The sequence below is a fragment of the Haloferula rosea genome (assembly GCF_016595525.1).
Classification (GTDB): Bacteria; Verrucomicrobiota; Verrucomicrobiia; order Verrucomicrobiales; family Akkermansiaceae; genus Haloferula; species Haloferula rosea.
The window spans coordinates 1-115,343 of sequence record NZ_JAENII010000003.1 but is presented as its reverse complement, the minus strand read 5'-3'; the positions used below and the strand labels follow the sequence as shown (position 1 = coordinate 115,343).

The window sequence follows — 115,343 nt, the reverse complement described above, 5'->3', positions numbered from 1 at the left end:
TGACGTGCACCCGTCCCACTACGGACGGATCTGCCCGATTGAGACTCCGGAAGGTCCGAACATTGGTCTGATCAACTCGATGTGCACCTATGCGCGCATCAACGAGTTCGGTTTCATCGAAACCCCATACCGCCGGGTCAAGAGTGGCAAGGTGACCAACGAGATCGAGTATCTCACCGCGGACCAGGAAGAGAAGTTCCTCATCGCGCAGGCGAACAATCCGATCGACAAGGGCGGCAAGTTCCTCAACGAGAAGGTGACTGCCCGTGAAGCGGGTGGTGAGTTCATCGAAGTCGACCCATCGACGGTCGACTACATGGACGTTTCGCCGAAGCAGCTCGTTTCGGTGGCCGCCGGTCTGATTCCATTCCTCGAACACGATGACGCCAACCGCGCGCTCATGGGATCGAACATGCAGCGCCAGGGCGTGCCGCTTCTCGTTTCCGAATCGCCGTTCGTCGGCACGGGACTGGAAGCCAAGACTGCCGAAGACTCCCGCGCCGTGGTGGTGGCGGAAGGTGACGGCATCGTGGCTGCCGCCACCGCGGAAATCGTGATCACCTCCGAGGACGGCACACTGCCCGTCAGCGATGAGAAATTCCTCTCCGATCCAGAGTCGGTGAAGAGCAACATCAAGAAGGGGATCTACGCCTATCCGCTGCGCAAGTTCATGCGCTCGAATGCGGGCACCTGCATCAACCAGAAGCCGATCGTCAAGGTCGGAGCCAAGATCAAGAAGGGCGACGTGCTCGCCGATGGTCCGAACACCGAAGACGGTGAGTTGGCTCTGGGTCGCAACGTGCTGGTCGCGTTCATGCCTTGGAACGGCTACAACTTCGAGGATGCCATCGTCATCTCCGAGCGCGTGGTGAAGGAAGACGTCTACACGTCGATCCACATCTCCGAGTTCGATGTTGCCGCGCGTGACACCAAGCTGGGCCCTGAGGAAATCACCCGTGACATTCCGAATGTCGGTGAGGAAGCCCTCAGCAACCTCGACCACGACGGCATCGTCCGCATTGGTGCGGAAGTGAAGCCTGGCGACATCCTCGTCGGTAAGATCACTCCGAAGTCCGAAACCGAGCTGGCTCCTGAAGAGCGCCTGCTTCGCGCGATCTTCGGTGAGAAGGCCGCGGACGTGAAGGACACTTCGTTGCGCGTTCCTTCCGGTTGCACCGGCATCGTGCAGGACATCCGGATCGCCCAGCACGGCGTGGCCCGTGCCAAGGCCGAGAAGATCGATCCCGCCGAGCTCAAGAAGCAACTCAAGAAGATCAACGACGAGCACAAGAAGAAGTCGGACAAATTGACCGACGACCTCACGGAGAAACTTTCCGACATCCTGCTCGGTGAGAAGATCCCACTCGACGTGGTCAACGCGCAGACCGGTGAGATCATCATCCCGGCCAACCGCAAGATCACCAAGACCCTGCTGCGCAAGCTCGCATCGGTCCACGATCACATCGAGATCGATCCTTCCCCGATCCGGAACAAGATCCTCGAGATCATCGGATCCTTCGAAGGTCGTTTCTCCGAACTCGACACCGAGCGTGAGCGCAAGCTCGACCAGCTTGAGTCGGGTGATGAAGTCGATCCCGGCGTTATCAAGGAGGTGAAGGTCTTCGTGGCCGCCAAGCGCAAGCTTTCGGTGGGTGACAAGATGGCCGGTCGCCACGGGAACAAAGGGGTGGTTTCCACCATCGTTCCCGAGGAAGACATGCCGTTCCTTGAAGATGGAACGCCGGTCGACATCTGCCTCAACCCACTGGGTGTGCCATCGCGGATGAACGTCGGGCAGGTGCTTGAAACCCACCTTGGTGTCGCGGCAAGCGCGCTTGGATTCAAGGTCGCAACTCCGATTTTCGACGGTATCCCGGAGTCCAAGATCACCGAATACATGTCCGAAGCCAAGAAGGTGGACGGCGTGAAGATCATCGGCGACAACGGCGTCGCCCGTGAACGCAAGCCCGGCGAACCGGAAGGTCGCGGATACACTTGGATCGGCGACGGCAAGGATGGCTCAACACTCGGTAAGTCGACCCTGATCGACGGCCGGACCGGTGAGGCATTCCACCAGCCGGTGGTGGTCGGTTACATTTACATGCTGAAGCTCGGTCACCTTGTGGCCGACAAGATTCACGCCCGTGCCGTTGGTCCCTACTCGCTCGTCACCCAGCAGCCGCTCGGTGGTAAGGCACAGTATGGTGGTCAGCGTTTCGGGGAGATGGAGGTGTGGGCGCTGGAAGCCTACGGTGCCGCCTACTGCTTGCAGGAGCTGCTCACCGTGAAGTCCGACGACGTGCAGGGCCGGACCCGAATCTACGAATCGATCGTGAAGGGCGACAACAATCTGGAGGCCGGCACGCCGGAATCCTTCAACGTCCTGATCAAGGAAATGCAATCGCTCGGACTGGATGTCCGGCCGGGCCGCAAGGGCTCGGAACTCGGCGCCGTTCCGAAAGATGGCTCCGACGACTTCGACCTCGACGACCTTACCCTCTAATCCGCCAACCCCAATTACGACCCATCACTTATCATGAGCGTTGAAACCAACCTCCGCGAACTCTTCGGTGTCGATGAAAAGCCCGAGGCCTTTGATCAGGTCTCGATCACCGTGGCGGCACCCGATGTCATCCGATCCTGGTCGAAAGGCGAGGTGAAGAACCCGGAAACGATCAACTACCGGACCTTCAAGCCCGAGAAGGGCGGTCTGTTCTGTGAGCGTATCTTCGGTCCCACCCGGGACTGGGAGTGTGCCTGCGGCAAATACAAGCGCATCAAGCACAAGGGCGTTGTCTGCGACCGTTGTGGCGTCGAGGTGACGCTGAGCCGCGTGCGTCGCGAGCGCATGGGCCACATCGAGCTGGCCGTGCCGGTATCGCACATCTGGTTCTACAAGTGCATGCCTTCCCGCATCGGCCTGGTGCTCGACATCAGTGCCCGTCAGCTGGAGCGCGTCATCTACTACGAGGACTACCTCGTGACCGAGCCGGGTAACACGCCACTCGAGCGTGGGCAGCTTCTTACCGAGACCGAACTTCGCGATGCGGAGGACACCTACGGTGAGGAAAGCTTCCGCGCTTCCATGGGCGCCGAGGCGCTGCAGGACCTGCTCAGCCAGGTGAACCTCGCCGAACTCCAGGTGCAACTGGAAGAGGAACTCGAGGCGACCCGTTCCAAGCAGAACAAGAAGAAGCTCTCGAAGCGTCTCAAGATCACCCAGGGCTTCGCGCAGTCCAAGTCGCGTCCCGAGTGGATGATCATGACCGTGCTGCCCGTGATCCCACCGGACCTCCGTCCGCTGGTGCCACTCGAAGGCGGCCGTTTCGCGACTTCCGACCTGAACGACCTCTACCGTCGTGTCATCAACCGGAACAACCGTCTGAAGAACCTTCTTCAGCTCAAGACCCCCGAGGTCATCATCCGCAACGAGAAGCGCATGCTTCAGGAAGCGGTCGACGCCCTGTTCGACAACGGCCGTCACGGTCGTGCCGTCACGGGTGCCGGCAACCGTCCGCTCAAGTCGCTCAGCGACATGCTCAAGGGCAAGGGTGGTCGTTTCCGTCAGAACCTTCTCGGGAAGCGGGTCGACTACTCGGGTCGTTCGGTGATCGTCATCGGTCCGGACCTCAAGCTCAACCAGTGCGGTCTTCCCAAGAAGATGGCGCTGACCTTGTTCGAGCCCTTCATCATCCGTCGCCTCAAGGAACTCGGCTACTGCCACACGGTTCGTTCGGCGAAGAAGATGATCGACCGCAAGACCACCGAGGTGTGGGACATCCTCGCCGAAGTGACCAAGGGTCACCCGGTGATGCTGAACCGCGCACCGACGCTCCACCGTCTGTCCATTCAGGCATTCGAGCCGGTGCTCATCGAGGGCTCGGCCATTCGTCTGCACCCGCTGACCTGTGGTGCCTACAATGCCGACTTCGACGGTGACCAGATGGCGGTTCACGTGCCGCTTTCGGTGGAAGCGCAGATGGAAGCGCGCCAGCTGATGCTTGCGCCGAACAACATCTTCTCGCCTGCCTCCGGTCGTCCGATCGTGGCTCCATCCCAGGACATTATTCTGGGTTCCTACTACCTCACCTGGGCGCCGATCCGCACCCAGAAGGAGCGCGAGGAAATGAAGCACATGCCACTCTTCGAGAATACCGACGAGGTGGAATACGGCATCGCTTCCCGTGGTGCCGACGGCAAGAGCAAGCTCGGCTACCACTCGTGGATCCGCCTTCGCAACCCGGACTACGGCAAAGACACCGTGTTCGGTGACAAGGAAGCGAAGATCATCGAGACGACCCCGGGTCGTGTGCGTTTCAACGAAATCTGGCCTGATGGTCTGGGCTTCATCAACATGACCGTCGGCAAGAAGCAGATGGGTGATGTGATCTGGCGCTGCTACCAGGTCGCCGGCCAGGCCGGAACCGTGAAGACCCTCGACGAACTCAAGGGCCTCGGCTTCCGCGAAGCATCCCGCTCGGGAACTTCGATTGGTGTCGTCGACATGGTCATCCCGGAAGAGAAGCCGAAGGTGATTGCCGATGCTTACGAGCAGGTCGAGAAGGTGACCAAGCAGTATCGCAATGGTGTGATCACCAATGGCGAGCGCTATCAGAAGGTCGTCGACATCTGGACGCAGGCGACCGACACGATCGCTTCGGCGCTCTATCGCAAGCTCGAATACAATGAAGGCAAGGGCATCAGCCCCCTCTTCATGATGGTCGACTCCGGTGCCCGTGGTAACAAGTCGCAGATCAAGCAGCTCTCGGGCATGCGCGGTCTGATGGCCAAGCCATCCGGTGAGATCATCGAACGTCCGATTACCTCGAACTTCCGTGAAGGTCTCTCGGTGCTCGAATACTTCATTTCCACGCACGGTGCCCGTAAGGGACTGGCGGATACGGCGCTGAAGACGGCGGACTCGGGTTACATGACCCGGAAGCTCGTCGATGTGGCCCAGGACGTGATCGTGACCGAGCACGACTGTGGCACGGTGAATGGTATTCTTGTCCAGCCGATCTACGACGGTGACGAGGAGTCGGCATCGCTTGCGACCCGCACCTACGGGCGTGTTTCCTGCGAGACCGTCAAGGACCCCGTTTCTCAGGAGGTCATCGTCAAGACTGACGAGCTGATCGATGAGGAAAAGGCGGCTGCGATCGAGCGCATCGGCTACGAGAAGCTCAAGATCCGTTCGGTGCTCACCTGTGAGTCCGAGCGTGGTTGCTGTGCGGCCTGCTACGGCCTGAACCTCGCGACCGGCAAGACGGTGAAGATCGGTGAAGCGGTCGGCATCATTGCGGCCCAGTCGATTGGTGAGCCGGGCACGCAGCTGACGATGCGGACCTTCCACGTCGGTGGTGTGGCTGCTTCGACCTTCAAACAGCCGATCATCAAGTCGCGCCACAGTGGTGTGGTGGTCTACAAGGACCTCCGCGTGGTCGAGAACGACCAGGGCCAGTGGGTTGTGCTCAACAAGAACGGTTCGCTTTCCGTCCGCGACAAGGACGGCCTCGAACTGGAGAGCCACAACATCGTCATCGGCTCCATCATCGAGATCAAGGACGGTGAGGACGTCAAGAAGGGCGCGACGGTCGCCACTTGGGATCCTTACAATGTGCCGATCATCACCGAGAAGCCAGGGGTCATCGAGTTCCGTGACATGATCTCGGGCATTACCGTGGCCAACGAAACGGACAAGGAGACCGGCAAGAAGGGCATGGTGGTGACCGAGCACAAGGAGGACCTCCACCCGCAGGTCGTCGTGGTCGACGCCAAGACCAAGGATGTGCTCGCCAGCTACTCGATTCCCGTCGGCGCCCACCTTTCCGTGAAGGAAAAGGAGAAGGTCTCCGGGGGCACGCAGCTTGCCAAGACACCGCGCAAGGTGGCGAAGACGAAGGACATTACCGGTGGTCTGCCACGGGTTGCCGAGCTCTTCGAGGCCCGCAAGCCGAAGGATGCCTGTGTGATCGTGAAGATCGACGGCGAGGTTTCGTTCGGTGGCACGGTCCGCGGCAAGAAGAAGGTCATCGTGACGGATCCGGAATCCGGAGAGTCCTGCGACCACCTCGTGCCGATGGGCCGTCACATCATCGTGACCGAAGGCGACATCGTTTCCCGGGGTGATCAGATCACCGAAGGCCCTGTTTCGCCCGAAGATCTCCTCGAAGCCTGCGGTGCGCAGGAACTTCAGGAGCACTTGGTCAACGAAGTCCAGTCGGTCTATCGTGTGCAAGGCGTTGAGATCAACGACAAGCACATCGAGATCATCATCCGCCAGATGCTGCGCAAGGTGAAGATCTCCGAGCCGGGCGACGCCGATCAGTTCCTTTGGGGCGATCAGATCGACCGCACGACCTTCAATCAGGTCAACGAGGAGATCGTCGCCAATGGTGGTAAGCCCGCGGAGGCCGAGCCCGTGCTTCTTGGTATCACCAAGGCCTCGCTCGAAACCGATTCGTTCATCTCCGCGGCGTCCTTCCAGGACACCACGCGCGTGCTGACCGAAGCGGCAACCCTCGGCAAGATCGACTACCTGAGTGGCTTCAAGGAAAACGTGATCATGGGTCACCTTATCCCTGCAGGCACCGGCTTCGATTGCCACCGCGACAGCGAGATCGAATTCACGGTCGAGGAACCCGAACCGATCTTCGAGGAGCCCGCCACGCCGGAAGGTGAGGAGGGTGCCGAAGAGGCTCCCGTGCCAAGCCCAGATTCGGGCAGCGCCGAGAGCGCCTGATCGAAGCGTATTCCATTCCAGGCCGGCCCCGTGACACGGGGTCGGCCTTTTTTGCTTTCCGGGCATGGGGGGATGGTCAGGGTGTCGGGAGTGGTTTCTCGATTGAATGTTCTCATGCCGTGCTGGGAGTTCCCCCCGATGCTGACCGGTGGTCTCGGAGTGGCGTGCGCGGGCTTGGCGGAGGAGTTGAAGGGTTTGGTGGATCTCCGGGTCGTGGCGTCCGGTGAGCAGGTCGGAGCTTATGAAGGGGATGATCTCGGAGACCTCGGTGAACGGGTGGATGCCTTTACCCGGGAGATCCTGGATCAGCAGGCGAACGCCGGGCTGATCCATGCCCATGACTGGATGTCGTTTCCCGCCGCAATGAGCATTCAAGCGGAGAGGGGCATTCCGTTTGTAGCCCACATCCACTCATTGGAGATCGATCGATCCGGCCCATCCGGTTCATCCTGGATCCAGGGAATCGAAAGAGAAGGCATGCATGCGGCTGATCGGGTGATCGTCGTCAGCCAGTACACGGCGCGCATGGCGGTGGACCACTACGGGGTGGATCCAGGCAAGATTCGGATCGTCCATAACGGGGTCACCGAGGTGAACGCATCGAGGGCCGAGGTGCCCGGACCTTGCGTGCTTTTCATGGGGCGGATGACCGGGCAGAAGGCTCCCGATGTGTTTTTGGACGCGGCTTTCCAAGTGGCGGCACGGTTGCCGCATGTGGAGTTCGTCATGGCGGGGAGGGGCGTCCTTCTCGACGCCCTGCGGGAGCGGGTGGCTCATTCTCCTTTCGCGGATCGTATCCGTTTCCCGGGTTTTCTCGAACGATCCGAGATTCAGGAACTTCTCGCCCGCACCACGGTATGTTGCATGCCTTCGCGTTCCGAACCCTTCGGGTTGGTCGCGCTGGAAGCCGCCCAGTTCGGCGTGCCGACGGTCCTTTCCGGCCAAGCTGGTGTGAGCGAAGTGCTGCGGTCGAATCCGGTGGTGGGCGTCGGTGACGTGAATGGATTCGCATCGCGCATCATGGAGCTGCTGCGGGATGAATCCCGGCGTGCGGACCTGGGTCGGAGGGTGAGGGAAGAGGCCGACGCCGCGACATGGCGCGCTGCGGCCGACAAGATTGTGGGCATCTACCGGACCCTCGTGGGTTAGAACCGGAAAGGAGGCGGCGCCAAGGGCTTCCCGGTCTTGGTTCTCCGGCTTGCGGAGTTCAGTCGGGAAGGACCTCAGCCTTCGCGGACGCGTTCGACATTGGCGCCGAGGGCCTCGAGTTTCTCATCAATGTGCTCGTAGCCACGGTCGATGTGATAGAGGCGGTTGATCTCGGTGGTGCCTTCGGCAGTGAGGGCTGCCAGGACGAGGGCCGCGGAGGCACGCAGGTCACTGGCCATGACCGGAGCGGCAGAGAGCTTCTCGACGCCGGTGATCATGGCTTTCCCATCGGCCACGTGGATGTCGGCGCCCATGCGTTTGAGCTCGGCGCAGTGCATGAAGCGCTGGGGGAAAATCGTATCGACCACCACGCTGGTGCCGGGGGTGGTGGCGAACAGGGCGGTCATCTGGGCCTGCATGTCGGTCGGGTAGCCCGGGTAGGGTTCAGTCACGATCTCGGCGGGCATCGGGGTGTCGCCACGATGGATCGTGCAGGCGTCGCCGTTGTCGTTGAAGTGGACCTGGTGCCCGGCCTTGCGCAGGGCGCTTGTGATGGATACGAGATGCCCTTCGCGCACACGGCGCAGGGTGACGCCTTCTCCAGCCAGGGCGGCGGCGACCATGAAGGTGCCGGCTTCGATCCGGTCCGGGATGACGGCGTGCACGCAGCCATGGAGTTTTTTCACGCCTTCGATGGTGATCACGGGCGTGCCTGCGCCACGAACCTTGGCACCCATGGCATTGAGGAAGTCAGCGAGGTCGACGACTTCAGGCTCGCAAGCGGCCGAGGTGATGGTGGTGGTGCCTTCGGCGAGCGTGGCCGCCATCATGACGTTGTCGGTGCCCAGCACGGTCGGTCCATTGTCACCACAGAGGTCGATGGTGGCACCCTTCAGTCCGTCCGGGGCGGACAGGATGACGTTGCCTCCCTCGACTTCATGCTTGGCACCCAGTGCCTCAAGCCCGCGGATGTGCAGGTCGATCGGGCGGTCCCCGATGACGCAGCCCCCGGGGAGGGCGACCACGCAGCGGTGCTTGCGCGCGAGGAGCGGGCCCATCATGCAGACGGATGCGCGCATGCGACGAACGATGTCGTAGGGAGCGGTGTCGGAAATCTTTTCCGCGTTCACCCGGACGGTGCCGGAGAAGCGCTCCACGTCGGCGCCGAGGCCGGTCAGGATCTGCACCATGTAGTTGGCGTCCGAGACATCGGGCACCTTGCGGATGACGCAGTCGTCCTCGGTCAGGAGCGTGGCGGCGAGAATCGGGAGTGAAGCATTCTTCGAGCCGGAGATCGTGATGGCGCCGTGGATGGGAGTGCCGCCGTGAACGAGGAGTTTGTCCATTGGGAAAAGTCGGGAAGGAAGTGGGATGCTAGGCTTCGGGGGCCCGCGCAATCGGGAAACGGGGAATGCCAGAGAGGTCGTTCAGGGTCAAGACGTCCCTCAGTCCCGCGCGAGTCATCAGTGCTTCGACGGCAGCCGATTGATCGTGTCCGATTTCGAGGGCCAGCCATCCGTTGGGTTTCAAATGGCTGAGTGCTTCGGGGATAAAGCGTCGGATCAGGTCGAGTCCGTCTTTTCCTGAGTAGAGCGCGAGTTCGGGGTCGTGGCGGACTTCGATGGCCACCGTGCTGCGCTCGCCGTCGGGCACGTAGGGAAGATTGGCGACGATGAGGTCGAAGCTTCGCCCGGCCAAGCCCGTGAAGAGGTCGGATTCGACGAACTCAACGTCCTCCAGGCCAGTGAATGCGGCATTCTCGCGGGCGAGGGTGAGGGCATCGGCGGACACGTCGGCCAGGGTGACCTTCGCTGTGGGGAAATCCGTCGCCAGTGACAGACCGAGCACGCCGGAGCCGCAGCCCATGTCGAGGACTTCGGCTTCGGCTCCGAGGCTGACGTTCTTGGCCAGCCATTCCGCCAGTTCCTCCGTTTCGGGGCGGGGAATCAGCGCCCGGGCGTCGGTCTTGAACTCGTGGGCGCGGAAAAACACGGTTCCCATCAAGTGCTGCACGGGGACGCCCTCACCGCGCTTCTTGAGGGCGGTGCGGAGGGGTTCGAGTTGCTCCTCGGGAATCGGCTCGTCGAAGCGCAGGTAGAGGTCCATGCGGGTGCAATCGAGTTGGTGGGCGACCAACATCTGCATGTTGCGCCGCGCCTCTGCGATGCCGCGTTTCTCCAGATAGGCGGTGCCCTTGTCGAGAATCTCCAGAACGGTGGTCATGCAATCGGGGATGGGGGATGGGTCACGGTCGCCTGAATGAACTGGCTGAAGAACTCAGCGCCTTCTTCGAGTGCCTTGAGCTCGATGAATTCATCGGCCGTATGGGCCTGATCGATGGATCCCGGCCCGAGGCACACCGACGGCAAGCCTCTGGCGGCGAGGTGGGCGGCGTCCGAGAACCATGGAGCACCCACGCAGGAGCTTGCGGGGCGCACCGATTGGATGCGTTTGATCCACGGGTGGGAGGTGTCGGTTTCCATCGGCGGATTGTCATGGGGGTCGACGATCTCCACGCCGGTCACCACGACTTCTTCCTGCAGCACCCTCAAGGGCCCGCCGGCATCGCGAAGGGAGGGGGTGGTGCGGATGTCGATTTCGGCCTCCGCCCAGTCGGGCACGATGTTCGGCCGGGTGCCACCGCGGATCACGCCCACGTTGAGGGTGGAATGCCCGAGCACCGGATGCGTGAACTCGGCGAGCGTGCGCGAAAGCCGGGTTTCGATCCGGTCGAGCGCGCGGGCGAGCTTCATCACCGCATTCTCGCCGCGCTCGGGTTGGGACGAATGTGCGGCCTTGCCGGTGGTCCGCAGGGTGGCCCACATCGAACCCTTGGTGGTGTGAACCACATCGAGCGATGTGGGTTCGCCGACGATGGCGAATTCGTAGTCGTCCGCATGCTGTTCGGCGAAGCGCTTCGATCCCCATTGCCCGCTTTCCTCACCCATGAAGGCGACAAAATCGACGGCGACCGGAGCGCTCTCGAGCAGCGCGGCGTGCTGTTGAAGCCCCCAGAGCATGGCGGCCATCGGCCCTTTGGTGTCGGACGTGCCACGGCCCCACATTTTCCCATCCCGGATGTCGGCGGCGAATGGGTCGATGGTCATGCCCTCGACGCCGACCGTATCAAGATGGGGTCCCAGCAGGATGCGCGGCCGGTCATCCATGGGGCCGAAACGGGCGATCAGATTCGGTCGTCCCGGGAGGATCTCCTCGATCTCGACATGCGCTCCCAGGTCCCTGAGCCATTCTCCGAGGAATTCGGCGAGGCGGGCTTCTCCGACTTGGTCGGTTCCCGGGCTATTGTCGGGATTGACCGAAGGGATTCGGACGAGTTGTTGGAGGAGTTCGGTGACGGACACGTGCGGACACTGAACGCTGCTGGGCCGACGTCCAATACTGAAGGTGGTCTGTATCCGAGAGGCGCTAGCGCAGCTTCTTTCCGCCCGCATGTGGCACCTCGACCAGCAAGGGGGAGGCGGCGAGGTCGGAAGGGGCGACAACCGGTTCGTCGGGTGGTAGGTTGTGGATGCCGCCGTAGCGCTGGTCGATGACCCGCTTCACGACCGGGGAATCCAGCTTGTAGTTCTTGAAGCTGCGTGTCTTGCACAGACGCACTCCCGCCCGGTCATAGAGCTTCCAGACAAATTCGGAGCAGTACAATGCCTCATCGTCCCACTGGAATTTCAAATCGTATGGCAAGCCGGCTTGCCGGGTCGCCCATGCCTTTGCCTGAGCGATGCTGGTCTTGTCCGGCGCATTCCGGAGCCGCATGGCGTGGAAGGTGTCCGGCAGACTGCGGTCGACGAATTGCTTCAGCGGGGTGATCTGCACCGGGTGGATCGCCTCCATGACCATCCACTTTCCTTCGTGGGAAAAGACCACGCCGCAGTGGGTGAATCGGGAGTCGGTGGCCGCGCGGACCGCGTCGCTCTGAGGGCAGGCATTTCCCTGGAAGACGATGTCGCCATCCTGAAATTCGTAGCTTTTTGTGTCCGGCTTGGCGTGTCGCAGGGATCCTGCCTCGAGGGTCCCGGGGAGGAGGGGCAGCAAAACCGCCAAGAGGTTGACCAGAGCCTTCATCCCGCGACCCTAGCGGAAATCACGGGCGATCGCGAAACGAAACCGATGCTTTCGGATCAGACCATCGTTTCCTCAGAATCGGACAGGAGCAAAGACTGGCATCCGCGCGGATTTCCGCGAAGGTCCATGGTCGTGAGGCACCTCCTACTCCCCATCTTCTGCTCCATGCTGTTCGCGCTGGCGGGCCGGGTTGTGGCGTCAGCCGCCGGGAACGACTGGATGAGCTCGTTGGACGGAGACTTGCCGCTGAGTCAGTTGTCGATTCCCGGAACGCACGACTCGGGTGCCCGGTTCGAGCCATTTCCCGGAACTGCGATCTGTCAGAACCTGACCATCGGTGAGCAACTGGCCATTGGCGTCCGCTTTCTCGATATCCGCTGCCGCCATTTGAACGACTCCTTCACGATTCACCACGGGCAGGTCTATCAGAACATCAACTTCACGGATGTTCTCACGGATGTGCTGGCTTTCCTCGATGCCAATCCCGGAGAGACGGTGATCATGAGCGTGAAGCAGGAGTATCAGGCTTCCGGAAACACGCGCTCCTTCGAGGCCACCTTCGACAGCTATGTGGCGCAGAATCCGGGTCGCTGGAAGTTGGGGTGGGAGGTCCCGACGCTGGATGAGGCGCGCGGCAAGATCGTCCTGTTCAGGCGCTTCGGTGCGTCGTCGACCCCGAAGGGTATCAATGCCTCGGTCTGGCCCGACAACACGAGCTTCAATCAAACGGGAAGGTTGCGTGTTCAGGATCGCTACGTGGTTCCTAGTAATGACGACAAGTGGAGTGCGGTCGAGGCCTTGCTGGCTGAAGCCGGCTTCGGTGGGGCGGATACGCTTTATGTGAATTTTTCCAGTGGCTACAAGAGCGGGTTGTTCGGGATTCCGAGCATTCCAACGGTGTCGGACTTCATGAATCCGAAGCTCGAAACCTACTTCACGGAGAATCCGAGCGGGCGCTTCGGAGTGGTCGTGATGGACTTCGTCGATGCCACCCGGGCCGAATTGATCTACCGAACGAATGATCCCGTGGGCAGGCCGGTGGCCCATCCGGCCTATTTCCACCTCGTCAACCGGCACAGTGGCATGGCCATGGATCTGAGCGGAGTGAACCGCAACGAGGGGGCCGCCATCAACCAGTGGCCGCTCACGGTGACCGCACCGAATCATCGCTGGGCGCTGGCGACCACGCCCGGTGGAGAGGCGTTCCGCATCCAGTCATGGGTCAGCAGCAAGTGTGCAAGCATCGAAGGGGAATCGACGGTGGCGGGCGCGCGGTTGGTTTGCAGGGATGACCTGGGGGACCATCCGTCCCAGCAATTCGTGCTGGAGGACGCGGGGGATGGGTATTTCAAACTGCGCAACGAGGGCAGCGATCTGGTGCTGGAGGTGGAGAACGCCTCGTTGGCCAACAACGCGAAGATCCAGCAGAACACCGATACGAACGGACATCACCAGCATTGGCGACTGCTGCCCTGGGGCGACTACCACATTCGCACATCCTCGGGCAAATACCTCGGTCTCCAGAATGGGGAGAACGCGCTGGGCACCTCCATCGTCCAGCAGGCGTGGTCCGACTCACCTCCGTTCCGGTGGCGGTTCATCGGTGGAGACACGGCGGCGCTGAAGGCTGCGAGCCTGAGCGCGCTGCCTCGGGTGATCGGGGTGGCCCCGGAGGAATCCGCGCCGGGGACGGACACCCGATTGTTCGCTGCTGAATCCGGGGAGACGCATGGCCTCCATCTGGCCCCTCAGCCCAACGGGACGTTTCGATTCAAGTTCGTGGGTAGCGGTCTGTCATGGGGCATCCCCGCGGGACAATCCGGTGACGGTGCCCATTTGGAGCAACAAACGGCGGCGGCCAGTGCCAACCAGGAGTTTGGGCTCGAACGGGTGGTGGGTTCACCCGTGATCCTGATTCCGACCACTCGTCTGGATGTGGAAACCGATACCGTCACGTTGAGCTGGGAAACCCAGGTCGGATTCCAGTATCAGCCCCAGAAGTCAGCCGATCTGAGCGGCTGGAACGATCTCACCGCCTCGCCCCTTCCCGGGAACGGGCTGCAAGGGCAGATCACTGACGACGCGAACTCATCACGGATGTTCTACCGGGTGGTGGTGACGCCCGAGTCCTAGGTGGGCGGGATCCGGGCCTCGTGGGCGGGGGCGAACCCGGTGAAGTCTGCGCTTGGTAGTGGGTCGCGGGATCCGGTAGTCTTCAGGTCGATGCAACCCAAGACACCACTGGATTACACCGTCCTGAGCTTCCGGGTGCTGCTCGGGGTCTGGTTTCTTTCCATTGGCCTCGACAAGCTGCTCCGGGTCGGAGTGGTCGAGTTTTCGCGGCAGGTCGCGGAGTTCCGCATCCTGCTCGACCCGTGGAACCTTCCCGTGGCCTATGTCGTCGTCTGGCTCGAGGTCATTGCCGGCCTGTGCCTTGTCACGGGATGGCTGAACCGTGGGGCCGTCCGCCTGATGATCGGGCTGACGCTTCTGTTTCTGTTCGTCAACGGCCAGGCCATGGCTTTGGGCTTTGAGCCCGATTGTGGGTGTTTCGGCAAGTTTTTCGAGCTCGGGCAGACCGCGAAGATGTGGCTGCTCGTGGTCCAGCTCGGCAGTCTCGTCTTCCTGATGCTCTCGGACAGCTTCCGTAAAAAGCGACTGTTCGCAGGCTCCAGAATGCGGCTTTCGACCTGAAGGCTCCATTGGTGCGGAAGCGAAGGGGGCACCCGGAGTGGGAGGCTGGCGAGGGTCGGGACAATTTTTTGCCGCCCCGTCGGAGGCGAAAATGCCGCCGCAGGTTGACCTGATTGGATTGCTGGGCCAATCATCAGGCCATGCGCTACGCCGAACGCCTGCAAGCCCGTATTGAAACGACCGGATCCCGGCTGTGCGTCGGGATCGACCCCCGGCCCGGGGACGACGGAATCGACGCCGTGCCGGATTTCCTCAAGAAGCTGGTGGCGGAGACCTGGGAGCGGGCGGCGGCCTTCAAACCGAACATGGCGTATTTCGAGGCCATGGGTCTGCGGGGCATCGAGATGCTCGGGGAACTGCTCGAGCAGATGCCCGACGAGGTGCCGGTGATTCTCGATGCGAAGCGCAGCGATATCGGGGAAACCCAGAAATACTATGCCCATAGTTACTTTTCCCATTGGAAGGTCGATGCGGTGACCCTCAATCCGTTTCTCGGCTACGATTCCATCGAGCCCTTCCTTGGCTGGGAAGGGAAGGGGATCTACCTGCTCGCGGTGACATCCAACCCCGGGTCGGCTGACTTCCAGCGCCAATCACTCGCCGACGGTCGCTCGGTTTTCGAACTGGTGACTGCACTGGGAGAGCGCTCTCTTGCCGAGGAGAATGCGACGGATGTCGGCTATGTCGTCGGCCTGACGAATGCCGCCGGGGTGCTCGCGAAGATGCCGGATGCTCCATTGCTGGTGCCCGGTCTGGGTGCGCAGGGTGGCGACCTTGCTTCGTTGGCCGCGGCGGGTCGATCCGCACCGGATGTGATCAATGTCTCGCGCGGGATTTCCTACGCCGGTGATGACCGGAGTTTCGCGCAGCGCGCTGCGGATTGGGCGGACAAGATTGCGGCGGCTTACCAAGGCTGATCTTCATCGGGGTGTGACGATGGAATCCCAGGACCAGGATCAGCCACCTGTGCGGCCGGAAGCCCGTTATTCGGGTCTGATGCCGCAGAAGGGATGGCCGCAGAGGAACTACAAGTTCTTCCGCCACCGGATCGTGCCGGGGATGTTCCGGCGTCCGGACGGGGCGGTGAAGTCGCCTGAGTTGACTTCGCCACCGGATGGATCCGTCCGGGTGACCTGGGTCGGACATGCGGGGTTCTTCCTGCAATTCGCGGGTCATTCGCTGATGATCGATCCGAACTGGGCGAAATGGCATGGCTTCGTGCGTCGTCAGCGTCAGCCCGGGCTGCCGCTGAACCGCATTCCCGAGCTGGATCTCGTCCTCGTCACGCACGCGCACTTCGACCATCTCCACAAGCCCAGCCTCAAGGTGCTCGAGGCACGCGATGGGATCGTGGTCCCGAAGGGAAGCGGATCGCTGGTGCGCAAGCTGGGATTTCCGAGTGTCCACGAAATGAAGGTGTGGGAGCGTCTCGAGCTGGACGAGCTGCACATCGTCCACACTCCGAGCCACCATTGGGGAGCGAGGTACTTGCACGACACCCACCGCGACTACGGTGGCTATCTGATCGAAGCCGGCGGAAAGAGTGTGTTTCACTGCGGCGATTCGGCGTGGTTCGATGGCTTCGGCGAAATCGGGCGGCGGCATCCGGGGATCGACGTCGCCCTGATGCCCATCGGGGCCTACGATGCCCCTAGTGGCAGAGACGTGCACCTGAACCCCGAGGAGGCCGTCCGTGCCTTCGCGGAGATCGGCGCGAAGGTGATGATTCCCATGCACTACGGCACCTTTCCGCTCGGAAATGAACCGCTCCACGAACCGGTCGATCGTTTGCTCCAGGAGGCGGACCGTCTCGGGCTGAGCGACAAGGTGCTCATCCCCGAAGAGGGGGTGGGGATCGAGTGGTGACGGGAGCGAACCGTGTCCTGCCATTCTTCCGCGCGAAGGCCGTATGACATGAGGTTCGAGAGAACTCGACAGGGCTTGGTAATCCGTTGAAATGAACGGGTGAATACCGTCACCCATGGACTGGCCCCGCTGCTCATCGCGCATGCGTGCCTGCGGGGGAAAGGGAGGCTTTCCGGCAAGCAGTTGGTGGTGGTCGGTCTGTGCGGGGCCGCGCCGGACCTGCTCGATCCTCATCTGACGCTGACAGCCCGGCAGACGAGTTGGTCGCACGGTTTGCCCGCGTGGGTCGGAATGACGCTGGTGCTCATCCTGGTGGCAATTGTCTGGAAGGACCGATGTCCCAAGCGTCTCGTGCTGGCGGGATCACTGGCCTATCTGTTTCATCTATTCTGCGATGCCATCGCGGGTGGGATCAACTGGCTGTCTCCATTCGGGAAACTCCCGTGGGGCGAATACTGGTTTCCCGTGATTCTATGGACGCCGACCGATGTCGTGCTGGTCCTGGCCACCTATTTCGTCTTCCGCGCCATCCCGGGGTGGAAGCACGCCCGCTCGATTTCCAAGAAGACCGTGTAGGTCGAGGGCGTGGCTGCCTGCCATCATTTGTTGGATCTTGTTGTGCGTGCAACGACGGCATCAGGATCTCCCCAGCCGAATCCGATGGAGCCGTTGCAGTCGATGGGGGACGCGTGCGTGTTGCGCGTGGATCAGGGCTGGGTGTTTGAACTTCGGCACTGATCCCATGCTGACCAACTCCTGACGAATAGAAGGTCATCCTCGGGCTAATGACTTGTCGCCGGACGGGCTCGGAGTTTAGCTACCGCGAACCATACACTCGAGACGCATTGCCCATCGAATCCAGAGTCGTTCTCACCAAGCTCTTCCGGCCGGAACTGCCTCACGATGTCATCGCTCGACCAAGATTGCTGGCCCGACTGGATGAGGGAAAGAAGGTACCGCTCACTCTGGTCTCCGCCCCCGCAGGATATGGCAAGAGCACGCTGGTCAGTCAGTGGATGGCAAGTTTCGATCCCTCCGAAAGGACAGCCTGGTACTCAGCTGACCCGGCCGACAACAATCCCGAGGCATTTTTCCTCCATGTAGTCAGTGCGATCCAGGTTGCTTTACCGGGCGCGTGCGAAGAGTCCGCCAGACTTGCGAGCTTGGACGACCTCCCCGATGTCGACGATGTCGTTCGCCTGTTCAGCAACGAGTTGCTGAAGATGGAAAGCCGCATGCATCTGGTCGTGGACGACTTCCACTTCCTGAGCCACCAAGGAATCCGCGACCTCCTGGATCGGTTCCTTGCCCGACCTCCTTCCAACTTCCATCTGGTCCTCGTCACTCGTCGGGACCCACCGATCCTCCTGAATCGCCATCGCAGGCAGGGTCACATGAACGAGATCCGCCTTGGTGACCTCCGATTCAGCGAGGAGGAGGTCGGCACCTTCGTGGAAGCCAACTTTCCGGTGACCGATCCGGCAAAGCTGATGGATCTGGCCCTCCGGCGCCTCGATGGCTGGCCGGTGGCCCTCCGCCTGCTCGCCTTGGCGCTGCGCGATGCCGAGGAAGTCGCGGAATTCACAAGCAGGATTCCTTCGGCGCCAGCCTTGATCAGCAACTTCCTGATTGAGGGGATCTTCGACCAAATCGATGATGAACGACTGGCGGCCATGCTCAGGTTATCGGTGGTGGATCGCTTCAACCTCGATTTGTGCGCCGCGCTGTTTCCGGGGCTGGAAGGGCAGGACTTCCTCGATTGGCTGTTGGCCTCCGATCTCTTCGTGATCCCCCTCGACAGGCAAAGCGGTTGGTTCCGTTTCCATCACTTGTTCCAGAATGCGCTGTGGGCCGAGTTGAAGACGCGCCACTCGTCGGAGGAAGTCCGAGCTATTCATCGGCGCGTGGCGATGTGGTTTGCTTCCCAAAAGCTGATCGCCGAAGCGATTGATCATTTCCTCAAGGCCGATGATCTCGAGGGGGTGAGCAAGCTCCTGGTCGAGCAGATCTCGAATCTGGAGAATCCCCCCGACGGAGCCCGGATCCGGCGTTGGTTCTCAAAGGTTCCGCCGTCGGTAGTCGAGTCCCACCCGGTGCTGCTGGGCGAACGCTGCATTCAGTTGACCCAAGCCGTCCGCATGGCGGAAGCACGTGAAACGGCCGATCGTCTTGAAGAAGCCCTCGCGGGATTCGATGGGGATGCGAGGCTGGGTCTTTATCTCCGCGGAGTCTTGGTATGGACACGAACCTTCGATTTGGCCGCGCAGAAGAAGTGGGAGAAGATCGTGGCTCTCGTTGAGGGCATACTCGATCAATTGTGGCCGGAGGAGACTGAATTGCGCGGATTGCTGTGCCTGCCGCTCAGTAATGCCTACCGAGCGCTTGGTGATGTTGCCTTGGCCCGAGGTTCGATCGAGCGGATTCGGTGGGATCTGGAGGAGGCTGGGGCGCCGTATCCGGAAACCTTCCACTCCGAGTGTCACCTGAATTTCCACCTTGGAGACGCTCGCCGCCTTAGCGAGTGCGCCGGACCCTTCTTTGACCACTGCCGGGAACACGGGTTCCGGGTCTATGCCGTCAACGCGCGACTTCAGTCCGCATGGGCGAGCTATGAGCTGAACCACCTCGAAGAAGCGGCGGGATTTTGTGCGGAGCGGGACGACGATGCTCTGCTCGCCAACCCCCAGGACTTCCTTCTCCATCGGCGACTGGAGGTGATGATCCGGCTAGCCCGGGGCCTGGTTGGGGAAGCGCGGGAACTGCTCGGGCCGATGAACCAATTTCTGCATCGCCACAAAGCTCCCCGAGCCGTCTTCTGCTACGAATCGACGAAAGCCCTCGTTGCTCTGCGGGAAGGACGCCTCTGTGAAGCGCTTGCCTGGGTGGACTCCCACGGCACACAGCCCTTCGGTGCGAATCTGCTCGACGATTTCGCCGGCATCCCCGTGCAGATCCTGCTGGCGAGCAATACCGCAGAGAGTTTGCAGAAAGCGGGTGAGATTCTCGAAAGGACCGTGAGCACGGCGGCTGAGATGAACTCGGTGGCTGCCCACTTCGAGCTGCTTGTCCTGCGCGCTCTCTGGCATGATGCAAGGGGTCAAGGCGATTGGGCTCTCGCGAACCTACGGGAGGCCCTGCGCCTCGCCCAGCCCGGCGGAGCAGTCCGTGTCTTCGCCGATATCGCGGCCACTGTGCCCGCCCTCTTGAGCCTGCTCCAAAGGCTCGAACTCGACGAGGAGGGGATCGCCTACATCGGGAGCATCGTGCGTGCAAAGTCGGTTCCGTCGGCGAGTTCGGGCACGGTTATGGTGGTTGACGTTCCCAAGCCACCGGCTGGCTCATTCGTTGACGCGCTCTCCAAGCGGGAATACGAGATCCTCATCCATGTCTCGAAGCGCCACAACAACCGGGAGATCGCGGACAAGCTCTTCATCTCTCCGGTAACGGTGAAGCGCCACCTCAGCAACATCTACGGGAAACTGGGTGTGCATGGCCGTAAAGAGGCGGTCGCCAAAGCGTCGGGACTGGGGATACTCCCGTAGTCATGCGCAACCGGGGCCAACCTGCACCCTCATTTGCACCATTTCGGGCCATGCGCCTCGGTGAGGTTTCCGGTATTTCTAGACCCGATGATCGGAAGCAGCCACTCACTGAACATGTCGGTCCCGGCCATCTACCGGATCACGGTTCAGGGCAAACTTGACGAGAAACTCGTCAGGCATCTCGATGGACTGAACCTCAGCGAGATCACCGCCAACGGTGAAACTCCGGTCGGTGTGTTGGTGGGACGCCTCATCGATCAGGCCGCGCTCAGCGGCCTCCTCAATTCCCTCTACGACCTCCAGCTTCCGATCATCTCGGTCGAGTGCATCAATGTCGAAGCGGCGGATGCGGAATCACATTCAGTCCCCTCGAAAAACGCGGAATTAGCACCATCATGAAATTGCCATATCACCCCATTTTCACACTCGCTATCGGCCTGGGTCTCTCAACCGGATCGTGGGCGCAAAATGCGGCTTATCCGCTCGTCAATGAGCCAGCTCCAGAGAAGACCGCCGATGAGATCGCCCGCGAACTCGCCAATCCCAACAACTCTCTGGCCAGTCTGACCTTCAAGAACCAGTATCGTTTCTACGATGGGACCATCCCGGGCTCGGCGAGCCAGGACAATTTCACGCTCTTGTTCCAACCGGTCTTTCCCTTTTCGCTCGAACCAACCTCATCGGGTGGTAAGGCGAACCTTTTCGTCAGGCCGGCTTTTCCGTTACTGTTCGAGCAGCCGGTTTTTGATCCCGCGACGACGAGTTGGGAAGGCGTCACCGCTCTGGGAGACATCGGGTTCGACATCGGATACGGAGTGACCGAGTCCAACGGCTTCCTATGGGCTGTCGGGATGGTCGGCACCCTGCCTTCCGCAACCGACAGCCGCATCGCCGGAGGTCAGGTGCGACTTGGGCCTGAGTTGCTGTTGGCGAAGTTCGAAGATTGGGGCGTTTACGGCATCTTCCCCAGTCACCAGTGGAACGTGGCCGGTTGGCGCGACGGGGAATTTAACACGTCGCAGATGCAGGTCTTTTTGAACTTCCTCCCGGGCGGCGGGTGGACGGTGGGAACCACACCCATCATGAATTACAACTGGAAGAGCAATGAGTGGACCATCCCCTTGAATTTGACCGTGGGTAAGACCGTCATGTTCGGCAAAACTCCGGTCAAGCTCCAAGCTGAGATCAATTACTATATCGAGCGTCCCGAGAATTTCGGTTCGGACTGGATGATCGGGTTCAACGTCACTCCGGTCGTCAACAACTTCGTTGAAAAGTGGATCCGCGGAAACTAGACACACGAGGAACCGCTTTCTCCAGCTCATCGACATGTCCACGAACCATCGGATTCTGATCCCATGCATAATGCTTTCGGTAAGTATTGGGGCTCTGGCGGAGGACACCGACGTTGAGGCACTCCGTCAGGAGATCGCCCGCCAGCGCAAGCAGCTCGAGGAACAGGAAAACCGTCTCCAGCAGCAGGCTCAGCAGTTGGAGCGACTTGAGACCCTCGTCGATTCTCTGGCGACCACGCCACCCGCTGCGCTTGAGACCACTCCGAGACCAACCCGGAACACCCAGCCCCCTCCGCCCGCATACGGTGGCCCGAAGGCCGGCATGGCGGTGGCTCCAACCCCGAAGATCGAGCACACGCCAACCACTCTGCCTGAGGCGGACGATGAGGATATCCTCGATGTCCAGCCCATCGCCGGTCTTGGACGTGGCGAGGAGTTCACCGACGGAGACTTCCTCAAGTCCGTGCCGCTCTTCGGCTCCGACTGGCGCTTTTCCTTCGGCGGCTACGCCAAGGTCGACCTGATCCATGATTTCTCCGGCAGCGGCGACCCGAGCCAGTTCCTGATTTCGCAGATCCCGGTCAGTGGCACGCCCCAGCCGGGCAGCTACAGCGAGTTCCAGATGCGCGAGACCCGCTTCAACTTCGAGGTCCGCAACACCTCGCCGGGCCAACCGGAAAGCAAGTTCTTCACCGAGTTCGACTTTTTCGGTGGTTCCAACGATTCCAACCCACGCCTTCGCCACGCCTACTTCCAATACGGGAATCTGCTCGTCGGCCAGACTTGGACCACCCTCACGGAGCTACGGCAGTTGCCTCTGTTCCTCGACTTCGCCGCCGGTGACTCGCTCTTCGGCGGGCGGACGGTCCAGGTGCGCTGGGAGCAGGAAATCGACAGCAACTTCGACTGGGCGGTCGCGCTGGAGGACTTCGATGACACCGGCATCTCCAATCCCTCCGGGCTCACTGGCACCTCCCGTTCGAACTTCCCCGTGCTCGCCGGGCGCATCGGTTACAACTGGGACCACGGACTGATCATGCTCGGCGGCTCGGTCGGTGAAAACCGCTGGGACGGGATCGGAGCGACGGGCGATGACAGGGAACTGCGCTGGAACATCGCTACCGGCAGCCGGATTTACCTGAGCGATGACAACACCCACTATCTCGGCTTCGGTGGATCCTACGGCGAGGGAGCGCCTCGCCAGATCCTCACATTCGGCAATGCCGGCACCCCAAACGCCGTCCTTGATCCGACCGGAGACGTGGTGAACGTCACCTCCTGGAACGCCAATATCGGTCTGCACCTCGAGTGGACCGAGAAGTTCTCCAGCAACTTCGGATTCGCCTATGCACGCCTGGGTTCCACCGGGTTGCTCCCGCCCACCAGCATCCAAAATGGCTGGGCTTTCAACGGCAATGTCATCTACGATTTCAACGACCAGATCCGTGTCGGTATCGAACTCATTCTGGGCGAACAGGAACTCGTCAACGGCCGCAGCGGCACCGCTCAGAGGGTCCAGACCGGCATCTTCTACTACTTCTGATTCTCCCCAACCCTACGCAAGATTTCGGAGAAAAACATCTCGGGAAACTGGCGAATTTCCAGCAGCAGACATCCATCAGACCAGCACCTGATGACGAAACCGAAAGGACCAACCATGAAAAATACAACCAAAGCAATTCTGTCGGGCATGAGCCTCGCAGTGGTGGCCTCAAGCGGCCACGCCCACGAGCCCATCGCTCTCGCGCCCGGCGGAGAAATCGTTCACGGTCATGATCATGGACCTGCGGTCCGTTATGAAAATGTCGTCATCCGCGGCGCCAAGATCTTCAATGGCCATGAGCCTGATCTGATCACGGCGGACGTGCTGATCTCAGGCCAGCTAATCAAGAAGATCGCCCCCGATCTGAAAGCACCCCACGGGAGCTTCGAGATCGAGGCCAAGGGCCACACCCTGATGCCCGGGCTGATCGACGCCCACTGGCACGGCGTCTATGCGACGGCCACGATCCCCGAACTCATGACGACCAACGAGGGCTACTGGAACCTGCTCACGTCGGTCGCGCAGCGCGACGCGCTCTACCGCGGATTCACAACCGTCCGCGATGCGGCCGGGCCCATGTTCGACATCGCCCGTGCCACGAACAACGGTTTGATCCCTGGTCCGAGGGTGTTCCCATCGGGGCCTGCGATTTCGCAGACCTCGGGTCACATGGATTTCCGCATGACCCGGGACCTTCCCACTCCGACCGGCCACCTCCATTCGTTCGAGAGGGAGAACATGTTCTACATTGCGGACGGCCTGCCCGAAGTCATCAAACGCACCCGCGAGAACCTGATGCAGGGCGCCACGCAGATCAAACTGATGGCGGGTGGCGGTGTAACGTCCGCCTACGACCCCATTCACACCAAGCAGTTCACTCTGGATGAGTTGAAGGCAGCGGTCGAAGTGGCCGAGAACTGGGGAACCTACGTCCACACCCACGCGATCAACGACGAAGCGGTCAACCACTCGATCGATGCCGGTGTCGCCTGCGTCGAGCACGGCCACATGGCCACGCTGGAAACGCTCAAGCGGATGAAAAAGGAGGGCACCTGGCTCAGCATGCAGCCCTTCCTCGACGACGAGGATGCGCCCGCGCTGAACGAGTTCCAGAAGGAGAAATACGATTTCGTCACCAACGGCACGGACTTCGTCTACAAGCACGCGAAGGAGCTGGGAGTGAAGATCGCCTTCGGCACCGACACGCTCTTCAGTGCCGACCTGGCCAAGCGTCAGGGTGCCCAGCTGGCGAAGTTGCAGAAATGGTTCACGCCCTTCGAGGCCTTGAAGATGGCGACCTACGACAACGCCGAGCTGCTGAAGCTTTCGGGCAAGCTGACGCCCTATCCTCTGGGGCCTATTGGGGTGATCGAAGAAGGCGCCTATGCCGACATCATCCTCGTCGATGGCAATCCGCTCGAGAACCTCGACCTCGTCGGTGATCCCGAGAAGAACTTCGACCTGATCATGAAGGACGGGGTGATCTACAAGAACGCCGTAAAGGACTGATGCCGACGGTAATCGGGCTGCTCCTCCTTGCGGGCTTCGCCGTCTTCTCATCCGCGGTCACAGCGGAAGGTGCGCGCGAGATCCGATGGGAGGACTTGCTTCCGAGTGATCCGGTCAAGTTCGACGACCCCTTCGCCGAACTGACCGAGTCGCAGCTTCATGAACTTGGCTTGATCGCCCGTTACCGGATGCTCCGGGAGCGTGACGCGATCGATGCTGATGGGGAGAGTGCAAAGCAGGAGAAGAGACTCGTCGCCGAGTTCGAGGCCGAGGGGATCGACGTCGATTGGATCCTTTCCCAACGGGAACGAGTCGCCCAAGACCGGAAACGGCGCGCCGAGCAGGTCGATGCCGGCATCGACGGCAGCGAGGTCCGCATCCCCGGTTACGTGCTGCCGCTGCAAAGTGGGAACAAGGGGATCGTCGAGTTCCTGCTCGTTCCCTGGGTCGGTGCCTGCATCCACACCCCACCTCCGCCGCCGAACCAAATGGTGCATGTCACCGTTCCGGAGGGGATTGAAGATCAGGGACCCTTCGCTCCGATGTGGATCGAAGGAAAAATCGAGCTCAAGCCTGCCGAATACAACCTGTTCCTCGTCGATGGCAGTGCGGTCGTGAAGGTCGCCTACACCATGACGACCGATCGGATCTCACCGTACTCGGCATCCGATTCGGACACGCTCGCCCAGGTCGAGGTGCCTGCGGAGGCGATGAAGGGGCACGGCTTCTGGCAATCCTGGCAAACCCGGGTCTCGCTGATGTTCACCAAGACCATGAGCTCGATCCGGGACCGCGAGTCGTCCGGGCCACTGTGGACCGGCCTGCTGGTGGCCTTCCTCTACGGCCTCGTCCACACCCTCGGCCCCGGCCACGGCAAGGCGGTCGTGATTTCCTACTTCGTTGGCGAGGGCGGCAACCTGGGTCGAGGCGTCGCCATGGGCACCAAGATCGCCGTTTTCCACGTCCTTTCCGCGATCATCGTCGTCTGGGTGATGGACTTCGCTGTGCGTCAAACGACAGGAGCCGCGCCTTCCAATTACCGCGCCGTGAAGCTTGTCAGCTACGCGTTCATCGCACTCATCGGCGGCTGGATGCTGTGGAAGGCCGTGCGGGCCGGGAGCCGGGTTCACTCGCATGCAGACCATGGTCATCATCACTCGTGCGCAGCGTGTGAAGCCGCTGAGAAACCATCGAAGGGAATGAGCGGCTGGCTTGCGCTCGCCGTCGGAAGTGTGCCCTGTACCGGTGCTCTGCTCGTCCTGCTGTTCGGCATGGCCAATGATCTGCTCGGTCCGGCGATCCTTCTGGTCGTCGCGATTTCTGCAGGGATGGCCGTCGCCATGTCGGGAATCGGCATCCTCGCCATCCTCGGTAGACATGCGATCGATCGGAAGCTGGACGGGGAAGGGGAGGCTCGTTTTGCTCTTCGGGCTCGAATCGTCGGTGCGGCGCTTGTTCTCGCGATTGGTCTGGGGCTGTTCTCGCTGACCTATTTCGATGGGATCCCGCAGGGCACGGTGAGCCTGGTGAGCCTGCACCGTGAGGGATAGGTCTTCGGGTGGTGGCAGGAAGCGCGGAGCTCAGAGGGTCGGGCAAGGTTTCCGAGGAGAGCTTCTTGTTTCCCGCTTGGCGGGTGGACCGCATGCGATAGCATTCCCTTGTGCCAACCATGGATCCTGTGCTGTTACCCACGACTCTCTGGGTGCTTCTTTCAGTCGTCGCGGTGTTGCAGCTCCTGCTGCTGATCGGGCAGCTTCGCCAGGGGCGTCGGCTCAAGCGTCTCGAACGCAAGGCATCTACCCGGGCAGGGGAGCCGGAGCTTGGTCCACGAGCCGCGCAGGAAGCGCTCGAGGAGCGGAAAACCGACGTGAAAGAGAAGAAGCAGCTGTTTCAGGAGTTTCTCGAGGAAGACCCTTCGCGGAAGGAGTTGCCGAAGAAGGAACAGTTCGCGGAATTCCGGAAATGGAGGTCCGCGACCGGTCTCAATTGGGTCTCAATAAGCGAAACTGGCCACTCTGCGCGGGAAAACGCGTAGTGCAATGGAAAGAATCTGAAAAAATTCCAGTTGGCCCCTTTTTCCGGTTGTCAGTTGGGGTCTCGTTTGCACACTCGCCCGCCTCTCGGCGGACCTCCTCCAAGAGGGCTGGAAATCGCTTGTGAAATTTTTCACAAGCCCCCAGTTTCCCCCCGCTGAGCATCTTTCGACGACCGTCATGGCCAACATTTTCCCGCGCTGGACCAACTTCCTTCCGTTCAAGATCGCGATCTGCGTCGGAGCCCTCGGGGCAGGCGTGGTGGCGGGCTTTACGTATTACGCAACTCCCAAAACGCTCGCTGTCGGTTACCAGCCCTCGCAGCCGATTCCGTTTTCGCACCGGATCCACGTGGAGCAACTCGGCTTGGACTGCCGCTACTGTCACTCCTTCGTCGATGTTTCGGGTCACTCGAACGTGCCGACCTCGAATACCTGCTGGAACTGCCACCAGCACGTGCAGAAGGACAGCCCGAAGCTTCAGCCGCTGCGCAACCGGATGGATCCGCTTCTCAAGCACCCCGATTTCGGCAAGCCGATCGAGTGGGTCCGCATCCACAAGACGCCGGACTACGTGTATTTCAACCACTCCGCTCACTTGAACCGCGGGATTTCCTGTCAGAGCTGCCACGGCCGCGTCGACCAGATGGAAGTCGTGTATCAGGATCAGAATCTGTCGATGGGCTGGTGTCTCGAGTGTCACCGTGCGCCTGAGGAGCACCTCCGTCCGCTCGAGGAGGTCTACAACCTCGAGTATGACCCTGAAAAGTATCTCGCCAAGGAGGTCAATGGTGTGACCAACGCCGAACGCCTTGGAGTAACGACGACCAAGGATTTGGGCCTCAAGCTCAAAGAAATGTGGCAGGTCACGCCGCGTGAGTCCTGCGCCACCTGCCACCACTGATTTCTTACTTTCGCCGACCCATGAGCAAACGCATCTGGCAACACCCCGACCTCCCCGCCGACGAGAAAACTGTCTCGTGGCGTAGTGTCGGACAGCTCGAAAACACCGCCGATTTCCGCAATTGGCTGGAACGTGAATTTCCCCAGGGAGCCGCTGAGATGGCCGACGAGTCCGAGGCCGAGACCTCGCGTCGTTCGTTCCTCAAGCTGATGGGTGCTTCGACCGCGCTGGCTGGCTTCGGTATGGCCGCCTGCCGTCGCCCGGAAAGCTACATCCTTCCCTACGCGAATGCTCCCGAGTGGGTCATCCCCGGGAAGGCGACCTATTACGCCTCCAGTTTCCCGCGTGCTCACGGAGCGACGCCGCTGGTGGTGACGAGCTTCGAAGGCCGTCCGACCAAGCTGGCTCCGAATACCTCGCATCCCGAGAAGGTCGGCACCGATTCGTTTGCTCAGGCCTCCGTGCTCGATCTTTACTCGCCGTCGCGCTCGCGCCGCGTGCTGAAGGGTGGCAAGCCCTCGGGCCGTGCCGAGTTCGAGAAGGCATTCGCCGCGCTGGCCGCCGACAAGAGCGCCAAGATCGGCTTCGTGTTTGGTCGCGATGACTCACCGTCGCGTGCGCGCCTGGTGAAGGAATTGGGTTCCACCTTCACGAACGCCAAGTTCTACGCCTACGAAGCCCTCGAAGGAGAAGCTCACAAGGCAGTGGGTGACGGGCAGCGTCTGGTGGCCGATTTCGCCAAGGCCGACCGCATTCTTTCCCTCGACTGTGACTTCGCCGGACTCGACCCGGTCGGTCCGATCACTCCGTTCTTCGATCGCCGCAAGCCGGAAGGGAAGGACTACAAGAACAAGCCGAGCGCCGATGGCATGAATCGCCTGTATCAGGTGGAAAGCAATTTCTCGCTGACCGGCGGCATGGCGGATCACCGCCTGCGCGTGAAGCCCAGCGAACTGGTAGCCGTCGCTCAGGAAGTGCTCAAGGCGGTCGAGGGCAAGCCGGCTCAGGGACGTTCTGCCGCATGGATCGATGCCATGGCCAAGGATCTCAAGGCCAGCGGCGAGAAGGCCATCGTGGTGGCGGGTTCGCGTGCTCCGGAAGCAGTGCATCACCTCGCTGCGGCGATCAATGCCAAGCTTGGTTCCGTGGGCGCCGCCAAGGCACTTCAGGTGGTCAAGACCGACGCCCAAGGCCTCGGTGACATCGTCCAACTGCAGAAGGATCTCGGTGGAGTCGTCGAGCACGTGCTCTTCTTCACCCCGTCCAACCCCGTTTACGACGCTCCCGCCGACCTCAAGTTCGGTGAAGCACTCGCCAAGGCGAAGACCAGCATCCACTTCGGTCTGCGCACCGACGCCACGGCGCACGCCTCGACCTGGCACGTGCCCGCGGCCCACTACCTTGAGAGTTGGTCGGATGCGCGCACCTCGACGGGGGTCTACACCATCGTGCAGCCGATGATCCTGCCACTCTACGACGAGTGCGCCAGCGAGCTTGAAGTGCTGAGTGCTCTGCTTTCCGATGATGGCAAGCTGCTCACCGGCGAAGGTGAGGAAGAAGCGGCATCCCCCGCCTACACCGAAGTTCGCAAGACCTTCTCAGATCTTGCGGGTGACAAGGAAGAGGCATGGAAAACCCTTCTCCGCGAAGGTTTCCTCGCCGATTCGAAGTACGAAGCAGGCACTCCGAATCTCGACGCTGCCGCCCTGACCAAGGCGCAGAAGGCACAGCCTGAAAGCGACAAGATCGAAGTGATCTTCGCCACCGACGGCTCGATCTACGACGGTCGCTGGATCGACAATGGCTGGCTTCAGGAAGCTCCGGATCCGACCTCGAAAATCTCTTGGGACAACGTGGCCCTCATCGCACCGAAAACCGCCAAGGAACTCGGGCTTTACGAGGAAGTCGTGCCCCTTGAAACCCCGACTTCCGCCGTCCCGCCCGATGGGGAAGGGGAGCACCGCACCGGCAAGCTCATCAGCCTGAGTGTGAACGGCACCACCATCGAAGTGCCGGTCCAGATCGGTTTCGGTCAGGCCGAGAACACGGTGATCGTTTCCCTTGGCTACGGTCAGGGGTTCAATGCCGATGACGAACTCGGCCGCAGCACCGCGAACGAAGCCCACGTCGGCCAGGTCGGCGTGAATACCGGCTTCGATGCCTATCCGCTGCGCAGCATGGGCAATCCATATTTCGCCGCGCTTGACGCCGCTCCGGCCAAGACCGGCAAGGCCTACACGCTTGCTGCGGTCCAGGAGCACCACTCGATGTATGGCCGTGCCCTCGCCCGTGAGGTGTCGACGATGGCCGACAAGAAGAAGGGTGATTTCGAGAAGCAGCTCTCCAAGGTGAAGAAGCACGGGATGGACTCCCATGCCCCTCCAAACGTGTCGCTCTACAAGTCCGAGGACCGCGAGGGCAACTCACTCCTCAGCGACAAGCTCCACCAGTGGGGCATGTCCATCGACCTGACCTCCTGCATGGGCTGCAACGCCTGCCTGGTCGCCTGTCAGTCGGAAAACAACATCCCGATCGTCGGCAAGGAGCAGCTTGCGAAGGGGCGTGAGATGCACTGGATCCGCATGGATCGCTACTTTGCCTCGCAGCAACTCACCGACGACCACGGTCATGGTGTGGTCGATGAGAACGACAAGCCGGTGTTCGACGAAGAGAACATGGAGATGATTCCGCAGCCGGTCGCCTGTGTGCAGTGCGAATCCGCTCCCTGTGAAACGGTCTGCCCGGTCAACGCCACGGTCCACACCGAGGACGGCCTCAACGCCATGGCCTACAACCGCTGCATCGGCACCCGCTATTGCGCGAACAACTGCCCGTACAAGGCGCGTCGCTTCAACTTCTTCGACTACAACAAGCGCAACCCGCTGGTCGCCCACAACCTCTACCGTGGCCCGCTCGGCGAGAAGACCGTCGGCACTTCCGCCCACCTCCAACGCAACCCGAACGTGTCCGTCCGGATGCGGGGTGTGATGGAAAAGTGCACCTACTGCGTGCAACGCCTCAAGGACTCGACGATCCGCCAGAAGCGTGGACAAAAGCAGGCGGCTCTTGCCACCGGTGACTCGACCGCGACTGAAATCGGCGTCAACACGCTGCGCATCCCGGTGGACTCCGTGAAGGTGGCCTGCCAGGAAGCCTGCCCGGCGGATGCGATCTCCTTCGGCAACCTCCTCGACGAGGACAAGAGCCGCATGGTGCGCTCGAAAGGCATCGAGCGGAACTACGACCTCCTTCAATACATCGGAACCCGACCACGGACGAGTTACCTCGCACGGGTCAAGAATCCGAATGCCGACATGCCGGGTGCCGAACTGATCGGCAAAGCCACGATCAACATGCACTGATCGAAGTTCGTCCTCATCCGATCCCCAACTTTCTGAAAGATGGCCACTGCCACCGAAACCAAAACTGCCCAGCAAGGCCCGAAGCTTCCCGTTCTCAAGCGTGAGAAGCTGATCCTCAACGGTCGCTCCTATCACTGGATCACCGAGCGGATTTGCGGCGTCCTCGAGAACCGCCAGCCATTCCTCTGGTGGTTGCTGTTCCTTCCCAGCGCCCTCATTGCCGCCGTCGGCGTGGGTGGTGGCCTGTTTCACCTCGTCTCGACCGGTGTCGGTGTGTGGGGAAACACGAACCGTGTGATGTGGGGATGGCCGATCGTGAATTTCGTGTTCTGGATCGGTATCGGACACGCTGGAACGCTGATTTCCGCGATTCTCTTCCTGACCCGTCAGAACTGGCGGACCTCGATCAACCGGGCGGCCGAAGCCATGACGATCTTCGCCGTGATGTGCGCGGGCATCTTCCCGGCCTTCCACGTCGGCCGTGTCTGGATGGCCTGGTTCCTCGCTCCGATCCCGAACGCCAACGCGATCTGGCAGAACTTCAAGTCACCGCTTCTTTGGGACGTGTTCGCGGTGTCCACCTACTTCACCGTTTCCCTCATCTTCTGGTACCTCGGCATGGTGCCTGACCTCGCGACCATCCGCGATCGCTGCAAGCCCGGCCTGCGCAAGTTCCTCTACGGACTGTTCTCGCTCGGTTGGCGTGGCGGCAACCGCCAGTGGAGCCACTACGAGATGGCCTACCTCCTTCTGGCCGCCCTTTCCACACCACTGGTGCTCTCCGTGCACTCGGTCGTGTCCTTCGACTTCGCCACCTCGGTCGTGCCGGGTTGGCACACCACCATCTTCCCGCCCTACTTTGTGGCGGGCGCCATCTTCGGTGGCTTTGCGATGGTGCTGACCATCATGATTCCGGCCCGCTTCATCTACGGTCTTCAGGACCTGATCACGATGAAGCACATCGACAACATGGCGAAGATCATCCTGCTGACCGGCACGATCGTCGGTTACGCCTACCTGATGGAGCTCTTCGTGGCCTTCTACTCGGGAGCCAAGTTCGAGATGGAAGCCTTCAAATACCGGATTTCCGGTCCGTTCAACTGGGCCTACTTCTGGATGATGGGTCTGAACGTCCTCTCGCCGCAGATCTTCTGGTTCCGCTGGTGCCGTGAGAACCTGTGGGTCGTGATGGCCGTGGCGATGTGTGTGAACTGCGGCATGTGGTTCGAGCGCTTCGTGATCATCGTCACCACCTTGTCCCGCATGTGGCTGCCGGGTGATTGGAAATACTACTCCCCGAGTGGTCAGGACCAACTCCTCTTCGTCGGCACGATCGGGATGTTCCTCACGCTCTTCCTCCTCTTCCTCCGTTTCCTTCCCTGCATCAACATTGCGGAAGTGAAGTGGACCCTGCCCGAGTCTGATCCGCATCATGATGATCACGAGGATCATCCGGACGAAGGGACCGAACCCATCGCAGCCTATCAGCAGGAGCTGTCCGGCAACGAGACGGCCAAGGCCTGAAACACGCGAATTCCGAACGACTTTTCACAGTGAGCACCACACGCAAACGAGTTTACGGCTACCTCGCCGAGTTCAAGAGCGCCTCTGCCCTCTACAAGGCGGCCGAGAAAGTGCGCGATGCCGGTTTCCGCAAGTGGGACTGCCATTCGCCCTATCCCATCCACGGGCTTGACGGCGCCATGGGCATGAAGCGTTCCATCCTTCCATGGCTGGTGTTTTTCGGCGGTGCCACCGGCACCCTGACCGCCTTCCTTCTGGCTTACTCGACCCAGGTCCTGATCTACCCGACCGTCGTCCAGGCCAAGCCGGTGAACATCTTCACCATCCCGGCCTTCTTCCCGGTGATGTTCGAGCTGACCATCCTGTTCTCCGGTTTCACCGTGCTCTTCGGCCTGCTGGCCCTCATGAAGCTGCCACGCCTGAACCACCCGCTGTTCGCCAGCAAGCAGTTCCACCGCACCACCGACGACGCGTTCTTCATCGCGATCGAAGCGCGTGACCCGAAATTCAGCCCCGACGCCACCAAGTCGCTCCTCGAGGAGATCGGTGGCTCGAACATCGAGCTCGTTGAAGAAGAAGGCTGACCCAATCCCATTTCCTTTCATCCCGTGAAATACTTCTTCCTCGCCTACGCGATCATCGCAGCCCTCGTCATCGGCCTCCTTCCGATGCGCGGGGACAAGACGGCCAAGACTCCGATCCGCCTGTTCCCCGACATGGATGACCAGGACAAGGTCATGCATCAGGTGCCCAGTGACTTCTTCGCCGATGGCGTGGGGTCGCGCGAGCCTGTCGACGGCACCCAACCCGTCGGTTTCCTTGCCGATGGAGACAACAAGCTCGGCGGCATCCATGAATACGAATTCGGCGGTGAGACCGGATACTACTACACCGGTGGTATCGAGGGATACTTCTCGAACGGCATGCCCGGGGAGCTTGAGCTGAACGAAGAGAACGTCGAAGCCTTCCTCCGCCGCGGCGAAGAAGTTTACGACATCAACTGCATGCCATGCCACGGAGCGTCCGGGGACGGCCTCGGCATCACCACGAGCTTCGGTGTCCCCGGTGTCGCCAATCTGACCCTCGATAACTTCGGCCAGGCCGCCTACCCGGATGGTCGTCTCTACGACGTCATCGCCAACGGCAAGGGCAACATGGGTGGCTACAAGCACAACATCTCCGTCCGCGATCGCTGGGCCGTGGTCGCCTATGTCCGCGCCCTCCAGATCGCCCGCAAGGCGCCGCTCGCCGACCCGAAGGTCAAGGCCGCCTACGAAGCCTCCCAAGCCGCCAACTAACTTTCCCTTTTCACCATGGCATCCCACATTGTCACCTCCGCTGACGTCGCCCCCGATGGGGAGCGTCTGAAGAGCGCCAAAGTCGATAAGATCAAGATGATCGCCGGCGGCGTGTCGCTGCTGCTTTCCATCGTCAGCGCGATCCTGCTGTTTGGTCCCAAGGAAACCTGGACGGCCAACTACGCCTATTCCTGGGTCTTCGCCCTGTTCTTCTTCTTCACCCTTGCGGTGGGTGGATGCTTCTGGACGCTGCTTCACAACGTCTCCAACTCGGGGTGGGGGACATCCGTCCGCCGCGTGTTCGAGAACCTCGGCGCCGTGTATCCCTGGATGTTCATCTTCGCCATCCCGCTTCTGATTCCGAACGTCCAGCAGTATCTCTACGAGTGGATGAACATGCACCGTGGACTCGATACCCACGGGGGTGAGTATTCCGTGAAGGAAGCCCTGCACCACACCGGTGATCCGCACGACCACCTGCTCTACCTGAAGCACTGGTACCTCAACATCCCGTTCTGGTATGGTCGCTTCATCTTCTACTTCATCGGTCTGAGCGCGGTGATCCTCGGCCTGCGCAAGCTGTCGGTCGCCCAGGATACCGATCCGAATCCGGGCACATCCCGCCTGTTCCGTGCCCGCTTCCATTCGACCTACACCTTGATCATCTTCGCGATCACCATCACCTTCGCCGGTTTCGACTGGCTCAAGGGTCTGGACTACACGTGGTTCTCCACCATGTGGGGCGTCTACCTGTTCGCAGGTTCCGCGCTGAACTCGATGGCCGTGATCATCATCACCGTCGCTCTGCTCCAGCGGGCGGGCTACATGAAGAAGGTCGTCACCCCCGAGCACTTCCACATCAAGGGCAAGCTGCTCCTCGCGTTCACCATTTTCTGGGCCTACGTCACCTTCTCCCAGTATTTCCTGATCTGGTATGCGAACATCACGGAGGAAACGAAATACTTCCTCATCCGTAACACCGGTGGCTGGAACATCGGCATGATGGCTCTGGTGGTTTTCCACTTCGTGGTGCCCTTCGTCATCCTCCTGCAGGCCTGGCTGAAGCGGAACCCGAAGACCCTCAGCCTGATGGCGGTCTACACGCTCGTCATGCACATCCTCGATCACTACCTGATCGCCATCCCGGAGCGCTCCATCTCCCTGATGAACATGCTCCCTGACGTCTATGGAGACGTCGAAACCACGATCCCCGGTGCCTTCCTCGGTGATATCCTCGCCTTCATCACGATCGGTTCCGGTTTCGTTTTCTTTTATCTCCGCTCACTCGGTCAGAACAACCTCTACCCGAACCGCGACCCCCGCATCCTCGAGTCCGCCAACGTCTCGAACTGAGCTGACCCTCATTTCCTTCATTCATCCCACGACCACTCAATTTCATGGAGCCAACCCGTGACAATCCACTCATCCGATTCGCCGCCTTCTGGTGGGGGATCGGCGTGATCTCCCTGTTCTTCGTCGTCCTGATCATCGTCCGTCTGGTCGCGGGTGGTGGTGATGGCGAGGATCCGCTCGAGGAAGCAGCCAGACTGAACCGCCTCAAGATCAGCAACGACGTCGAATCCGCTCAAGCCGCCAACCTGGAGTGGAAGAAGGCGGACGATGGTGCCGAAACGGTCCAGGCGAAGCCTTCCGACATCTACGATTTCATCGGTTCCCAATTGCTGGCATCCCAGCCGACCAAGGTGGACGATCCGGCCCAGGTCATTCCGGGTTCGGCGGCTGCCGAAGCTCTGGCGAATGCCCCTTCCGATACCGACTACGGTGCGGTGGATGCGATGACTCCTGAAGCCGGCACGGCTCCCGATCCCGCGGTGATGGAGAAGGGCAAGGCCGGTTACATGATCTGCATGGCCTGTCATGGCATGAATGGCGAAGGCGGCCCTGTCGGTCCACCGCTTGCCAATTCCAACTGGGTGACTGGCCCCGTGTCGAACCTGATCCGGATCCAGATGCGTGGCTTGACCGGTCCCATCACGGTGTCGGGCAAGGAGTACAATTTCCCCGCTCCCATGGCTCCCATGGGTGCCGCGAGCTCCGACGAGGACGTCGCTGCCGTGCTCACCTACGTTCGCAATTCCTTCGGCAACTCGGCCCCTCCCGTCCTTCCCGAGCAGGTGAAGGCGCTGCGTTCCGAAATCGGTAAGCCGATGCTGACCGAAGCCGACCTCCTTCCGGCCCCCTGACCTTTTCTGACCATGTCCGTTCCTGATCCCAACTACGACAAGGATGGTGTGCTGCGCGCGTCGATCGACCGCTCATTGCGCCACCCGGTGATGTTCTTCTTCACCAGTGGTGCCGCCTGGTTGGCGGTGGCCATTCTTCTCGGCATCGTATCGAATGCGAAAGTCACGAGCCCCGACTACCTCGGCGACTGCTCATGGATGACCTACGGTCGTGTCAACGCCGCGCACCAGGCCGCATTGATCTACGGATGGGGCTGCCAGGCAGCCTTCGGCATGATGATCTGGCTGATGGCCCGCCTTTCGCGTCAGACCTGCCGGAATGCCGGCACCATCCTGGTCGCAGGCCACGTTTGGAACTTCGCCCTGTCGCTCGGCATCATCGGCATCTTTGCCGGTGGCGGGACCGGGATGCCATGGATGGAGATGCCTTCCTTCGCGTGGATGCCCATGCTGCTGGCCTACATCGGCATCGCGATCTGGTCGATGGTTCAGTTCAAGGTCCGCCCCGCCGGTCACACCTACATCTCCCAGTGGTATCTGCTCGCCGCGCTGATCTGGTTCCCATGGTTCTTCGGCTCATCGCACTTCCTCGTGCATGGCTTTGGCGGCAGCCCGCTGGGCGCTGCAGGAGTGAACGCCTGGTTCCGCTCCGCCATGCTGCTGCTCTTCTTCGCGCCGGTCGGCATCGCCATGGCCTACTACCTCGTGCCGAAGGTGCTCGGTCGTCCGGTTTACAACTACTCCCTGTCCCTGATCGGATTCTGGACGCTGGCCATCGTCGCGCCATGGGCCGGACTTCAGAAGATGACCGGTGCGCCGATCCCGAACTTCCTTCCTTACCTCGGCGCATTTGCCGCGATCCTGTTCGCCGTGCCCGCCGCCATGGCCGGGATCAACCTGCTGAAGACGGCAGCGACCGATCTGAAGACGGTCAACGAAAGCCCCACGCTTCGTTTCACGGTTTGGGGTCTGATCTTCCTGCTCGTTTTCGGCCTCGCCAGCGTGGTTCTGAACGCCCCCAAGATCATCTCGATCACCCAGTTCACGATTTCCGGCTACGGCTTCGAGGTGCTGGGCATCTACGGCTTCTTCAGCTTCATCGCTTTCGGTGCCATCTACTTCATCGTGCCTCGCATCACGCGTCGTGAGTGGCTTTCCCGCCGTCTCATCAAGATGCACTTCTTCCTGTCCATCTACGGCGTCAGCGTCGTCGTGCTCGTCGCACTATTCGGTGGGCTCATGCAGGGAGTGGGTCAGGAAGACTTCACGCAGCCGTGGTACAATGCTGCCGGCTTCGCCAGCCCCTACGCTTTGGCCACGACCGTGGCCTGGAGTTTCCTCCTGATCTCGAACGTCTTCTTCTTCCTCCACCTCACGCTGATGTGGCTGCGTCTCGGTCGTCGTAGTTCGCACCCGACCCTGCTGGTCGACCCGCATCACGACAACCCGCACGGTCCCGAAGGGGACATCGACAACGCGGGTTCCATGGTTCACTGAAATTTCCACGTCTCCCTTTTTCCTGCCATGACCTTCCGTCAATTTGCCATCGGTCTCACCGCCAGCTTCGGCCTCGCCTGGCTGGCCATGGTGGTCGTTCCGTTCTTCAAGCTCCGTAATCCGTCGCCCGTTTCCTTTGAGGAGGGGATCGATGCCCAAGAGGGGATCTACCACCCGAAGCGGGCCGGTCGTGTCGTGAACGGAGCGAACGTCTATGCCGCCAACGGCTGCTACCAGTGTCACACTCAGGTCGTGCGCCCCACCTATGCCGGCAATGATCTCGGCCGTCCTGACTTCGGTGGACTGAAGGCTGACCCAGAGCGTGGTGACACGCGACGCGAGTCGAATGTCTTCGACTACATCGGCCTTGATTTCGCGCAGATCGGTGTCACTCGTCTCGGACCGGACCTGATGAATGTGGGGCTGCGTATGGAAGCGAATTACGGCGCGGATGCGAAGGGGTATCTCTACAAGCACCTCTACAATCCACGATTGATTCCAGCGCTGACGGATTGGTCGTCCTGCCCCTCGTTCAGCTTCCTTTTCGAGACCCGGAAGATCACCGGTCAGAAGTCCGAGGCGGCCCTCGATGTGCCGACCGAGGATGGCTATGAGGTGGTCCCCGGAGACCAGGCACGCGCCCTGGTTGACTATCTCATGTCCCTCAAGCACGACGACCCGGTGCCGGCGTCGATGAACTACGCCCCTGCCACCAGCAACCAGGAAGGTTAAGCAATCCGTTTCCATGCAAGATTCCTCCAATAAGCCTGATCTCGACGAGTCGCTCAACGTCACCGAGTCGCACGACCGGACCGTTCGCGATGCCGCAGCGGTTCAGCGTGAGAAGCACGTCGACGAAGGGGGTCGCGAGCCGATGTCCCTGTGGGTATTCGGCGCCTGCGCCTTCATTCTTTTGATTGCCGGTCTGGCACTTGGAAGTGCCGGCACCTTGTTCAACTACGACGAGACGGTCCGTCCCGGATACGTCCGTGCCGCGCTCGATGGCGGTGATTCAGCGGGTCCTCCACCTGCCGAGGCCTTGAAGGTCTACATGGCCAAGGGCGAAAAGATTTACGGCAAGTGCATCGGTTGCCACGCTCCGGACGGCAAGGGTGGGGGAGCTTACCCTGCGTTGGCCGGATCCGACTGGGTGGTCGGTGATACCCAGAAGTTCGCGATGATCGTGCTCAACGGTCTCAGCGGCCCAAGCAGCACCGGCAAGAACTGGGGTGTGATGCCTGCCCAAGGCATTGGCATGAGTCCCACGGACCTCGCCGCGGTCATGACCTATGTCCGCAACTCCTTCGGCAATTCCGTGGGCGATGTGGTGACCAGCGAAATGGCTGCAGAAGCGATTGCGATTTCCGAAGCCCGTGCGAATGCAGGGGCACCGACCAGTGCAGACGAACTTTCCGCCGATCACGCCAAGATGCTTCCTGGCGAACCTCTGGACCCGAGCACAATGCTCGACCCCATCACCCTCGAACCTGTCGAAACCGAGGGCTGAAACCCTTCCTACCCGAACCGCTGGTAGGGGAATGTGACATTTCATGGGGAATTAGCCAATACGACTCCGCATTTTTTGCTTTCCAAACCGCCTATCCTGCGTTCACTCCCAACCTTTCCATCTAAATGAGTGCCTCAGCCACCCACGCCGACGATCACGGCCACCACGATGACCACCACGACCCGGGGTTCATCAGAAAGTATATCTTCTCGACGGACCACAAAATGATCGGTCTGCAGTACGGCATCACCGCCGGACTGTTCCTGCTTTTCGGCTTCTACCTGATGATGGTGATGCGCTGGAGCATCGCTTTCCCGCACGAGCCTCTGCCCGGCTGGATGAGCTGGATTTTCACGGAAGATTGGAAAGCCCGCTGGCTGCAGGACGGCAAGGTGACCGGTGAGACCTACAACATGTTCGGTGCGATGCACGGCACCATCATGGTTTTCCTCGGTGTGGTGCCGCTGGGCTTCGGTGCGTTCGGCAACTACGTCACACCCCTGCAGATCGGTGCTCCCGACATGGCCTTCCCGAAACTCAACATGATGAGCTACTGGATCTACCTCGCGGGTGGATTGCTGATGTGCTTCTCGTTCTTCATGGAATCCGGTGCGGCCAAGTCCGGTTGGACGAACTACTCTCCCTTGGCGGGCATTGCCGATGCGCAGATCGTCAACCAGTGGCTCGCGGGGCAGACACAGTGGTTGCTTGGCCTCGTGCTGCTGATCACATCGTCCCTTCTGGGTTCGGTCAATTTCATCACCACCATCATCAACCTGCGTGCCCGGGGACTGACCTGGATGCGCATGCCGTTCTTCGTCTGGGCGATGCTGGTGACGGGTTTCCTCCTCCTCCTTGCTTTCCCTCCTCTTGAAGCCGCAGGCATCATGCAGCTCATGGACCGGGTTGCTGGCTCCTCGTTCTTCATGCCGTCTGGCCTCTACACGAAGGCGGAGGGTCTCCTGGAGTTGTCCGGTGGTGGATCACCGCTGCTGTTCCAGCACCTTTTCTGGTTCCTTGGTCACCCCGAGGTTTACGTCCTGCTACTTCCTGCCATCGCCTGTGTGGCGGAGATCATTCCAGCCAACACCCGCAAGCCGCTCTGGGGCTACAAGGGCATGGTTTATGGCGTGATTGTCCTGGGTTTCCTTTCGTTCGTCGTTTGGGCCCACCACATGTATTTGACAGGAATGGGGCCGATCGTCTCGACCTGGTTTCAGACCACCACGGTGTTGATTTCGGTTCCGTCGGTCATTCTGCTGACTTCCCTGATCATTTCGCTGTGGGGCGGTTCGATCCGCTTCACACCGGCCATGATCTGGGCATGTGCGTTCCTGCCAATGTTCGGCATCGGGGGCCTGACCGGCCTTCCGCTCGCCTTCAACCTCGTGGACCTGCACCTGCACGACACCTACTATGTGATCGGCCACTTCCACTACGTGGTTGCCCCCGGCATCCTCTTCGGCCTCTTCGCCGGGGTGTATCACTGGTATCCGAAGATCACGGGTCGCCAAATGAGCAGCTGGCTCAGCCACCTGCACTTCTGGCCGAGCCTGATCTGCATGAACCTGATCTTCTTCCCGATGCTCACGCAGGGCATGGCAGGTTTCCACCGCCGCTGGTACAACGGTGGCGATGCCTACCTGGCCAAGTCTCCCGACAGTGCCAACGTCTTCGGTTCCACCGTCGCCGAGCACATCGACCTGAACATTCTCATGTCCTACGGCGCGTGGTTCATGGCCCTCGCCCAGGTTCCTTTCCTCATCAACCTCGTGATGAGCAAGTTCATCGGCAAGAAGGTGACCAGCGACAACCCGTGGAATGCGACGACGCTCGAGTGGGCGACGCCGACTCCTCCGGGCCACGGCAACTTCACCACCGAACCGGTCGTCTATCGCGGGCCCTATGAGTATAGCCGTCCCGATCATGACGAGGACTTCTTCCCACAGTGGGAAGAGCCCAAGCGCAAGGCGGACCAGCCGCAAAAGGAGGAAGAGAAACCCGCCGAGCACTGATCCGGGCCTCCTTGTAGAACATCACTGACCTTCCCACTGGAAATGGAAATCCCTTTTGTTGTCACCCCGCGTAAGGACACCGGCCTCTTCAACTCGAAGATCGCCATCTGGCTGTTCCTTGCTTCCGAAGTCATGCTCTTCGGTGGCCTGTTCTCCGCCTATGTCTTCCTCCGGATCGGAGCCGACTACCCGTGGCCGGAACGCACGCTGCCCGTGTTGCCGGGCCTGTTGAACACGTTCATCCTGATCGCCTCGTCGGTCACCGTCGTTTTTGCCTGGGCCTCGCTGAAGATGCGCCAGTGGGCGAAGTTCCAGTTGTTCATGGGCATCACGGTGGCCTGCGCCGCCATCTTCATGGTGTTCAAGGGCATCGAGTACAATGTGAAGTTCCACCACCAGGCAGCCCGTCTCGCGGACTACTCGGTGGTCGAGGGTCACATCGATTACGAGCGTGCCCACGACGAGCAAGCACATGGTGATGATCACGGTCACGGTGGAGAAAAGATCAAGGACGCCATGGGGAATACCGTGGAAGCCAATCGCCACCGCATCGAGGTTTCTGAAGTGACCTTCGACCTCGCGCGCTACTACAAGCCATGGGTCGAAACCATGCTTGCGGAAGCGGAAGCGCAAGGCGTCCAGCTGACACTCGCCACCGGCTTCGATCTGAACCGTCCGGGCATCGCCGAGACCGACGAGGACAAGGTGGTTGCGGAAGGGGAAGCTCTCTCTCTTGATCTACTTGCCAAGCTGCGGGACGCCCATCTGGAGAACCGCGGGTTCAACGCCAAGAAGCGGACCGCCTATTTGCGCGAAGCCTGGTCGATCAAGAAGGCTGAGGTGAAGGAAAAGAATCTACTCGGCGAAGCGGCCTTCGCCTCCGAGTTCCCCAAGGCCTTCGAGTTGTCGCCCGAGGAGCGTGACAAGGCATACGCACGCTGGAAGGCCGGCATGCGTGCACGGATGGCGACGGATGTGTCGATTGCTTCCGTGAAGATGGCGGATGGATCGTTCGAAGACGTGAAACTCAAGGACAAGACCTACACCGAGATCGCACTTCCTGAGGCGCCCGCCGTTACCTTCAAGGCGAGCAAACCGCTGTTGGTTCGCTACAAGAGCCACGACGTGATCACGGACTATGCGGTCGGAAACACCGACATTGCCCTGCGTGACGGCACCGCCCTGAAGGGGGAGTATGCCGACAGCGCCATGCATTTCCACTACGTGGATGGCATCGACTTCCAGCACCTCGTCATGATTGCCGAGGAGAAGAACCAGGATCCGCTCGTCGCGATCGCCGAGAGCTGGTTGGTGAAGGAGAATCCGATTGTCGCAGAACTCTGGGAGAAACATCAGAAGGCGGTCGGGCAACTCGAGAAGAACCTCACCGAGCACTACGGCTTCGAGAAAGACGGCGTGACACCCAAGCGAGTCCCGACCCACAAGGACCGCTACCGCATGGGATGGCAGGAGATTGCCTACTACATGGAAACCCCGCTGGATCAGGTCGAGGTGGGTGAGGGCAAGTTCTCCCCGCCGAAGGTGACCATGAAGCTCAGCGAGCACTTCAAGGGGCCGAACTACGAAATCCGTAAGTTCCCACATATCGTGGTTCCCCGCGAGGAAGTGGCCCTGGATTCCAAGTTCACCCCGAAGTGGAACACCTACTACGCGATCTACTTCACGATTACCGGTCTGCACGGCCTGCACGTCATCGGTGGTGCCATCGTCCTCGGATACTACCTGTTCTTCGGGCGGAAGATGTATCTCAGCAATCCCGAGTGGCTCGCCAACCGGGTGGAAGTCGGAGGCCTGTTCTGGCACTTCGTCGACCTCGTCTGGATCTTCGCATTCCCGATTTTCTACCTCATGTGATTCGACCGTCTGGTCGTGATTTTCATTATCCAATCTCCAATTTCTGACTCCAATGGCTGACTCCCCAGAAGACATCAAGAAGTCCATCAAGCTCTACCTGATCATCGGCGCAGCCCTGTTCGTGGGCACCGTGCTCACCGTGATGGTGGCGACCGTGCCCGCCATGGACATCGGTGGGCATGGTTTTGACAAGGCGGACATGATCCTCGGTCTCTTGATTGCCACGGCGAAGGCCACGCTCGTGGCCCTCATCTTCATGCACCTCAACCACGAGAAGGCATGGGTTTACTGGACCTTCGGATTCGGCATCTTCTTTGCCGTCGCCATGGTCGCCCTGATCTTCCTCGCGAAGGGAGATCCGATCGAATATGAAGGTTTCCGCCTGGGTGGCCCGACATCCGAGGCCGTCAGTGAGTAGTTTTCATTTTGCCAAATCTTCTGCCGCTCTAGATTCCCACTGCCATGTCCCTTCGAGCTTTTCACATCGTATTCGTGACCGTGACCACCCTGATGTTTGCGTTTCTCGCGGCGTGGGCGTTCGGGTTCGCGCAGGAGCGTGATGGTGTCGTCACGGGGCTTGGAATCCTCGGCCTGATCGGCCTCGTGGGCATGCCGATCTACGGAGTGTATTTTTACAAGAAAGCCCGCAAAATCCTACTTTGAGCCATGATTGATTCGTTTCTCGCCTGTTCGACCTGCGCCAACAACTTCGTCTCCGACGACAACGCGGCAGGCTACGCCATCCTTTTCATGCTTGGGGTGCTTCTTCCCATTCTGGGGGGGATCGGCTTCCTCATGGTGCGCATCATTCGTCGCGGCGAGGCCGACCTCGATCCCGAGCTGCGCGACGATTTCACCGCCTGATCTTCCCGCCCATTTTCCATCTTCATGAACTCCCTGAGTCCCTCGAAATTTCTCGGCATCCCTGAAAACTTTGCCGCCCATGGTGGCCGCGTTGATCACATGATCGATGTGGTTCACTGGCTGATGATTGCACTGTTCGTCGGTTGGACCCTGTTCTTCCTGTATTGCCTGGTCCGGTTCCGCCAATCGGCAAATCCCAAGGCGTCCTACTACGGGGTCCGTAACCACGTCTCCAGCCACCTTGAGATCGGGATCGTGATCCTTGAAGCGGTGCTTCTTCTCGGCTTCGCTTTCCCGCTCTGGAAAGAGCGTACCGATACCTTCGAGACCGTCCAGAAGCAGGATCCCGTGCGGGTTCGCGTGATCGGCTGGCAGTTCGGCTGGACCTATCACTACCCGGGTGAAGATGGCAAGTTCGGTCGGATCGACCACCGCTCCAAGACTTCGGCCAGCGACCCCGGAATCGATCTCGATGATCCGAATGCGATGGATGACTTCACCACCTCGGTGTTGAAGATCCCCAAGGATCGTCCGGCAATCCTCATGATCACCTCCAACGACGTGATCCACAATTACGCGATCGTTCCGATGCGCATCCAGCAGGACGCCATCCCCGGACGCAGCATTCCGATGTGGTTCACGCCCAACAAGGAACTTGAGACATCCGTGGTCTGCGCGCAGCTGTGCGGTGAAGGTCATGGCAACATGGCCGGGCAGATGGAAGTCGTGTCCCAGAAGGCCTACGACGATTGGTATGCCGATCAGACAGCAGGTGCCCTGAAGCGCAATGCTCCCAAGGATGCGACGGCAAGTCGTTGATTGATCAAGATCTCCTTTTTTCGCGACCGAGGCATCCGCAAGGGAGCCTCGGTCGTTTTGTGTCCGCGGTGTGGTGCGAGGTGCCCGTGAAAGATGGAAGAGCACTTCGCACTTCTTCCCGACTATGGCTGAAGGGATAGGCAAGGAGTGTCACGACGATTGTCCGGATGGGTCCTCGCAGGTAATTGGTGCTGGATTTAGCCCGGCTTCAAGATCCTTAGTGACTGACCTTGTAGTCGATCACGGTGATGGTCCTGCCGCGTTGGCCGATCACGGAGATCCATCCATCGTGGGCGAGTCGGGATGAATCGAGGCCCATCTTGCTGTCGCTGAAGTAGCGCTCCATGTCGGTGAAGACCGGCTCAAGCCCTCCAAAGCGGCTGGCCGATGTCTTCCACAGGCCGTCTTCCGCCACAATGAAAAGTTCGTCATTCCGACCGGCAACCAATTTGCCCAGTCGGGTCGTGTCCTGATGGCGCCATGTGCCCGACTTCGGATCACGGGTGAAGTAGGTGGGCTTCCGGTTCGGCCCCTTCTTCAGGACGTGGACGCGGCCGGTCGCATCCACGGTCATGGAACCTCCATTCAGGTATGAAGTTCCCGGTGGAATTTTGACGGCGGTCACTCCGGGGGAGTCGGCGGTGATGAACTTCCTGCCGATGACCCCGATGGTTTGCCCCTCGTTGTTCTTCCATGTCGACCCATGATCGTCGCTGAAGGCGTAGCACAGGTCGTGGTTGGTGCGTGAGTCGGGCGTATCCCTCCAGCACCAGGTGAGGTGGAGCCGCCCCCCTTGGGACACGGGACCGTGAAGATAGGCGTTCACCGTTCGGTTTCCACCGCTCCAGTGTTTGTCGATCAGCTTGCCTGATGTCGGGGACGCATCCTGCCATCGGCCATCGGCGTATTGGAAGTAGTGGGAATCAGCACTACCGGAGCCGCCGTTCAGGCGCAGGTAGAGGGTGAAATGGGCTCCATCGGTGGTGAAGCTCGGGTAGGTCACGCTCGTGATCGGCTCGCCACCCAGGTGATCCTGAACAGGACCGAAGAGGGTGGGGGTCCACGGGTGCTTTTCGGGGGCATTGGCGACGCCCGTCCGGGTAGCACGGTAGCGCAGGGTCGACAGGTGATGGTCGAAGGACAAATGGATCACCCCATCCGGTGAGATGCCCATGGAGACCTTCTCGTGTCCGTCTCCAAAGCCTTGGGACTTGGCGCCACCTTTCCCTCGGTTGAGGTTCTTGGTCCGCTGGTAGTCGGGCAGCGAAAGGGTTGACCACTCGCCGACCGGAAGTTTCCTCCGGGCGACCGATACCTGGCACTGCTCGTCCCAATAGGCTGCGTACTGCCAGCCGCGGTGGGTCCACAGGGATCCGGGGCCAAAGTTCCACTGGGCACCGGGCGTGACGATGTTCCTGGGCATGCCGTTCTTCGCCACCACGCTGGTTCGGAGATTCTCGGCATCGGGCGGTGCGGCATCACCGAGGACGACCAGCGGGAATGCCAGAAGCCCTGCAAGGGGACCTGACAAGAGACGGGGAAGAATGCGCATGTGTCCAGGAGTCGTGTTGCGTCGAGACTGTCGTTTCAAGGGAAGGTCAGCGCATGTCAGTCCGCGCTTTTCGCTCCCGGTTCGGTGAGCGTTCCGCGTTCGGATGAGTAGGACTGGATCAGTCGGTCCAGATCAGAGGTGATCTGAGCCTGAGTCCCGACGATCAGCCAGTAGCGATATTCGTAGGTCGAGCGTGGACCGAGACGCACGCGGCCGACGGGTGCGATGTGGACGCAGGGGCCGCCTTTTGGATCCTTGGAGGGCGCGTTGACATGGGGGCCGAAGTTCCAGGTTTCGCCAGATGCGGGGCTGTAGATGGCGATGCCCTGACCCTCCTTGTTGAAACAGGCCATGGCCTTGAGAGGAGGCTTGGTGCGTCCCCACGGTGGCCCGGCCTTCTGGCTGAGTGTGTTCCAGCGCTGCTCGCCCTGGTAGCTCTTGAAGGTGTCGAAGTTCCGGGTGAAGTAGCAGGCGGGGAGTTCTTGGGGACTCGGGTGGGCGGGTCCCCACCGATCGGTGGGCTCGCGCTTGCACACCAGTTGGTTCTTCACCACGACCACGCGAGGCATGTCTTTCTCGAAGCGGGTCCATTGCCGCATGATTGCCTGCGCTTCCTCGTCAGGCATGTCCCAGAGTTTTGGGATGGTTTCACCAAAGAGGAGGCCACGGTCCTTTCGGTGTTCGAACCGGGTCACCCGGGCCCATGAGCCGGTGCCGCCACCTTGGATCGGATTCCATGACCACGGCGACCAGGAGGGCGTCTGCCCGTCGGCACGTCGATCCAGTCGCTTGCCGGCATAGTAGGACTGTTGGATCAGGCGTCCGGGATCGTAAAGGTTGACCGTGTTGTTGGGATAGCCGTTCCATGACAACCAGGTGATCGAGGCTCCCTTCGCGCGATCAATCCCGATCTTGGCTTCGGAGCTTTCCAACATGAGGAGGTCCTCGGGCGCGTGGTCCGGGATGTCGGCTGCAAACGACAGGATCGCCGTCAGGCAAAAGGGGATACCAGTAAGGAATCGATTCATGTTGGTGGCTTTACGTGTCTTCTGCGGGTAAGCCTTTCAGCAAGTCGAGGCCGTAGCTCCCGTAGCAGGGGGCCCAATGGTAGACAGCGGGAGCGTCTCGTGCGGGCGGGACTCCAACAGAAGTCCAACAAAGTACCGGGGACAGGACTTGAACCTGCACGAGCAAAAGCTCACCAGAACCTAAACCTGGCGTGTCTACCAATTCCACCACCCCGGCGGGATGGGCGGTTTTTGGCAGGGATCGGCTTGTGTGGCTAGGGAAATTCTGTGGCTTGCATGAAGTTGCCCCAGGTTCCTAGAATGCTGCCCACATGAGTCAGAAAGTCCGCCTAAAAGATGTCGCCGAGCGCGCCGGTGTGGCCGTGAACACGGCTTCGACCATCCTCAATCGGCGGCCGAATTCTTGGGCGTCCAAAGAGACCGAAGCGAGGGTCTTTGCGGCAGCGAAGGATTTGGGCTATCGGCCATCCAAGACGGCGAGGGCGCTTCAATCGGGGCGTTATCATTCCATCGGGCTATTGCTCCAGGATCTGACCAACCCGTTCTTCTCGACGATCGCCGATGAACTGGAGAGCGCGGTCGAAGCCAAGAACTACGATTTGATCATTGAGAACTGCCGCTCCAGCGTGGTTCGTGAAAAGCGCTTGATGCGTGACATCCGTGATTTGGAAGTGGATGGCACGGTCGTTTGGCTCAGTGACAACGAGGTCTTCCGAGAGGATCTGTCCGCCTGTTTTGCGGCGAAGTCTCCCATTGTCGCCCTGGGCAACGGAGTGCCTGAACCCGCCTTGCCCGTGGATGCGGTGCTGTCGGATTTCACCCAAGGGCTGACTCAGGCGATCTCTGCGTTGCATGAGTTGGGCCATCGGCGCTTCGCGTTCCTTTCCGCGCTGGCTGAAGGCCAGGACAGCGGTTCGCGGCCCCAGCTATTCCAATCGCTTCTGGCCGTCCATGGTGTGCCCCAATCGAACATCGATGTGCTGCGCTGCGGTCACTCGATCGAAAGCGCCCGTGAGTCCTTCGCTTCCTTCCTGGCGGAGCGTCCGGACAATCGCCCGACGGCATTGATCGCGATGAATGACCTGGCGGCCATCGGCTCCATGCGGGCAGCCCGCGAAGCTGGGCTGAGCGTGCCGGAAGATCTGTCGGTGGTGGGCGTGGATGATGTCCCGCTTTGTTCCTACCTTCCGCTGACACTGTCATCGATCCGCCAGCGGTATCGCATGATCACTCAAGGGGCCGCCGATCTTCTGCTTGAGCGTATCGAGGGCGGCGACTCGGTATCAGCGACGCCACGCCAAGTGGTGATCCCCACCTTGTTCGTCCCGCGGGAAAGCATCGCCCGGGCTCCGGGAAGTTAGGCGTCCGGCGATTCGGCGAGGGACGGAGGGATTGCCTTCGCTCCGCTCCGGCGTTGCCGGATGGTGGTCGCGCCGCGACCTGTGTTGGGTGTTGGTCTTCGTGGAAGACTGCTGCAATCGAACGGCGTTCGAATCCTGAATGGGTCGACGCCTCTGGGGCATGCGATACTTTCCATCAAAGAGGAAAGGAGTGGTGGGCAGGGCTGGATTGCCTTCGCTCCGCTCCGGCGTTGCCGGATGGTGGTCGCGCCGCGACCTGTGTTGGGTGTTGGTCTTCGTGGAAGACCGCTGCAATCGAACGGCGTTCGAATCCTGAATGGGTCGACCCCTCTGGGGCATGCAATACTTTCCATCAAAGAGGAAAGGAGTGGTGGGCAGGGCTGGATTCGAACCAGCGTACACTTACGTGAACAGATTTACAGTCTGTCGCCTTTAACCACTCGGCCACCTACCCTTGTTCCACCCCGCTGGGATGGGGCGGGTTTTTTGGAGCGGAGGGGGGGCTTTGGCAAGGGGAAAAGAGACGGAATGGGCGTTATTTTTTCTTCCCGGGCCCGAGCTCTTTCAAGCGGATGGCTCGATACTCGATCTTCATCGGTGGACCCACATGGACCTGAACACCGATCCGGCCCTTTCCAGTGCGGTTTTCAGGGTCCAGGTCCCTGACTTCGCTCATCAGCACGCCGTTCACGTAGTGGCGGAGGAGAGGGCCGTCAGCGACGATGCGGTAGAGGTTCCAATCCTCCTTTTTGACGCTCTTCTGCAGTTCCGCGGGGTCTCCGAGTTCCTTGATGAGCTCGGGATTCTCGCTGGGTTTGAGAACGACGCTTTGTCCCCGGTAGGCGAGGAACTTGCGGCCACGCTCTTCGTAGTTCTGGCCAGTCCAGCGATCACCTCCTTCGATGTCCCCTTGATAGCCGGTCAACGCCCATTTGACGTTCGGAGTCGGCTTGCTGCGGTAGTTGATCCCGGAGTTGCCCCTGGCGGAGACGCGATACTCGACTTCGAGTTCGAAGTTTGCGGGCTCTCCACCCTGCCAGATGAGGAACGAGTTCCGGTCGAGGAGGGTTTCGGGAGTCACTTCGCCGACAATGCAGCCGTTCTCGACTCTCCAGTAGGTGGGATCCCCGTCCCAACCGGTGAGTGACTTGCCGTCGAAGAGAGGTTTGAAGGTGGGTTCGGCGACAGCGGCCAAGGATGCAATGAGGAAGAGAATGGAGCGCAGCATGGGGCGACTACGGCGAGGTTTGGCCCAATCTTCTCGGACTGTCACGATTTGGCATCCTCGCGGCACGGTCCGTTCATCGCATGGAGGGCAGGTAGCGGTAGTAAACCTCAAGCATGAGCGTGGCGAGAGTGGTCCGGTAAAGCTTTCCCTCTTCGGAGTCATCGGCAAACAGGGCTCCCACCGCAGCGGGCTTCTGACCGCCCCCGGGCACCGGCCAGGATCCGTCGGCGTTCTGATGCAGGGGGAGATCCTTCAGCACGCTGGCCTGGTAGGTTGACCACTCCGTGCCGCCGTGTCGGAACATGGCCTGGGACAGGTAGTAGTGTGCATACAGATCGCATTGCTGGGATTCCCATTTGAATTCCAGATGGTCACTTGCGTAGTCGGCTCCCTTTTTCACCGTGGGCTTGGCGTGCTGGCCCCAGATCTGGAGGGACAGCATGCCCACGCCGGTCAGGCTCGCGGCGGATGTGCCGTCGGCGGGCTGGGTCCCCGTGTAGCCGAAGCCTCCGTCCGGTGCCTGCCGTAACTCGACGTAGTCGATCGCGCGGGTGACGCAGTTGCGCAGGTTCCGGAAGTCGATCCCGCTGTGTTTGCAGGCCTTCAAGGCCTGCAGATGCCACCCGGTGATGGACAGGTCGCCGCCACGGCTACTGGATCTGTCGTAGTGGTAGTCCCAGCCTCCCGTGGGGTGCTGGTGGTCGATGATGAATTGTCCAGCGCTGGCCACGGTGTCGCGAAGCATGGGAATGTCGATCGCAAGGGCCCGGTGAAAGGTTTCGGCCTCGGCAAGCGCGTAGGTGCCGATGGCCTGTTCGTAGGGCCAGTGACGCGCTGTCGTGTCGCTCACCAGCCTTCCATCGTGTTTCATTCCGATGTCGACCAGATAGGTGATGGCCCGGAGGCAGGAGTCGCCGAACTCTTCGCTCAGCGCGGTTTCGCAGTGGCCGAGGTAAGCGAGGAGGGCGAGACCGGTCATCGCGGTCTTGTGTTTGCTTCCCCAGCTTCCGTCCCTGGCCTGGGTGGACTTGAGATAGCGGAGTGCCTGAATCACCGATTCATCCACCTCGGCGGCGGCGCCTCCCTCTTCCAGAAGCTGCAGCCGGTCGGCCTTCGAGCATCGCTTGCGGGAGACGTAGGGGATGGTGATTCCCTGGCCCATCTGATCGTCGTTGCCCATGCCCTCGTGGAAGTCGTCACCCGTGCCGAATTCGTCCGATTCCATGGCGGGGGTGAATACCACGGGGATGCTCAGGGGTGTCGGCAGGGCCCTTGCAATCAGCGGCACGGGGCGGTTGCTGGGTGCGCGCGGTGGCCGATCGATCAAGGTAGGTTTGGGGGCGGGCAAGCTGCATGTCACCTCGGGGAGTGGGCAATAGGGAACAGGGTAGTAGCCGCATGAGGTCTGACCGGGGATGAGGAGCAGGCCCATCACACAGGCCACGACGGTGGTGCCGATGACGGCGACGACGAAGCTGACGGCTTTCGAGGTCCGTCTTTGACGTCGAAGAGCAGCGCGTGCTTCGGGGGTGATTGGGACGTGGAGGCTCATGGCAAATCGTGGGGTCGAAGGTTTTGGAGCGGTGGACCGGGTGTCCTCCGTTCTCAATGGATTTGCGGAAACTCCCGGCGATGCGGGTTTCCGCATCCGCACCGCCGTTCAACCCTTCAAACGGGAGAGGCTGGATTTTCTTGGGGTTGATGATGGAGAGGGGGATGCTGCTCACGTATGCTCAGCTCCATGATTCGACTTATCCTGTCTCTACTTGTCCTGGGTCTGGTGGGCCTACGCGCCTCCTCGACCCCGAATGTCCTGTTTCTTTTCGCCGATGACATGACCTGGAAGGCGGTGAATGCACTGTCCGACGAGGACATCGACACTCCGAATCTTGATCGCCTCGCGGCGCGCGGGATGACCTTCAGTCATGCCTACAACTCGGGTGGCTGGCACGGGGCCATCTGTGTGGCCAGTCGGACGATGCTGAATACGGGCAAGCAGCTGTGGAAGGCGAAAGCCGCGGAGAAAACCCTGGAAAAGGACTATGTCGCCAAAGACCGGACCTGGGCCCAACTGATGGCCAAGCAAGGATACCGCACCTGCTTCTCCGGCAAATGGCACATGCAGATGGATGCCGACGGTGTCTTCGAGCAGATCCGCAATGAACGTCCGGGTGGGATGCCCAAAGATGGTAAGAATGCGTATGAGCGACCTGTGGAGGGCAGGCCGGACCCTTGGAGTGCCTCCGACCCGAAGGAGGGTGGATTCTGGGAGGGAGGCAAACACTGGAGCGAGGTCATCGCCGATGACTTCGGCCATTTTCTCGCTGCCGAGGACGATCGTCCGTGGTTCATGTATCTGGCATTCAATGCTCCCCATGACCCGCGTCAGGCGCCTCAGGAGATCCTTGACCAGTATCCGCTCGACCGGATCGAACTGCCCAAGAACTTCCTGCCGGTGTATCCTTATCGGAAGCCGATGAAGGCACCCCAGTCGTTGAGGGATGAAAGGTTGGCTCCCTCGCCGCGCACCCCGTTCGCGGTCAAGACTCATCGCCGGGAGTACTACGCGATCATCACCCACCTCGATGCGCAGATCGGCAGGATCCTCGATCAGCTGGACGCCAGTCCGGCCGCGAAGGAGACCTTCATCTGTTTCACCGCCGACCATGGGTTGTCCTGCGGAGAGCACGGCTTGCTCGGAAAGCAGAACCTCTATGATGCGTCGGTTCGCGTTCCCTTCCTCATCGCTGGTCCCGGGATTCCAGCGGGCAAGGTGACCCGGGAGCCGATTTACCTGCAGGATGTGATGCCCACCACCCTCGAACTCGCTGGTGCGGAGGTGCCGGAATCCGTGGACTTCGATTCGCTGGTCCCATTCTGGCAAGGGCGGCCCAAGCGGACCAAGGCGGTCTACGGTGCCTACATGAATTCACAGCGCATGATCGAGATGGAAGGCAAGAAGCTCATCCTTTACCCTGCTGCCGAGGTGGCCCGCGTGTTCGACCTGAATGCCGATCCGCATGAGATGAACGACCTCTACGGGACTGCAGAGGGCAAGCGTCTCGCGAAGCGTCTCTTTGCAGGACTGCTTGCCCTGCAGGAAGAGATGTCGGATCCGTTGGATCTGAGGTCGGTCTACCCCGACCTGCTCTGAGTTGATCGGCCGCGAATCTCCTCCCGGCGAGGTCAGGCAAGTGTCCCGCCGTGGAGATTCAGTGTGCCTGGCCACGCGCTGATCGGTGCGTGGCCGGCGGCACGATGAATCACTCGACCTTGTGCAGGTGGATGTCCGTTTGTGGGTAGGGAATGCTGATCCCCGCAGCGTCGAACTCCTGCTTCACACGCTTGGTGATGCTCCAGTGGACGGCCCAGTAATCGGCGGACTTGGCCCAAGGACGGCAGACGAAGTTGACTGATGAATCGGCAAGTTCGTGCATCTTGATGGTGGTGGCCGGTTCTTCGAGCACGCCTTCGGTTTCGGAGACGATTTTCTCGAGAATGGCCTGGGCCTTGTCGATGTCGTCGTCGTAGCCGATGCCGAATACCATGTCGACGCGGCGTTCGCCCGCCGCATTGATGTTGGTGATGGTCTGTCCCCAGACGTTCTTGTTCGGAACGAGGACGACCTTGTTGTCCCAGGTCCGGATGGTGGTGTTGACGAGACTGACCGAATCCACACTTCCCGAGATGCCCCCGACCTCGACGGCATCACCCACATCAAATGGCTGATAGATCAACAGCATGACGCCATTGGCGAAGTTGCTCAGGGAATCCTGAAGGGCGAAGCCGATGATGAAGGCTCCGCCACCGAGGAGGGCGAGAACCGGGCCTATCTGCACTCCGAGGGTGGAGATGGCGACGAGGGCACCGATGGCAAGAATGGTCCGGCGGATGATCTTCTCGATGAAGCGATCAAGGAGTTCCGAGGTGCCCTTGTGCTGGGTCATCGCCTTGTTCACGAGTCGCTCGACAAAGCCGGAGATGAACCAGGCGACGATGAGAATGAGGATGCAGGCTCCGATCCTGCCGAGCCACTTCAACGCACCGTCTTCCGATTTGATCCAGCGGTTGAAGGAGTCCATCAGGGCACTGGTGTCCTTGATGTCCACTTTGGTGGCATTGAGGGTGGAGGCGTAGAGGCGCAGTTCCGCGGCATCTCCGCCCTTGGCTTCCCAGGCATCGAGAATGACCTCGAAGTTCGTGAGGAGTGCTTTCTCCTCGTCACGGGCTTTCGCCAAGTCGTCCAAAGCGGTCTGTTTGGCGTCGGTGCCTGCTTCGGCTTCGGCGTTGCGAATGGCGGCTTCGGCCACCTTCTCCGCGCCCTCCTTGATGGCTTGTTGCCATTGCTTGGCCTCTTCGGCGAGTTCGTCGACGGTGAGGGGAACAAGTTTCAGATCGAGGATCTCCGGCTTGATCTCGCCGCCGGGTGAGACGACGGCTACGGCGACCTCTCCTTGTTTCTCCGGAGTCGGGTCGTCCTGTGCCGTGAGCGGCAGCAGTGGAAATAGGGCGAGTGAGGCAATGAGGCTGCGGTATTTCATGGACCGTTTCTGTTGGGGGTCAGGATTCTTGCTTGTCGGGAGTGGCAACTTTCGGGAACCAGCGGTTCTTGGGGATGACGAGGGGTTCGGGGGTGTCGCAATTGTAGTGAGGGGACATGATGGCGACTTCCGCTTCGTTGAAGGCATCCTGAATGTGTCCGTTGAGTTCCGAGAGGACGGCAGTGCGACGGTTGGGATTCTTGATGTAGGAAATCAGGGTGTATTCAGGATACCAGTCGGACAGGGCGTTCTGAACGACCCTTGGTGGAGGTGAATCGAGGATCTCTTCGGTGGCGTTTGCCGATTCCATCAGCAGTTGGTGTACCTGCCGCCATGGCGTGTCGTAGCCGATGGTGACGGTGGTCTTCAGCGGGACACCGGTATCCTCGGCAAGGCGGGAGTAGTTGGTGGTCGGGTTGCTGAGCATGACGGCATTGGGAATGACCAGGAACTCGTGGGCGGGGTTGAGCAATTTCACGGCGAGCAGACCCATTTCTGAGATGGTGCCCTCGATCTCGCCCACCTTGATGTATTCGCCGGTGCGGACCGATCCGGAGTAGAGCAGGACGAAACCACTCATGACCTGGTTGATCAACCCGCTGGATCCCAGCGAGACCATCAGTCCGATGAGCACGCTGAGCCCCTTGAACGCATCGCTGCCGGAGCCCGGGATGTAGGGATAGGCCAGAACGATGCCGAACAGCCAGATGAAGGCGACGGCAATCCTGCGGGTTGCTTTGGCGGCGTCATTCGCCATGACACCTTTGTTGCTGTCGTCACCCAGCCCGGAGATGGTGCGGTCGGCGATCCGGGCGATCCAGCGGGTGATGAAGAGGATGACCCCGGCGGTGATGAGTCCGGGCAGGGCGCCGGTGAACTCGGCGATGATCGATTTGGCAAAGCTCAGTAGATGGCCGGTGAACGCGTTGCCAAGGGGGGCAGTGCGCGGAAACTGGTTGAAGACGTAGGCGACCCAGACGCAGAGCAGATAGAGGAAGAGGAAGAATGCCGGAAGTTTGACGACTTGCTCGAAAACCGTGGAGAGATAGGGCCGGAGATCGGACTTGCCGAGGCGGAGTCGTCGCCAGTTCCGCACCCGCGTGACCATGAATTTGGCAAGCCTCCGGGTTGTCCAGCGAAGCACCACGTAGGCGAGCACGAAGATTAGGGTGGCGACGATGGCCCGGCTCGTGCTCTTGATCAGGAATTCTGCGGACGCTTGCTTGATCCTGGCCTCACGGATTTCATTCAAAGCGGTGAGGGTTTCGGACGATGCCTTGTCCAGGGTTTCTCCAGCGAGGACGTCCAGGTCGGCCTCCAGCAGGCTGAACAGGTAGGTCTCGCCGACGAGGAATCGGACACTGGGTTGTTCTTCGTACGTCGCATTCTCCTTCTTGAAACTCTCCTCTGCCCATTCGCTGGCGGTGGCGTCGAGGGCGCTCAAGGCCTTCTCGGTCCGTACTTCCGGCGTAAGTCCCTCGGCCGTGGCGCGGAAGGTGGCGATCTGTCGATTCCACCAACTCAGGTCGGCTGGGGCCGGGCCGTCGACGGGCTTGGTGCTTTCCTCCTTCTCGACCTCGGCCGCGGATTTCAGCATTCCCTTGGCGGCATCAGGGGATGGGGCCGACGTCTCACCCATGGCGGTCACCATCAGGAATGCGATCGGGAAAAGCAGGATGAGGAGAGGTCTCGGGATTGCCATGGTCGGATCGGAAACTCCGACACTGGCCTTCTGCGGGCTGATCGGCCAAGCCTAAAGCTCGGTCATCCGTGATGGGCGGGTCATGCTTTATGAGCGACAGGTTGGGGGGGAGTGCTAGCCTTCAGCATGCCCAACGCCCTGTCCGAAGAGACGTCGCCGTATCTGCTTCAGCACCAGAACAATCCGGTGGACTGGCTGCCATGGGGCGAGGCTGCGTTCGCGAAGGCAAAGAAGAAGGACAAGCTGGTGTTTCTGTCGATCGGTTACTCGACCTGCCATTGGTGCCATGTGATGGAGCACGAGAGTTTCGAGAATGAGGCCATCGCCAAGGTGATGAATGAGAATTTCGTCTGCGTGAAGGTGGATCGCGAGGAGCGACCGGATGTGGATGCCACTTACATGGCATTCGTGCAGGCGACGACCGGGTCGGGTGGGTGGCCGATGAGTGTCTGGCTGACTCCCGATGCGAAGCCGGTGGTGGGGGGCACGTATTTTCCTCCGGACGACCGTGGTGGGCGTCCGGGATTTCCAAAGCTCTGTGCGCAGCTTGGTCGACTCTGGAAGGATGACAGGGCGAGGATGCTGGAGAGCGCGGACAAGGTGATGGAGCACCTGAGGTCGGAGAGTAAGCCGGATGCGGTCCTCCGGGGGCTGCCGTCGGAGAAGGTGTTTGGCGACTTCATCGACCGCTGCGAGGCGAGCTTCGATCCGGAGTGGGGCGGCTGGGGGAGTGCTCCGAAGTTTCCGCGGCCGGCGGTGCCTCGACTGCTGCTTCAACTGGTGGACCGGTTCGGCGCGAAGACCGAGGAGGGCGAGGCATGCCTGCAGATGGTTGAACGTACACTGAAGGCGATGGCGGTGGGGGGGATGCACGATCAATTGGGCGGGGGTTTTCACCGCTACTCGGTGGATCGTTACTGGCACGTTCCTCACTACGAGAAGATGCTCTACGATCAGGGACAGCTGGCTCTGCTCTACGTGGAGGCCTTCCAAGTCACCGGGCGTGCCGATTTTCGCCAGGTGGCGGAGCGTCTGTTCGGTTACGTCACAAGGGACATGAAGGCTGCCGGAGGGGGCTTCCATGCGGCAGAGGATGCGGACAGCCTGCCCGCGGCGGATTCGGAGAAGAAGCGTGAAGGTGCCTACTGGACCTGGGAGGCGGACGAGATCTACCGCCTGCTGGAGCCAAAGGCGGCGGCGCTTTTTTGCGCGGCATTCGGGGTGGAACAGGATGGCAATTCGCGGCCGGAAAGCGATCCGCACGGTGAACTCAAGGATCAGAACACCCTGTTCCGGGCGATGCCGGACCCGGGCTTGGCCGAACAATTTGAAATGAGCGAGGCGGATGTGGAGCAGTCGCTCGATGCCTCGATGAGTTTGCTTCTAACAGAGCGAGCGAAGCGTCCGCATCCTCATCGGGATGACAAGGTGATCACGGCTTGGAATGGCTGGATGATTGCCGGGTTGGCGAAGGGAGGTCGGGTCCTGGGGCGTGAAGATCTGTTGGATGCCGCGGAGGAGGCTGCCACCTTTGTTAAGAAACACCTTTGGTCCCCGGAGGGTGGGTTGATGAGGTCATGGAGGGGCAAGGCAGGGGAGGTGCAGGGCTTTGCCGTCGACTATGCCTGCCTGATTTCCGGCCTGTTGGAGTTGCATGGTCGCGAAGAGGGAGATCGCTGGCTTGATTGGGCGGTCCAGCTTCAGGGGGAGTTGGACGAGCGCTACTGGGAGGAGGAAATGGCGGGGTACGTCATGCGTTCGTCCTTGGGCGATGAGGTCCTCATGACCATCCTGGAAGACTACGATGGTGCGGAACCGGCGGCGAATCATGTTGCGGCGGAGAACCTCCTGCGGCTGGAGGCCCTGAAGGCGGACGACCAATTCGGCAAGCGCGCCGAAGCGATCCTGCGGGCGGGCTCACTGAGGATGGAGAAGCAGGGGTTCGCGAGTCCGGTGCTGCTGGGGGCGTATGACCTGAAACTCCGAGATGTCCCGAAGATGGACGTCCGGGGTGTGCTGGATCCTGAACTCGAAAAGAGACTCCGACGGACCTACCTCCCGGGGGCGGTGTGGACGAAGTCCGATGGTCCGGGTGAGGTGATCGAGTGTCGGAAGCTCCTGTGCAAGCCCTGGCCGTGAAACGGGTTGCGGCGCTTTCCTTGGCCCCTCACGAGGCGCCAAGGGACTCGCGCCGCTCGCGGATCAAGCGGACAACGAGCGCCGTCCATCCGGTCTGGTGGGATGCACCGAGTCCTTCTCCGGTTTCGCCGTGGAAGTACTCGTGGAACAGCAGTAGGTTCTGCCAATCGGTTTCGTCGCTGTAGCGTTTGGCATCGCCGAAGCATGGCCGGTAGCCGTCCTTGTCCAACTTGAACAGGGACATCAGGCGGTCGGAGATCTCATTCGCGATTTCGCGCAGATTGACCTGTTTGCCCGATCCCTTCGGGTACTCGACGGTGAAGGTATCACCATAGTAGTAGTGGTAGCGCTGCAGGGCTTCGATGATCAGGTAGTTGATCGGGAACCAGATGGGGCCCCGCCAGTTTGAGTTGCCGCCGAACATGTCGGTGTCGGCTTCTCCCGGCGTATAGCGGACCTCATTGCGTTGGCCGCCGTGTTCGAAAACGAACGGCGCCTTCGCGTGGGCCTTCGACAGCGAGCGAATGCCGTGGCCGGAGAAGAATTCATCTTCATCGATGAGGCGTTGGATGCATTTCCGGAGGCGTTCCTCGGTCGGCACGGCGAGGAGACAGCGCCCCGGGTTCTTTTCTCCTTCGACGCGGCGGACGCTGATGTAGCGCAGCACCTCGGGACGGTTGGCAAGGAACCAGTCGACCCGCTTGCGGAAGCCGGGCAGGCTGTCCAGGAGCTTCTGCTTGAGAACGGTGACCGCACAGAGTGGAAGCAGGCCGACGAGGGACCGGATGCGCAGGGGCAGTGCCTCGCAGTCATCTCCGAGGATCAGTTTGTCGTGATAGAAGCCGTCCTCCTCGTCCCAGAGACCGGCGTCGTCGGACGAGTTGATGGCTTCGGTGATGGCAACGAAGTGTTCAAAGAATTTCGAGGCAATGTCTTCGTAGGCCGGCTTGGTCTGGGCCAGCTCGAGGGCCATGGTCAGCATGGTCAGGCAGTAGCCGGCCATCCAGGCGGTGCCGTCCGCCTGATAGAGCGTGGATCCGTCAGGTAGCGCATGAGACCGGTCGAAGACGCCGATGTTGTCCAGTCCGAGGAAGCCGCCCCCGAAGACATGGTTGCCCTCGGTGTCCTTGCGGTTCACCCACCAGGTGAAATTCAGCAGGAGTTTCTGGAAACAGCGCTCGAGGAACAGGATGTCCCGTTCCCCCTTGTTGCCGGAGATCTTGTAGACCCGCCACACGGCACTCGCGTGGACGGGTGGATTGACGTCCGAGAAATTCCACTCGTAGGCGGGAAGTTGACCGTTCGGGTGCATGTACCACTCCCGTAGTAGCAAGAGGAGCTGGTGCTTCGAGAAGTCGGGGTCGATCTTGGCAAAGGGGATCATGTGGAAGGCGGTGTCCCAGGCGGCGAACCACGGATACTCCCACTTGTCGGGCATGGAGAGGATGTCACGCGCGTGGAAGTGCTTCCAATCCCGGTTCCGGCCGCGACGACGCTCCGGCGGGGGAGGGGCCGAATTGCCATCGCCGCGGAACCATTCGTCCATGGCGTAGTAGTAGAACTGCTTGGTCCACAGCAGGCCTGCGTAGCCCTGCCGGCAGATCATCCGTTCCTCGGTGTCCGCCTTCTGTGGAATGATGTCGTCGTAGAACTCATCGGACTCGGCGGTCCGTTGTTCGAGGGTTTCCTCGAATTGGTCGAGTGCCTTGATTCCGTTGTCTTCCTGCAGTTCGTGAAGTCTGCAGCGAATCGTCACGGAGCCGCCCGCCGGGATCGTGAACTTCAGGTGCGGAGTGGCCTTGGTGCCGATCGAGTGTGGGGAAATGACGTCCTTTTCTTCATCGATGAGGTGCCGATGAAACGCGTCCTTCGTGTAGGGGTTCTCGGCGGGGGTGCCGAAGACGGACGGGTTGTTGGTTTCATTCTCGGTGAACCACCAGGGAATGGGGGTGGCGAGGTCCGGGGAGTCGACGTGGAACCGATAGCTCCCGAGTTGAGGGTGGTTGACGAGCAGGCTGCCGTCGTGGAGCTCGAGGGTCGGCTTGAGCACCGGATCTTCCCGGGTGCCGCCCCAGGACCAGACGTTACGGAACCAAAGGGTCGGGAGCACGTGGATCTCCGCGGCTTCGGGGCCGTTGTTCTTGACGGTGATCCGCCACAGCATGTCTTCGGGGCTGCGCTTGGCGACTTCCTGGACGACGTCAAAGTAACGCCCTTCGTCGAAGACGCCGAGATCGGCCAACTCGAGTTCGGGTTCCAAGCGAGAGCGCGAGGCATTCTCGCCACGCAGCCAGGCGTAGGGGTATTCCGACTGCGGGTATTTGTAGAGTGCCTTGGTGTAGGAGTGGGTCGGGGTGGAATCGAGGTAGTAGTAGCACTCCTTGACGTCTTCGCCGTGGTTGCCTTCGTGGCCTCCAAGGCCGAAAAGGCGTTCCTTCAGAATCGGATCCTTTCCGTTCCAGAGAGCGGGGGCGAAACACAGCCTGCACTGGCGGTCGGTCCAGCCCTGCAGTCCATCCTCACCCCAGCGGTAGGCGCGCCGGCGTGCGTGGTCGTGCGGGAAGGCGCCCCAGCTGAAGCCACTGGGCGAGTAGTCCTCCCGGACCGTACCCCACTGGCGCTCACTGAGAAATGGCCCCCACCGACGCCATGGGGTCGAGGGTTCCTTCGCATCATTCAAGCGCTCGTGTTCGCGGGTCATTCGGGGCGAATGGAGCATGAACCGGGCCGTCTGGCCAGTGCATCCCTGTGTCAGCGAAATCAAGGGATCTCGGGCGGAAAGATTTTGCAGACAAAGGGCCGATTTGGCGGCATTTTTAGGGTGGATGGGTAAGAAAACCGCAGCGAACTGGAAGCAGTGGATGGCCGAGAATGGTCATCGCATGCTCCTGTTTGCCCGTGGTTGGGCGCCCGCTCAGGCGGATGCCGAGGATCTGGTGCAGGAAGCGGTGATGCGGTTGTGGAAGGTGCAGCAGGACAAGGGAGGCGTTCCGCCCGATTTGCCGTTGGCTTTTTCCACCATCCGCTTCTGCGGGCTGAACCGCTACCGCTCGGATACACGGCGGCGCAAGCGCGAGGAATCGATTATCTATCTCAACGATTTCGAAGACGTGTGGCTGGATCCCTCGGTCGAGGAGGACGAGGAGGCGGTCCTGCTGCGTCAAGCGGTCGAGGGTCTGAGCCCGAAGCTGCGTGAGGTGGTCACGATGAAGATTTGGGGAGGTCTGACTTTTGCTCAGATCTCCGAGTCGCTGGCGATTTCGCCCAATACCGCTGCTTCGAGGTATCGGTATGCATTGGAGCAACTGGCGCTTGCCATGCGCCGAGTGAAGGAGGTTCGACATGGACACGCCTGAGGAAATCGAACGACGCCTTCAGCGCTGCCTCACCCCTCGCGGTTTCAGTGAGGCGGGGATGGAAGCGATGGATCAGATGATCGACGAGTTGGCGGGCACCGCTGACGAGGCGGCCTCCTTCAATGGCCACCGCATGGCGTGGCTCACGGGGTCCGCGGCGGCAGGCATCGCTCTGGCCTTTGGCATTACGTGGATGAATGCCCCGGAGTCCGTGGATGCTTTCGTCGGCTGGTCCGATCAGGTCCAGTCCGTTTCGCTGGTGTCTGAGGAGGTGGGAGTCGTGTCCGCGGAAGCCGAAGATCGACTGGTGTCCGACGACGAGGGAAACCTGATGCGAGCTTGGCACGTCCAGGTCGTCAATCAGGAGCGATTCCATGATCCGCAAACGGGCCATGAGGTCACGGTGGTGCGTCCACGTGACGAGGTGGTATTGATGCCTGTGAGTTCCTTCTGAGTGCCATGAGCGTGATCAAACATGTTTCACCGATCCTTCTGGCCGTTCTGCTGCCGCTGACGGCCCAAGAACCGGCCAAGGAGGTCGCGGACCCTCGTCCGGTGCCGGCAGGACCGATGGCCCAGACCCCATGGGTGGGACTTGAGGTGGGCAAGCTCGATGACGCGATGCGTGCGCATGTGGTCGATGTCCCGATGGGCGCTGGATTCCTCATCACTGGGGTCACGGCAGGAAGCCCGGCTGACAAGGCCGGTCTGCGGAGCTATGACATCCTGTGGAAATTCAACGATCAGATCCTGATCAACGAAGCTCAGTTCGGGACGCTGCTGCGGATGCACAAGATCGGGGATTCCGTGAACATGACGATCGTGCGCTCGGGGAAGCATCTGGCAATGGATCTGGAGTTGGCCCCTGCGCCGCCCCGGCAGGTGCAGTCCGAGATCTCTCCGGTCGATATTCCTCTGGTTCCGGCCGGTGTACCTGGGATGCCCCGCTCGATTGTTTATCCGCAGGCACGCAAGGCGGTGGTTTCACGTGAAGATGGAAGCACGGCCCAGCTGCACCACGAGGATGGTGAGGCGATGGTCGTGATCCGCGATGGCGATGGTGAAACCATCTACGAAGGCCCGGTCCGCAAGGATGGCAAAATGGTGGTTCCGCGTGACTGGAAGTGCTCGGTCGGAGCGCTGATGCGTACGATGCATCATGCCGAGGACGACGATTGGAAGGTGCGCCGCCCTCGCCCAAGGGTCGTGACCCCTCCGGTAGTTAGGGAACGCTGACAGTTTCAGGCCGATTTTGGCCGGATGGGCCTTGCGTTTTCCAACGTGGATTCGCACGGTCACCCCGATGCATCCGGATCTGCAAAAACTGCTCGACGCCGACAAAGTGAAACCCGCGCTCGCTGAGCGCTTGGACCAGATCGCACCGGGCAAGTATTTGCTCCACAGCTCGTGGGGAGCTGGGAAGGTGGCGAGCTGGGATTTGCCGACCAAGAAACTGACGATTGATTTCGAGAAACGCAGTGGCCAGCAGATGGACTTGCAGTTTGCGCTGCAGAAGACACTGCCGCTTGAGCCCGACGATTTCCGTGCCCGCAAGGTTGAAGAGATCGATCACCTGCGTGAATTGGCGAAGGAGAATGCCGTCGAGTTGGTGATCCTGCTGCTCCAGAGCCACGGAGGGTCGCTCACCGTCGATGGCTTGGAAAAGGAAGTCTCCGGCAGCGTCGTGGACGAGAAGGTTTTCAAGAAGTGGTGGGATTCGACGAAGCGCGCCCTTCGTGAGAGCAAGAAGGTGATCGTGCCTGCCCGTCGGACCGAGGCCCTGGAGCTGCGTTCGGGTGACCTGACACCTGCGCAAGCGCTGCTCGCTGATTTCGAAGAAGCCCGCGACTTGAAGGGCATGGCCAAGGCACTTGAGGCCGTGGTTTCCGATTCGTCGCTGTACAAGGATGACCCGGAGTCGCTGAAGCCACTGCTTGCGCAACTTGAGGATGCCGCGAAGAAGGGGACCAGGATGCAACTCGGTCTGGCACTGCAGCTTCTTTCCCTCCGGGATGAGCTCATCCACGGCGTGAAGAGCCTGGAACTCGAGGACGATGCCCCTCGTCTCGCGAACATGCTCTTGGCTGAAGAGGACCGTCTTGGCGAGGCGATCGGTGGTCTGGCGACCCCGCGTCAGCGTGCGATCTACGAAGTCTTTCCCGAGGCATTCGGTGATCGTTGGGTGGAAGTCATCACCAAGATTTTTGATGAAGTCGGCAGCCGTGCCGTGACCGAGATTGCCCGACTGGTGATCGAGCGCGGGGAACTGCCGAAACTCGAAGAGCACATCCGTTCTTCGCTGGCACGTCGTTCACTGAGTTCCGATGCCCTGATCTGGGTGGCTCGTGAACGCAAAGGCTCTGCGGAGAAAGTCTTCGGTGGAGACGTCGGAGCCGCCATTCTGAATCTACTTGAGACCGATCACCTTGCGGATGGTCCACGGACGACCACTCGTCTCCAGAGCTTGCTCAGCGATGACAAGGATCTGCTGGCCGACATCGTGGCTCCGTTGAGCACCACGGAGGCGAAGAACTTCGGTCGTCGCCTGCTCGAGTGCCCGGTGTTTGCCGAACTTGATCGCAAATCCCTGCTCGCACGCATCATCAAGGCCCGGCCCGAGACGGCTGATCTCGTCAGCGGTGACGGCAAGAAGAAGGTCGAGAACCTCGTGGTCTCGTGGGAGAGCCTTGAACGCAAGCAGGCGGAACTCGACGATCTGATCCGCGTCCGGATTCCCCAGAATACCAAGGACATCTCGATTGCCCGCTCGTATGGCGACCTGCGTGAGAACTTCGAATACAAGTCCGCCAAGGACATGCAGAAGGTCCTCATGCGCCGAAAAGCCGAGCTTGAGCAGGAGCTTGATCTTGCGCGCGGCACCGACTTCAAGGGAGCCGACACCAAGACCGCGAACATCGGCACGGTCATCACGCTGAAGAATGCAGCGGGTGATGAACAAGTCGCCACACTCCTCGGAGCATGGGACTCCGACCCTGAAAAACAGATTGTTTCCTACCTCTCCGAAGCAGGTGCCTCCCTCATGGGAGCTGCTCCTGGCGAAGAAGTTGATCTCCGCGATCACGACACCGATGCCATGGTGACATGGACGGTGGTTTCGATCGCACCCTACATCTCCTGAAACCAACCATCCACATGGACTACACCACGATTGTTGAAATCCGCGGCCGCCAAGTCATCGACTCGCGCGGCAACCCCACTGTTGAAGTTGACGTTCACCTTGAAGGTGGCGCAATGGGCCGTGCTGCCGTGCCAAGCGGCGCCTCGACGGGTGAGCACGAAGCTCACGAACTACGTGACGGCGACAAGTCCGTCTTTCTCGGCAAGGGCGTCCTCAAGGCCGTTCAGAACATCAATGACAAGCTCGCTCCTGCCCTTTGTGGGATGGATGCGGTTGATCAAGCATCCATCGACGCCGCCATGCTGGCGATCGATGGCACCAAGAACAAGGGTGAGATCGGAGCCAACGCGATCCTTGGCGTGTCCATGGCGGTCGCCAAGGCGGCTGCCCAGCAAGTCGGATTGCCACTCTACAAGTATCTCGGCGGCCCGAACGCCAAGGTGCTTCCCGTGCCGATGATGAACATCATCAACGGCGGTTCGCACTCCGATGCCCCGATCGCCTTCCAGGAATTCATGATCCGTCCGGTGGGTGCTCCGACCTTCAGCGAAGCCATCCGCATGGGTGCCGAAGTGTTCCACAGCCTGAAGAGCGTTCTTCACAGTCGCGGTCTGAGCACCGCGGTCGGTGACGAGGGTGGCTTTGCCCCGACCTTTGCCGGGACCGAGGATGCGCTTGATACGATTTCACAGGCTGTTGAAAAGGCAGGCTACAAGGTGGGCGACGACATCAAGTTCGCCCTAGACTGCGCCTCCTCCGAGTTCTTCGAGAACGGCGTCTACAACTACGCCAAGTTTGAAGGCGAAGGTGGAGCCAAGCGTGGTTCCGACGAGCAGGCGGCCTACCTTGCCGAGCTTTGCGCGAAGTATCCGATCGATTCGATCGAGGACGGCTGCGATGAGAACGACTGGGACGGCTGGAAGACCCTCACCGACAAGGTGGGTGACAAGGTCCAGCTCGTCGGTGACGACCTGTTCGTGACCAACGTCGATTTCCTCCAGAAGGGCATCGATCTCGGTGTGGCCAACTCGATCCTCGTGAAGGTGAACCAGATCGGTTCGCTGACCGAGACCTTCGACGCCGTCGAACTTGCCAAGGAAAGCAGCTACACCGCGGTGCTCAGCCACCGTTCCGGTGAGACCGAGGACAACACGATCGCCGACCTCGCGGTGGCGACCAACTGCGGTCAGATCAAGACCGGCTCGATGAGCCGCTCCGACCGTATCGCGAAGTACAACCAGCTTCTCCGCATCGAAGAAGAACTGGGCAACGACGCGGTTTACGGCACGTCCAAGTTCAAGTTCGGCAAGTAATTCGCCGTTCGAATTCTCAAGGCCCGCCGGAGTGATCCGGCGGGCCTTTTCTGTGCTACATCCGTGAGTCGAATCCGAAGGGCGAGGGCTTGCCGATACGAAGCTCGGCGAAGGCCGGATGCTCGGGATTGATCAGGTAGTTCGGCTCCTCGGGGATGATGATGGAGGGCACCCGGAGGGCGAGGGAGCTCCCGCTCTTGAGCCAATCGTCGCCTGCTTGAACCGGGTGGGCCGTTGATCCGATCTCCTGGATCTGTTCGAGCGGGAGTGTCACTTCGATGATGGAGTAGGGCTTGGACCTGCTGCCGGGAGTTGTCAGGTGAACGAGCATTTCCAGTGCGGCGAGCGCACGGCTTCCTGCCGTGTAAACGACGCGTCGCCCCGGTGAATTCCAGCGTCCACCGTACTTCTGCGCTCCTTCACCGGAGAAGGCCGAGGCGGTCCAGCGGGGAGAGACGATGCGGTAGACGGAAACGGTCCCGCCTGTTTCAGAAGACGCCATGATCCAAACGACCAAGGAGGTCTTCGACTTCACGCGCTCCGAATTCGGTGTCCGCGTAGGACAGGGGGGATTCGCCACCGGTTCCCGGGTTGGGAGCCTTCAGCCATTGCCGGGTGGCCTCTTCCTCTCCGAAGACCTCCATACCGATGCCGAACAGGCGGGCGAAGCGAACGATGCGCTCACTCTCCGGGGTGGCGAGGAGCTTGGATTTTTTGCGGCGATTCAGGGTGGCGGGTGAGATTCCGAGAAGGCGGCCGAGTTCTTCTTCTGAAATCCTCAGCAAGGCGAGCAAGGCGCGGAATTCCGACATGGGAAGGCCGGTCCGGATCCGCTCCACCAATGGAGTGTCCAGAAAGGGGTCCTCGTGCACGGCCCCCATGCCATCCTCAGCAGGAGGCAGGAGGGCCTGCACCACGGGGCGATCACGGTAGTCCATGACCATGGGATAGCATGGGTTCCCGTGGTCTGCAATCAAAAGAGAGCGCGAGGCATCTCAAATGACAGTCTTATGCAGTCGGTGCGGCGGAATCCATGTAGCCGTGTTCTTCGGCATATTTGCGCACGTCGGCGGTGATCTTCATCGAGCAGAAGGTCGGGCCGCACATCGAGCAGAAGTGCGCGGTTTTGGCGCCTTCGGCCGGCAGGGTTTCATCGTGGAAGTCGATGGCTCGCGCCGGGTCGAGGCCAAGGGCGAACTGGTCGCGCCAACGGAATTCGAACCGCGCCTTGGAAATGGCGTTGTCGCGCTCCTGAGCGGCGGGGTGGCCCTTGGCAAGGTCCGCGGCGTGGGCGGCGATCTTGTAGGTGATCACCCCTTCGCGGACGTCGTCGCGGTTGGGGAGGCCGAGGTGTTCCTTGGGGGTGACGTAGCAGAGCATCGCGCAGCCATACCAACCGATGTTGGCCGCACCGATTCCGGAGGTGATGTGATCGTAGCCGGGCGCGATGTCGGTGGTGAGCGGGCCGAGCGTGTAGAAGGGCGCTTCGTGGCACCAGTCGATTTGCTTCTGCATGTTCTCCTGAATCAGGTGGAGGGGAACGTGTCCGGGCCCTTCGTTCATGACCTGGCAGCCTTTTTCCCACGCGCGGGTCGTCAATTCTCCCTGCACCTCGAGCTCGGCCAACTGGGCGTAGTCGTTGGCATCGGCGATGGATCCGGGACGAAGGCCGTCTCCGATGGAGAAGCTCACGTCGTAGGCGGCGCAGATGTCGCAGATGTCATCCCAGTGGGTGTAGAGGAAGTTCTCCTTGTCGTGGTGGAGCGCCCACTTCGCCATGATCGAGCCACCGCGCGAGACGATGCCGGTCATGCGTTTGGCGGTGTGGGGGACGAAGCGCTTGAGCACACCCGCATGGATGGTGAAGTAGTCGACGCCCTGCTCGGCCTGTTCGATGAGTGTGTCGCGGTAGAGTTCCCAGGTGAGGTCCTCGATGCGGCCGTTGACCTTCTCGAGCGCCTGATAAATGGGCACGGTGCCGATGGGCACGGGGGAGTTCCGGAGGATCCATTCGCGGGTGGCGTGGATGTTCTTGCCGGTGGAAAGGTCCATGACGGTGTCCGCGCCCCACTTCGTGGACCAGCGCATCTTCTCGACCTCCTCGTCGATGGTGGAGGCGACGGCGGAGTTGCCGATGTTGGCATTGATCTTCACGAGGAAGTTCCGGCCGATGATCATGGGCTCCAACTCCGGGTGGTTGATGTTCGCCGGGATGATGGCGCGTCCACGAGCGACTTCGGAGCGGACGAATTCGGGAGTGATCAGGGTGGGGATCTGGGCCCCGTAGCTCTGGCCGGGGTGCTGGTGGTTCATCGCGTTCCGGGCGACCTGCTTGTGCGGGTCGATGTCGGACGGGCGCGGCATCTCATAGCCATCGGGCGTCGAGCAGAGTTGCTTGAGGCGCTCGGAGGCGTCGTCGGGCAGGTCCTTGAGGCCGGGATACTGGTCGCAGATCGTTTTGAATTCCTCGGTCCGTCCCATGTTCTCGCGGATGGCGATGTATTCCATCTCAGGGGTGATGATTCCCTGATCGGCATACCATTTCTGGGTCACCGGATGGCCGGCGGAGGCGCGGAGCGGCTTGCGCTTCAGGCCGGGGTATTCCTTGAGCTTGTTCTTTGCCGCCTTGCTCTCGTTGTATTTCTCGGCGTGGGCTTCGGAGATGTAGCCATTGTCCGCGGCGGTGATTTCCCGACCTTCGTATTCCTCGACGTCGCTGCGGTTGAGGATCCACTGGCGGCGCAGGGCGGGGAGACCCTGGGTGACATCACCATCGAATGCCGGGTCACCCCAGGGGCCGGAGCAGTCGTACACGCGGATCGGTGGGTTCGCTTCGACCCGGCCATTCGGATGCTCGGTCGGCGAGAGGCGGATTTCCCGCATCGGCACCTTGACGTCGGGATGGATCGAGCCCGCCACGTAAACCCGGGTCGAGTTCGGGAACAGGGTGGGGTCCTTCTCGATGGCGGCGAGTTCTTCGCTGTTGTCGATGTCTTCGATGAAGTTGCCGGTGTAGTCCTTCCGCTGGTGGGAGTTTTCCGGGGTAATGGCGGGGTCGTTCGGCTGGATCATGGGACGTTGGGGATGAGGATCTTGGATTTCTTGACGCAAAAAAATGGCCGCAATTCCCGAGGAGGACATTGCGGCCGGAAGAAGAGGCGACTTCCTACGGCGGCTTTACCCGCATCAGGTTCCGAGGGTCTCTTCCGCGCGTCGGAAAATCTCGGCCCGTCGATCGGCGGGCTCCCCTGTCGTGCTCCCGGTAGTGTGGACGTGGGGCGGGGGAAGTCAAGGTGAGGAGGACCCGGGGGCTCAGCGAAACGCGAAATACCAGGCGGATCCGCAGCCTCCGAGCCCGAGGATCATCGCCAGCATGATGCCGATTTCAAAGATCCGGTAGCAGGGCCAGAGACCCCAGAACCACCGGAAGTGGGCGAAAAGAGCGGCGGCAAGGTAGCAGACGGCGATGGCCTTGGCGGTGTCGCCCTTCACTTCCATGTCCGAGCTTCGGTTGCCGAACCAGATGGCGGTCTCCGTGGTCCACGCCACCCATGCCCGGTAGCCGACCCAGAGCGGCAGAAGCAGGCCCGCCAGAACCATTTTCAACCGTCCTCCGTTGGGAGGATAGGCCCAGTCGGCGACATCGTCGGTCGCTCCGTCGTTGGCGCTGCGGTTCCAGTCCATCGAGTCGACTCGGAGTGGGGCGACCTGTCTCGCTGGTCAATCAGATGGATTCGAACTTGCCGTTCGAGTCACCGATCCGCTCGGCGTTCACGCCCATTCGCTCGAGGAGGGAAATGTAGAGGTTGGTCATGGGGGTTCCTTCGCGGGCGTCGACGACGCGACCCGGGTTGAGTGTCCCATTGCCACCGCCCGCCAGCAGGACGGGCAGGTCGTTGTGGTTGTGACGGTTTCCGTCTCCGATGCCACTTCCGTAAACGATCATCGAGTGATCGAGCAGGTTGCCGTCACCTTCCGGTGTGTTCTTCAAGCGCTCGAGGAAGGCGGCGAACTGTTCCATGTAGAAGCGGTCGATGCGTGCGATCTGCTCGAGATGTTCGCGGTTGCCGCGGTGGTGGGAGAGCTCGTGGTGTCCGCTGTGGATCTCGAGTTCGGGGAAAGGCCGGTTCGATCCGTCATGGGCGAGCATGAAGGTGGAGATCCGTGTGCTGTCGGTTTCGAAAGCGAGTGCCATCAGCTCGAACTGAATCCGGATGTGCTCCTTGTAGGATTCGGGCACGCCGTTCGGGCGTTGGGATTCCGGGACCTCGACACGGAACTCCTCGGCGCGTTCGATGCGGGTTTCGATGTCGCGAACCGCGGTCATGTATTCGTCCATCTTGCCGCGATCGGTGGCTCCAAGGCGCTTCTGCAACCGCTTGGCGTCCTCATTGACGAAATCGAGAATGCTTTGCTGGTAGTGACGGCGCTTTGCATCCTGATCGCGGTTTCCAGATCCGAAGAGCTTCTCGAATACCAGACGGGGATCGCGCTCGGCCGGGGCCGGTGTGTTCTCATCCAGCCAGGACAGGTTGTATTGATAGGCGCACGAGTAGCCGGAGTCGCAGTGGCCGGATCGTCTTGGCGGGTCGGTGGAGAGCTCGAGGCTGGACAGCCGGGTGCGGTGGCCGATCTGACGGGCGGCGAGTTGGTCGGCCGAGATCCCGATCTCGATGTCGGCCCCGGCGGTTTTTCGCGCCTGGCATCCGGTGAGGAAGGTGGCGTTCGCTCTGGCGTGGTCGCCTGCACCGTCACCATTCGATTCGGCCTTCTCGTGGTCGAGCTTCCGCAGGATGGAGAATTGGTCGCGCATGCCGGCAAGCGGCTTGAGCGTTTCCGAAATTTCATAGTCCGGACCCGCCCCCTTGACCTGCCAATGGCTCTGGTTCACGCCATTGGGAACATAGACGAAACCCAGTCGCAGTGGATTTGCCGCCGGGGTCTTCGAGACGGCTGCCAAGGACTCGAGTGAGGGCAGGGCGAGCGTGGCGGCGATGCCTTTGAGAAACTGTCTTCGAGGGTGCATGGCGATGTCGATTTGGAGGAATACGTGGCAGAAGGGGGCGATTGATCACCCTTCTCCGCGGCGATACTGGAAGGGAACGGAGCGAATGACGGCGTGGATCATGGCGCGGGTGCCGAAATCGCCATCTTCGGTCTCGCGGACGATACGATCAATTGCGGGTTTGTCATACCAATCCGTGCCACGGCCAAGGGCATAGGTGAGCATTTTCGATCCAGCGGAGCGGAGGAAGTCCTCGCGATGGTGCTCGAGGAGCAGTCTGCGCAAGTCATCCGCGCCCTGAAACTTCTGGCCGTCACCGAGCTGACCGGAGGCATCGATCGGTTTCCCGTTCTCCTTGGTTCGCCATGAGCCGTCGGCATCGAAATTCTGCAGGCCGAATCCGATCGGGTCCATCAAGGCGTGGCAGGATGCGCAGCCGGGGTCCTCGCGGTGCTTTTCCATCTGCTCGCGCAGGCTGAGTCCCTTGCCGTGTTTCTCGGGCGGTGTGAGCTGGGGCACATTGGGCGGTGGTGGTGGCGGTGCCATGTCGAGCAGGTTCTGGAGCACGAACTTGCCCCTCAGGACGGGGGAGGTGCGCAGAGGATGGGAGGTGACGAGAAGGAACGAGCCGTGGCCGAGGATGCCACGCCGTGGGGAACCCGAGAGCGACACCCGCTCAAAGGAGTCCGATTCCACTCCTTCGATGCCGTAGTGTTTGGCGAGTCTTCGATTCACGAAGGTGTAATCGGCGTCGATCAAGTCGGTGATCGGCCGGTTCTCGCGGATCATGTGTGCGAACAGCAGGTTGGTTTCGCGGGCCATGTCTTGGCGCAGCCGGCTGTTGAAGCGGGGGAAGGCCCGGCGCGACGGGTTTGCGGACCGGAGATCGCGGAGTTGCAGCCACTGGCCGGCGAAGTTGCTGACGAATTGTTCGGCCTTCGGGGAGTTGAGCATGCGCTCGACCTCCGCGTGGAGGTTGGCGCGAAGCAGTCCGTCGTCCGCCAGTTTGCTCAGCGCCTGGTCCGGCATGGTCGACCAGATGAAATAGGAAAGCCGGGAGGCGAGCGCGTGCTCATTGATCGGGTGGATGCGCTCCGGATTGTCAGGCTCGGGCTGCGGTTCCTCGCGGAAGAGGAAGGATGGCGAAACCAGGATGGCTTCCAATCCGTGCAGCACACCGTGCTCGAAGTCGCGACCCTCTCTTTCCGCCAGGCGGATGAAGTGAAGGTAGCGCTCGGCCTCACCCGGCTCGAGGGGACGCCGGAATGCCTGGCGGGCAAACCGGGAGAAGATGCGGGTGGCCCAGGCTTCGTCGGATTCGCCGCTACGACGTTCTCCGTAGATCCTGCGATGACTCTCCGGCTTCCGGGGACGGGGCCCATCGAGGGGCCCGGTAAGGGAAACCTGGTGAACGAGGAGGTTCCGGTCACGGGCGGTGGGGACGGGGTAGTTTTCGTCGAACCAGTCGTTTGGAAACTCAGCAGCGAGGGTTTTGCGGCCGGGCTTGGCAATCGTGACCTCGATGTCGGTGGTGCCCGGGGTCTCGAGCGAATCCCGGATCTCCCATGAGCCGAGTTTCTCCTTGTCGAGTCGGACAATCATCTGAGGGCCCTCTTTCGCCCCGAATGTGCCTCCGGCCGCGATGCTGATCCGGTAGCGGCCGGCCTTCGGGAACTCGAGATCCGTGGTGGCGGCTCCATTGCGGAAAAGAAAGTGGCCGTTCTCGTCGCGATGGCCTCCGCCTTCCATTTTGCGCCCGGGGATGGTCCGGCTGGGAAAGGGCATCGGGTCGGCATGGACCGTCTGCTCCAGCGCAAACCGCGCCGAGGCCAGAAAGCGCTCCATGTGGGCGGGCGAGAGGGTCAGGACATCGCCGATGTTGTCAAAGCCGTAGCCCGAGTCGTCGGGCGGCAGGAGCTCCTGGAGCTCGAGTCGGACGCCGAGAAGGTCTTTGAGGGTGTTCTCGTATTCGATGCGATTGAGGCGCCGCAGGGTGACACGGCCGGGGTCCGGCTTGTCCGGGTCGACGGGAAAGACCGCGGCGTCGATCCACTGGACCATCTTGTCGCGTTCTTCGGAGGTGGGTTGCTCCTCGTCGATGGGTGGCATCAACCGCTGGTCGATGTGGGCGCGGATGCGCTTCCAGCGCTCGCGGTCGGCCTGCATCGAGGGGATGCCGTCAAATTCATCGAGAGCGAGTTCGCCTTCCTTGATCCCTTCGCCGTGGCACTCGTAGCAGTGGTAGTCGAAGAGCGGCAGGATCTCCTTCTTCCAAGCCTCCTCGAGCTCTTCAGCATGGGTCGCGGAAAAGAGGAGGGAGGCCATGGGGGCCGACCGGAGCCATTTGGACGAGATTGCGGACACTCGACGAAATACGTCGGGTGAACGGCAATCTTCCCAATGAATCCGTCAGTCCGGTCCGAACTTGCCTTCGCTCAAAGCAGGTGAGCTCCCCGCGATGGGCGGGATGCGAAGATCTCGGGCGTGATGCCCGTCGCGGCCTTGTATTCGCGCTCGAGGGTGTCGGCGATTTCTGCCGCCTTGCTGGATTCGCAGAGAGTCACGGTGGATCCGCCGAATCCTCCACCCGTCATGCGGGCGCCGATCACCCCGCCTTCGCGGCCGATGCGGCGGGCGATGTCGACCATGATGTCGAGCTCCTCGCAAGACACCTCGAAGTCATCCTTCAGGGAGTCATGGCTGGCGGACATCAAGGGTCCGAGTGCTTCGAAGTCGTTCGACTCCAGGGCCTTCGCGGCATCGACCGTGCGCTGGATCTCCCCGACGACGTGTCTGGAGCGCCGGTCGACAGGCTCGCCGAGTTCGTTCCACTTGGCGGTGACATCGTCCATGCTGACATCCCTCCATGAGTCCTTGCCGATGATCTGAAGTCCATCCTCGGTGTTCTTGCGCCGGGCGGCGTAGCCTCCGTCGGAGAGCTCGTGGCTCACATTGGTATTGGAGATGAGCACGGTGAGGTCCGGGTTCTCGAAGGGCACAAGTTCCGGTTCGCCGCTCTGGCAATCGATCAGGATCAGGCGGTTTGCCTGGCCGAAGGCGGAGGCATACTGGTCCATGATGCCGCAGGGGACTCCTGCGAACTCGTGCTCCGCCTTCTGGGCGAGAAGCGCCTTCTCCCGGGTGTCGAGCACGGTGTCGAGTAGGCCTTCAAGCAGAGTGGCGACTGCGCATTCGAGGGCGGCGGATGAGGAGAGCCCGGCACCGAGGGGGACGGAGGAAACAATCCATGCATCGAAGCCCGGAACGCTGTGTCCACGGTCCTGGAAACCACGAATGACACCGCGAATGTAGTTCGCCCACTTCGGCTCGCCGACTTCCTGTTTTTTGCTCAGATCGAGATGCACCGGATCCTGCCCGGTGGATCCGATGCGTGCTTCCTGGGTACCGTTTCCACAGGCGGCGATCACGATGTAGCGATCGATTGCGAAGGGAAGCACGAAGCCGTCGCAGTAGTCGATGTGCTCACCAATCAGATTCACGCGACCGGGAGCGGCAGCGGTGATGCTTGCTTCACTGCCAAATGCGGATCGGAGTTGGTCGGCAGCGTCACCAGCCAGGTCGGCCAGTGGTGGGTTGAGAGGAAGTGGCATGGGTTGTCGGGGTCTGGAGTGATCGGTGTTTACTCGCTTGGCTGCGGAGTGGGGGATGGCGCTGGTGCCTTGGGCGTTGGAGTGACGCCCGGTGGCACTGCGGGTGCATCAGGGATCCGGCGGGGGAGCGGTCGGGATCTCGCAGGTGGTGGGGTCAGCTGGGTGCCGAGCATGAATGACCACTTGAAAGTGCCCTTCGGTTCGATTCGATATTCCGGCAGTGGCTTCTGGCCCCATGAGTTGGTGCCGCCGAGGCCCATGTTCCGGTGGTCGATGCGCAGGGTGATCTCGGAACGGTCCGCGAGGTCGACCGCGTGACGTCCGAGTTCCAGGTCGATCGGACGGCAAGGGAGCACAGCCATGTCGAGCAGGGAGTCGCCGGTGGCATCGATGCGCAGTCCCATGCCACCCATGGGTGACGTCAGGGTCGCCCAGCGGACATCGGTGCGGATGCCTGCTTCCTGAGGATCGAGGTAGCGGTGGAAGAGTGTGGGGACGATTCCGGAATGGACCGCGGTCCATGCTCCACTGCGACGGTCGATGTAATTCTCATGCGGGCCTCTGCCGAACCAGCTCCAGCTGATGTTGGCGGGGTGGATGCCGGCCTTCATGCCGATGCGTGGGATGACCGGGAGGTTGTTGCCCTTCGGGGTGAAGGTGGTGTCGACATGGATCTGGCCGCTGGGATGGATGGTCCAGACGACCTTGGCGGTGCTGTTTCCGACGGGAATTCTCAGGTCCGAAGTCACCTCGACGGCCGGGCCCTTGCGGACGGCGGTGACCTTGGTGGCCCGGGCTCCCGGTCCTGCTTTCCGCCATGGGGCGAGAGCACGCGGATACTTGGCGCCCTCGTCGTTGTTGGTCATGGGACGCCAGAAATCGAACTCCATGGGAGTGACCAGCATTTCCTGCTCCCCCACGTTCCAGCGGGTGAGCATGCCGGTCTTCTTGTCGATCTCGATGGATAGGTTCCTGCCGGTGATTTGGACAAGCTGCTCGGTCTCTTCGGACTGCAGGATGCCGGGAGCCTTCCGCGGTTCGGGTGAAGTCCGCTTGCCCCATGGGAGTTCGAATTCATCCCAGGCGATCGGGTAGCCGGCCGGAAGCCACTCGGTCTTGTTTGCCTGGTCGAAGCGGAATCGAATCAGCCACTCGGAGGTCTTCTCTGGTGTGACGCCGGTGTTGATCGTGATGGGGTGGGCGGTCTGTGGAGCAATGGCAGGGAGGTTCAGATCTCCTTTGGCGACTTCCTTGCCGTCCTTCAGGAGCTTCCACGATCCCTTGACATCGGTGAGGGGGCGGAAGAACTGCTCGTTGAAAACCTCCACCTTGACCGACGGACCACTGAGGTCCTTCGAATGAACATGGATCTCCTGGTGGACCTTCTTCACTTCGTCGAACTGCGGGCTGGGTGCCAGAGATGGGAGCACGATGCCATTGAGGCAGAACGAACGTTGATTGGGTCGGTCGTTGAAGTCTCCTCCATAGGCCAAGTAGGGGCGGGTCTTGTCTTTGGCGGCGTCCTTGGCGAAATCGAGTTTCAACACAGGGACGGGCATGATGCCGGCGCCGCCTTCCTGAGGGACGTAGGGCAGCTTGTAGATCTCGACCTTGCGGATGGATCCGTCGAACCGGCGGGTGGGCACTTCGGTATTCAGCCCGACCCCGAGGTCGAACGAGTTGGCTGCGATCGCACCGGTGACCGGCTTAGAGGCCACCTTCTTGCCGTTGATGTGGATCGCCATTTCCTTGCCGTTGTAGGTGCCGGCAAGCTGATGGAATTCGCCACGCCAGTTTGCGGGCAGGGGAGCATGAAGGGTTTTCCAGGTGTCGGTGTAGATGAAGAATTCGAGCCGTGATCCGGAGGCGTCCACCTTCAGTGAGTAGGAGGTGTCGCCCTTGGTGACGATGGGGTAGCCGTCGGAGGCATTGCGGTTGTTGTCGCCGCCGCCCTGTGACTTGGTGCCACCGAAGTTGCCCCGGACCTCCGCGAAGATGGTCAGGGAATCAGATAGATTGAGGGTGTCTGCGGCATCCACCGTGAGTCCACCGCCGTAGAGACCTTCGTCCTTGGAAAGCGAGCCGAGCAAGCGGGTCGAGTGCTTGCCTTCGCCAAGGTCCTCAACGGCATCGATGGCATGCTTGCTCGTGAAGACGCCCTGGTCCTTCCAGTCCCACAGGAATCCACCCTGCAGCAGGCGTTCGGAACGGAAGAGCTCCCAGTAGTCGGCGAGGTTGCCGGACGAGTTGCCCATGGCGTGGGAATACTCGCACTGGATCATGGGACGTTGTTTCTCGAGTGGCTTCTTCGACTCCTGTTTGACGAAGGCCACCATGCTCCAGTTTCCGCCCTTCACCGGGCAGTACATGGGCGCGAACACATCGACATGGGGACGCTGCCCGGCTTGCTCGTAGTGAACGGGGCGGAACGGATCGCGCTGCTGGATCCAGGCGGCCATGTCGCGGAAGTTCACACCGTCGCCGGCCTCATTGCCCATCGACCACATCACGATGCACGGGTGGTTCTTGTCGCGCTCGACGCAGTTCTTCATGCGGTCGAGGTGGGCGGGGCCCCACGACTTGTCCTTGGCGATCGGGTTGGCATCGGCGCCCCAGCCCATGCCGTGGGATTCGATGTTCGCCTCGTCGATGACGTAGAAGCCGAGCTCGTTACAGAGTTCATAGAAGCGGGGTTCGTTGGGGTAGTGCGAGCAGCGGACGGCATTGATGTTTCCGCGTTTCATCTGCAGCAGGTCGTCGCGCATGTCCTTCTCGGTCACGTAATGGCCGGTGAAGGGGTGGTGGTCGTGACGGTTGACCCCCTTGAAGAGGATGGGCTTCCCGTTGTGCAGGAAGTTGCCGTTCTTGACCTCGTTGCGGCGGAAACCGGTCTTGCCGCTGTGCACGGCGACGGTCTTGCCCTCTGCATCGCTGAGTGTGAGCACATAGGTATATAGATTCGGAAGCTCGGCAGACCAGGTGGAAACGCCCGGGAGATCGTCGGCCTTCAGCAGCGTGGGTTTCGAGAAATCGGTGATCGTCGCGGTGGTGGAGGCCACGGGTTTGCCCGCCGCATCGAGCAGTTCGAATTCGAGCTTCGCGGTGGACTTCTCGTCGCCGAGGTCGCGCAGGCTGGCTTCAACTTCCAGCGTGCCGGTGGTGTAGTCGTCCCTCAGGCCGGCCTTCACCCAGAAGTCGCGGAGCTGAAGCGGGGCGGAGGACCAAAGATAGACATCACGGAAGATGCCCGACAGACGCCACATGTCCTGGTCTTCGAGGTAGGATCCGTCGGAGTGCTGATAGACCGTAAGGGCGAGTGTGTTCTCTCCTTCTACGAGGTGTTCGGTCAGGTCGAATTCGGCCGGGGTGCGGGAGTCCTGGGAGTAGCCGATCTCCTTGCCGTTCAGGTAGAGGTGGAACGCGGAGTCCACGCCGTTGAAGGTGACGTAGGTATGGCGTCCCTTCCACTCGGCCGGCACGGTGAAGGTGCGGCGATAGCAACCGACGGGATTGCGTTGATCCTTCGGCGCGTTGGTGAAGTGGGCCGGCGGATCGCCCATGACGCGGGGTGGGTCTTTTTGGAAGGGATACTCCGAGTTGGTGTAGAGCGGGCCCCCGTAGCCGTGCATCTGCCAGTTGGACGGCACGGGAATGCTCTTCCACCCGGAGACATCGAAATCCGGTTTCTCGAATCCAGCGGGAATCGCATCCGGGTGTCCGCAGTAGTGGAACTTCCATGCGCCGTCGAATTCCTCCTGTCCCTTGGCCAGCGGGTTGATCTTCTCCGGTCGGTCATTGAGCGTCAGATACCAGGGAGACTCCTCGATTGGCTTGCTGATGGCGTCCTCTCGGGTGTCGAAGGGGATGCTGGTGACGCGGGGCAGTTCCTTGTTGATGCGGAAGACGGCTTGGTCCTCCCAGACGGGAGCAGCGACGCTCAGGGAGGGGAGGAGGAGAAGCAGGGCTTTGAGGACAGGTTGCATAGCTGGCGAATGGGGTATTCGGACGGCGAAAACTTGAGCCAAAGCGGTTCGGCTGGCAAAGGGGAAGTGCGCCAATCGCATGGTCTGAACCGTCTTCGAATCCCCACCGCGGCGGGGACGCTCTGCGCCATCGAACAGGGATCGTTTCCTTGTTGCCCGCCTAGATGGGCAAGAAAAAGCCCCGCCCCGGGAGGGGCAGGGCTTTTGGAAGATCTGCGAGCTTTCGGCAGGCCTTACCAGAAGACGATGTAGAGGGCGATCGTGAGAATCACGATGCCAACACCGACGATCTGGGCACCTTTGGAGGTCGTCAGCTCGATCTTGTCGTTGACCGGCAGAACCACAGGATTCGCCATTGGCTTGATCAGGGTCACGAGGACGCCGATCAGGAGGACGATGAAGAAGCAGATGGCCATGCGGTCGAGGAAGGCGATTTCGCCGGAATACCACCAGCCTTTGCTGACCAGCCAGGGTCCGATAGCCCACTTGAATGCAGCGTAGGCAATCACGTTCGTGACGATGCCCACCACGCCGAACCAGCGTGGAGTGCGAGGTGAGAAGAATCCGAAGATGAAAACGGCAAGGATGCCCGGGGAGATGAACCCTTGGAACTCCTGGATGTATTTGAAGATACTCTCAAAGTTGTCGAGTTTCGGTGCGACCAAGGCTGCAAGCAGCACGAACAGGACCACGAATCCACGGCCCACCTTCACCAGCCTGGCAGAGTCGGTCACCCCGGAGAACTTCGAGTAGAGGTCCATCGTGGCGATCGTGGATGCCGAGTTGAGCATGGATGCAAGCGAGCTGATCACCGCGCCGCAGAGGGCCGCGAGGACGAACCATGAAATCAGCGGGGTGGGCTTGATCAGGTTCCGGACCAGGACGGGGAAGGCCGCGTCGTAGTCGTAGCCGACCAGCTTTGCAGCTTGGGTCACCTTGGTTGTCTCAGCGTCACCGCTGGTTTTTGAGGTCGCAGCAGATGCCAGCGAGTTGATGGTATCGGCAAGTTCGGTGGGGTCGGAGGATGCCGGGGCGGCGGCCTCACCGGCGACGGCGGCATTGTGGGCCAGCGCCTTGGCAGCAAGTTCAGGCTGGAGTTCGACGAAGTCCGCATCGACAGCGACCACCTGCGTCTCGTTAATCTTCTCGAATGCCTTGATGTTCTTGTCGGCGGCCCCGGCATGGAGGTCGGCGGAGAACAGGTTGAAGGCCAGGATGCCGGGAATCACCACCACGAATGGAATCACGAGCTTCAGTGCAGCAGCGAAGACGATGCCTTTCTGACCTTCGGCGAGGGACTTTGAACCGAGGGTTCGTTGGACGATGTATTGGTTCAGCCCCCAGTAGAAGAAGTTGGGGATCCAGAGCCCGATCAGCAGGGCGGTCCATGGGATGTCGGAGTCTTCTTTCGGCCGGACCATGTGGATCTTACCACCGGATTGGTTTGGGCCATTGACGGCCACAGCTTCGCCGTCCTTGCCGTCGTTGAGCAGCATCAGACGTTCCCAAGCGCTCGCATTTTCAAGGTCGGCGACTGTTGCCTCCGAGTTGTCCACCTTGGTGAGGATGAGCTCCTCGGCAGGGCGCTCGGCCAAGGTGTTGAAGGCGAAATACATCACTACGGCACCACCAAGAACCAGAGCGGCACCCCAGATCAGGTCTGTCCAGGCACAGGCTTTCAGACCACCGATGAAGACATAAATCGCGGCGATCGCAGCGATCAGCCAGCACATCGCGGTGAGGCTGTTGAGGACGGGAACCTCATTGTAGTATTCCGAGACGAACTTTGCGCCTGAAAAGATCACCGAAGAGGTGGTGACGAAGACGAGGGTGACAATGGCCGGAAGCGCCATGGCAAGCCGGGCGACACCATCGAAGCGGTACTGCAGGAATTCGGGGATCGTGTACAGTCCGGCTTTAAGGAATTTCGGCAAGAACCAGAATGCGACGAAGACGAGGGTGACGGCAGCCATCCATTCGTAAGAGGCGATCGCCATCCCCAGCCAGTTGGCGGAGGACCCCGACATTCCGACGAACTGCTCGGTCGAAATGTTCGCAGCGATCAGGGAAAACCCGACGAGCCACCAGGTGAGTCCGCGTCCTGCGAGGAAGTAACTGGATGCTTCTCCCGTATCTCCGTCACCGTCTCCTCGGCTCTTCCAGATCCCTAGGGCGACTACGCCGACGACGGCGACAACGAAAAGGACGACTTCAAGGATGTTCATGGGTAGGTGGCTGGGTTGTTAGCAGGTGCTCTGGGTTGGGATGAGTGAATCCCTTCGCGGGGGAGGCCGCAAGACCGGAGTCTGATATCAGGATGTCCCCCGGTTCTGCCGTGGAATGGGGCAGGAACCGGGCGCAGGGGCGGCTGAAATCGGCTCCTTGAGAATGATCCCTTAGTCGGCAGGTCGTTCCGGCTCCAGGGGCGGACGGTCAGCGTTCCTGCATCGCGGGATCGGTCAGGCTCCTCAGGAAGGCCACGAGAGCCTTCTTGTCGGCTTCGTTCAGCCCCAGTCCCTGCGGATGCTTCGCGAGGTTGGGGTCGAGGGTGGGGGACAACTCGAAGGGGGTGTTGTAGTGATCGATGACCTCCTCAAGCGTGGCAAAGCGACCATCATGCATGTAGGGGGCGGTGAGGGCGATGTTCCGCAGCGATGGGGTGCTGAACTTGTAGCGGTCGCTTTTCCTACCGGTGGTGGCCTCCAGTCCAAGGTCCTCGGTCGGCGGCAGACCAGTGTTGTGAAAACCGTGATCGGTGAAGAGGGCGCCGCCGTGGCAATGGAAGCAGTCGGCACCCCGGCGATCGAGTCGGGGTTCGGATTCGGTGAAAAACAGCTCGAAGCCGCGCTTTTCCTCGGCGCTTAGCTCGGTCTGCCCCTTCATCGAGCGATCGAACTTCGAGTCGAAACTCATTTTCGTCAGCAGGAAGTTCTCGATCGCCAATCCGATGGTTTCTCCCGTGATCCGGCCACTGCCGAATGCCTTGGCGAATTGACCGGGGTAGTCGGGGGCGGCCTCCAGCTTCTTGATGACCTTTTTGATGGAGTTGTCCATCTCCAGGTGGTCTTCGATGGGGACGAGTGCCTGTGAGCGCAGCGAGGATGCCCGACCGTCCCAGAAGAAATCGTCCTTCCACGCGAGATTGAAGAGCGGCATGGAGTGGCGTGGTCCTGGCTGGCCCTCGACGCCGAGACTGAAGCGGCGGGGGTCAGACATGACCTGTCCCTGATGGCATGAAGCACAGGAGATCTCCTGCGTTCTGGACAGGAGCCTGTCGTGGAAGAGTCGTTCTCCGAGGGCCACCCGCTCGGCGATGAGTGGGTTGTCGAGGGGGAGCTTCGGGATAGGGATGTGTCTGGGGAAGGAGACGGAAAAGGGCGTGGGTGAAGCGGGCAGGTCGATGGGGATGAGCCTGGGTTGCGCCGGCATCTCGATGCCTTGACGAACATGGAGCACCTCAAACGCTTCGGGCAGGTTGTTCTTCAGCTGACTCGCGACCGGGTCGCCTGCCTGGGAGTGGGTAGTGGCGCCATCCTTCTCGAAGGAAAGACCCCGCAGCAGTTTTGCGAGGTCCAGGCCGAGCACGACTTCGGTCTCGTCAGTCACTTCGATCCCGGCGTTGAGGGTGATGGTGGTGCGATTGTTGTCGTTGGCGAAGTGGTAGGCGTAGCCTTCCGGGAGGGTAGCCCCCTGCTTCCTCCAGTGTCCTTCGAGGGCCATGAAGATGTAGCCGCCCTGCCAGTCCCAGTGAAGCCGGTTGAGGTTGGGATTCAGGGGGTGGTCGGCGATGTAGCCGGCCGGGTCGGAATGATTGAGTGCGGAGTCGAGGCCGACGTGGAAGGTGATGGACTGATAGTGCCCGGGCGTCACGTCGTGGATGCGGATCCGGTCGCGGGAGCGGGTGGCATCGATGAATCCAACCGTGTCTGAGTGCTGGCTGGCCGCGCCTTCCGCCCCGGCCAGACGAACATCGTGGATCAGATAGGCCAAGCGGGTGGATGAGTATCCCTCGCCGGCATGGTTCTTGTATCTGAGTGAGTCGAAACGGAGGGGGGCACTGGAATCAAAGTGGGTGAAAACGAGGTCGAGCGAGGCGGCGGAAGCGTTCGAGATGGCGAGGATGACTGCCGCAAGCAGCGCAGATCCATGAACAGAGATGCCTCGATTGATCAGGGCTGGGGGGTCGACGCTCGACATGGTCATTCCGGGTGGGGGTCGGTCGCTTGACTCTGACGATTCCGGGGGGGCGTCGGAAAGCACGAATCCCCTGAGTGCTTCCCGCTTCCAGACAAGGAACACGGTTTCATGAAGAGGCGACCCCATCGACGCTCACTTGGGGAACCGGCAGTGAGCCTCGATGGGGTGGGTTGAGGGTTTCCTTGGATCAGCGGCGAGGGCCTCCAGGAGGAGGTCCGCCCTGTCCGCCTTGAGGTGGGCCTCCTTGTCCGCGGGGGCCTTGTCTGCGGCCCAATCCGGCTTCTTCGGTGCTGAGTTCGCCGTCGCCGTCGGTATCGAGCTTGAGGAGGGATTCCGGGGCCGCAGCGATTTCGGCTTCAGAAAGGGAGCCGTCACCGTCGGTATCGATCGCGCTCACAAGGGGTGATGGTGGAGGTCCGGGAGGGCGCTCCTGGTTCTCGTCGTTGCGCTTGCCCCGGCGCTCTTCGCGAGGGGGTTCGGGGCGCATTTCTTCGCTGCTCAGCGCCTTGTCATCGTCCTCATCGAGCTTGGACAGGGCTTTGCTGGCGTTCTTGATCTCCCGGGCGGATAGTTCGCCATCCTGATTCCTGTCGAGCTTCTCGACGACGGGATGGGGTGGTGGGCCGGGAGGCATGGCCGATACGACTGTGGGAAACAGCAGGCCGAGTGCGAGGGCGGGAATGATGGGGTGGTTTGTCATGTTCATTGTGCGGGTTGGCATGACTGAGTGAATGCTCTGATTGTAAATCTCTGATGTGGAAGGGCGGATCGATTGTAAATCTTTCGTCAGGGAAGAGCGGAACCGTCCAAAGAGATCGAAACGATGAGAAGATCTTGTGATCACATGGGTGGCTTTGATGAGTCACCGCACGCCAGCATATGTGTCCCTAACGGCTTCCGAATCGTGGCCTGCTAGGGAGCCGTAGTGATGGCGATGGCCTGGAAAACGCGATTCCCTCCCGTCGGGTTGTTCGGGTTGTCGGGAAAGGTGACGATGGCAGGCGTGTTGACCGGATCGTATGGGGCTCCACTGCTGTCGGGGAGCGTGCATTGGACCGAATACTGGTCCGGGGCGCCATTGACATCGACCCGCGCAATGAAGGTGGCCGGGACGCCGTCGATGGTGATCGAGATCGGGTTCATGGCGAGGTTCGGGGGCACCCCTGCCGGGCCGGAGGGTGTGGTCGGAAGTTCGAGATAGAGCGTGGGGCCTGCAGGTGTGGGAGGTATGAGTGATTGATTCTTGGCCACCAGTGCCTGGTAGGCAGCCTCGTGGGCGTCTCCGGGGTTCGGCGGGGTCGTGAGGGTGGTGGATTCCACTCCGTTGGAACCGAGGGCATACATCTGGTAGACCGGGATGTCGTCGGCGTCCGTGACGTCCTGAACCGACACGAGTTTATACTGCGGCCAGTCGTCGAGCATCAGGGCGCGACCGTCAGTGGCGGGATCGAGCCCGAATTTTTCCGCGATCACACACCGGTCCATCGCGTCGTGCCCGTGGAAGATGGGGAGGAGCGAACGGGAGTGAATCTCGATGCCTTGGGTGGCATTGGGAACATTGATGCCGGCGATCTCGAGGATGGTGGAGAACAGGTCGACCACGTGGACCATCTTGTCGGTGGTGCCGGTCGCGATCACATCGGGGCCGACGGCGAAGAACGGCACGTGAATGCCTCCCTCATTGAGTGATCCTTTCGCTCCGGCGATGCCGCCCGCAGGAGATTGATCCACCTGCCCCGGGGTCCCATTGTCACCGACGACGATGATGTTGGTGGTGGCGAGGTCCACGACTTCGAGAAGGCGTCCGATCTCATGGTCGAGTGCTTCGAGCATGCGGATGTAGTTGTCTTTGTTGGTGGTGCCGGTGGTCGAATAGCCCTGGGTCGGCGTGACGTAGGGGGCGGAGTCGTGGAAGGGATCGTGCGGGGCGTTGAAGCCCATCCATACCACCCAGGGCTCGTCCCCCTGGGCGGCGATGAAGGAGGAGGCTTCATCGACCTGAACCGAGGTGGCGTAGGGGCTGCTGTAAGTTCCGGGGACGAGGCTGTTGATCCCTGTGCCGCTGTCAGTGGTCGTGCCATTGACGATCTTCACGCGGGTCCACGACGCGTAGTCCTGGACCCCGCCGGTGAGGGTGCCGGTGAAGTTCGGCCAGCCGCCGGTGTCGGCGGGTCCCGAGGTGCCGGAGCCGAGGTGCCATTTGCCGAACGAACCGAGCCGGTAGTCGGGTGATTCGGTGGCCATGATTTCGGGAAAAGTGAGTTCGCTGTCAGGCAGGGTGGAGTCCGCCTGGGGGTTCCCGACGGTGTGCTGATAGGGGTGGCGCCCGGTCAGCAGGGTGGCTCGTGTGGGGGAGCAGATCGGTTGGGAATAGCCACGGGTGAAGAGGAGTCCGGCATGGGCGAGGGTCTCCAGAGTCGGCATGTTGGCGAGTTGGATGCCGGGTCCGGGGGAGTTGTAGAGCTCGGAGGCATCGATGCCCCAGTCATCAAGGATCAGGAGCAGGACGTTGTGGCGGGGAGGCGTTCCGACGATGGAGTTGTCGTAGTCGTAGCCGTTGTCATCGAAGGGGGCGAGGTAGTCGAGTTCACCGCGGTAAAAGTGCGCCCTCTCGGTGGCGGCGCGACCCGGGTCCGCGATGGTGGTTCTGGCTGCATCGGCACGGCGCGTGGCGAGAGGGACCCAGGGGTCCTGGAGGTTGGATCGTTCGATGGTGTACTGGCCCCCCTCGGCGGTGGACCATGTCAGCGTGATGTCTCCGTTGCCCGGGTCGACTTCGAGATCCTGCAGTGCCAGGTCGGTCTCGGGGCCACCCTCGAAGATCACCGATCGGCCGGCGGGAAGGTTGACGTTGTTGGCCCCCTGGACCGTTCCGAAGTAGTAGCGGCTGATATTGTAGGGAAAGACCGGAGTGCCATCCGCGGCGATGCAGGAGAAGTAGGCCCAGGTGCCGCCCGGGAACTCAGGCGTGACGCAGTAGCGGACGTTGTATTCGTTCAGATCAAAATCCACTCCATGGGTCATTCCCAAGTCGCCCTTGTAGGCGTAGTCCTCGAGGTAGTGGCCGAGTGTATAGGTTGGGTTGACGTTGGGGCCGTGCTGGCCGGTTGCCAGTGGGTTGGTTCTCGAGGGTTCGTTACGGGTGATCCACTCGGGGAGAGAGGTCCGCCCGGTGGAGATGAGGTTGGTGGAGCCGTTGCTGCCATCCCGCTTCTGATACCCGGAACTCATGCGGCGGACTCCGCTCTCCGGATCCATCGGGTCGGAGTAGCCGTAGGGTCCGTAGAGGGGGAAGCCGTCGAAAGTCCACGCGAGGATGGGGGAGTGTTGTCCGTTCGGGGCTTCGGTGTAGGAGTTACTGGAGGCGTCGTAGTTGACGGAATCCCCGAGGAGGTGTCGCAGGCCGAAGGGGTTGGCGTGGTAGTGGTGGGTGCCTCCGGCCTGGTGGGCGAGGGCGGGGTCGAAGGTGTCGGACTCGTTGACGAAGGCATCTCGGTTCCAGATGCCGTCGCCCCGATTCGGCACGGTGGGTGGCCCTGCATCGCTCTGGGTGGCGCTGATGAAGGAAAAGGCATCCCTTGAGTCGAACATCGCCACGCCATCGACGAAGTAGCCGATGGCTCCGAGTCCGGTGAGCGGTTTGGGTGCAGGTGCGACCTCGGGGGCCAGCGGAAACCTTGCCGTTTGAGCGATGTTGGAGGGGTAGTTGGGGAAGAGGCTTCCGTTTCCTCCATACCAGGGTCCCATGACATGGAATGCGAGACCACTGGTCCGGATGTAGAGATCCGTGGACGTTCTCGAGATCTCGTTGACCCCCGCATAGGTCGGCTGGGGTTGGCCGGCGCCGCCGTTCGGGTGCAGCCAGCTCGTCGTCGCGGCATTCGCCGATTCGTCGGCGGTGGTCGGGTAGATCCGGGCATACTGCCCGGACAGATCGGTCAACCATGAGCTCTCGAGCGGGGCGGCCGCGAGGGGCAGGAGGAGGGAAGTGGTGAGGAAGAGAAGTCGCTTCATGCCGGGTTTTCAGGATGAACCGTCTTCTCGGCGAAGGGTTGCGCCCCGGCAGACCAAGAATTGTTAAGAGTCGGTAAAGGCGACGGATGTCCTTCGGGTGGGGGATCCCTAGAAGTAGATAAGAATGTTCAAAGGCGCCGGCACACCCGGCTTTGCGAGCCATCTGGTTTGGCGAGACCCTGGCTGAGCTCTGCAGCGCTCATCCCTGTTTCAGCAAGAAGTCCTTGGGGAATGGTCTTCACCAATTGCCCCCCACGCCCCTTGGGGGCGTTCGATTAAATCGTTTGAAGGAAAGGGATCAATGGAGCGGCTGATTCCCGGAGATAGACTGCGGCTACGGGATCTTCTGCTTCAAACGGGATCAACTTGCCTGATTTGACGTGAATCACCCCGGCCATGGTGAATCCAAAGCCATGATCAGTTCTGTATCCATTGCAGATCAGAATGAAATCAGCCTGCTCGAACTGCAGGAGAAGCTGTTCGCGAATCAGTCACGAAGGGCGCGGCGCAGCTCAAGTTCGCGGTCTTCGTAGGCGGCACCGTCGACGGAGACTTCGACCGACTGAATCTGACCCCCAGTGAAGCGACCGGGTGACTGATATTGTTCACTGACCGCATCGCCACTGTCGTAGCCGATGCACAAGCCATCGCCGGAGAGGGTGAATTTCCCGGGCTGGGTGCGCATCTTGCCCTCAGCCACCACCTCGTCGTTCACGTAGAGCTTGGTCTTGCCGAGGCTCTCACGGTTATCGCCGGCACCTTCACGGGTGAACTCCATTCCCAGAGTGTACTTGCCGGGGGCGAGAGCTTTCTTCGAAACGAATTCCTGCTCGGGCTTGATGCCGAGGAAATTGTAAACGTAGTGCAGCTTGCCGTCCTTGATGAACAGGGAGTGGCCCCCGAAGCGCGAACCGTGGGCGAAGATCACTCCCGACGCGTCCTGTTCGATGGTTACGTTTGCAAGAACCTTGTAGGAACGGTTCCTGACATTGACGGCGACGCCCTCGGGAATCGCAGTCGTTCCCGGATAGTAAGTATAGCGCTCCCGGATCGGCTCGGCGCTGGGCCGTTCCACCGCGAGGATCTGGGCGGCTGTCCGGTCGTCCAGCGGCAGTACGAGGTTGGATTCCGCCTCCTCGTCCCACGCTTTGACCAAGGCCTTGAGCTTGTCCGGGTGTTCCTTTGCGAGGTTCTTGTTCTCGGAACGATCGTCATCGACGTGATACAGCTCCCATTCGTCCTCGGGGAATTTCCCGCGATCCGTGAGCGGCGCGTGCACCGCCACCGCCTTCCAGCCCTTCTCCCAGACGCCACGGGTTCCCAGCATGGCGAAATACTGGCGGTCCCGGACCGTCGGACCATCCGGTTTGGCATCGAAACTGTAGAGCATCGACTTGCCGGAAAGCGGCCATTGTTGAACTCCGCGGTAGACGCTCGGCATTTCAAGGCCAACCGCCTCAAGGATCGTTGGCGTGATGTCCACAGAGTGTGAATACTGATGGCGGACTTCTCCCCGGGCCTTGATCCCCTTCGGCCAGTGGATCACGAGCGGCGAACAGGTGCCACCCGAGTGCGAATAGCGCTTGAACATCTTGAACGGAGTCGAGAACGCCGCCGCCCAACCGGTCGGCATGTGGTTGTAGGTCTCCTCGCTCCCGAGGACGTCGAGGTACTTCATGTTCTCCTCAAGTGAGTCCGGATAATCGTTGAAGAACTTGTTCTCGTTCACGGATCCACTCGGGCTTCCTTCACCCGAGGTGCCGTTGTCGGCACCGTAGATGACGAGGGTGTTGTCGAGTTGTCCGGTCTCCTCGAGATAGTCGATCAACCGGCCGACCTGGGCGTCGGTGTATTCCGAAAATGCGGCGAAAACCTCCGCCATGCGGGAGAACAGCTTCTTTTCGTCCTCGTTCAGTTCGCCCCAAGGTCTGACATAATCCGCCTTGTTAGCCCGGTCCTCGGGGAAGGGATTCAGCGGCGTCAGCTCCGTTCCTTCCGGCATGATGCCCTTACTGATCATCTTCTCCAGAACCCACTCCCGATACGCTTCGTAGCCATCATCGAACTTGCCCTTGTACTTGGCGATGTAGTCTTCGGGGGCGTGATGTGGAGCGTGATTTGCGCCCGGACAGTACCACATGAACCACGGGCGGGACGGATTCGACGCCTTCTGGTTGCGAAGCATGCGGATCGCTTGGTCGGCGAGGTCCTTGGAAAGATGATAGCCGTCCTCCGGGCCATACGGTTGCTCGACGAATCGATTGTCCTCCACGAGATCCGGGAACCACTGGTTGGTTTCGCCTCCGAGGAATCCGTAAAAGCGGTCGAAACCCTTGGCGAGCGGCCATTCTTGCCTGCCCGCGCCTGGCGCGACATCCGGTTCGGCGACGTTATGGTTCTTCCCCAGCCAGAAGGTGCTGAATCCGCTGTCCTGAAGAACTTGCGCGACGGTCGCGCACTGAGCCGGAATGCGTCCACTCCATCCGGGGTAGCCCTGAGCTCCCTCGGTGATGCAGGACATCCCGTTGAGGTGATGGTTGCGCCCCGTAAGAATCGTGGAACGGGTCGGTGAGCAGAGGGCGGTATTGTGCCATTGGGTGTAGGTGAGACCGTTTTTGGCGAGTCGATCGAGCGTGGGCATCTGAATCCGACCCCCGTAGGCTGACCAAGCGCCGATCCCGGTATCATCGTAGAGAATGAACAGGACATTGGGTGCCCCTTCCGGTGCCGCCTTGGGAATGTAGGGTTTCCAATCCGGTTTCGAATCGCGGATGTCGAGCTCGATCTGGCCATCATAACCCTCTGGAGGTGAGGGGTCGATGAAGTCACCCGGCGTCTGTGCATACGATGCCGAAGTCAGCAGTACGGACGTGGCGAAAGTGGCGACGAACCGCGGAATAGGGACGAGGCGGCTTGAATGGCGTTTGAGGGTCAAGTTCATGATCTGTGGGGTCTCTGAGCCGATGATGCTGCTTCGGAGAGTCTGATGGGTGGCATGGATGCGAGGTCCTACGTAGGACAAGAATGATGATCCTCCCAGCTTGAAGAACATTTCAATGCGGAGGTTAGGAGGCTAACAGGACGATGGGCTGAGCCGAATGTCCTGATCGCGCCGGGGAGAGGTGGTTAGTCGGAACCGGACGGGGTCCAGACCTTGTCGACGCGAATGCTGAAGGGACTTTTCTTCCCGCTCGAGGCCTCGACACCTTCCCCGTGCCAAACGAGTTGGCCGTCCTCGTCTCGGTACCATTCCTCCAGTTGGATCGACTCCTCCCGGTATCCCTGTGCCACCGCCTGATCCTTCACCCACACCTCCAGATCGGAAGCGTTCCAGATCTTGTCCTTGGTGGTGCATGCTGCCATGAGCAGAGACAAAAACAGTCCTGGGAGAATTCGGATCGCACGCATGCCTGAGAAAATTCGGTGGATGAATGGATGATAGCGGACGCGATCAGCGGATGCCTGCGTTGTAGCCGGCCTCATAGCCGCGGAAGAAGTCGCTGCGGTCCGCCTCGGAGTAGAGATACTCATGGCGGGTGGGGGTGCGCGACAGGCCTCCCGCGCCATCCGCCCTGCCTTTTTCGTAGCCAGCGGCGTAGCCCGACGAAGTGGCTGCCGCCGACCCCGCGGTGCTGCCTGGATTGGATTCTTCGACAACAACGCAGCTGCTGGAAAGAAGAGGGACAATCACGGCGAGAGTGGTGATGAGATGGTTCGTTTTCGTGTTCATGATGAATGAGATCGGATCGGTAATGCTTCGAAACAGGGATGCGCGAATGTGCGATTTGTGTTATCGCAATCCAATATCACGAAAGGCCCACTGGAGCGAAAGCTCTTTTTCGGGCAGGGTATTTGAGGATGGGCGGCATGTCGGTCCACCCCGATTTCCCATCACTGTCCGATTTGGGAGATGCCAAAAGCCTTATTGGGACCGTCCCGCGTGGACTCGGAACCGCCGTGTAAGGAGCCGTACGCAGGGTGGTGTGGGACCGGGGAGCTAACGACTCCTCGGGACCCGGTTCGGCTTTGGTTCTTTGGCGTTTTCAGGGAGTGCCACTGCATCGTCCACACCGTAGTTCACGGATTGCCGAATAGGATCGTACCCGCAGCAAGACACAGGCACCCTGACATGGCCAACACGGCTACGAAGCGGAAGTCCTCCCATATGAAGCGGTGTGAAGGAGTCTGATCCGCCTGAAACTCTCCGTCAGACATCCTTCGGACTGCCCCAGCAACGGCGCATCCAATGCCTGCGCCCAAGAGAAACCAACCGCCAATCAATAGCGATCCGTGAACTGGCTGGAGTTGGAAAAGTCGGTAGTGATAATCACCGAGACTTCCGTAGCGGCTGTAGCGCGCGCCAAGCAGTAGGAGGCAGCATCCTCCCAGCAAAACTGGAAGTGCATTGATCAATACTCGTTGGACCAGTGACATGCGAGTTTCCTTCGAGGTCGCCCGACTACTTTCTCAGCGAGATTCTATGGCTGATGAGCGAGTTGCGTCAGTCGTGTTGGTGGAAAAGTGTGAGTGGTGTTGCCGCCGTTCCATTTCTCGCGGGCTATTCCGGTGAGGAGCAGAGCCGCATGTTTAGCGCACTTCCCCGGAACAGGTTCCGGTTCGTGCAACCATAAACAAAGAACAGACGACAACACCATGAAAGACACCTACTCCATCGGACTCGACGCCCACAAGGAATCAATCGCCATCGCCTACGCCCTTGGCGGAAGCCGCTCCAAGGCCGTGTATCACGGCGGCTGCGGCGGATCACTTCCCGCCATCGCGGCCGCCCTGTAAGGAACCGTACGCAGGGTGGTGTGGGACCGGGGAGCTAACTACTTCCCGGGACCCGATTAGGATTGTTGTTTTCCGTGGGGTGGTCGTCCTTAGGAAAGGTGAACGTGAAGCGATTCTCAAGCCACCAAGAGCGGAATCGCCTGATTGCTTCGTCGATGCTCGGGTCGAAGTTCACGTGCTCGTAACCGAAGTCCTGTCCTGCTGCCCGGGTAATCGCGTTGAACACGTTGTGGCGGTATTGATGATTCGGTTGCTCGCCGCTCAGGGGCACAACCTCCGCATCAAGAAGTGACTCAAGAATATCGATCCCGCGCCTATCGTGAAAGGCCAGCAATGCCCTCCCAATCTCGGCGCGGCGATTGTAGCTCTCCCGTACGCTCTGCCGCTGGGCTGCCCGATAGATCTCGAGCAAGCGATCTGTCGCGCGGGGCGGCTCTAATGCACTGAGGATCTCAATCTCCATTTGATGTCCCTGTATCTGGTCGCCGAGACGGTTGGCAATCCACTCCGCGTCTCCCCAAGCAATCAGCGTCCGAATAATCGAGTCCGGTATAGATCCGGATTCAGACGCTACAGTGTGACGGAGTCTCCCTCGAAGCACCCCCTTCGATTCAGGAGGGAGGTCCCGTGAGAAGTTGCGGAGTCCCATCGCTGCATATCCTCTCGCGGCTGCGCTTAGGCCTTGGTCTTCAGCGGCTTGTATCAGCCCCTCAGCCGAATCAACTGAATAGCCTGAGATCGCCAAGCCCCATATTGCGTAGAATCGAAGCTTCTCTGGGGTGTCACTGGCGGCAGCAAGCTTGGCCACTTGCTTCTTATTGTCGTCTTCAATTCGCGGATGGCCATACTCATCGACTGCGATCAAAGACCTCTCCGCTACATCCTCAACTGCCGGAAACGGATACTCATCGGCCGCAAGAGAACCCATGTCACAGAGTGCCCAAGCGACCAGAACGGTGAGGCATCGGGCAGATTTCATGATGCTAACAGTATTGATTCGTAGGCGATCCGGGCAGGCTATCCCGGGTGGCCCATTGGGGGGAGTTTGATGGAGGATTCATCGAATTGGCAAGGGGTATCGGGTCGATGAATCGGTATATCAGGTCGTTGGAGCGGCGGCAGGGAGCGGGGCTGGTCGGGGAGTGATATCCCGGCTTTTCGGATGACTTGAGCGGGGGGATGAAGAGGGAGTGGAGAGTGGGGGGGAAGCTCCGCTTGCCCTGGGGATGCGCGACGGCGTCACGCGGTCCGGGTTTGGCTCCCTCACTCGCTGGCATCGCTTGGCCCCTGATCCCTTAGTCCCTGAACCCTTGGTGGGAATGGGGTCTCGGGCTGCTTGGGGATCACGGCCCTTCAGGCCGTATTGTTAGGGCGATTGTCCTACCCCAAGGCTGCGCCTTGGGCTGAGGGGTGTCGGCCCGTTGGGCCTGGGTTCCTAGGCGCGGGTTTCACCTAGGGCTGGGCCTTGGATTGAAGGGTTTGAAGAGTTGAGGGAACCGCGAAAGGGGCGCGAAACGAGAGCTCCGCATGCGCTGCGGTTGGTGAGTGGAAAGTAGAAAGTGGAAAGGGAATGAGGGGGCGTGTGAGCTGCAGCGGCTTGGAAAGCCGCGCTCCCTATATGCTGGCATCGCTTGGGCCCTGACCTCTCAGGCCCTGAACCCTTGGGTGGAGTAGGTGGCGCCTATTGGGAGGCTTTGGCCTTGGCTTGTTGGCGGAGTTGTTCGAGGCGGGAGAGTGGCTTTTTGGGGGCTTCTTTGGCGGGCTTGTCGGCAGTGGGTGGGGCGTCTGACTTGGGTTTGGCTTTGGCGACGGCGGGGCGGGGTTTGTCGATGCGGAGGGTGCCGCCTTGGGCGCATTGGTGGAGGATGGTGTCGCTCTGATAGGGGATGTGGATGCGGAGGAAGAGTCCGCTGTGTTTGCCGACGGCGGCGTCCTTGGCGACGGTGACGGGGAAGGTGAGTTGCTTGGTGTCGTGGCTGAACTCGAGGACCTGGGTGGAGGTGCCGTGGGGCAGGCCGATGAGTTCGGCTTTGGCTTTGCCGCTGAATTTCTGGTTGGTCTCGAGTTTGCAGAGGACGGCGACGTCCTGGCCCTGCTCGGTGGCGCCGAGGTCGATGCTGGCGGTGAGGTAGGGCTCGGCGATGGTGAGGGGGACGAAGGCGGATGAGACGAAGAGGGGGCCTTCTTTGGCGTTGGCTTGTCCCTGGACGACGAGTTTCCAATCGCCGGGTTGGATGTCGCCGTTGGCGTTGAGTTCGTATTCGGCTTCGTTCTTCTTGGCTTCGATCTTGATGGTGTCGGGGGCGCCGATGCCGGGTGGTTTCCATGGGAGGCGCAGGGTGATGGGGGCGTCGAAGCCTTCTTTGCGTTTGACGCGGACTTTGAGCTTCTTGACGCCTTTGGGCACGATGGGGGCGACGGGGGATTCGACTTCGAGGGTGAAGGGGGCTTGGTCGATGACGGCGACGGCGATCTTCTCGCTGAAGACGGAGTGGTAGGGGCCCTGGTTGTTGATCTCGACGAGGTGGATGGCTTCTTCGAGCGGGCCGCTGAGTTCGGGTGCCTTGTCTCCGGTGGCATGGATGCGGAAGGCGTGGTAGCCGCCGGCGATGGGGGCGTCCGGGGCGGCTTGGAAGATGACGGGGAAGTTGCTGGTGGCCCGGGGGATGGAGGGCGGGGTGTGCATGGTGACGCCCTGGGGGAGGGTGAGGGCTTCGAAGCGGGCATCGCAGCCGAGGTTGGTGCGGGTGATGTTGATGGCGGTGGCGTAGCGTCCGCCGCGCGGGATGCAGATCATCTTCTGGGCCTGGGAATTGTTGCGCTCGGCCAGGGGCAGGGTGGCGGTGATGGCGGGCTGGCGGGTGAGGATCTCGAGGCGGTAGGTGAAGTCGGGGCCGCCGCGTCCGAGTTTATCGCGCACGCTGAGGAGGTAGTCGCCATCGGCGGGGCATTTCCATTTCAGGATGGAGTCGGGGCCGTCCTGGTCGTCGTTGTTGGCGAGGCCTTTGCCTTTGGCTTCGCGCAGGATGAGGGTGGAGTCGATGGGGGATCGGAGCTCTCGTCCAAGGACGCGGATTTCGAGGTTCTGGTCCTTTTTGGCGGTGAAGCGGTAGGTGTCGGTATCGTCGGGTTCGGCGAGGATGCCATGGGCGGCGCCGGGAATGGGGGGCATGGGGTTGGCCTCTTTGTGGGTGCCGTTGGGTTCGCTCTCGTTGATGCTTTCGAGGGGGGAGACGTGGATCCAGTTCGGCGAGGGGGAGGAGAGTCCATCGCGCTCGGCGAAGACGGGGAACAGGCCGCTGGCATCGGCGGGGAGGGTGACCTTGCGGGTGAGGTCGCCGGTGGCATCGCCGATGAATCGGAGGTCGATGGTTTCACCGGGTTTGGCGGCCGGGGGGAAGACGGCGGAGGGGCGGGGGAAGCTGCCGACGTGGAGTCGGTATTGGTTGGCATCGTGTCCTTCGTAGGCGGCTTCGCGGACGAGGATGCGGTATTCTCCGTCTTCGGGGGCGACGATGGAGGCGAAGGCATCGGTGCGGACGAGGGTGGCGTCATCGCAGGCGGCGAGTTCGAAGCGTTTGGGGTCGAGGATGGCGACGTAGACGTCGAAGAAGCGCCGGGCGAGTCGCATGGCTTCGACTTCGACGGAGAGGGTTTGGCCTTTTTTGAGGGTGACGGAGTAGAAGTCTTCGTCTTCGACTTTGGAGACGCCCTGGACGGTGCTGCCGAGTTGGATCTTCTGGGGGGTGTCGAAGGTGTCGTTGGGTTCGGCTTCCTGGACGGTGGGGAACTGGCCGATCCAGATGGAGCGGAGGTAGCTGACGCCGCCGGTGGTGCGCAGGCGGATGGGGTGTTCGCCGAGCGGGGCATCGGGGGCGATGCGGACTTTGGCGAGGAGCCGCTTGTCCTTTTGCTCGAATCCGAGCATTTCGATGCCGGGGCGGTGGAGGAGGAGTTCCTGGGGCTTGTCGAGGCGCTGGCCGACGAGGTGGAGCTGGAGTTCCTGGCCGCGCTGGGCGCCGCGGGGGAGGATGACGTCGAGCTTCGGGCTGAAGGAGGCGGAGGCGGCGAGGGTGAGCAGGCCGGTGAGAAGGAGGATGAGCTGCGGGCGCATGGGTGGTGAGTGGGCTTGGGTCAGCGTTTCGGCTGGGCCGGGATGTCGGCGGTCGCTGGCTGGCGGGCCGGCATGGCGTGGCGGCGCTCAGGGTGCGTGGTGCGGGTGGGCGCGGAGGTCTCTCCGGGGGCCCTGTTTCATGCGAGGATGGAGCTGAGCACCTGGCCGCCATCGACGATCTCGATGGGGCGGTTTCCTGGGGCCATGAGTTCCTTGTCGGCGGTGATGCCGATCTGGCCGTAGATGGTGGTGGCGAGGTCGGCGACGGTGACGCCATCGGTATCGACTTCTCCGCCGAGGGCATCGGAGCTGCCGTGGACGTAGCCTTTCTTCACGCCGCCGCCGGCGAGCATGACGGAGAAGACGCGTGGCCAGTGGTCGCGTCCGCCGGTCTGGTTGATCTTGGGGGTGCGTCCGAACTCGGAGGTGACCATGACGAGGGTGGAATCGAGCATGCCACGTTCTTCGAGGTCGTTGATGAGGGCGGCGACGGCCTTGTCGACGCTGGGTAGGTTGCCTTCGATGCCTGACTTGATGTTGTCGTGGTGGTCCCAGCCGCCGGCGGTGAGGGAGACGAAGCGGGTGCCGGCCTCGATGAGGCGGCGGGCGAGGAGCATGCGTTGGCCTGCCTGGGTCTTCCCGTAGCGTTCCTTCAGTTTGTCATCTTCCTTGGCGAGGTTGAAGGCTTCGCGGGCCTTCTCGGAGGAGATGAGTTTGTAGGCGTGCTGATAGAAGGCGTCCATGGACTCGAGGGCATCGGAGTCCTCGAGGGAGCGGAAGTGGTAGTCGACGGTCTCGAGCAGTGAGCGGCGGCGGTTGAAGCGTTCTTCGGAGACGTCGCCGGGGAGGTTCAGGTCGCGCACCTTGAAGTTGCCCTGGGCGGGATCGGAGCCGAGGGCGAAGGGTCCGTAGGCGGACGAGAGGTAGCCGGAGTTGGCGAACTCGTTGGGGACATTCGGGACGCAGACGTAGGGGGGCAGGTTGTTCTTGGAGCCGAGCTCGTGGGAGATGACGGAGCCGATGGAGGGATATTCGAGGGCGGGCGACGGCCGGTAGCCGGTGAACATGTTGTGGGTGCCGCGTTCGTGGGCGGCTTCGCCGTGCGACATGGAGCGGATCACGGTGAGCTTGTCGGCCATTTTCGCCAGATGGGGGAGTTTCTCGCCGAACTGGATGCCGGGCAGGGCGGTATCGATGGCGCCGAAGGGGCCGCGGTATTCGGCGGGGGCGTAGGGTTTCGGGTCGAAGGACTCCTGGTGGGCCATGCCGCCGGGCAGGAAGATGTGGATGATGCCTTTGGCGGGGCCTTCCTTGGTTTCGTAGAATTTCTGGGCTCCCATGGCCTGCTGGCGAAGGAATCCGGGGAGTGAAAGGCCGAGGCCACCGAGCAGTCCGACGTAGAAGAATTCGCGGCGGGAGCTGTAGCGTTCGAGTGGGTTTCCTGGGCAGTGAGGTTTCATGATTCTAGGGACGGGCGGTTCAAAGGGCTACGTGTCACAAATCGCCTTGTTTTCAGGCATCGTGAAGCATTTTTTGGTTCGTTCGGTTTCATTGTGGGGTTGTTGATCGTCCTTACCCCGCTAAGATCCCGCCATGGAATCACCGCATCTGGAAGCCTTCGGCGACCGTGAACTGCTTGGCTCAGGGCCGAGTGGTGCTGTGTTTCGTGCGGTCAAGGATGACGGCACGGTGAGTGCGGTGAAGCTGCTCGACGGGATGGCGGTGAACCGTGGAATCCTCGAAAAGGCGTGTGCCAGGCTGGAGCAGGGCGGCTGGCCCCAAGGGGTGCTGGAGGTGCTGGAGGCGGACTTCCGTGCGCGGCCGGCGGCCCGGGTGACGCCGTGTCTGGCGGATCCGACGGAGGATGGTCACTGGCGACCGCGCTCGCTGCAGCATCAGCTGGATGAGTTTCCGGGGGAGCGTTCGTGGGAAGTGGTGCTGGGATTGGTCGATGCGATGGCGGCGCTGCACGACCGCCAGGTGGCGCATGCGAACCTGAAGCCGGGGAATGTGTTTTTCGACGACGAGAACCGGGTGGTGGTGGTCGACTGGGCCCTGGGGAACATGCCGGGTGTGGGGCATCAGGAGTTCACGGATGCGTGCTTGTACCAGCCGCCGGAGCAACTGCGGTCGGCGGAAGGCTATCTGGAGGAGGAGGGATACCGGTGGGATGTGTTTGCGATTGGTGTGCTGGCGTATCGTCTGCTGACGGGGGCCTTCCCGCGCTGTGATGAGACTTTCCAGCAGGTGGCTCCGGTGAGTGGTGAGATTTCGCGTGAGGGGATCGCGGCGGATCTGCCGATGATCGCGAAGTCGCTGGAGGGGCAGACGGCGATCGAATGGCCGGACGGGCCGTCGAATGAGCTGGAGCTGCTCTACCGTGAAATTCTGGACCGGTGTCTGGCGCTCGATCCCTTGGCGAGGCCGGCGAATGCGATCGAGCTTCGTCAGTTGATCCGCCGCGCCGAGGTGTCGGTGGAGGAGGAGGAGAAGCGGGATGCGGTGCTGGACCAGCATCGGCGGGCGCAGCGTGCGGCGTGGCGTGCGAGTCTGGCGGCCGGGGCGTTGCTGGCGGGTCTGGTGGCGATGGTGTTCCTGTGGCAGTTGGCCCAGAGTCAGTATGATCGTGAGGTCGAGGGTCGGAAGGCGGAGGTGGCTTCGCTGGAAGGGCGTCTGGCCGAGGCGGAGTCGCAGCGGGACATCGCGAAGGCTTCCGAGGACGAAGCGCGGACGACTCTAACCACCGAGCGCACGACGTGGCTGGCGCGGATCGAGGAGTCGCGTTTGATCGGCGATCGATTGTTTGCGTGGGCGATGGAGAAAGGTCATCGGAGTCTGCCGCCACTCGATGGGCGGGAGCTTCGCCTGGCGCGCTTGGAGGCGTATTATGATCGTTTTCTGGAGCGCACGGCGCAGGTGCCGGAGCTTGACGAAGAGCGCGCGCGTGCGCGGCTGCAGCTGGCGGAGATCGCGCTGGCCAAGGGGGATCCGAATGAGGCGACGCGGCGGTTTGAAGTGGCGGTGAAGGCCGCGGAGCAGCTGGAGGACAGCGCGGATCTGGATCTGCGGCTTGCGACGGACCGTCTGGTGCTGGCGCTTCTACTGCAGGAGCAGAATGACCCGAAGACGGGGGATGCATTTCTGGCGGCGCGGCAGGCGCTGGAGCGGGTGCCGCAGTCCGAGGTGGATGGCGACCGCATGACCTATCTGCTGGCGACGCTGGATCTGAATGAATCGCGGTTCCTGGCGGTGGCGGGCAAGGAGGGGGAGGCCTTGGAGCTTCTTCATCGTGCGACGGAGAAGCTCAATGCGCTTGCGGATCACCGGCCGGAGGCGGCGATTCTGCGATCCGAGTTGGTGGCGTGTTATCTTTCCTCGGCGGGCATCCTCGATGGGATGGGGGAGATGGGCGATGCGCGTGCGCTCCGGCAGATGGCTTCCGAGAAGCTGCTGGAGCTGATCAAGGAGCGCCCGGAGGATCTGAACCTGCGGCTCGAGCTGGCGGGGTGCTACGGAGCGATCGCGGAGAGTTCACTGATGGCAGGGGATGTGGTCCAGGCGGAATCGATGTCGAAGGGGGCGGTGAAGCTGCTGACGGATGTGCTTCCGCAGCGGCCTGACAGTGTGGTGGCGCGCTCGCGGCTGGCGGCGCAGCGCGGGCTGATGGCCGGCATCCTCCGGGACCGCGGTGAGGGTGAGGAGGCGCTCGAACTTTACGATGAAGGGCTGCGTCTGCTGGAAGGCATGGCGGTCAGCGAGAAGGGGGATCCGATGGCGAGATACCGCTACGCCCTGCTGACGTGGGAGAAGGGGAGGATGCTGGGTTTCAGCGGCAAGCGTGAGGAGGAGATCGTGGCGGAACAACGCGCGGTGGAGATGCTGCAGCAGCTACTAGAAACGCCGTACGGTGTGGCGAGGGGTGAGCAGATCCGGCGTTCGCTCGGGTATCTGCTGGGTGATCTCGGACATGCGGCGCAGTTGGTGGGGAATGACGACCTGTCTTCCAGTGCCTTCACCCAGGCGGTGAAAACCTGGGAGAATCTGAACCGGGAACGGCCGGGCAGCGAGGAATACGAGGAAGCCCTGGCGTGGAACCGCCAGCGCCTCGACGACGTTCGTTAGACCGCATGGCGAGCCCGGATGCCACTTTGTTGCGCGATGTGTCGCGCTCGTTCTACCTGTCGCTGCGGGTGCTCCCGGGCCCGATGCGTCCATCGGTCAGTCTGGCCTACCTGCTGGCACGGGCGAGTGACACGCTGGCGGACACGGCGGAGGTGCCTGCGGCGGAGCGACTGGAGCTGTTGGACGGATTCATCGCGGAGATGGAAGGTGGAAGTGCGGCATGGCGTGAGGATCTGAGTGGGTTTTCATCCCGCCAGCGGCACGACGGGGAGAAGCGGTTGTTGGAGCGTCTGCATGAGGCTTTCGGGCTGTTGGCCGAGCTGCCTGCGGGGGAGCGCTCGCTGGTGCGCGAGGTGGTGGCCACGATCACGGGTGGGCAGCGTCTGGATGTGCAGCGTTTCGGTGAAGGGGGAGGGGTGTTGCCGGATGATGAGGCCTTGTTGGACTACTGTCATCGGGTGGCGGGATGTGTGGGGGTGTTCTGGACCCGGATCGGGTTCGAGACGCTGGGGGAACGATTTTCAAGGGAGCCTGCGGATCCATTGGCGGCGGTCGGCGACCGCTTCGGCAAGGGGCTGCAACTGGTGAACATTCTGCGCGATCTGCCGGGTGACCTGAAGGAGGGGCGCTGCTATCTGCCGGTGCGGGATCCTCGGGATCGCGACGAGGTGATGGCGGTGGCGGCGCGGTGGCGGTCGACGGCGCGTGAGTGGATGGCCGAGGGTGAGCGCTACGCGGCAGCGATGGGGGGGCGTCGGCTCAAGGTGGCGGTGGCATTGCCGGCACGGCTGGGGAGGGAAACGCTGGATCTGTTGGACGGCGCGGATTGGGAACGGATGGAGGGCGGCGTGAAGGTATCGCGATCGACGGTGCGCCGGTGTCTGTGGCAGGCGTGGTGGATGTGAACGGCGGATCTCCGCTGGACTTTGATGCATCAAACCGCATGGTTTGAGCGTCATGCCGAGCAGCACGGTCGAGAACTACCTGAAGGCGATCTACGGGATCGCCGAGCACTCCGACGAGCAGGCCCTGGTGCCGATCGGGAAGATCGCCGAAGCTCTGGAGCTGACGCCTGGAACCGTGACGACGATGATGAAGCACCTCGATAAGGAGGCCTTCATCCGCTACCACCCTCGGAAGGGAGTGGAGATGCTGGACAAGGGGCGGCTGATGGCGCTGCAGGTGCTGCGTCGCCACCGCTTGATCGAGCTGTTTCTGGTCGAGGTGATGCATCTCGACTGGGCTCACGTGCACGACGAGGCCGAGGTGTTGGAGCATGCCTTGTCCGACCTATTGGTGGAGAGGATTGATGAGATGCTGGGTCGGCCGGCCTATGATCCGCATGGTGATCCGATCCCGGATGCGACGGGGGCGATGCGTGAGGATCGATCGCGGCCGATGGTGGATCGTGAACCGGGGCCGTGCCGGCTGGTCCGGGTGTCACGGGATGAGCCGGAATTCCTCCAGTGGCTGCAGAAGGCGGGGCTGCGACCGGGGGCGGAGCTTCAGGTGGTCGGCTGTGACCGGCTGGGTGGCATCGTCGAGATCGAGGTGGCCGGCCAGCCGCTGAAACTGGGTGAAGCGGTGGCGGCGGATCTATGGGTGGTGTGAGTGGCGGGTGGCTACTCTTTCAAGTCGACGAAGTGGCGTCGTGAGCTGAGCAGGTGGCGGCGCATGGCGTCGGCGGCCTGGTCTCCGCGACCGAGCTCGATGGCATCAAGGATGGCTTCGTGCTGCTCGATGACCTCGCCATACCATTGGTCGTGTCCGCGGTTGGTCTGGGCGTAGTCGATGCAGCGCTTTTCGAGTGCGCCGAGCAGGGTGGCGTAGATGCGGTTCGGGCAGGCGAGGGCGATGGCCATGTGGAAGCTGATGTCGGCCTTGCTGAAGGGGCGGCGTGATCCTTCGCTGGCCTTCATCTGTTCGAGGGCCCGACGGATGTCGGAGATGGCATGGGCGCCGGCGAGCTGGGCGGCGAGTCGGGCGCACTCCGACTCGACGAGGATCCGGAAGTCGATGAGTTCGAGGAAGTCGGCTTCCTCGACGAGGATGGAGTAGGTTTCGACGGCGGAGCCGAGTGATTCCAGGCTGGGGTCGGCGAGGTAGGTGCCGGAGCCCTTCTGGGTGCGGAGGAGCCCGCGGCCGCGGAGTTGTTGGATGGCCTCGCGGATGACCGTGCGGCTGGCATCGAAGCGGACGCACAGCTTTTCCTCGGACGGCAATCGTTCTTCCTTGGGGATCTTTCCAGCGAGAATCTCGGCTTCGAGTTCGCTGGCGATCCGGGCGCTGAGGCGTTGCATGAGCGGAGGGTAACACCACGGGATTCGATTCCGCAATGATGGGAGGGGCATTCGGAAACGATTGATGCGGCGGGCGGACGGCCTACGATGGCGGCGTGATTTACCTCGATGCGAATGCGACGACTCCGATGCTGCCTGAGGTGTATGAGGCGATGGTGCCGTGGCTGCGGGATCGGTTCTGCAACCCGAATGCGTCGTATGCCGGGGCGCGTGAAGCACGGGATGCGATCGAGTCGGCCCGCGAGCAGGTGGCGGCGTTGATCGAGGCGTCGACGGAGGAGCTTGTTTTCACGGGTGGGGGGACGGAGAGCACGAACATGGCACTGAAGTGGCTGGCCCGACTGGTGGGCCGGAAGAGCGGGACGGTGGTGACTTCCGAGATCGAGCACAGTGCGGTGCTCAAGCCGATCGAGACCTTCGAGAAGGTGGGCTACGAGGTGGTGCGGGTGCCGGTGGATGCGGGCGGGCGCTTGGATGAGGAGGCCTACCGTGCTGCCTGTGAGAAGGCGGCGGAGGGAGGGGGCTTCGTGTCCCTGATGTGGGTGAACAACGAGACCGGAGTGATCCAGCCGGTGGAGGACGCGGCGGCGGTGGCGCGTGAGCACGGTCTGGCCTTCCACACCGATGCGATCCAGGCGGTGGGGAAGGTGCCGGTCGAGGTTGGCGGGCTCGACATCGATTTTCTTTCGCTGAGTGGTCACAAGTTCCATGGCCCGAAGGGAGTGGGAGCGCTCTATGTGCGCCGCGGTTGTCGGTTTGAGCCGATGGTGCGCGGGGGTGGCCAGGAGGGGGACCGGCGGAGCGGGACGGAGAATGTCGCGGCCATCGTCGGTCTGGGGAAAGCGGCAGAGCTTGCGCTCAAGGACCAGAAGGAAGCGATGCAGCGGGTGGCTGCATTACGCGATGGATTTGAGTCGGCATTGGTCGAGCGGGTGCAGGGGGTGACGGTGAATGGGGATTTGATCCACCGGGTGCCGACGACCTCGCACTTGTCCTTCGATCGATGTGAAGCGGCGGGCCTGCTGGTGCTTCTGGATGAGCGGGGTGTGGCGTGTTCGGCCGGGAGTGCGTGCATGACGGGAAAGCAGAAGCCGTCGCATGTGCAGAAGGCGATGGGTTTCAGCGACGACAAGGCAAAGAGCAGCCTGCGGTTCGGCTTTTCAAAGCTGACGACTCAGTCCGACTGCGACGCCGGGGTGGAAGCGGTGGTCAGCGCGGTGGAGCGACTGAGGCGGGTGCAGGGTGGGGGGACCGGCCCGGTGACGGTGTATTCGCCGTGAGGTGGATGAAGAGGGTGGGGCGATCTGTTCCTTGTCGGCGGGCGTGGCTTCCGCTAATGCTAGCCAACTGAATTTGAATCATCATGGAGTGGAAAGGTCGTAGAAAGAGTTCGAATGTGGAAGATGCCCGGGGACGTCGTGCTTCCGGAGGAGGAGGGGGTGGCCTTTTCACCTTGGTTGCACTGATCGGGAGGACCTTCGGGATCAAGGGGCTGTTGATCATCGGGGTGCTGGGTTTCGCGGCGTGGAAGATGGGGCTGGTGGATCCAAGCATGCTGATGGATGGCGGCGGATCGACGACGAGTCAGTCGGTTCAGGTCAGCCCGGAGGAGCAGGAGAGATTCGAGTTTGTGAGTGTGGTCCTGGGGGATACGGAGGATGTATGGGCCAAGGAGTTCGCACGGGTGGGACTGCGCTACGAAGAGCCGGGCATGACGGTCTATCGGGGTCAGGTTTCGACGGCATGCGGCACCGGGCAGTCCGAGATGGGGCCGTTTTATTGCCCGGCGGATCGGAAGGTCTACATCGACCTGAGTTTCTACGACGAACTGGCCAAGACCTTCGAGGCGCCGGGGGATTTTGCCCAAGCCTACGTGATCGCCCATGAGGTGGGACACCATGTGCAGAAGCTACTGGGAACCTCCGACAAGGTGGCGGCAAAGCGGGGTCAGCCCGACTACAACGAGTATTCCGTCCGCCTGGAGCTGCAGGCCGATTATCTGGCCGGAGTGTGGGCCCATCACTCGCGCAAGTATCTGGAGGACGGAGACATCGAGGAAGCGATGCGTGCCGCCAATGCGATCGGGGACGATGCGATCCAGCGGAAGATGCAGGGGCGGGTGGTTCCCCATTCCTTCACCCACGGAACGTCCGAGCAACGGATGCGGTGGTTCATGAAGGGACTGAAGAGCGGTCGGATCGAGGACGGGGACACCTTCTCGATGTCCTACCGCGAACTCTAGCAGGTGAGGGAGTCGCCTACCCGGTTTAGGGGACTTTTCAGCGGATGGTCACTTGGTAAGCTTTGCCTCTTTCCATGAAACCCCTCCCGGTGAGGTCAAACGATGAAGAATCTGGTATTCACGAAGCTGGTCCTGTTGGTGGTCCTGTCATCCCTATCGGCGGAGGACGCTGTGGGTGGTTTCCCGATGAAGGGATCGCGCCCCAATGTGGTCTTCTTCCTCGGGGATGATCAGAGCCGCTTCAATCATACGAGCTACGGTCATCCGACGGTTCCGACTCCGACGACGGCGGCCCTTGCCAAGGAATCGCTCGTCTTTGACAAGGCGTTCACGGGACAGGCCATCTGTGCGCCGAGTCGGTCGATGCTCTACACGGGGCTCTATCCGCTGCGCAATGGCTGCTTCATGAACCACACCAAGGTGCGGCCCGGCATTGAGACGCTGCCCTCGCTGCTCAAGGAGCGTGGCTACACGGTGGTGCTTGCCGGGAAATCCCACGTCAGCCCTGACCAGAGCTTCCCATGGTCCCATCGTTTCCTGCCGGTCGAAAAGCCTGGTGCGTCGAGGCACTGGATCCCACTCGAGGAGATCGATCGTTTCCTGGCGGATCCGGGTCCTGATCCCTACTGCCTGATCGTGGCGAGCGAGTTTCCCCATTCGCCCTACATGGAGAAGACGCGGTTCAAGGCGGGGGATGTGGTACTGCCTCCGTATGCGAAGCAAAGCGATTCGGCGAAGGAGGCCGCGGCCCACTACTACGCGAACATCGAGCAGAAGGAGATGGAACTCGCGGCTCTTCTGAAGCTGCTCGACAAGCATGGGCAGCGGGAGAAGTCGGTTTTCTTCTATGCGGATGACCACGGCATGGAACGAGGCAAGTTCACGAGCTACGATTCAGGATTGAATGTGGCATTCATGGTCCGGTGGCCCGGGAAGGTGGCGATGGGGCGAAGCAAGGCACTGGTGAGTTTCGCGGACTTCGTGCCGACGATGATTGAGCTGGCGGGAGATCGTCCGCAGGGATTCGACGGCAAGAGCCTGCTCCCGGTGCTGGCAGGAAAGGCGACTCATCATCACGACTACGTGTATGGCGTGACCGTCAATCAGGGGACGCTCGGGAGGCACGTATTTCCCCAGCGTTCGATTCATGACGGTCGCTACCACTACATCCACAATTTCAACACGCTCGAGCGTCTGGAGCGCGAAGAGAAGGTCGGTAGGGAAGTGGATTATTTCCTCAAGAAGGGGGCTGCAAGGTATCCCACGCACCGGGAGGAGATGCTCTTCGACACCCAGAGTGATCCGCACGAACTCAGGAATATCGCGCAGGATCCCGAGTATGCCGCGATCAAGGAGAAGCTGAAGAACCGGTTGTTCCTGTGGATGAAGGAGCAAAACGATTACCTTTCCGAGGACGGTCCGGTGCCGTTCCTGCAGGCGAAGGACCGGTTCGGTCTGGACAAGCGGGATGAACGGAACCGGATCCCGACGGAATACGTGAACCGTCTCAAGGGCCGGAAAGTCGATCCCCACGCGGTGACCGCGCCCAAGTAGCGGACTCGGGTTTCGTGGGCGTGGGGCGCATCAGCGGTCTGTGATCCGTCCTTGCCGCAAGGGTCGGAATCGACTGAGTTGGGACATGCGCTTCCTTCTCCTCTTCGTTCCCGTGGTGTCCGCTTTGCTGAGTTCGTGTGTCGTCGAGCGGACGGTGACCGACAGTTCCGGGAACGTGATCTATCAGGAACCGGAGATGCGGACGCCCTTCGAAGATGAGAAGAAGCGTCAGCAGGAAGTGATGGAGAAGGAGCGGGAACTGGGCTGGTAATCCTTCCGCCGATGGAGGTGGAAGGCGGCCGGGATCATTTCTCAAAGGCGAAGACCTTGTTCCAGTCGTTCTTCATGTCGACCACGGTCCAGCCCTTTTCGCGGGCTTCATCGAGGCCCTTGTCGAGGCGGCCGATGTGGGAGTCGCGGTCGTAGGCCCACTCGCGCTCCGCATCGGTGTGGTGCACATACAGGCTGAAGCGCGGGCCGTCGCCGGACTGGGTCCATTGGTGCATCTGCAGGTCGCCATCGGAGTTTCCAAACGAGGCGATGGGGCGGCGACCGATGTGGGTCTGGATGCCGACCGGTTTGCCTTCCTTGTCGTCGATGAACCCGATCTCGGGGACGCGCATGACCACGGCCTTGCCATCCTTGATTTCGAACTTGGTCTTCACGCTGCTGCCGATGACCTGCTCCGGTGGGATGCCGTAAACGCGCTCGGTCCACGGGCGCATGAAGTCGATGCCGCCGCCTGAGACGATGAAGGTCTTGAAGTCATTGGCGCGGAGGTAGGTGAGGAGTTCGAGCATCGGCTGATAGACCATCTCGGTGTAGAGCTTGCCGGTCTTCGGATGCTTGGCGGTGGTGATCCAGTCGTTCGCGATCTTGGCAAACTCATCGGTGGTCATGCCTGCGTGGGTGGCCATGGCCATTTCCAGCAGTGCCTTTTCGCCACCTGCCAGTGCGGACTTGATGTCTCCCTTGAGGACGGAAGCGAAGGGCTCCTTGGTCTTCCACTCAGGGTGCTCGGGAGCCAACTCCTTGATCCGATCAAAGATGAAGAGGGCCTGGAAATACACCGGTTGTTCCGCCCAGAGGCAACCATCGTTGTCGAAGGTGGCGATGCGGTCGGAAACGGGAACGAAGTCGTCGGAACCTTCCTTGGTGACCTTTTCGACGAATTCGATGATCGCTTTCTTGGGAGCGGTGTCATTCCACGATGGCAGTGGATCGGCAGCGGAGAGGGCGTGAGTGAGAGTGAGAGTGCAGGCGAGAGTGGCGAGTTGTTTCATGGTTCAGTGTTGAGAGAAGAAAGACCATACTCAGGTCCTGTCGTTATGAAAGCAAGGGAATGAGGGGTGGGTGACCGTGTGGTTGCGATGTCCGGGAGGGAAAGAGCGGCTATTCCGGGGCGGCTGCAGGTGCATTGGTCTCGCCGGGGCCGAATCCGGTGAAGGTCAGGCATTGCTTCTCCAACCACGGATAGAATGGGTTCCATTTCTGGCGAAGCATCTCGCCCGGACTGATGAGGAGGGTGCCACGTTCGCCGCGAAGGGCGCGGTTTCCCAAGGTCGGGGTCTTGCCGCCATCGCCACTTCCGTAGAGGCCGTCATCCTCGGGGAAGGGAAGGGCGACGTGGGACAGCGAGAAGGTGTCGCCGGGCCATGAGAGGTCGGTGGATTCGATGGAGATGGTTGATTCGCCGGACTGCCGGTGGGTGATCTGCACCAGCGAGGTGGGAGCTTCGTTGGCGGTGGTGTTGCTGACCACACTGAGGGTGAAGGGGTGGTTGGCGCCCTTGAGGAGGTCGGCGAGTTGGTCGGCGGGATCCGTTTTCAGCAAGTGCTCGATGAGTTCGACCCGGTTGATGTCGAAGAGGACGAGCTGGTGGCCGGATGGAGGAAGGCGGCTGAAGAGGCGCGAGATGAGGGCGGGCACTGAGACAGTGGCATCGACGGCGGATTGGAAGACGAGGGTGCGCGGGAAGTTGTCGAGCTCACCCGCTGCTGACATGCTGCCGAGCCGTTTGTCGATTTCGGCGGTGATGCGGTGGGCCTGATCCCCGGCGTTGATGGCGAAGGAACCGTATTTGAAGGGGTCGTATTCCATGGAGATGGAGTTCCACGCGAGCTTGTCGAGCCCGAGCCAGTGTCCGACCCGGCCCTGCCAGACGGCGAGCGCCGCGGCCTTGGAAACACCGATTTCCGGCGACAGGAGGACCATGGCCTCGGGGCGTGGGAGTGAGTCATCCTCAAGGGACTCGATGGCATACATCACGGCGAGTGCTCCGCCATTGGAGTAGCCGACGAGGTAGATCGGTTGGTCGCCGACCTGTTTCTGCAGTTGGGTGGCGGCGAGCCGGACGGCGGCGGACATGTCCTTCCAGGTGGTCTCGATCAGTCCGCTCGGGGCGGTTCCGTGTCCGGGGATGCGCAGGCCGATGACGTCGGCGCCTTGCTGGTGGTAGGTTTCCCCGAGGTGACGGAGGCTGTAGGGGGAGTCCGACATGCCATGGAGGAGCAGGACGCCGGCGGTGGGGCTTTCGTGGGTCAGCTGGAAGGTGCGGTTCCAATTGGTCTCCATGCTGGTGGGGTCCATCATGCTGCCCTTTTGGAAACGGTTGATGGCCTGGGCGTCACCGGGCGGCATCTTGGCATAGACTTCGGTTTCGAGTTGATCGAAGAGGCGTTCTTCTAGCGCGAGATATCCGGAGAAGTCGTCGACGTCGGACTTGGTGGTGAATTCCTCGTCCAGATCGACCTCGTGCCACAGGTGGAGGTCGGCGCGGTTGTTGAGGACGTAGATCGCGATGGCGATCAGGGACACGAGCGTGACGAGGATCCCGTAGCCCAATGCCCGGCGGAGCATCGTGACGGAGTGTTGAGCAAACGTCTTCTTCATCGAAGGCGACGCTAACAAGGTCATCCTCCTTGGGGAGGACAAAGTGGTGCGAACGCGGTGGGGGGGTGGTCGATCAGCCTTGGGCCTGCACGGCGGTGAGCGCGATGGTGTAGAGGATGTCCTCGACGGAAGCTCCCCGGCTGAGGTCGTTGACGGGCTTGCGCATGCCCTGGAGCATGGGGCCCATGGAGATGACGCCGGCGGAACGTTGCACGGCCTTGTAGGTCGTGTTGCCGGTGTTCAGGTCGGGGAAGATGAAGACATTGGCGCGTCCTGCGACCTCCGAGTCGGGGGCCTTGGTGGCGGCGACTTCGCGGTTGCTGGCGGCATCGTACTGCAACGGGCCATCGATGATGAGTTCGGGGGCGCGTTTTCTTGCGATGGCGGTGGCCTCACGGACTTTTTCGACCTCACTGCCTGATCCCGAGCCGAGGGTGGAATAGCTGATCATGGCGACGATGGGGTCGATGCCGAAGGCCTTGGCCGAGGCGGCACTCTGGATGGCGATGTCGGCGAGGGTTTCGGCATCGGGATCTGGATTCACGGCGCAGTCGCCGTAGACGAGCACCTGATCCGGCAGGCACATGAAGAAGACCGAGGAGACGACCTTGGCGTGAGGTGCGGTGCGGATCAGTTGGAGGGCGGGGCGAATGGTGGAGGCGGTGCTGTGGATGGCTCCGGAAACGAGGCCGTCGACCTCATCCATGGCCAGCATCATGGTGCCAAGCGTGACGTTGTCGCGCAGGGCTTCGATGGCATTGGCTTCGGTGAGTCCCTTGTGTTTCCGGCGTTCCAGCAGAGGGGCGAGATAGCGATGGCGGATGGATTCCGGGTCGATGATTTTCACCGCGGGCGGGATTTCGAGTTCGTTGATGCGTGCAAGTTCCTCGATCTGGCGTGGATTCCCGATCAGGTGGCACTCGGCGATGCCGCGCTCCGCGCAGCGCACGGCGGCTTCGATGGTCCGCGGTTCTTCGCCTTCGGGAAGGACGATGCGCTGTTGGTTGGCGCGTGCCGTCTTGCTGATGCGGTGGCGGAAGGCGGGCGGGGAAAGCCGTTTGGCAACGTGGGTGGCGCAGCGCTGGCTGATCCAGCCGGAGTCCACGTGGCGGGCCACGGTGTCCATGACGAGATTGATGCGATCGACGTCCTCGACCGGGATCTCCGGGTTGAGTTCGTGCAGGGCGCGTGAGATCTCGAACGAACTACTCGGGACGCGGAGGACGGGCAGGCCGCCGTGGAGTGAGAATTCGTCCGAGCAGTAATCCAGCAGCTTCTCGTCCGGTTCGGTGTCACCGGTGATGATCAAGCCGGCAAGTTGGATGGATTTGCTGGCGGCGAGCGCGGCGCCCACGATGATGTCGCTGCGGTCCGCGGGGGTGACGACGAGGGTGCCGGAGGTGAACCCCCGGATGCTGTTGGCGACGGTGCGGGCGCACAGGCTGATCTTCTTGATGCGCCGTTGTTCCATGTTGCCGGGGAAGATGACGGTGCCGTTTAGCTCGGCGATGGCATCGACCACGCGGGTGTAGCTGAGCTCGGCTTGGAAGGGGACGAGCCCGATCAGGTCGAAGCGGTCCGAGCCGGGACCGAGCGACTTCCGCAAGGCGGGCAGCAGTTCGGAAGGGTCGCACGAGGGACAGCCGAGTTCGTCGGCGAGGAGCTGGGTGTCGAGGTGGTTGATGACGACGCCGGGCTTTCGATCGAACAATTCCTTGGGGATGGAATCGAAGAGGTCGCGGAGTTGGTTGCTGATGACCGAGCAGGAACTTTTCTCCGGTCTCATGACGAGCACGACCTCGGCATTGAGGGTGCGTCGCAGGGCGACATTGAGCCGGTGGGCGTGGGGCAGGTCGGAGGTAGGCACGAGGCCTTCGACGATGATGGCCTCCTGGCCGGGTGGCAGTTGTTCGTAGCGGGTGATGACCTCTTCCATCAGGTCGTCCACCGAGTCGGTGTTCATCGCGGCGACGACCATCTGGTAGTCGATGGGGGTCGGCGGTGTGAGTGTGGTGGTGGCGTTCAGGTAGGCCGACGAGCGGTCAAAAGTTTCCTCTGGATGGGGCTGGCCGAGCGCCTTGAAGAAACCGAATGGGATACCGAGTCGGTCGAGGGCGCGGACGAGCCCGGCGCTGACGGAGGTCAGGCCGACGTTGCGGCCGATCGGGACCGTGAGGAAGGTGTGGTGCGGCATGGGATTCAGTGGGTGCAGACCTGTTCCCGGGTGGCCCGGGCGATGGCGAGTTCTTCGTTGGTGGGAACCACGATGGCCGGAGGGCCCGGGGAGTCCGACCGGGTGATGATGCCTTGGGTCGACGCCCCGTGGGAGGCGTTCGTCCCGGCATCGAGCTCGAAACCGTAGTGGGTGAGGTGCTCGAGGGTCTTCTCACGCACGAGGGCGGAATTTTCCCCGATGCCTCCGGTGAAAATCAGGGCATCGGGCATGCCACGGAGCGCGACGGTCAAGCCGGCGAGTTCGCGGGCGAGTCGGAAGCAGAAGATGTCGACGGCGAGCTGGGCGGCCTCGCAGCCTGCGGCGAGCTTCTCGGTGAGGAGGCGCAGGTCGTTCGAGAGTCCGCTGACCCCCAGCAGGCCGGACTTCTTGTTGAGGAGGTCGGTGATTTCCTGAAGCGACATGCCGGTCTGCTCGTGGAGGTAGCTGTGGAGGTTCGGATCGATGTTGCCGCTGCGGGTTCCCATCGGCATGCCTTCCAGTGGGGTGAGGCCCATGGTGGTGTCGACCGACCGGCCGTTGAGGATGGCGGTGGCGCTGCATCCATTGCCGAGGTGGGCGGAAATGAGTCGGGATGAGTCGAGCGGCAGGGAGAGGCGGCGGCAGGCTTCCGCGGCGACGAACTGATGGCTAGTACCATGGAAACCGTAGCGGCGGACCTGGTGGTCCCGATAGAGGAACTCAGGAACGGCGTAGCGGTAGACATGGGGGGCGATGGTCTGGTGGAATCCTGTATCGAACACGGCGACCTGCGGGACTCCCGGGAGCGCGGCGATGGCCGCTTCGATGCCGAGGGCATTATGCACCGCGTGGACGGGGGCGAGCGGAGAGAGTTGTCGGATCCGCTCGATCTCGGATTCGCCGACGAGGACGGGTCCGGAAAAGGCCTGGCCTCCATGCACCACGCGGTGGCCTGCGGCGGTGATGCTGAGGTCCTGCAGCTGGGGGTCGGCCTTGAGGGCTGAGAAGGTGGCTGCGAGTGCGGCGGCATGATCGTGGTGACCGGGAAAACGGATGGGGACGGGGTCGGCCTCCCGCACGATGTAGTGGCCCGAGATCGCGGGGGATCCCACTTGCTCGACGCTGCCGCGGACGATCGGGTCGGCATCGAGGTCGTCGAAGATGGCGAATTTCACGGACGAGCTGCCGCAATTGATGACGAGGATTCCCATGGGGATGGAAGTGAAGCCTAGCGGGGCGGCAGGTCAACGGGAACGACGGAACCGCGCGAATTTCGGCAAGGATCGCGCAGTCTTTCGCGCCCCCTTTACACCGCGGAGGTGGATCCCTAGTTTGCACCTGTGGAGAAACTGGGTTCCTCGAAAGACGCTTGGCTGAAGATCATCCGGCCCGGCTCACGGGTATTCATCGGGTCGGGGGCGTCGGTTCCACGTGCCTTGATCGAGAAATTGCTGTCGGTGGCGGACCACCTGAGGGATGTGGAACTGGTGCACATCCATACGCTGGGGGAGGTGCCGTGGGTTACTCCGGAGTATGCCGATGTGCTGCGGACCAACACCTTTTTCCTGACTCCCGAGGTCGGGCAGGCGGTGCTCGAGGGCCGTGCGGACTACACGCCGTGTTCGCTGTCCGAGGTGCCGAAGTTGTTCACTTCGACGGTGCTCCCGATCGATGTGGCACTGGTGTCGGTCAGTCCGCCGGACGAGCATGGGAAGGTTTCGCTGGGGGTGAGTGTGGATGTGGTGCGGGCGGCGGTGAAATCGGCGCGGGTGGTGGTCGCCCAGGTGAATGCGCGGGTGCCGAGGACGTATGGTGAGTCGCAGCTGGATGTCAGCGAGATCGATTACTTTCTGAAGCGGGATCTGGCTCCGGTGGAGGCGCCGAAGGCCCATAGCAACGAGGTGCGGAGGAAGATCGGGGTGTATCTGGCGGAGTTGGTGGACGATGGATCCACGCTGCAGGTCGGCATCGGGGTGACGCCGGTGGTGGCGATCCAGGCGCTGAAACACCACAAGCACCTGGGGATTCACAGCGGGATGTTCTGCGAGTCTCTGATGGAGCTGATGCGCTGTGGGGCGGTCGACAACAGCCGCAAGCATTTCATGAGCGGGCGGAGTGTGGTGAGTCATGCTCTGGGGTCACGGAAGCTGTATCGCTTCACGCATGAGAATCCCGAGATCGAGTTCCGTTCCAGCGCATGGGTGAACGACCCCGGGATCATCGCGATGAACCAGAAGATGGTGGCGGTGAATGGCGCGCGGCAGATCGACATCACCGGGCAGGTGGTGAGGGATTCGGCCGGCCATGAATTCCATGGGGGCATCGGCGCGCAGATTGATTTCGTGCGTGGTGCGGCTGCCAGTCCGGGGGGGCGTCCGGTGCATGTGATGCCATCCACGAGTTCGGACGGGAAGATCTCGCGCATTGTGGCCAGCCCGGGTGAAGGTTCGGTGGTCGCGAGTGCGAGGACCGACGTCCACTATGTGATCACCGAGTATGGGGTGGCTTGTTTGCGCGGCAGGAGCATTCGGGAGCGGGCATTGGAGATGATCCAGATCGCGCATCCGAAGTTCCGTGAAGCATTGATGCGCGGGGCGCACGAGCGCGGGTGGATTCCGAAGTTCGTGTCGGTCGCTCCGACGAGCCTGCAGCCCGGCGACACCGAGAGCGGGGTGGAGTTTCACCGGCTTTCATTGGGGGACGACTCGAGGCCTTTCTTCATGCGGCCGCTGCATGCTTCGGACATCCGGCGATTGCAGGAGTTCTTCTACAGTCACTCCGAGGAGACGATCCGGAACCGCTATGGCTACCTGCGCGATTCGATGCCTGCGGACTCCGCCTACAAGTTGGTCGGTGTGGATCAGTCGGTGGATTTGGCGCTGGGGATCTTCGAGGAACGCGGGGTGGGCCGCGAGTCGTTGCTGCGGTCGGTGGGTCGGTTCTACCGGGATGCGGAGGGGGAGGAGGCGGAAATCGCCTTTGTGGTCCACGATGAGACGCGGCGAATGGGGATGGCGAGCCGCTTGTTCCGGGAGCTGGCCAAGGTGGCGAAGAGGCGCGGGATCCGTGGGTTCTGGGCCGAGGTGCTGCCGGGGAATCGACCGATGGGTGAGCTGTTCGAGCGTTTCGGTGGCAAGGCCGAGCGCTCACCGGATGGCGACGAACTGATCTATCGGATGAAGGTGGCCACGGTGCTGCGTTTGACAGCGGGTGGGGCGAAACCGAGCTCGAAGAAGAGCGCGTCCGCCAAGGTGACGATCGGTTGGCATGGTTCCGAAGAGTATCTCCGGCATGCGACCGGGCCGAACGAGGTGGAGAATCCCGAACGCTATCGGGTGCTGCTCGCCGCGCTTGAGAAGGAGGCGAAGAAGCTTGGCGCGGTGCCCTTGCCGAACCGGGAGATCCGTCGGGAGGAATTGTTGAGGTGCCATGCGGCGCACTATCTCGATCTGGTCCACATCGATGTCGAGAGTCTGGCGGACCGCCTGCGGACGGGGGATACACCGATCTGTGCGGAAAGTGAGGAGGTGGCGAAGTTGGCGGCCGGGGCTGGCCTTGAGGCCGTGGCCGCGGTGATGGAAGGGCGGGTCGAGCGGGCCTTCGTGGCGGTTCGTCCGCCGGGGCATCATGCGACGACTGACCGGGGAATGGGCTTCTGCATCTATAACAACATCGCGCTCATGGCCCGCCACGCGCAGGAGGAGTTTGGGGTGAACCGGGTGTTGATCGTCGATTGGGACGTGCATCACGGGAATGGCACCCAGGACATCTTCTTTGCTGATGAGAGCGTATTCTTCTTTTCCGCGCATCAGTCGGGAATTTTCCCGTTCTCCGGAGCGGCGGAGGAAACCGGGGCGGGCCCGGGAATGGGGACGAACATGAACCTGCCCTTGCCGCTGGGAAGCGGGATCGAGCGCATGCTCTCGGGCATCGAGGATCAACTCGCGCCGGCGATGGAGAAGTTCCGCCCGGCGCTGGTGCTGGTTTCGGCGGGCTTTGACGCCCGCTTGGGGGATCCGCTCGGCGACTTGTGCCTGACCGACGAGGATTTCGCCACCCTGACTCGGGCCGTGGTGACCATCGCCGAGAGATGGGCGAAGGGGAGGGTGATCTCGATCCTGGAAGGGGGCTACGATCCGGATGGTCTAGCTAAGGCGGCGGTGTCCCATCTACGGGCCTTACAGGAAGGGGTTTGAGAGGAATGCTGCTGTTATTGGGAGGGAGTCGGGAATGCGATGTGGTACGACCGTCCCCGGTCATGAATCTGAAAAGGCTTTGGTTGCCTACGTGGCGCGTTCGAGCACGAGGGTGTCCAATGAATGAGTGGCGGAACGGTTGGCGATGGGCCATCCTTTGAACGTCAGTCGAGCGGTAAGCAGGGTAAGCGAATCCCGAGTGCTACGAAAGAAGGCCGAAGCGCTGGCCGAACTGGGGATCAGAAAGGCACGGGAAAGCTCGCCGGTTCATCGAAATGCAAAATGAAAGGACTGACCCCAGGGCCTGAGACGACCGCCGCCGCCAAGCTTCTAATGGTCGAAATCTAGGACCCGTATGATGCCTCCACTCGCTGAGACGCGGGTGTTATGATGGCAAGAATCCCTTGCTTGTGGGGGGGACGGGGAAACCCGATTAGAAGGA

82 protein-coding genes, 2 tRNA genes and 1 riboswitch (1 of these 85 running past the window's edge) are annotated in these 115,343 nt (G+C 61.4%); of the genes, 48 read left to right on the top strand and 36 right to left on the bottom strand.

Annotated features, from left to right (window positions below):
• The 3 genes from rpoB to JIN81_RS04855 form a co-directional block, all read left to right on the top strand.
• Nucleotides 1-2,503, top strand: the 3' portion of a protein-coding gene (gene rpoB, locus JIN81_RS04865; protein WP_200277210.1) for a DNA-directed RNA polymerase subunit beta. It extends 1,445 nt beyond the left edge of the window; 2,503 of the gene's 3,948 nt are visible here — the last part of the coding sequence; its start codon lies beyond the left edge, outside the window; its stop codon occupies nt 2,501-2,503.
• Between the two features lie 33 nt (nt 2,504-2,536).
• A complete protein-coding gene (rpoC, locus tag JIN81_RS04860; protein WP_200277207.1) occupies nt 2,537-6,742 on the top strand; it encodes a DNA-directed RNA polymerase subunit beta' in 4,206 nt (1,401 codons plus the stop codon).
• Between the two features lie 114 nt (nt 6,743-6,856).
• Nucleotides 6,857-7,891, top strand: a complete 1,035-nt coding sequence (locus JIN81_RS04855; protein ID WP_200277204.1) for a glycosyltransferase family 4 protein — start codon at nt 6,857-6,859, stop codon at nt 7,889-7,891.
• A gap of 74 nt (nt 7,892-7,965) precedes the next feature.
• On the opposite strand, the gene murA is transcribed toward JIN81_RS04855, so the two are convergent.
• The 4 genes from murA to JIN81_RS04835 all read right to left on the bottom strand — a co-directional run bounded on the left by murA (nt 7,966) and on the right by JIN81_RS04835 (nt 11,974).
• Nucleotides 7,966-9,237: a UDP-N-acetylglucosamine 1-carboxyvinyltransferase gene (gene murA / locus JIN81_RS04850; protein ID WP_200277201.1), complete on the bottom strand. Its 1,272-nt coding sequence runs from the start codon at nt 9,235-9,237 to the stop codon at nt 7,966-7,968.
• Between the two features lie 28 nt (nt 9,238-9,265).
• Entirely contained in the window at nt 9,266-10,114 is an 849-nt protein-coding gene (gene prmC, locus JIN81_RS04845; protein WP_200277197.1) for a peptide chain release factor N(5)-glutamine methyltransferase, read from the bottom strand.
• Nucleotides 10,111-11,253: a M20 family metallopeptidase gene (locus tag JIN81_RS04840; protein ID WP_200277194.1), complete on the bottom strand. Its 1,143-nt coding sequence runs from the start codon at nt 11,251-11,253 to the stop codon at nt 10,111-10,113. The genes prmC and JIN81_RS04840 overlap by 4 nt, the downstream gene beginning before the upstream one ends.
• A gap of 64 nt (nt 11,254-11,317) precedes the next feature.
• Complete coding sequence (locus JIN81_RS04835) at nt 11,318-11,974, bottom strand: YiiX/YebB-like N1pC/P60 family cysteine hydrolase (RefSeq protein ID WP_200277191.1); 657 nt, start codon at nt 11,972-11,974, stop codon at nt 11,318-11,320.
• 132 nt (nt 11,975-12,106) lie between these two features.
• Here JIN81_RS04835 and JIN81_RS04830 point away from each other — a divergent pair, with 132 nt between their 5' ends.
• From JIN81_RS04830 to JIN81_RS04695, 28 genes are all read left to right on the top strand, one after another.
• The gene (locus JIN81_RS04830) at nt 12,107-14,107 is read left to right on the top strand and encodes a phosphatidylinositol-specific phospholipase C domain-containing protein (protein WP_325100847.1); all 2,001 of its coding nucleotides are present in this window, start codon (nt 12,107-12,109) and stop codon (nt 14,105-14,107) included.
• 90 nt (nt 14,108-14,197) lie between these two features.
• Nucleotides 14,198-14,668, top strand: a complete 471-nt coding sequence (locus JIN81_RS04825) for a DoxX family protein (protein WP_200277184.1) — start codon at nt 14,198-14,200, stop codon at nt 14,666-14,668.
• 140 nt (nt 14,669-14,808) lie between these two features.
• Nucleotides 14,809-15,585 (top strand): orotidine-5'-phosphate decarboxylase, encoded by a 777-nt coding sequence (pyrF, locus tag JIN81_RS04820; protein WP_200277181.1) that lies wholly within the window; start codon nt 14,809-14,811, stop codon nt 15,583-15,585.
• Between the two features lie 19 nt (nt 15,586-15,604).
• Nucleotides 15,605-16,534: an MBL fold metallo-hydrolase gene (locus JIN81_RS04815; RefSeq protein ID WP_200277178.1), complete on the top strand. Its 930-nt coding sequence runs from the start codon at nt 15,605-15,607 to the stop codon at nt 16,532-16,534.
• 99 nt (nt 16,535-16,633) lie between these two features.
• Nucleotides 16,634-17,110 carry a metal-dependent hydrolase gene (locus tag JIN81_RS04810; RefSeq protein WP_200277175.1) on the top strand — a complete coding sequence of 159 codons (477 nt, stop codon included), beginning with the start codon at nt 16,634-16,636 and terminating at the stop codon, nt 17,108-17,110.
• A gap of 269 nt (nt 17,111-17,379) precedes the next feature.
• Nucleotides 17,380-20,076 carry a winged helix-turn-helix domain-containing protein gene (locus tag JIN81_RS04805; RefSeq protein WP_200277172.1) on the top strand — a complete coding sequence of 899 codons (2,697 nt, stop codon included), beginning with the start codon at nt 17,380-17,382 and terminating at the stop codon, nt 20,074-20,076.
• Nucleotides 20,077-20,163: 87 nt separating this feature from the next.
• Entirely contained in the window at nt 20,164-20,475 is a 312-nt protein-coding gene (locus JIN81_RS04800; RefSeq protein ID WP_234044495.1) for a hypothetical protein, read from the top strand.
• Nucleotides 20,472-21,371, top strand: coding sequence for a hypothetical protein (locus JIN81_RS04795; RefSeq protein WP_200277167.1), 900 nt, complete (start codon nt 20,472-20,474; stop codon nt 21,369-21,371). The genes JIN81_RS04800 and JIN81_RS04795 overlap by 4 nt, the downstream gene beginning before the upstream one ends.
• 34 nt (nt 21,372-21,405) lie before the next feature.
• Entirely contained in the window at nt 21,406-22,914 is a 1,509-nt protein-coding gene (locus JIN81_RS04790) for a DcaP family trimeric outer membrane transporter (protein WP_234044494.1), read from the top strand.
• 114 nt (nt 22,915-23,028) lie between these two features.
• Nucleotides 23,029-24,423 (top strand): metal-dependent hydrolase family protein, encoded by a 1,395-nt coding sequence (locus tag JIN81_RS04785; RefSeq protein ID WP_200277161.1) that lies wholly within the window; start codon nt 23,029-23,031, stop codon nt 24,421-24,423.
• Nucleotides 24,423-25,973, top strand: coding sequence for a HoxN/HupN/NixA family nickel/cobalt transporter (locus tag JIN81_RS04780; protein ID WP_200277158.1), 1,551 nt, complete (start codon nt 24,423-24,425; stop codon nt 25,971-25,973). The genes JIN81_RS04785 and JIN81_RS04780 overlap by 1 nt, the downstream gene beginning before the upstream one ends.
• A 119-nt stretch (nt 25,974-26,092) precedes the next feature.
• Entirely contained in the window at nt 26,093-26,458 is a 366-nt protein-coding gene (locus tag JIN81_RS04775; RefSeq protein WP_200277155.1) for a hypothetical protein, read from the top strand.
• 178 nt (nt 26,459-26,636) lie between these two features.
• On the top strand, nt 26,637-27,359 hold the full coding sequence (locus tag JIN81_RS04770; RefSeq protein ID WP_200277152.1) for a cytochrome c3 family protein: 723 nt from the start codon (nt 26,637-26,639) through the stop codon (nt 27,357-27,359).
• A 20-nt stretch (nt 27,360-27,379) separates the two neighbouring features.
• Entirely contained in the window at nt 27,380-30,721 is a 3,342-nt protein-coding gene (locus JIN81_RS04765; RefSeq protein WP_200277149.1) for a TAT-variant-translocated molybdopterin oxidoreductase, read from the top strand.
• 39 nt (nt 30,722-30,760) lie between these two features.
• A complete protein-coding gene (gene nrfD / locus JIN81_RS04760; RefSeq protein ID WP_200277132.1) occupies nt 30,761-32,245 on the top strand; it encodes an NrfD/PsrC family molybdoenzyme membrane anchor subunit in 1,485 nt (494 codons plus the stop codon).
• Between the two features lie 29 nt (nt 32,246-32,274).
• Nucleotides 32,275-32,829, top strand: coding sequence for a DUF3341 domain-containing protein (locus JIN81_RS04755; protein ID WP_200277130.1), 555 nt, complete (start codon nt 32,275-32,277; stop codon nt 32,827-32,829).
• 24 nt (nt 32,830-32,853) lie between these two features.
• Entirely contained in the window at nt 32,854-33,543 is a 690-nt protein-coding gene (locus tag JIN81_RS19415; RefSeq protein WP_200277128.1) for a c-type cytochrome, read from the top strand.
• Nucleotides 33,544-33,558: 15 nt separating this feature from the next.
• Nucleotides 33,559-34,896 carry a hypothetical protein gene (locus tag JIN81_RS04745; RefSeq protein ID WP_200277126.1) on the top strand — a complete coding sequence of 446 codons (1,338 nt, stop codon included), beginning with the start codon at nt 33,559-33,561 and terminating at the stop codon, nt 34,894-34,896.
• A gap of 44 nt (nt 34,897-34,940) precedes the next feature.
• On the top strand, nt 34,941-35,747 hold the full coding sequence (locus tag JIN81_RS04740) for a c-type cytochrome (protein ID WP_200277124.1): 807 nt from the start codon (nt 34,941-34,943) through the stop codon (nt 35,745-35,747).
• Nucleotides 35,748-35,759: 12 nt separating this feature from the next.
• Entirely contained in the window at nt 35,760-37,244 is a 1,485-nt protein-coding gene (locus JIN81_RS04735) for a cbb3-type cytochrome c oxidase subunit I (protein ID WP_200277122.1), read from the top strand.
• Nucleotides 37,245-37,271: 27 nt separating this feature from the next.
• Nucleotides 37,272-37,976: a cytochrome c family protein gene (locus JIN81_RS04730; RefSeq protein ID WP_200277120.1), complete on the top strand. Its 705-nt coding sequence runs from the start codon at nt 37,272-37,274 to the stop codon at nt 37,974-37,976.
• Nucleotides 37,977-37,989: 13 nt separating this feature from the next.
• A complete protein-coding gene (locus JIN81_RS04725) occupies nt 37,990-38,751 on the top strand; it encodes a c-type cytochrome (protein WP_200277118.1) in 762 nt (253 codons plus the stop codon).
• Nucleotides 38,752-38,876: 125 nt separating this feature from the next.
• A complete protein-coding gene (locus tag JIN81_RS04720; protein WP_200277116.1) occupies nt 38,877-40,766 on the top strand; it encodes a cytochrome c oxidase subunit I in 1,890 nt (629 codons plus the stop codon).
• 42 nt (nt 40,767-40,808) lie between these two features.
• A complete protein-coding gene (locus JIN81_RS04715; protein ID WP_200277113.1) occupies nt 40,809-42,641 on the top strand; it encodes a cytochrome c oxidase subunit 3 in 1,833 nt (610 codons plus the stop codon).
• Nucleotides 42,642-42,693: 52 nt separating this feature from the next.
• Nucleotides 42,694-43,059, top strand: a complete 366-nt coding sequence (locus JIN81_RS04710) for a cytochrome C oxidase subunit IV family protein (RefSeq protein ID WP_200277110.1) — start codon at nt 42,694-42,696, stop codon at nt 43,057-43,059.
• Between the two features lie 44 nt (nt 43,060-43,103).
• Nucleotides 43,104-43,304 carry a hypothetical protein gene (locus JIN81_RS04705; protein ID WP_200277107.1) on the top strand — a complete coding sequence of 67 codons (201 nt, stop codon included), beginning with the start codon at nt 43,104-43,106 and terminating at the stop codon, nt 43,302-43,304.
• 3 nt (nt 43,305-43,307) lie between these two features.
• Nucleotides 43,308-43,505, top strand: a complete 198-nt coding sequence (locus tag JIN81_RS04700) for a hypothetical protein (protein WP_200277104.1) — start codon at nt 43,308-43,310, stop codon at nt 43,503-43,505.
• A gap of 24 nt (nt 43,506-43,529) precedes the next feature.
• The gene (locus JIN81_RS04695) at nt 43,530-44,324 is read left to right on the top strand and encodes a cytochrome c oxidase subunit II (RefSeq protein WP_200277101.1); all 795 of its coding nucleotides are present in this window, start codon (nt 43,530-43,532) and stop codon (nt 44,322-44,324) included.
• Between the two features lie 217 nt (nt 44,325-44,541).
• Here the strand turns inward: JIN81_RS04695 and JIN81_RS04690 are convergent, their stop codons facing one another.
• The 3 genes from JIN81_RS04690 to JIN81_RS04680 form a co-directional block, all read right to left on the bottom strand.
• Nucleotides 44,542-45,876 carry a BNR repeat-containing protein gene (locus tag JIN81_RS04690; RefSeq protein WP_200277098.1) on the bottom strand — a complete coding sequence of 445 codons (1,335 nt, stop codon included), beginning with the start codon at nt 45,874-45,876 and terminating at the stop codon, nt 44,542-44,544.
• 56 nt (nt 45,877-45,932) lie between these two features.
• A complete protein-coding gene (locus JIN81_RS04685; RefSeq protein ID WP_200277095.1) occupies nt 45,933-46,904 on the bottom strand; it encodes a hypothetical protein in 972 nt (323 codons plus the stop codon).
• Nucleotides 46,905-47,037: 133 nt separating this feature from the next.
• Nucleotides 47,038-47,121: transfer RNA gene (locus tag JIN81_RS04680), tRNA-Leu, on the bottom strand.
• A gap of 94 nt (nt 47,122-47,215) precedes the next feature.
• Between JIN81_RS04680 and JIN81_RS04675 the strand changes: the two genes are divergently transcribed.
• Nucleotides 47,216-48,265, top strand: a complete 1,050-nt coding sequence (locus tag JIN81_RS04675) for a LacI family DNA-binding transcriptional regulator (protein WP_200277092.1) — start codon at nt 47,216-47,218, stop codon at nt 48,263-48,265.
• 368 nt (nt 48,266-48,633) lie between these two features.
• Here the strand turns inward: JIN81_RS04675 and JIN81_RS04670 are convergent.
• From JIN81_RS04670 to JIN81_RS04660, 3 genes are all read right to left on the bottom strand, one after another.
• Nucleotides 48,634-48,719: transfer RNA gene (locus JIN81_RS04670), tRNA-Tyr, on the bottom strand.
• A gap of 81 nt (nt 48,720-48,800) precedes the next feature.
• Entirely contained in the window at nt 48,801-49,493 is a 693-nt protein-coding gene (locus JIN81_RS04665; RefSeq protein WP_200277089.1) for a 3-keto-disaccharide hydrolase, read from the bottom strand.
• A gap of 73 nt (nt 49,494-49,566) precedes the next feature.
• The gene (locus JIN81_RS04660) at nt 49,567-51,045 is read right to left on the bottom strand and encodes a prenyltransferase/squalene oxidase repeat-containing protein (RefSeq protein WP_200277086.1); all 1,479 of its coding nucleotides are present in this window, start codon (nt 51,043-51,045) and stop codon (nt 49,567-49,569) included.
• Between the two features lie 189 nt (nt 51,046-51,234).
• On the opposite strand from JIN81_RS04660, the gene JIN81_RS04655 reads away from it, so the two are divergent.
• Nucleotides 51,235-52,647: a sulfatase family protein gene (locus JIN81_RS04655; RefSeq protein WP_200277083.1), complete on the top strand. Its 1,413-nt coding sequence runs from the start codon at nt 51,235-51,237 to the stop codon at nt 52,645-52,647.
• A 109-nt stretch (nt 52,648-52,756) separates the two neighbouring features.
• Here JIN81_RS04655 and JIN81_RS04650 read toward each other — a convergent pair whose 3' ends face one another.
• Both JIN81_RS04650 and JIN81_RS04645 read right to left on the bottom strand, forming a co-directional pair.
• Nucleotides 52,757-54,034 carry a mechanosensitive ion channel family protein gene (locus tag JIN81_RS04650; protein WP_200277080.1) on the bottom strand — a complete coding sequence of 426 codons (1,278 nt, stop codon included), beginning with the start codon at nt 54,032-54,034 and terminating at the stop codon, nt 52,757-52,759.
• Nucleotides 54,035-54,053: 19 nt separating this feature from the next.
• Nucleotides 54,054-55,736, bottom strand: a complete 1,683-nt coding sequence (locus JIN81_RS04645) for a mechanosensitive ion channel family protein (RefSeq protein ID WP_200277077.1) — start codon at nt 55,734-55,736, stop codon at nt 54,054-54,056.
• 126 nt (nt 55,737-55,862) lie between these two features.
• On the opposite strand from JIN81_RS04645, the gene JIN81_RS04640 reads away from it, so the two are divergent.
• Nucleotides 55,863-57,875 carry a thioredoxin domain-containing protein gene (locus JIN81_RS04640; RefSeq protein WP_200277074.1) on the top strand — a complete coding sequence of 671 codons (2,013 nt, stop codon included), beginning with the start codon at nt 55,863-55,865 and terminating at the stop codon, nt 57,873-57,875.
• 28 nt (nt 57,876-57,903) lie between these two features.
• Here JIN81_RS04640 and JIN81_RS04635 read toward each other — a convergent pair whose 3' ends face one another.
• A complete protein-coding gene (locus tag JIN81_RS04635; protein WP_200277065.1) occupies nt 57,904-60,576 on the bottom strand; it encodes an MGH1-like glycoside hydrolase domain-containing protein in 2,673 nt (890 codons plus the stop codon).
• A gap of 16 nt (nt 60,577-60,592) precedes the next feature.
• On the opposite strand from JIN81_RS04635, the gene JIN81_RS04630 reads away from it, so the two are divergent.
• The 5 genes from JIN81_RS04630 (at nt 60,593) to eno (ending at nt 65,683) form a co-directional block, all read left to right on the top strand.
• On the top strand, nt 60,593-61,231 hold the full coding sequence (locus JIN81_RS04630) for an RNA polymerase sigma factor (RefSeq protein ID WP_200277063.1): 639 nt from the start codon (nt 60,593-60,595) through the stop codon (nt 61,229-61,231).
• Nucleotides 61,218-61,685, top strand: a complete 468-nt coding sequence (locus JIN81_RS04625) for a hypothetical protein (RefSeq protein WP_200277061.1) — start codon at nt 61,218-61,220, stop codon at nt 61,683-61,685. The genes JIN81_RS04630 and JIN81_RS04625 overlap by 14 nt, the downstream gene beginning before the upstream one ends.
• Nucleotides 61,686-61,690: 5 nt before the next feature.
• Nucleotides 61,691-62,467, top strand: coding sequence for a PDZ domain-containing protein (locus tag JIN81_RS04620; RefSeq protein ID WP_200277059.1), 777 nt, complete (start codon nt 61,691-61,693; stop codon nt 62,465-62,467).
• Between the two features lie 67 nt (nt 62,468-62,534).
• Nucleotides 62,535-64,370, top strand: coding sequence for a GreA/GreB family elongation factor (locus JIN81_RS04615; RefSeq protein WP_200277057.1), 1,836 nt, complete (start codon nt 62,535-62,537; stop codon nt 64,368-64,370).
• 14 nt (nt 64,371-64,384) lie between these two features.
• Entirely contained in the window at nt 64,385-65,683 is a 1,299-nt protein-coding gene (eno, locus tag JIN81_RS04610; RefSeq protein ID WP_200277055.1) for a phosphopyruvate hydratase, read from the top strand.
• Nucleotides 65,684-65,738: 55 nt separating this feature from the next.
• Here eno and JIN81_RS04605 read toward each other — a convergent pair whose 3' ends face one another.
• The 15 genes from JIN81_RS04605 to JIN81_RS04535 all read right to left on the bottom strand — a co-directional run bounded on the left by JIN81_RS04605 (nt 65,739) and on the right by JIN81_RS04535 (nt 90,223).
• Complete coding sequence (locus JIN81_RS04605; protein WP_200277053.1) at nt 65,739-66,185, bottom strand: RES family NAD+ phosphorylase; 447 nt, start codon at nt 66,183-66,185, stop codon at nt 65,739-65,741.
• Nucleotides 66,172-66,621: a type II RES/Xre toxin-antitoxin system antitoxin gene (parS, locus tag JIN81_RS04600; protein WP_200277051.1), complete on the bottom strand. Its 450-nt coding sequence runs from the start codon at nt 66,619-66,621 to the stop codon at nt 66,172-66,174. Before parS ends, JIN81_RS04605 begins: the two co-directional genes overlap by 14 nt.
• Before the next feature lie 70 nt (nt 66,622-66,691).
• Nucleotides 66,692-68,755: a phosphomethylpyrimidine synthase ThiC gene (gene thiC, locus JIN81_RS04595; protein WP_200277049.1), complete on the bottom strand. Its 2,064-nt coding sequence runs from the start codon at nt 68,753-68,755 to the stop codon at nt 66,692-66,694.
• Between the two features lie 74 nt (nt 68,756-68,829).
• Nucleotides 68,830-68,943, bottom strand: a riboswitch (TPP riboswitch).
• 52 nt (nt 68,944-68,995) lie between these two features.
• Entirely contained in the window at nt 68,996-69,367 is a 372-nt protein-coding gene (locus JIN81_RS04590) for a hypothetical protein (RefSeq protein WP_200277046.1), read from the bottom strand.
• Nucleotides 69,368-69,407: 40 nt separating this feature from the next.
• The gene (locus JIN81_RS04585; RefSeq protein ID WP_200277043.1) at nt 69,408-70,709 is read right to left on the bottom strand and encodes a DUF1552 domain-containing protein; all 1,302 of its coding nucleotides are present in this window, start codon (nt 70,707-70,709) and stop codon (nt 69,408-69,410) included.
• A 45-nt stretch (nt 70,710-70,754) separates the two neighbouring features.
• The gene (locus JIN81_RS04580) at nt 70,755-73,013 is read right to left on the bottom strand and encodes a DUF1592 domain-containing protein (protein ID WP_200277040.1); all 2,259 of its coding nucleotides are present in this window, start codon (nt 73,011-73,013) and stop codon (nt 70,755-70,757) included.
• A 110-nt stretch (nt 73,014-73,123) separates the two neighbouring features.
• The gene (gene galK, locus JIN81_RS04575; RefSeq protein WP_200277037.1) at nt 73,124-74,299 is read right to left on the bottom strand and encodes a galactokinase; all 1,176 of its coding nucleotides are present in this window, start codon (nt 74,297-74,299) and stop codon (nt 73,124-73,126) included.
• A 29-nt stretch (nt 74,300-74,328) separates the two neighbouring features.
• Nucleotides 74,329-78,282, bottom strand: a complete 3,954-nt coding sequence (locus JIN81_RS04570; protein ID WP_200277034.1) for a glycoside hydrolase family 2 TIM barrel-domain containing protein — start codon at nt 78,280-78,282, stop codon at nt 74,329-74,331.
• A 233-nt stretch (nt 78,283-78,515) separates the two neighbouring features.
• A complete protein-coding gene (locus JIN81_RS04565; protein WP_200277031.1) occupies nt 78,516-80,507 on the bottom strand; it encodes a sodium:solute symporter family transporter in 1,992 nt (663 codons plus the stop codon).
• Between the two features lie 208 nt (nt 80,508-80,715).
• Nucleotides 80,716-82,479: an MbnP family protein gene (locus JIN81_RS04560; RefSeq protein ID WP_200277028.1), complete on the bottom strand. Its 1,764-nt coding sequence runs from the start codon at nt 82,477-82,479 to the stop codon at nt 80,716-80,718.
• A gap of 187 nt (nt 82,480-82,666) precedes the next feature.
• A complete protein-coding gene (locus JIN81_RS04555; RefSeq protein ID WP_234044493.1) occupies nt 82,667-83,179 on the bottom strand; it encodes an EF-hand domain-containing protein in 513 nt (170 codons plus the stop codon).
• Nucleotides 83,180-83,391: 212 nt separating this feature from the next.
• Nucleotides 83,392-86,493 (bottom strand): sulfatase-like hydrolase/transferase, encoded by a 3,102-nt coding sequence (locus tag JIN81_RS04550; RefSeq protein WP_200277022.1) that lies wholly within the window; start codon nt 86,491-86,493, stop codon nt 83,392-83,394.
• Nucleotides 86,494-86,980: 487 nt separating this feature from the next.
• Nucleotides 86,981-89,434, bottom strand: coding sequence for an arylsulfatase (locus JIN81_RS04545; RefSeq protein ID WP_200277019.1), 2,454 nt, complete (start codon nt 89,432-89,434; stop codon nt 86,981-86,983).
• A 185-nt stretch (nt 89,435-89,619) separates the two neighbouring features.
• Nucleotides 89,620-89,856, bottom strand: coding sequence for a hypothetical protein (locus tag JIN81_RS04540; RefSeq protein ID WP_234044492.1), 237 nt, complete (start codon nt 89,854-89,856; stop codon nt 89,620-89,622).
• Nucleotides 89,857-89,944: 88 nt separating this feature from the next.
• On the bottom strand, nt 89,945-90,223 hold the full coding sequence (locus JIN81_RS04535; RefSeq protein WP_200277013.1) for a hypothetical protein: 279 nt from the start codon (nt 90,221-90,223) through the stop codon (nt 89,945-89,947).
• 923 nt (nt 90,224-91,146) lie between these two features.
• Here JIN81_RS04535 and JIN81_RS04530 point away from each other — a divergent pair.
• Nucleotides 91,147-91,287, top strand: coding sequence for a hypothetical protein (locus JIN81_RS04530; protein ID WP_200277011.1), 141 nt, complete (start codon nt 91,147-91,149; stop codon nt 91,285-91,287).
• Between the two features lie 34 nt (nt 91,288-91,321).
• Here JIN81_RS04530 and JIN81_RS04525 read toward each other — a convergent pair whose 3' ends face one another.
• The 3 genes from JIN81_RS04525 to JIN81_RS04515 form a co-directional block, all read right to left on the bottom strand.
• A complete protein-coding gene (locus tag JIN81_RS04525; protein ID WP_200277008.1) occupies nt 91,322-92,266 on the bottom strand; it encodes a hypothetical protein in 945 nt (314 codons plus the stop codon).
• Nucleotides 92,267-92,968: 702 nt separating this feature from the next.
• Complete coding sequence (locus JIN81_RS04520) at nt 92,969-95,401, bottom strand: PPC domain-containing protein (RefSeq protein WP_200277005.1); 2,433 nt, start codon at nt 95,399-95,401, stop codon at nt 92,969-92,971.
• 137 nt (nt 95,402-95,538) lie between these two features.
• A complete protein-coding gene (locus JIN81_RS04515) occupies nt 95,539-96,861 on the bottom strand; it encodes a DUF1501 domain-containing protein (RefSeq protein WP_200277002.1) in 1,323 nt (440 codons plus the stop codon).
• Nucleotides 96,862-96,994: 133 nt separating this feature from the next.
• Between JIN81_RS04515 and JIN81_RS04510 the strand changes: the two genes are divergently transcribed.
• Genes JIN81_RS04510 through JIN81_RS04500 form a run of 3 tightly spaced genes read left to right on the top strand, consistent with a single transcriptional unit; the run spans nt 96,995 to nt 101,134 of the window.
• Nucleotides 96,995-99,523, top strand: a complete 2,529-nt coding sequence (locus tag JIN81_RS04510; protein WP_200276999.1) for a protein kinase domain-containing protein — start codon at nt 96,995-96,997, stop codon at nt 99,521-99,523.
• Between the two features lie 5 nt (nt 99,524-99,528).
• The gene (locus JIN81_RS04505) at nt 99,529-100,428 is read left to right on the top strand and encodes a phytoene/squalene synthase family protein (RefSeq protein WP_200276996.1); all 900 of its coding nucleotides are present in this window, start codon (nt 99,529-99,531) and stop codon (nt 100,426-100,428) included.
• A 52-nt stretch (nt 100,429-100,480) separates the two neighbouring features.
• Entirely contained in the window at nt 100,481-101,134 is a 654-nt protein-coding gene (locus tag JIN81_RS04500; protein ID WP_200276993.1) for a metal-dependent transcriptional regulator, read from the top strand.
• 11 nt (nt 101,135-101,145) lie between these two features.
• On the opposite strand, the gene JIN81_RS04495 is transcribed toward JIN81_RS04500, so the two are convergent.
• Nucleotides 101,146-101,823 carry a FadR/GntR family transcriptional regulator gene (locus JIN81_RS04495; protein WP_200276990.1) on the bottom strand — a complete coding sequence of 226 codons (678 nt, stop codon included), beginning with the start codon at nt 101,821-101,823 and terminating at the stop codon, nt 101,146-101,148.
• A gap of 95 nt (nt 101,824-101,918) precedes the next feature.
• Here JIN81_RS04495 and JIN81_RS04490 point away from each other — a divergent pair, with 95 nt between their 5' ends.
• The 4 genes from JIN81_RS04490 to JIN81_RS04475 all read left to right on the top strand — a co-directional run bounded on the left by JIN81_RS04490 (nt 101,919) and on the right by JIN81_RS04475 (nt 105,890).
• A complete protein-coding gene (locus tag JIN81_RS04490) occupies nt 101,919-103,103 on the top strand; it encodes a cysteine desulfurase family protein (RefSeq protein ID WP_200276987.1) in 1,185 nt (394 codons plus the stop codon).
• 83 nt (nt 103,104-103,186) lie between these two features.
• Complete coding sequence (ypfJ, locus tag JIN81_RS04485) at nt 103,187-104,065, top strand: KPN_02809 family neutral zinc metallopeptidase (RefSeq protein ID WP_200276984.1); 879 nt, start codon at nt 103,187-103,189, stop codon at nt 104,063-104,065.
• 102 nt (nt 104,066-104,167) lie between these two features.
• Nucleotides 104,168-105,619 (top strand): sulfatase family protein, encoded by a 1,452-nt coding sequence (locus tag JIN81_RS04480; RefSeq protein WP_200276982.1) that lies wholly within the window; start codon nt 104,168-104,170, stop codon nt 105,617-105,619.
• 85 nt (nt 105,620-105,704) lie between these two features.
• Complete coding sequence (locus JIN81_RS04475; RefSeq protein WP_200276979.1) at nt 105,705-105,890, top strand: hypothetical protein; 186 nt, start codon at nt 105,705-105,707, stop codon at nt 105,888-105,890.
• 34 nt (nt 105,891-105,924) lie between these two features.
• On the opposite strand, the gene JIN81_RS04470 is transcribed toward JIN81_RS04475, so the two are convergent.
• From JIN81_RS04470 to JIN81_RS04455, 4 genes are all read right to left on the bottom strand, one after another.
• Nucleotides 105,925-106,902 carry an HAD family hydrolase gene (locus JIN81_RS04470; RefSeq protein WP_200276976.1) on the bottom strand — a complete coding sequence of 326 codons (978 nt, stop codon included), beginning with the start codon at nt 106,900-106,902 and terminating at the stop codon, nt 105,925-105,927.
• A 109-nt stretch (nt 106,903-107,011) separates the two neighbouring features.
• The gene (locus JIN81_RS04465; protein WP_200276973.1) at nt 107,012-108,511 is read right to left on the bottom strand and encodes an alpha/beta hydrolase; all 1,500 of its coding nucleotides are present in this window, start codon (nt 108,509-108,511) and stop codon (nt 107,012-107,014) included.
• Between the two features lie 73 nt (nt 108,512-108,584).
• Nucleotides 108,585-110,705: a phosphate acetyltransferase gene (pta, locus tag JIN81_RS04460; RefSeq protein WP_200276970.1), complete on the bottom strand. Its 2,121-nt coding sequence runs from the start codon at nt 110,703-110,705 to the stop codon at nt 108,585-108,587.
• Nucleotides 110,706-110,710: 5 nt separating this feature from the next.
• Complete coding sequence (locus JIN81_RS04455; RefSeq protein WP_200276967.1) at nt 110,711-111,916, bottom strand: acetate/propionate family kinase; 1,206 nt, start codon at nt 111,914-111,916, stop codon at nt 110,711-110,713.
• Between the two features lie 129 nt (nt 111,917-112,045).
• On the opposite strand from JIN81_RS04455, the gene JIN81_RS04450 reads away from it, so the two are divergent.
• Nucleotides 112,046-114,901: a GNAT family N-acetyltransferase gene (locus JIN81_RS04450; protein WP_200276964.1), complete on the top strand. Its 2,856-nt coding sequence runs from the start codon at nt 112,046-112,048 to the stop codon at nt 114,899-114,901.
• Nucleotides 114,902-115,343 lie beyond the last annotated feature (442 nt).

Coding starts and splice junctions, on each gene's coding strand:
- JIN81_RS04710 (WP_200277110.1), top strand. CDS start 42,694: ATGGCTGACTCCCCAGAAGACATCAAGAAGTCCATCAAGCTCTACCTG.
- JIN81_RS04585 (WP_200277043.1), bottom strand. CDS start 70,709: ATGCACCCTCGAAGACAGTTTCTCAAAGGCATCGCCGCCACGCTCGCC.
- JIN81_RS04650 (WP_200277080.1), bottom strand. CDS start 54,034: ATGAAATACCGCAGCCTCATTGCCTCACTCGCCCTATTTCCACTGCTG.
- JIN81_RS04785 (WP_200277161.1), top strand. CDS start 23,029: ATGAAAAATACAACCAAAGCAATTCTGTCGGGCATGAGCCTCGCAGTG.
- murA (WP_200277201.1), bottom strand. CDS start 9,237: ATGGACAAACTCCTCGTTCACGGCGGCACTCCCATCCACGGCGCCATC.
- JIN81_RS04470 (WP_200276976.1), bottom strand. CDS start 106,902: ATGAAACAACTCGCCACTCTCGCCTGCACTCTCACTCTCACTCACGCC.
- JIN81_RS04475 (WP_200276979.1), top strand. CDS start 105,705: ATGCGCTTCCTTCTCCTCTTCGTTCCCGTGGTGTCCGCTTTGCTGAGT.
- galK (WP_200277037.1), bottom strand. CDS start 74,299: ATGCCACTTCCTCTCAACCCACCACTGGCCGACCTGGCTGGTGACGCT.
- JIN81_RS04620 (WP_200277059.1), top strand. CDS start 61,691: ATGAGCGTGATCAAACATGTTTCACCGATCCTTCTGGCCGTTCTGCTG.
- JIN81_RS04765 (WP_200277149.1), top strand. CDS start 27,380: ATGAGCAAACGCATCTGGCAACACCCCGACCTCCCCGCCGACGAGAAA.
- JIN81_RS04705 (WP_200277107.1), top strand. CDS start 43,104: ATGTCCCTTCGAGCTTTTCACATCGTATTCGTGACCGTGACCACCCTG.
- JIN81_RS04745 (WP_200277126.1), top strand. CDS start 33,559: ATGGCATCCCACATTGTCACCTCCGCTGACGTCGCCCCCGATGGGGAG.
- thiC (WP_200277049.1), bottom strand. CDS start 68,755: ATGATCCAGCCGAACGACCCCGCCATTACCCCGGAAAACTCCCACCAG.
- JIN81_RS04560 (WP_200277028.1), bottom strand. CDS start 82,479: ATGTCGAGCGTCGACCCCCCAGCCCTGATCAATCGAGGCATCTCTGTT.
- JIN81_RS04465 (WP_200276973.1), bottom strand. CDS start 108,511: ATGAAGAAGACGTTTGCTCAACACTCCGTCACGATGCTCCGCCGGGCA.
- JIN81_RS04615 (WP_200277057.1), top strand. CDS start 62,535: ATGCATCCGGATCTGCAAAAACTGCTCGACGCCGACAAAGTGAAACCC.
- JIN81_RS04730 (WP_200277120.1), top strand. CDS start 37,272: ATGACCTTCCGTCAATTTGCCATCGGTCTCACCGCCAGCTTCGGCCTC.
- JIN81_RS04495 (WP_200276990.1), bottom strand. CDS start 101,823: ATGCAACGCCTCAGCGCCCGGATCGCCAGCGAACTCGAAGCCGAGATT.
- JIN81_RS04770 (WP_200277152.1), top strand. CDS start 26,637: ATGGCCAACATTTTCCCGCGCTGGACCAACTTCCTTCCGTTCAAGATC.
- JIN81_RS04815 (WP_200277178.1), top strand. CDS start 15,605: ATGGAATCCCAGGACCAGGATCAGCCACCTGTGCGGCCGGAAGCCCGT.
- rpoC (WP_200277207.1), top strand. CDS start 2,537: ATGAGCGTTGAAACCAACCTCCGCGAACTCTTCGGTGTCGATGAAAAG.
- JIN81_RS04570 (WP_200277034.1), bottom strand. CDS start 78,282: ATGCAACCTGTCCTCAAAGCCCTGCTTCTCCTCCTCCCCTCCCTGAGC.
- JIN81_RS04685 (WP_200277095.1), bottom strand. CDS start 46,904: ATGAATCGATTCCTTACTGGTATCCCCTTTTGCCTGACGGCGATCCTG.
- JIN81_RS04790 (WP_234044494.1), top strand. CDS start 21,406: ATGTCCACGAACCATCGGATTCTGATCCCATGCATAATGCTTTCGGTA.
- JIN81_RS04700 (WP_200277104.1), top strand. CDS start 43,308: ATGATTGATTCGTTTCTCGCCTGTTCGACCTGCGCCAACAACTTCGTC.
- JIN81_RS04540 (WP_234044492.1), bottom strand. CDS start 89,856: ATGGCAGCATGCACCACCAAGGACAAGATCTGGAACGCTTCCGATCTG.
- JIN81_RS04590 (WP_200277046.1), bottom strand. CDS start 69,367: ATGGACTGGAACCGCAGCGCCAACGACGGAGCGACCGACGATGTCGCC.
- pyrF (WP_200277181.1), top strand. CDS start 14,809: ATGCGCTACGCCGAACGCCTGCAAGCCCGTATTGAAACGACCGGATCC.
- JIN81_RS04520 (WP_200277005.1), bottom strand. CDS start 95,401: ATGCGCCCGCAGCTCATCCTCCTTCTCACCGGCCTGCTCACCCTCGCC.
- JIN81_RS04555 (WP_234044493.1), bottom strand. CDS start 83,179: ATGACAAACCACCCCATCATTCCCGCCCTCGCACTCGGCCTGCTGTTT.
- nrfD (WP_200277132.1), top strand. CDS start 30,761: ATGGCCACTGCCACCGAAACCAAAACTGCCCAGCAAGGCCCGAAGCTT.
- JIN81_RS04735 (WP_200277122.1), top strand. CDS start 35,760: ATGTCCGTTCCTGATCCCAACTACGACAAGGATGGTGTGCTGCGCGCG.
- JIN81_RS04500 (WP_200276993.1), top strand. CDS start 100,481: ATGCCGAGCAGCACGGTCGAGAACTACCTGAAGGCGATCTACGGGATC.
- JIN81_RS04795 (WP_200277167.1), top strand. CDS start 20,472: ATGAAATTGCCATATCACCCCATTTTCACACTCGCTATCGGCCTGGGT.
- JIN81_RS04535 (WP_200277013.1), bottom strand. CDS start 90,223: ATGAACACGAAAACGAACCATCTCATCACCACTCTCGCCGTGATTGTC.
- JIN81_RS04655 (WP_200277083.1), top strand. CDS start 51,235: ATGATTCGACTTATCCTGTCTCTACTTGTCCTGGGTCTGGTGGGCCTA.
- JIN81_RS04780 (WP_200277158.1), top strand. CDS start 24,423: ATGCCGACGGTAATCGGGCTGCTCCTCCTTGCGGGCTTCGCCGTCTTC.
- JIN81_RS04565 (WP_200277031.1), bottom strand. CDS start 80,507: ATGAACATCCTTGAAGTCGTCCTTTTCGTTGTCGCCGTCGTCGGCGTA.
- JIN81_RS04525 (WP_200277008.1), bottom strand. CDS start 92,266: ATGAAATCTGCCCGATGCCTCACCGTTCTGGTCGCTTGGGCACTCTGT.
- JIN81_RS04715 (WP_200277113.1), top strand. CDS start 40,809: ATGGAAATCCCTTTTGTTGTCACCCCGCGTAAGGACACCGGCCTCTTC.
- JIN81_RS04800 (WP_234044495.1), top strand. CDS start 20,164: ATGATCGGAAGCAGCCACTCACTGAACATGTCGGTCCCGGCCATCTAC.
- pta (WP_200276970.1), bottom strand. CDS start 110,705: ATGCCGCACCACACCTTCCTCACGGTCCCGATCGGCCGCAACGTCGGC.
- JIN81_RS04675 (WP_200277092.1), top strand. CDS start 47,216: ATGAGTCAGAAAGTCCGCCTAAAAGATGTCGCCGAGCGCGCCGGTGTG.
- JIN81_RS04510 (WP_200276999.1), top strand. CDS start 96,995: ATGGAATCACCGCATCTGGAAGCCTTCGGCGACCGTGAACTGCTTGGC.
- JIN81_RS04725 (WP_200277118.1), top strand. CDS start 37,990: ATGCAAGATTCCTCCAATAAGCCTGATCTCGACGAGTCGCTCAACGTC.
- JIN81_RS04740 (WP_200277124.1), top strand. CDS start 34,941: ATGGAGCCAACCCGTGACAATCCACTCATCCGATTCGCCGCCTTCTGG.
- parS (WP_200277051.1), bottom strand. CDS start 66,621: ATGGACTACCGTGATCGCCCCGTGGTGCAGGCCCTCCTGCCTCCTGCT.
- JIN81_RS04720 (WP_200277116.1), top strand. CDS start 38,877: ATGAGTGCCTCAGCCACCCACGCCGACGATCACGGCCACCACGATGAC.
- JIN81_RS04545 (WP_200277019.1), bottom strand. CDS start 89,434: ATGAACTTGACCCTCAAACGCCATTCAAGCCGCCTCGTCCCTATTCCG.
- eno (WP_200277055.1), top strand. CDS start 64,385: ATGGACTACACCACGATTGTTGAAATCCGCGGCCGCCAAGTCATCGAC.
- JIN81_RS04480 (WP_200276982.1), top strand. CDS start 104,168: ATGAAGAATCTGGTATTCACGAAGCTGGTCCTGTTGGTGGTCCTGTCA.
- JIN81_RS04625 (WP_200277061.1), top strand. CDS start 61,218: ATGGACACGCCTGAGGAAATCGAACGACGCCTTCAGCGCTGCCTCACC.
- JIN81_RS04825 (WP_200277184.1), top strand. CDS start 14,198: ATGCAACCCAAGACACCACTGGATTACACCGTCCTGAGCTTCCGGGTG.
- JIN81_RS04665 (WP_200277089.1), bottom strand. CDS start 49,493: ATGCTGCGCTCCATTCTCTTCCTCATTGCATCCTTGGCCGCTGTCGCC.
- JIN81_RS04660 (WP_200277086.1), bottom strand. CDS start 51,045: ATGAGCCTCCACGTCCCAATCACCCCCGAAGCACGCGCTGCTCTTCGA.
- JIN81_RS04855 (WP_200277204.1), top strand. CDS start 6,857: ATGCCGTGCTGGGAGTTCCCCCCGATGCTGACCGGTGGTCTCGGAGTG.
- JIN81_RS04505 (WP_200276996.1), top strand. CDS start 99,529: ATGGCGAGCCCGGATGCCACTTTGTTGCGCGATGTGTCGCGCTCGTTC.
- JIN81_RS04580 (WP_200277040.1), bottom strand. CDS start 73,013: ATGGCCTCCCTCCTCTTTTCCGCGACCCATGCTGAAGAGCTCGAGGAG.
- JIN81_RS04835 (WP_200277191.1), bottom strand. CDS start 11,974: ATGAAGGCTCTGGTCAACCTCTTGGCGGTTTTGCTGCCCCTCCTCCCC.
- JIN81_RS04695 (WP_200277101.1), top strand. CDS start 43,530: ATGAACTCCCTGAGTCCCTCGAAATTTCTCGGCATCCCTGAAAACTTT.
- JIN81_RS04550 (WP_200277022.1), bottom strand. CDS start 86,493: ATGAAGCGACTTCTCTTCCTCACCACTTCCCTCCTCCTGCCCCTCGCG.
- JIN81_RS04515 (WP_200277002.1), bottom strand. CDS start 96,861: ATGAAACCTCACTGCCCAGGAAACCCACTCGAACGCTACAGCTCCCGC.
- JIN81_RS04530 (WP_200277011.1), top strand. CDS start 91,147: ATGAAAGACACCTACTCCATCGGACTCGACGCCCACAAGGAATCAATC.
- JIN81_RS04630 (WP_200277063.1), top strand. CDS start 60,593: ATGAACCGGGCCGTCTGGCCAGTGCATCCCTGTGTCAGCGAAATCAAG.
- JIN81_RS04690 (WP_200277098.1), bottom strand. CDS start 45,876: ATGCGCATTCTTCCCCGTCTCTTGTCAGGTCCCCTTGCAGGGCTTCTG.
- JIN81_RS04640 (WP_200277074.1), top strand. CDS start 55,863: ATGCCCAACGCCCTGTCCGAAGAGACGTCGCCGTATCTGCTTCAGCAC.
- JIN81_RS04605 (WP_200277053.1), bottom strand. CDS start 66,185: ATGGCGTCTTCTGAAACAGGCGGGACCGTTTCCGTCTACCGCATCGTC.
- JIN81_RS04455 (WP_200276967.1), bottom strand. CDS start 111,916: ATGGGAATCCTCGTCATCAATTGCGGCAGCTCGTCCGTGAAATTCGCC.
- JIN81_RS04775 (WP_200277155.1), top strand. CDS start 26,093: ATGGATCCTGTGCTGTTACCCACGACTCTCTGGGTGCTTCTTTCAGTC.
- prmC (WP_200277197.1), bottom strand. CDS start 10,114: ATGACCACCGTTCTGGAGATTCTCGACAAGGGCACCGCCTATCTGGAG.
- ypfJ (WP_200276984.1), top strand. CDS start 103,187: ATGGAGTGGAAAGGTCGTAGAAAGAGTTCGAATGTGGAAGATGCCCGG.
- JIN81_RS04645 (WP_200277077.1), bottom strand. CDS start 55,736: ATGGCAATCCCGAGACCTCTCCTCATCCTGCTTTTCCCGATCGCATTC.
- JIN81_RS04635 (WP_200277065.1), bottom strand. CDS start 60,576: ATGACCCGCGAACACGAGCGCTTGAATGATGCGAAGGAACCCTCGACC.